The 112,078-nt window shown below is 67.7% G+C and carries 109 protein-coding genes and 3 pseudogenes (1 of these 112 cut by a window edge); 70 read left to right on the top strand and 42 right to left on the bottom strand.

What is annotated here, in order from left to right; translation table 11 throughout:
* Together MCHLDSM_RS02175 and rfbC are read left to right on the top strand one after the other, a co-directional pair.
* On the top strand, positions 1-847 hold the 3' portion of the coding sequence (locus tag MCHLDSM_RS02175; RefSeq protein ID WP_048468674.1) for a helix-turn-helix domain-containing protein. The gene continues 134 nt to the left of window position 1, outside the view; the window shows 847 of its 981 coding nt (coding positions 135-981); its start codon lies beyond the left edge, outside the window; its stop codon occupies positions 845-847.
* Positions 848-931: 84 nt separating this feature from the next.
* Positions 932-1,486: a dTDP-4-dehydrorhamnose 3,5-epimerase gene (gene rfbC, locus MCHLDSM_RS02170; protein WP_048468673.1), complete on the top strand. Its 555-nt coding sequence runs from the start codon at positions 932-934 to the stop codon at positions 1,484-1,486.
* A 54-nt stretch (positions 1,487-1,540) separates the two neighbouring features.
* Here the strand turns inward: rfbC and MCHLDSM_RS02165 are convergent, their stop codons facing one another.
* Positions 1,541-2,464 (bottom strand): iron-sulfur binding domain-containing protein, encoded by a 924-nt coding sequence (locus MCHLDSM_RS02165; RefSeq protein ID WP_048468672.1) that lies wholly within the window; start codon positions 2,462-2,464, stop codon positions 1,541-1,543.
* Here MCHLDSM_RS02165 and MCHLDSM_RS02160 point away from each other — a divergent pair.
* Positions 2,463-3,083: a carbonic anhydrase gene (locus MCHLDSM_RS02160; protein ID WP_048418581.1), complete on the top strand. Its 621-nt coding sequence runs from the start codon at positions 2,463-2,465 to the stop codon at positions 3,081-3,083. The genes MCHLDSM_RS02165 and MCHLDSM_RS02160 overlap by 2 nt on opposite strands.
* A gap of 59 nt (positions 3,084-3,142) precedes the next feature.
* Positions 3,143-3,919: a hypothetical protein gene (locus tag MCHLDSM_RS02155; RefSeq protein ID WP_201780352.1), complete on the top strand. Its 777-nt coding sequence runs from the start codon at positions 3,143-3,145 to the stop codon at positions 3,917-3,919.
* Between the two features lies 1 nt (position 3,920).
* On the opposite strand, the gene disA is transcribed toward MCHLDSM_RS02155, so the two are convergent.
* From disA to MCHLDSM_RS02140, 3 genes are read right to left on the bottom strand one after another with little or no spacing between them, the layout of a single operon-like run.
* Complete coding sequence (gene disA / locus MCHLDSM_RS02150; RefSeq protein ID WP_048418580.1) at positions 3,921-5,039, bottom strand: DNA integrity scanning diadenylate cyclase DisA; 1,119 nt, start codon at positions 5,037-5,039, stop codon at positions 3,921-3,923.
* A 20-nt stretch (positions 5,040-5,059) separates the two neighbouring features.
* On the bottom strand, positions 5,060-6,445 hold the full coding sequence (radA, locus tag MCHLDSM_RS02145; protein ID WP_048418579.1) for a DNA repair protein RadA: 1,386 nt from the start codon (positions 6,443-6,445) through the stop codon (positions 5,060-5,062).
* 57 nt (positions 6,446-6,502) lie between these two features.
* The gene (locus MCHLDSM_RS02140) at positions 6,503-7,093 is read right to left on the bottom strand and encodes a copper chaperone PCu(A)C domain-containing protein (RefSeq protein ID WP_053082828.1); all 591 of its coding nucleotides are present in this window, start codon (positions 7,091-7,093) and stop codon (positions 6,503-6,505) included.
* Positions 7,094-7,333: 240 nt separating this feature from the next.
* On the opposite strand from MCHLDSM_RS02140, the gene carD reads away from it, so the two are divergent.
* The 4 genes from carD to rlmB are packed head-to-tail and all read left to right on the top strand — an operon-like array spanning position 7,334 to position 10,723.
* The gene (carD, locus tag MCHLDSM_RS02135; protein ID WP_043412998.1) at positions 7,334-7,822 is read left to right on the top strand and encodes an RNA polymerase-binding transcription factor CarD; all 489 of its coding nucleotides are present in this window, start codon (positions 7,334-7,336) and stop codon (positions 7,820-7,822) included.
* A 5-nt stretch (positions 7,823-7,827) separates the two neighbouring features.
* The gene (gene ispF, locus MCHLDSM_RS02130; RefSeq protein ID WP_048468670.1) at positions 7,828-8,343 is read left to right on the top strand and encodes a 2-C-methyl-D-erythritol 2,4-cyclodiphosphate synthase; all 516 of its coding nucleotides are present in this window, start codon (positions 7,828-7,830) and stop codon (positions 8,341-8,343) included.
* Between the two features lie 47 nt (positions 8,344-8,390).
* On the top strand, positions 8,391-9,782 hold the full coding sequence (gene cysS, locus MCHLDSM_RS02125; RefSeq protein ID WP_048468669.1) for a cysteine--tRNA ligase: 1,392 nt from the start codon (positions 8,391-8,393) through the stop codon (positions 9,780-9,782).
* The gene (gene rlmB / locus MCHLDSM_RS02120) at positions 9,782-10,723 is read left to right on the top strand and encodes a 23S rRNA (guanosine(2251)-2'-O)-methyltransferase RlmB (RefSeq protein WP_048418576.1); all 942 of its coding nucleotides are present in this window, start codon (positions 9,782-9,784) and stop codon (positions 10,721-10,723) included. Before cysS ends, rlmB begins: the two co-directional genes overlap by 1 nt.
* On the opposite strand, the gene MCHLDSM_RS02115 is transcribed toward rlmB, so the two are convergent.
* From MCHLDSM_RS02115 to MCHLDSM_RS02105, 3 genes are read right to left on the bottom strand one after another with little or no spacing between them, the layout of a single operon-like run.
* On the bottom strand, positions 10,720-11,958 hold the full coding sequence (locus tag MCHLDSM_RS02115) for an SLC13 family permease (RefSeq protein WP_048468668.1): 1,239 nt from the start codon (positions 11,956-11,958) through the stop codon (positions 10,720-10,722). The two genes, rlmB and MCHLDSM_RS02115, sit on opposite strands and share 4 nt — an antisense overlap.
* Positions 11,949-12,863, bottom strand: a complete 915-nt coding sequence (locus MCHLDSM_RS02110; protein ID WP_048468739.1) for an MBL fold metallo-hydrolase — start codon at positions 12,861-12,863, stop codon at positions 11,949-11,951. Before MCHLDSM_RS02110 ends, MCHLDSM_RS02115 begins: the two co-directional genes overlap by 10 nt.
* A 10-nt stretch (positions 12,864-12,873) precedes the next feature.
* Positions 12,874-14,076, bottom strand: coding sequence for an MFS transporter (locus MCHLDSM_RS02105; protein WP_048468667.1), 1,203 nt, complete (start codon positions 14,074-14,076; stop codon positions 12,874-12,876).
* Between the two features lie 103 nt (positions 14,077-14,179).
* Here MCHLDSM_RS02105 and MCHLDSM_RS02100 point away from each other — a divergent pair, with 103 nt between their 5' ends.
* Positions 14,180-14,500 (top strand): ArsR/SmtB family transcription factor, encoded by a 321-nt coding sequence (locus tag MCHLDSM_RS02100; RefSeq protein ID WP_048418573.1) that lies wholly within the window; start codon positions 14,180-14,182, stop codon positions 14,498-14,500.
* Here the strand turns inward: MCHLDSM_RS02100 and MCHLDSM_RS02095 are convergent.
* Genes MCHLDSM_RS02095 through MCHLDSM_RS02080 form a run of 4 tightly spaced genes read right to left on the bottom strand, consistent with a single transcriptional unit; the run spans position 14,493 to position 17,854 of the window.
* Complete coding sequence (locus MCHLDSM_RS02095) at positions 14,493-15,257, bottom strand: LamB/YcsF family protein (RefSeq protein ID WP_048468666.1); 765 nt, start codon at positions 15,255-15,257, stop codon at positions 14,493-14,495. The two genes, MCHLDSM_RS02100 and MCHLDSM_RS02095, sit on opposite strands and share 8 nt — an antisense overlap.
* Before the next feature lie 10 nt (positions 15,258-15,267).
* Positions 15,268-16,116: a metal ABC transporter permease gene (locus MCHLDSM_RS02090; RefSeq protein WP_048468665.1), complete on the bottom strand. Its 849-nt coding sequence runs from the start codon at positions 16,114-16,116 to the stop codon at positions 15,268-15,270.
* Positions 16,109-16,936: a metal ABC transporter ATP-binding protein gene (locus MCHLDSM_RS02085; RefSeq protein ID WP_048468664.1), complete on the bottom strand. Its 828-nt coding sequence runs from the start codon at positions 16,934-16,936 to the stop codon at positions 16,109-16,111. Before MCHLDSM_RS02085 ends, MCHLDSM_RS02090 begins: the two co-directional genes overlap by 8 nt.
* 9 nt (positions 16,937-16,945) lie before the next feature.
* Positions 16,946-17,854, bottom strand: a complete 909-nt coding sequence (locus tag MCHLDSM_RS02080; RefSeq protein WP_174545732.1) for a metal ABC transporter solute-binding protein, Zn/Mn family — start codon at positions 17,852-17,854, stop codon at positions 16,946-16,948.
* A gap of 114 nt (positions 17,855-17,968) precedes the next feature.
* On the opposite strand from MCHLDSM_RS02080, the gene MCHLDSM_RS02075 reads away from it, so the two are divergent.
* Entirely contained in the window at positions 17,969-19,069 is a 1,101-nt protein-coding gene (locus MCHLDSM_RS02075; protein ID WP_048468663.1) for an Rv3575c family transcriptional regulator, read from the top strand.
* On the opposite strand, the gene otsB is transcribed toward MCHLDSM_RS02075, so the two are convergent.
* Together otsB and kstR are read right to left on the bottom strand one after the other, a co-directional pair.
* The gene (gene otsB / locus MCHLDSM_RS02070; protein ID WP_048468662.1) at positions 19,066-19,812 is read right to left on the bottom strand and encodes a trehalose-phosphatase; all 747 of its coding nucleotides are present in this window, start codon (positions 19,810-19,812) and stop codon (positions 19,066-19,068) included. The two genes, MCHLDSM_RS02075 and otsB, sit on opposite strands and share 4 nt — an antisense overlap.
* Positions 19,813-19,816: 4 nt before the next feature.
* Positions 19,817-20,512, bottom strand: coding sequence for a cholesterol catabolism transcriptional regulator KstR (gene kstR / locus MCHLDSM_RS02065; RefSeq protein WP_048468661.1), 696 nt, complete (start codon positions 20,510-20,512; stop codon positions 19,817-19,819).
* A gap of 200 nt (positions 20,513-20,712) precedes the next feature.
* On the opposite strand from kstR, the gene MCHLDSM_RS02060 reads away from it, so the two are divergent.
* Positions 20,713-22,824: an acyl-CoA dehydrogenase family protein gene (locus MCHLDSM_RS02060; protein ID WP_048468660.1), complete on the top strand. Its 2,112-nt coding sequence runs from the start codon at positions 20,713-20,715 to the stop codon at positions 22,822-22,824.
* Here MCHLDSM_RS02060 and MCHLDSM_RS02055 read toward each other — a convergent pair.
* Together MCHLDSM_RS02055 and MCHLDSM_RS02050 are read right to left on the bottom strand one after the other, a co-directional pair.
* Positions 22,821-23,405, bottom strand: a complete 585-nt coding sequence (locus MCHLDSM_RS02055; protein WP_048468659.1) for a hypothetical protein — start codon at positions 23,403-23,405, stop codon at positions 22,821-22,823. The two genes, MCHLDSM_RS02060 and MCHLDSM_RS02055, sit on opposite strands and share 4 nt — an antisense overlap.
* Positions 23,406-23,426: 21 nt before the next feature.
* On the bottom strand, positions 23,427-24,485 hold the full coding sequence (locus tag MCHLDSM_RS02050; protein WP_109788723.1) for a 2Fe-2S iron-sulfur cluster-binding protein: 1,059 nt from the start codon (positions 24,483-24,485) through the stop codon (positions 23,427-23,429).
* Positions 24,486-24,642: 157 nt separating this feature from the next.
* On the opposite strand from MCHLDSM_RS02050, the gene hsaA reads away from it, so the two are divergent.
* Genes hsaA through hsaB form a run of 4 tightly spaced genes read left to right on the top strand, consistent with a single transcriptional unit; the run spans position 24,643 to position 28,185 of the window.
* Positions 24,643-25,827 carry a 3-hydroxy-9,10-secoandrosta-1,3,5(10)-triene-9,17-dione monooxygenase oxygenase subunit gene (hsaA, locus tag MCHLDSM_RS02045; RefSeq protein WP_048418563.1) on the top strand — a complete coding sequence of 395 codons (1,185 nt, stop codon included), beginning with the start codon at positions 24,643-24,645 and terminating at the stop codon, positions 25,825-25,827.
* Positions 25,828-26,712: a 4,5:9,10-diseco-3-hydroxy-5,9,17-trioxoandrosta-1(10),2-diene-4-oate hydrolase gene (gene hsaD, locus MCHLDSM_RS02040; protein WP_048468657.1), complete on the top strand. Its 885-nt coding sequence runs from the start codon at positions 25,828-25,830 to the stop codon at positions 26,710-26,712.
* A 4-nt stretch (positions 26,713-26,716) separates the two neighbouring features.
* The gene (hsaC, locus tag MCHLDSM_RS02035; protein WP_048468656.1) at positions 26,717-27,616 is read left to right on the top strand and encodes an iron-dependent extradiol dioxygenase HsaC; all 900 of its coding nucleotides are present in this window, start codon (positions 26,717-26,719) and stop codon (positions 27,614-27,616) included.
* 2 nt (positions 27,617-27,618) lie between these two features.
* Positions 27,619-28,185, top strand: a complete 567-nt coding sequence (hsaB, locus tag MCHLDSM_RS02030; protein ID WP_048468655.1) for a 3-hydroxy-9,10-secoandrosta-1,3,5(10)-triene-9,17-dione monooxygenase reductase subunit — start codon at positions 27,619-27,621, stop codon at positions 28,183-28,185.
* Here the strand turns inward: hsaB and MCHLDSM_RS02025 are convergent.
* On the bottom strand, positions 28,182-28,631 hold the full coding sequence (locus tag MCHLDSM_RS02025) for a hypothetical protein (RefSeq protein WP_048468654.1): 450 nt from the start codon (positions 28,629-28,631) through the stop codon (positions 28,182-28,184). The two genes, hsaB and MCHLDSM_RS02025, sit on opposite strands and share 4 nt — an antisense overlap.
* A 26-nt stretch (positions 28,632-28,657) precedes the next feature.
* Here MCHLDSM_RS02025 and MCHLDSM_RS02020 point away from each other — a divergent pair, with 26 nt between their 5' ends.
* Positions 28,658-29,206: a TetR/AcrR family transcriptional regulator gene (locus MCHLDSM_RS02020; protein WP_048468653.1), complete on the top strand. Its 549-nt coding sequence runs from the start codon at positions 28,658-28,660 to the stop codon at positions 29,204-29,206.
* A gap of 12 nt (positions 29,207-29,218) precedes the next feature.
* Here MCHLDSM_RS02020 and MCHLDSM_RS02015 read toward each other — a convergent pair whose 3' ends face one another.
* Complete coding sequence (locus MCHLDSM_RS02015; RefSeq protein WP_048468652.1) at positions 29,219-30,001, bottom strand: alpha/beta fold hydrolase; 783 nt, start codon at positions 29,999-30,001, stop codon at positions 29,219-29,221.
* Between the two features lie 56 nt (positions 30,002-30,057).
* Positions 30,058-30,438 (bottom strand): hypothetical protein, encoded by a 381-nt coding sequence (locus MCHLDSM_RS02010; protein ID WP_048468651.1) that lies wholly within the window; start codon positions 30,436-30,438, stop codon positions 30,058-30,060.
* A gap of 67 nt (positions 30,439-30,505) precedes the next feature.
* Between MCHLDSM_RS02010 and MCHLDSM_RS34835 the strand changes: the two genes are divergently transcribed.
* Positions 30,506-31,039, top strand: coding sequence for a TetR family transcriptional regulator (locus tag MCHLDSM_RS34835; protein WP_053082826.1), 534 nt, complete (start codon positions 30,506-30,508; stop codon positions 31,037-31,039).
* Here MCHLDSM_RS34835 and MCHLDSM_RS02000 read toward each other — a convergent pair.
* Positions 31,034-31,987 carry a LysR family transcriptional regulator gene (locus MCHLDSM_RS02000; RefSeq protein WP_048468650.1) on the bottom strand — a complete coding sequence of 318 codons (954 nt, stop codon included), beginning with the start codon at positions 31,985-31,987 and terminating at the stop codon, positions 31,034-31,036. The two genes, MCHLDSM_RS34835 and MCHLDSM_RS02000, sit on opposite strands and share 6 nt — an antisense overlap.
* Before the next feature lie 69 nt (positions 31,988-32,056).
* Here MCHLDSM_RS02000 and MCHLDSM_RS01995 point away from each other — a divergent pair, with 69 nt between their 5' ends.
* The 5 genes from MCHLDSM_RS01995 to MCHLDSM_RS01975 all read left to right on the top strand — a co-directional run bounded on the left by MCHLDSM_RS01995 (position 32,057) and on the right by MCHLDSM_RS01975 (position 37,334).
* Positions 32,057-33,427 (top strand): MFS transporter, encoded by a 1,371-nt coding sequence (locus MCHLDSM_RS01995; protein WP_048468649.1) that lies wholly within the window; start codon positions 32,057-32,059, stop codon positions 33,425-33,427.
* Positions 33,424-34,170, top strand: a complete 747-nt coding sequence (locus MCHLDSM_RS01990; protein ID WP_048468648.1) for a 3-hydroxybutyrate dehydrogenase — start codon at positions 33,424-33,426, stop codon at positions 34,168-34,170. Before MCHLDSM_RS01995 ends, MCHLDSM_RS01990 begins: the two co-directional genes overlap by 4 nt.
* On the top strand, positions 34,155-36,068 hold the full coding sequence (locus MCHLDSM_RS01985) for an acetoacetate--CoA ligase (protein WP_048468647.1): 1,914 nt from the start codon (positions 34,155-34,157) through the stop codon (positions 36,066-36,068). The genes MCHLDSM_RS01990 and MCHLDSM_RS01985 overlap by 16 nt, the downstream gene beginning before the upstream one ends.
* Before the next feature lie 111 nt (positions 36,069-36,179).
* Positions 36,180-36,434: a hypothetical protein gene (locus MCHLDSM_RS01980; protein ID WP_048468646.1), complete on the top strand. Its 255-nt coding sequence runs from the start codon at positions 36,180-36,182 to the stop codon at positions 36,432-36,434.
* Between the two features lie 48 nt (positions 36,435-36,482).
* Positions 36,483-37,334 carry a class I SAM-dependent methyltransferase gene (locus MCHLDSM_RS01975; protein ID WP_048468736.1) on the top strand — a complete coding sequence of 284 codons (852 nt, stop codon included), beginning with the start codon at positions 36,483-36,485 and terminating at the stop codon, positions 37,332-37,334.
* A gap of 34 nt (positions 37,335-37,368) precedes the next feature.
* Here the strand turns inward: MCHLDSM_RS01975 and MCHLDSM_RS01970 are convergent, their stop codons facing one another.
* Positions 37,369-38,649, bottom strand: a complete 1,281-nt coding sequence (locus MCHLDSM_RS01970) for a 13E12 repeat family protein (RefSeq protein WP_048468645.1) — start codon at positions 38,647-38,649, stop codon at positions 37,369-37,371.
* A gap of 31 nt (positions 38,650-38,680) precedes the next feature.
* Entirely contained in the window at positions 38,681-39,859 is a 1,179-nt protein-coding gene (locus MCHLDSM_RS01965) for an ROK family transcriptional regulator (RefSeq protein WP_082168657.1), read from the bottom strand.
* 87 nt (positions 39,860-39,946) lie between these two features.
* Here MCHLDSM_RS01965 and xylA point away from each other — a divergent pair, with 87 nt between their 5' ends.
* From xylA to MCHLDSM_RS01945, 4 genes are all read left to right on the top strand, one after another.
* Entirely contained in the window at positions 39,947-41,170 is a 1,224-nt protein-coding gene (gene xylA, locus MCHLDSM_RS01960; RefSeq protein WP_048468734.1) for a xylose isomerase, read from the top strand.
* A gap of 70 nt (positions 41,171-41,240) precedes the next feature.
* A complete protein-coding gene (locus tag MCHLDSM_RS01955) occupies positions 41,241-42,320 on the top strand; it encodes a sugar ABC transporter substrate-binding protein (RefSeq protein WP_048468644.1) in 1,080 nt (359 codons plus the stop codon).
* A gap of 7 nt (positions 42,321-42,327) precedes the next feature.
* On the top strand, positions 42,328-43,119 hold the full coding sequence (locus tag MCHLDSM_RS01950) for an ATP-binding cassette domain-containing protein (protein ID WP_048468643.1): 792 nt from the start codon (positions 42,328-42,330) through the stop codon (positions 43,117-43,119).
* A 13-nt stretch (positions 43,120-43,132) separates the two neighbouring features.
* Positions 43,133-44,410: a sugar ABC transporter permease gene (locus MCHLDSM_RS01945; protein WP_048468642.1), complete on the top strand. Its 1,278-nt coding sequence runs from the start codon at positions 43,133-43,135 to the stop codon at positions 44,408-44,410.
* A gap of 4 nt (positions 44,411-44,414) precedes the next feature.
* On the opposite strand, the gene MCHLDSM_RS01940 is transcribed toward MCHLDSM_RS01945, so the two are convergent.
* The 5 genes from MCHLDSM_RS01940 to fadD3 are packed head-to-tail and all read right to left on the bottom strand — an operon-like array spanning position 44,415 to position 50,123.
* Positions 44,415-45,569, bottom strand: coding sequence for a pyridoxal phosphate-dependent aminotransferase (locus tag MCHLDSM_RS01940; protein ID WP_048468641.1), 1,155 nt, complete (start codon positions 45,567-45,569; stop codon positions 44,415-44,417).
* A gap of 9 nt (positions 45,570-45,578) precedes the next feature.
* Positions 45,579-46,526 (bottom strand): acyl-CoA dehydrogenase IpdE2, encoded by a 948-nt coding sequence (ipdE2, locus tag MCHLDSM_RS01935; RefSeq protein ID WP_048468640.1) that lies wholly within the window; start codon positions 46,524-46,526, stop codon positions 45,579-45,581.
* Positions 46,523-47,476, bottom strand: coding sequence for an acyl-CoA dehydrogenase family protein (locus tag MCHLDSM_RS01930; RefSeq protein ID WP_048468639.1), 954 nt, complete (start codon positions 47,474-47,476; stop codon positions 46,523-46,525). Before MCHLDSM_RS01930 ends, ipdE2 begins: the two co-directional genes overlap by 4 nt.
* Before the next feature lie 5 nt (positions 47,477-47,481).
* Positions 47,482-48,606 (bottom strand): acyl-CoA dehydrogenase family protein, encoded by a 1,125-nt coding sequence (locus MCHLDSM_RS01925; protein ID WP_048468638.1) that lies wholly within the window; start codon positions 48,604-48,606, stop codon positions 47,482-47,484.
* A complete protein-coding gene (gene fadD3 / locus MCHLDSM_RS01920) occupies positions 48,606-50,123 on the bottom strand; it encodes a 3-((3aS,4S,7aS)-7a-methyl-1,5-dioxo-octahydro-1H-inden-4-yl)propanoate--CoA ligase FadD3 (RefSeq protein WP_048468637.1) in 1,518 nt (505 codons plus the stop codon). The genes MCHLDSM_RS01925 and fadD3 overlap by 1 nt, the downstream gene beginning before the upstream one ends.
* 59 nt (positions 50,124-50,182) lie before the next feature.
* Between fadD3 and ipdE1 the strand changes: the two genes are divergently transcribed.
* Genes ipdE1 through fadA6 form a run of 4 tightly spaced genes read left to right on the top strand, consistent with a single transcriptional unit; the run spans position 50,183 to position 53,866 of the window.
* Positions 50,183-51,331, top strand: coding sequence for an acyl-CoA dehydrogenase IpdE1 (gene ipdE1, locus MCHLDSM_RS01915; protein ID WP_048468636.1), 1,149 nt, complete (start codon positions 50,183-50,185; stop codon positions 51,329-51,331).
* Entirely contained in the window at positions 51,328-52,119 is a 792-nt protein-coding gene (gene ipdF / locus MCHLDSM_RS01910; RefSeq protein WP_048468635.1) for a (5R,7aS)-5-hydroxy-7a-methyl-1-oxo-2,3,5,6,7,7a-hexahydro-1H-indene-carboxyl-CoA reductase, read from the top strand. The genes ipdE1 and ipdF overlap by 4 nt, the downstream gene beginning before the upstream one ends.
* Positions 52,116-52,721, top strand: a complete 606-nt coding sequence (gene kstR2 / locus MCHLDSM_RS01905; protein ID WP_048468634.1) for a TetR family transcriptional regulator KstR2 — start codon at positions 52,116-52,118, stop codon at positions 52,719-52,721. The genes ipdF and kstR2 overlap by 4 nt, the downstream gene beginning before the upstream one ends.
* The gene (gene fadA6, locus MCHLDSM_RS01900) at positions 52,718-53,866 is read left to right on the top strand and encodes a steroid 3-ketoacyl-CoA thiolase FadA6 (RefSeq protein ID WP_048468633.1); all 1,149 of its coding nucleotides are present in this window, start codon (positions 52,718-52,720) and stop codon (positions 53,864-53,866) included. The genes kstR2 and fadA6 overlap by 4 nt, the downstream gene beginning before the upstream one ends.
* Positions 53,867-53,878: 12 nt before the next feature.
* Here fadA6 and MCHLDSM_RS01895 read toward each other — a convergent pair whose 3' ends face one another.
* Genes MCHLDSM_RS01895 through echA20 form a run of 7 tightly spaced genes read right to left on the bottom strand, consistent with a single transcriptional unit; the run spans position 53,879 to position 59,973 of the window.
* Entirely contained in the window at positions 53,879-54,991 is a 1,113-nt protein-coding gene (locus MCHLDSM_RS01895) for an NDMA-dependent alcohol dehydrogenase (RefSeq protein WP_048468632.1), read from the bottom strand.
* 45 nt (positions 54,992-55,036) lie between these two features.
* A complete protein-coding gene (locus tag MCHLDSM_RS01890; RefSeq protein ID WP_048468631.1) occupies positions 55,037-55,783 on the bottom strand; it encodes a hypothetical protein in 747 nt (248 codons plus the stop codon).
* A complete protein-coding gene (locus MCHLDSM_RS01885; protein WP_048468630.1) occupies positions 55,780-56,427 on the bottom strand; it encodes a SatD family protein in 648 nt (215 codons plus the stop codon). Before MCHLDSM_RS01885 ends, MCHLDSM_RS01890 begins: the two co-directional genes overlap by 4 nt.
* A 43-nt stretch (positions 56,428-56,470) precedes the next feature.
* Complete coding sequence (gene ipdC / locus MCHLDSM_RS01880) at positions 56,471-57,544, bottom strand: (3aS,4S,5R,7aS)-5-hydroxy-7a-methyl-1-oxo-octahydro-1H-indene-4-carboxyl-CoA dehydrogenase (RefSeq protein WP_048468629.1); 1,074 nt, start codon at positions 57,542-57,544, stop codon at positions 56,471-56,473.
* Positions 57,545-57,546: 2 nt separating this feature from the next.
* Positions 57,547-58,296, bottom strand: a complete 750-nt coding sequence (gene ipdB / locus MCHLDSM_RS01875) for a cholesterol ring-cleaving hydrolase subunit IpdB (protein ID WP_048468628.1) — start codon at positions 58,294-58,296, stop codon at positions 57,547-57,549.
* Positions 58,293-59,183, bottom strand: a complete 891-nt coding sequence (gene ipdA, locus MCHLDSM_RS01870) for a cholesterol ring-cleaving hydrolase subunit IpdA (RefSeq protein WP_048468627.1) — start codon at positions 59,181-59,183, stop codon at positions 58,293-58,295. Before ipdA ends, ipdB begins: the two co-directional genes overlap by 4 nt.
* 34 nt (positions 59,184-59,217) lie before the next feature.
* Positions 59,218-59,973, bottom strand: a complete 756-nt coding sequence (gene echA20 / locus MCHLDSM_RS01865) for a (7aS)-7a-methyl-1,5-dioxo-2,3,5,6,7,7a-hexahydro-1H-indene-carboxyl-CoA hydrolase (RefSeq protein ID WP_048468626.1) — start codon at positions 59,971-59,973, stop codon at positions 59,218-59,220.
* A 53-nt stretch (positions 59,974-60,026) separates the two neighbouring features.
* Here echA20 and MCHLDSM_RS01860 point away from each other — a divergent pair, with 53 nt between their 5' ends.
* A complete protein-coding gene (locus MCHLDSM_RS01860) occupies positions 60,027-60,809 on the top strand; it encodes an SDR family oxidoreductase (protein WP_048468625.1) in 783 nt (260 codons plus the stop codon).
* Between the two features lie 14 nt (positions 60,810-60,823).
* Positions 60,824-61,729 carry an SDR family oxidoreductase gene (locus MCHLDSM_RS01855; protein WP_048468624.1) on the top strand — a complete coding sequence of 302 codons (906 nt, stop codon included), beginning with the start codon at positions 60,824-60,826 and terminating at the stop codon, positions 61,727-61,729.
* A 1-nt stretch (position 61,730) separates the two neighbouring features.
* On the opposite strand, the gene MCHLDSM_RS01850 is transcribed toward MCHLDSM_RS01855, so the two are convergent.
* Genes MCHLDSM_RS01850 through MCHLDSM_RS01840 form a run of 3 tightly spaced genes read right to left on the bottom strand, consistent with a single transcriptional unit; the run spans position 61,731 to position 63,770 of the window.
* Positions 61,731-62,210 carry a nitroreductase family deazaflavin-dependent oxidoreductase gene (locus tag MCHLDSM_RS01850; protein ID WP_048468733.1) on the bottom strand — a complete coding sequence of 160 codons (480 nt, stop codon included), beginning with the start codon at positions 62,208-62,210 and terminating at the stop codon, positions 61,731-61,733.
* A 10-nt stretch (positions 62,211-62,220) separates the two neighbouring features.
* On the bottom strand, positions 62,221-62,607 hold the full coding sequence (locus MCHLDSM_RS01845) for a DUF8021 domain-containing protein (protein WP_048468623.1): 387 nt from the start codon (positions 62,605-62,607) through the stop codon (positions 62,221-62,223).
* Positions 62,607-63,770: a steroid 3-ketoacyl-CoA thiolase gene (locus tag MCHLDSM_RS01840; RefSeq protein ID WP_048468622.1), complete on the bottom strand. Its 1,164-nt coding sequence runs from the start codon at positions 63,768-63,770 to the stop codon at positions 62,607-62,609. The genes MCHLDSM_RS01845 and MCHLDSM_RS01840 overlap by 1 nt, the downstream gene beginning before the upstream one ends.
* Before the next feature lie 121 nt (positions 63,771-63,891).
* On the opposite strand from MCHLDSM_RS01840, the gene MCHLDSM_RS01835 reads away from it, so the two are divergent.
* The 25 genes from MCHLDSM_RS01835 to MCHLDSM_RS37615 all read left to right on the top strand — a co-directional run bounded on the left by MCHLDSM_RS01835 (position 63,892) and on the right by MCHLDSM_RS37615 (position 92,308).
* Positions 63,892-65,154, top strand: coding sequence for a cytochrome P450 (locus tag MCHLDSM_RS01835; protein WP_048468621.1), 1,263 nt, complete (start codon positions 63,892-63,894; stop codon positions 65,152-65,154).
* A 26-nt stretch (positions 65,155-65,180) separates the two neighbouring features.
* Positions 65,181-66,182, top strand: coding sequence for an acyl-CoA dehydrogenase family protein (locus MCHLDSM_RS01830; protein WP_048468620.1), 1,002 nt, complete (start codon positions 65,181-65,183; stop codon positions 66,180-66,182).
* Positions 66,183-67,346: an acyl-CoA dehydrogenase FadE29 gene (gene fadE29, locus MCHLDSM_RS01825; protein WP_048468619.1), complete on the top strand. Its 1,164-nt coding sequence runs from the start codon at positions 66,183-66,185 to the stop codon at positions 67,344-67,346.
* Positions 67,343-68,302: a bifunctional MaoC family dehydratase N-terminal/OB-fold nucleic acid binding domain-containing protein gene (locus MCHLDSM_RS01820; protein ID WP_048468618.1), complete on the top strand. Its 960-nt coding sequence runs from the start codon at positions 67,343-67,345 to the stop codon at positions 68,300-68,302. The genes fadE29 and MCHLDSM_RS01820 overlap by 4 nt, the downstream gene beginning before the upstream one ends.
* Positions 68,299-68,703, top strand: coding sequence for a MaoC family dehydratase (locus MCHLDSM_RS01815; protein WP_048468617.1), 405 nt, complete (start codon positions 68,299-68,301; stop codon positions 68,701-68,703). Before MCHLDSM_RS01820 ends, MCHLDSM_RS01815 begins: the two co-directional genes overlap by 4 nt.
* Before the next feature lie 8 nt (positions 68,704-68,711).
* Complete coding sequence (locus tag MCHLDSM_RS01810) at positions 68,712-69,866, top strand: 17-hydroxy-3-oxo-4-pregnene-20-carboxyl-CoA lyase (protein WP_048418682.1); 1,155 nt, start codon at positions 68,712-68,714, stop codon at positions 69,864-69,866.
* Positions 69,867-70,541: 675 nt separating this feature from the next.
* Positions 70,542-71,168, top strand: coding sequence for a LuxR C-terminal-related transcriptional regulator (locus MCHLDSM_RS01805; RefSeq protein WP_060937570.1), 627 nt, complete (start codon positions 70,542-70,544; stop codon positions 71,166-71,168).
* Between the two features lie 483 nt (positions 71,169-71,651).
* The gene (locus MCHLDSM_RS01800; RefSeq protein ID WP_158023716.1) at positions 71,652-72,368 is read left to right on the top strand and encodes a response regulator transcription factor; all 717 of its coding nucleotides are present in this window, start codon (positions 71,652-71,654) and stop codon (positions 72,366-72,368) included.
* A gap of 229 nt (positions 72,369-72,597) precedes the next feature.
* Complete coding sequence (locus MCHLDSM_RS01795; protein WP_109788725.1) at positions 72,598-73,512, top strand: response regulator transcription factor; 915 nt, start codon at positions 72,598-72,600, stop codon at positions 73,510-73,512.
* Between the two features lie 308 nt (positions 73,513-73,820).
* Positions 73,821-75,608: a glutamine--fructose-6-phosphate transaminase (isomerizing) gene (gene glmS, locus MCHLDSM_RS01790; protein WP_048468615.1), complete on the top strand. Its 1,788-nt coding sequence runs from the start codon at positions 73,821-73,823 to the stop codon at positions 75,606-75,608.
* Between the two features lie 116 nt (positions 75,609-75,724).
* Positions 75,725-77,203 (top strand): AMP-binding protein, encoded by a 1,479-nt coding sequence (locus MCHLDSM_RS01785; protein ID WP_234713820.1) that lies wholly within the window; start codon positions 75,725-75,727, stop codon positions 77,201-77,203.
* On the top strand, positions 77,200-77,421 hold the full coding sequence (locus tag MCHLDSM_RS01780) for a phosphopantetheine-binding protein (RefSeq protein WP_048468614.1): 222 nt from the start codon (positions 77,200-77,202) through the stop codon (positions 77,419-77,421). Before MCHLDSM_RS01785 ends, MCHLDSM_RS01780 begins: the two co-directional genes overlap by 4 nt.
* Positions 77,418-78,803, top strand: a complete 1,386-nt coding sequence (locus tag MCHLDSM_RS01775; RefSeq protein ID WP_048468613.1) for a flavin monoamine oxidase family protein — start codon at positions 77,418-77,420, stop codon at positions 78,801-78,803. The genes MCHLDSM_RS01780 and MCHLDSM_RS01775 overlap by 4 nt, the downstream gene beginning before the upstream one ends.
* Complete coding sequence (locus tag MCHLDSM_RS01770) at positions 78,803-80,386, top strand: KamA family radical SAM protein (RefSeq protein WP_048468612.1); 1,584 nt, start codon at positions 78,803-78,805, stop codon at positions 80,384-80,386. Before MCHLDSM_RS01775 ends, MCHLDSM_RS01770 begins: the two co-directional genes overlap by 1 nt.
* A 243-nt stretch (positions 80,387-80,629) precedes the next feature.
* Positions 80,630-82,027 carry a sugar transferase gene (locus MCHLDSM_RS01765; protein ID WP_158023715.1) on the top strand — a complete coding sequence of 466 codons (1,398 nt, stop codon included), beginning with the start codon at positions 80,630-80,632 and terminating at the stop codon, positions 82,025-82,027.
* Between the two features lie 4 nt (positions 82,028-82,031).
* A complete protein-coding gene (locus tag MCHLDSM_RS01760) occupies positions 82,032-83,432 on the top strand; it encodes a glycosyltransferase family 4 protein (RefSeq protein WP_109788722.1) in 1,401 nt (466 codons plus the stop codon).
* 69 nt (positions 83,433-83,501) lie between these two features.
* Positions 83,502-84,524, top strand: a complete 1,023-nt coding sequence (gene gmd / locus MCHLDSM_RS01755; protein WP_048468610.1) for a GDP-mannose 4,6-dehydratase — start codon at positions 83,502-83,504, stop codon at positions 84,522-84,524.
* Between the two features lie 12 nt (positions 84,525-84,536).
* Complete coding sequence (locus MCHLDSM_RS01750; RefSeq protein ID WP_322788648.1) at positions 84,537-85,694, top strand: glycosyltransferase; 1,158 nt, start codon at positions 84,537-84,539, stop codon at positions 85,692-85,694.
* Between the two features lie 38 nt (positions 85,695-85,732).
* Positions 85,733-86,395: an SGNH/GDSL hydrolase family protein gene (locus tag MCHLDSM_RS01745; RefSeq protein ID WP_048468609.1), complete on the top strand. Its 663-nt coding sequence runs from the start codon at positions 85,733-85,735 to the stop codon at positions 86,393-86,395.
* Positions 86,392-87,201 carry an SGNH/GDSL hydrolase family protein gene (locus MCHLDSM_RS01740; RefSeq protein WP_082168655.1) on the top strand — a complete coding sequence of 270 codons (810 nt, stop codon included), beginning with the start codon at positions 86,392-86,394 and terminating at the stop codon, positions 87,199-87,201. Before MCHLDSM_RS01745 ends, MCHLDSM_RS01740 begins: the two co-directional genes overlap by 4 nt.
* Positions 87,198-88,619, top strand: coding sequence for a tyrosine-protein kinase domain-containing protein (locus MCHLDSM_RS01735; protein WP_048468608.1), 1,422 nt, complete (start codon positions 87,198-87,200; stop codon positions 88,617-88,619). The genes MCHLDSM_RS01740 and MCHLDSM_RS01735 overlap by 4 nt, the downstream gene beginning before the upstream one ends.
* A complete protein-coding gene (locus MCHLDSM_RS01730; RefSeq protein ID WP_048468607.1) occupies positions 88,619-89,953 on the top strand; it encodes a Wzz/FepE/Etk N-terminal domain-containing protein in 1,335 nt (444 codons plus the stop codon). The genes MCHLDSM_RS01735 and MCHLDSM_RS01730 overlap by 1 nt, the downstream gene beginning before the upstream one ends.
* A complete protein-coding gene (locus MCHLDSM_RS01725; RefSeq protein WP_082168654.1) occupies positions 89,950-90,540 on the top strand; it encodes a DapH/DapD/GlmU-related protein in 591 nt (196 codons plus the stop codon). Before MCHLDSM_RS01730 ends, MCHLDSM_RS01725 begins: the two co-directional genes overlap by 4 nt.
* Positions 90,541-90,562: 22 nt before the next feature.
* Entirely contained in the window at positions 90,563-91,501 is a 939-nt protein-coding gene (locus tag MCHLDSM_RS01720) for a GDP-L-fucose synthase family protein (protein ID WP_082168653.1), read from the top strand.
* 15 nt (positions 91,502-91,516) lie between these two features.
* Positions 91,517-92,308: an LbetaH domain-containing protein gene (locus MCHLDSM_RS37615; protein WP_131722575.1), complete on the top strand. Its 792-nt coding sequence runs from the start codon at positions 91,517-91,519 to the stop codon at positions 92,306-92,308.
* Here MCHLDSM_RS37615 and MCHLDSM_RS01710 read toward each other — a convergent pair.
* Positions 92,255-93,337, bottom strand: coding sequence for a cellulase family glycosylhydrolase (locus MCHLDSM_RS01710; protein WP_060937568.1), 1,083 nt, complete (start codon positions 93,335-93,337; stop codon positions 92,255-92,257). The genes MCHLDSM_RS37615 and MCHLDSM_RS01710 overlap by 54 nt on opposite strands.
* A 386-nt stretch (positions 93,338-93,723) precedes the next feature.
* Between MCHLDSM_RS01710 and MCHLDSM_RS38005 the strand changes: the two genes are divergently transcribed.
* The 5 genes from MCHLDSM_RS38005 (at position 93,724) to MCHLDSM_RS01685 (ending at position 99,214) form a co-directional block, all read left to right on the top strand.
* Positions 93,724-95,061 (top strand): hypothetical protein, encoded by a 1,338-nt coding sequence (locus tag MCHLDSM_RS38005; RefSeq protein WP_053082821.1) that lies wholly within the window; start codon positions 93,724-93,726, stop codon positions 95,059-95,061.
* A complete protein-coding gene (locus tag MCHLDSM_RS38000; protein WP_048468605.1) occupies positions 95,058-95,987 on the top strand; it encodes a glycosyltransferase family 2 protein in 930 nt (309 codons plus the stop codon). The genes MCHLDSM_RS38005 and MCHLDSM_RS38000 overlap by 4 nt, the downstream gene beginning before the upstream one ends.
* Positions 95,984-96,847 (top strand): glycosyltransferase family 2 protein, encoded by an 864-nt coding sequence (locus MCHLDSM_RS01695; RefSeq protein WP_082168663.1) that lies wholly within the window; start codon positions 95,984-95,986, stop codon positions 96,845-96,847. The genes MCHLDSM_RS38000 and MCHLDSM_RS01695 overlap by 4 nt, the downstream gene beginning before the upstream one ends.
* A gap of 229 nt (positions 96,848-97,076) precedes the next feature.
* Entirely contained in the window at positions 97,077-97,832 is a 756-nt protein-coding gene (locus MCHLDSM_RS34830; protein WP_053082820.1) for a polysaccharide deacetylase family protein, read from the top strand.
* Between the two features lie 23 nt (positions 97,833-97,855).
* Positions 97,856-99,214, top strand: coding sequence for a lipopolysaccharide biosynthesis protein (locus tag MCHLDSM_RS01685; protein ID WP_048468720.1), 1,359 nt, complete (start codon positions 97,856-97,858; stop codon positions 99,212-99,214).
* A gap of 18 nt (positions 99,215-99,232) precedes the next feature.
* On the opposite strand, the gene MCHLDSM_RS01680 is transcribed toward MCHLDSM_RS01685, so the two are convergent.
* Together MCHLDSM_RS01680 and MCHLDSM_RS01675 are read right to left on the bottom strand one after the other, a co-directional pair.
* Positions 99,233-100,174 (bottom strand): GNAT family N-acetyltransferase, encoded by a 942-nt coding sequence (locus MCHLDSM_RS01680; protein ID WP_109788724.1) that lies wholly within the window; start codon positions 100,172-100,174, stop codon positions 99,233-99,235.
* A gap of 224 nt (positions 100,175-100,398) precedes the next feature.
* Positions 100,399-101,073 (bottom strand): hypothetical protein, encoded by a 675-nt coding sequence (locus MCHLDSM_RS01675; RefSeq protein WP_048468604.1) that lies wholly within the window; start codon positions 101,071-101,073, stop codon positions 100,399-100,401.
* An 848-nt stretch (positions 101,074-101,921) separates the two neighbouring features.
* On the opposite strand from MCHLDSM_RS01675, the gene MCHLDSM_RS01670 reads away from it, so the two are divergent.
* Entirely contained in the window at positions 101,922-103,346 is a 1,425-nt protein-coding gene (locus MCHLDSM_RS01670) for a hypothetical protein (protein WP_048468603.1), read from the top strand.
* A gap of 130 nt (positions 103,347-103,476) precedes the next feature.
* Positions 103,477-104,184: a hypothetical protein gene (locus MCHLDSM_RS01665; RefSeq protein WP_048468602.1), complete on the top strand. Its 708-nt coding sequence runs from the start codon at positions 103,477-103,479 to the stop codon at positions 104,182-104,184.
* A 19-nt stretch (positions 104,185-104,203) separates the two neighbouring features.
* On the opposite strand, the gene MCHLDSM_RS01660 is transcribed toward MCHLDSM_RS01665, so the two are convergent.
* Positions 104,204-105,136 (bottom strand): MPT63 family protein, encoded by a 933-nt coding sequence (locus MCHLDSM_RS01660; protein ID WP_048468601.1) that lies wholly within the window; start codon positions 105,134-105,136, stop codon positions 104,204-104,206.
* Between the two features lie 605 nt (positions 105,137-105,741).
* Between MCHLDSM_RS01660 and MCHLDSM_RS40035 the strand changes: the two genes are divergently transcribed.
* Together MCHLDSM_RS40035 and MCHLDSM_RS01650 are read left to right on the top strand one after the other, a co-directional pair.
* On the top strand, positions 105,742-106,944 hold the full coding sequence (locus tag MCHLDSM_RS40035; RefSeq protein ID WP_048468600.1) for a hypothetical protein: 1,203 nt from the start codon (positions 105,742-105,744) through the stop codon (positions 106,942-106,944).
* Positions 106,945-107,110: 166 nt separating this feature from the next.
* Entirely contained in the window at positions 107,111-107,608 is a 498-nt protein-coding gene (locus MCHLDSM_RS01650) for a hypothetical protein (protein ID WP_234713819.1), read from the top strand.
* Between the two features lie 13 nt (positions 107,609-107,621).
* Here the strand turns inward: MCHLDSM_RS01650 and MCHLDSM_RS01645 are convergent, their stop codons facing one another.
* Both MCHLDSM_RS01645 and kstD read right to left on the bottom strand, forming a co-directional pair.
* On the bottom strand, positions 107,622-108,494 hold the full coding sequence (locus MCHLDSM_RS01645; RefSeq protein ID WP_048468598.1) for an enoyl-CoA hydratase ChsH3: 873 nt from the start codon (positions 108,492-108,494) through the stop codon (positions 107,622-107,624).
* Positions 108,495-108,497: 3 nt separating this feature from the next.
* Positions 108,498-110,180 carry a 3-oxosteroid 1-dehydrogenase gene (gene kstD / locus MCHLDSM_RS01640; protein ID WP_048468718.1) on the bottom strand — a complete coding sequence of 561 codons (1,683 nt, stop codon included), beginning with the start codon at positions 110,178-110,180 and terminating at the stop codon, positions 108,498-108,500.
* A 72-nt stretch (positions 110,181-110,252) separates the two neighbouring features.
* Between kstD and MCHLDSM_RS01635 the strand changes: the two genes are divergently transcribed.
* From MCHLDSM_RS01635 to MCHLDSM_RS38900, 4 genes and pseudogenes are all read left to right on the top strand, one after another.
* Entirely contained in the window at positions 110,253-111,038 is a 786-nt protein-coding gene (locus MCHLDSM_RS01635; protein ID WP_048468597.1) for a 2-keto-4-pentenoate hydratase, read from the top strand.
* A gap of 8 nt (positions 111,039-111,046) precedes the next feature.
* A pseudogene (locus tag MCHLDSM_RS40290) lies at positions 111,047-111,214 on the top strand (acetaldehyde dehydrogenase (acetylating)); the annotation flags it as partial.
* Positions 111,215-111,331: 117 nt separating this feature from the next.
* Positions 111,332-111,829 (top strand): annotated as a pseudogene (locus tag MCHLDSM_RS38905) (acetaldehyde dehydrogenase (acetylating)); the annotation flags it as partial.
* A 1-nt stretch (position 111,830) separates the two neighbouring features.
* Positions 111,831-112,078: pseudogene (locus MCHLDSM_RS38900) on the top strand (acetaldehyde dehydrogenase (acetylating)); the annotation flags it as partial.

Below are 112,078 nucleotides of genomic sequence, written 5' to 3'. Positions count from 1 at the left end.
CGAGCCGGGTAAGCCGCTGCGCACCTCGGTCGGCGCGACGATCATCCCCGATCACGGCCTCGACGATCTCGTCGGCGCCGACCTCGTCGCCATTCCGGCGATCGGCGGTTCGGAGTATCTGCCCGAGGCGCTCGAAGCGATTCGCCGGGCCGCCGACTCCGGGTCGATCATCCTGACGGTGTGTTCGGGCGCGTTCGTCGCGGGCGCGGCCGGCCTGCTCGACGGACGGCCGTGCACCACCCACTGGATGCACGCCGACGAACTCGCGCGCATGTATCCGACCGCCAAGGTGGACCGCAACGTGCTGTTCGTCGACGACGGCAACCTGATCACCAGCGCGGGGACCGCAGCGGGTATCGACGCGTGCCTGCATCTGGTGCGGCGTGAGATGGGCAGCGAGATCACCAACAAGATCGCTCGGCGCATGGTGGTGCCGCCGCAGCGTGACGGCGGGCAGCGCCAGTACATCGACCAGCCGATCCCGGTGCGATGTTCGGAGCGCTTCGCCCCGCACCTGGACTGGATCCTGGCCAACCTGGACAAGCCGCACACCGTCACGTCGCTGGCGCGCCGGGCGCACATGTCCGGCCGCACGTTCGCGCGCCGCTTCGTCGAGGAGACCGGCCGCACGCCGATGCAGTGGGTCACCGATCAGCGCGTGCTCTTCGCCCGCCGGTTGCTCGAGGAGACCACGATGGACATCGACGGCATCGCCGACCAGTCGGGCTTCGGTAACGCCACGCTGCTGCGACACCACTTCCGCCGGATCATCGGCGTCACCCCGTCGGATTACCGGCGCCGATTCGCTTCTGCCGCAGCCGAATCCGAGTGCGCGGCGACGGCGTAGGAGCCGCATCGGCCGGGTTGGGCCGCGCCCCCGTACGATCGGTACTTTCGGACGGGGAAGAACCGGTCATGGCAGCATGGTTTCGTGCGCGTCGAAGAGACTGAGCTGGCTGACGTAGTTGTGATGGTGCCGAACCCATTCCGTGACGAACGTGGCTTGTTCACCCGGACGTTCGACGCCAAGATCTTCGACGACAACCTCGGGGAACCCGGCGCATCGGCGCGATTCGTCCAAGACTCCCAGTCGCGTTCCGGGCGCGGTGTGGTTCGAGGTATGCACGGTCGCGGCGGACGCGGCGAGGCGAAGCTCGTCCGATGTGCCCACGGTGCGGTCCACGACGTCGTCGTCGACATCCGACCGGATTCGCCCACGTTCGGGCGCTGGCAGGCGTTCCGGCTCGACGACGAGCAGTTCCGGCACCTCTACATCCCGCCGGGGTTCCTGCATGGTTTCCAATCCCTCACTCCCACAGCTGATGTGTGCTATCGCATCGACCGTCCACACGATCCGCGGGAGGACATCGCGGTCGCGCACGACGATCCGGATCTGGCGATCCAGTGGCCGCAACCCGTCACCACCGTGTCGTCCCGCGACGCCGCCGCGGGCACCTGGCAGCAGTTGCTCACTCATCTGCGCTGACCGACGCAACGACGCGTCGTGGATCAGCGGCGTGGCTGATGCAGGTGGCCGCCTTCAGACCGCGGACGGTGGTCTGACCTCGCCGCCCTCACCCGCCAGCGCGAACCGGCCGTCCTCGGTCTGTTCCACCAGACCGTCGACCAGCAGTGAGTCGAGGCAGCGGTCGCGCTGAGCGGTGTCGGTCGTCCACGCCACGTCGAGTTCGGCGCGGCTGACCGGAGATGTGCTGCCGCGCAACACATCCAGCAACCGGCCACGCACCTGCCGGTCGGTGCCGGCGTACTTCTGCACCTTGCGTGCCGGTCCGGTGCCTGCGGGGAAGCCCAGCGAACGCCACGTGCAGTGGCTCAGCGGGCACACGCCGCACTTCGGGGAGCGCGCCGTGCACACGGTCGCGCCCAGTTCCATCAGCGCCACCGAGAACGTCGGTGCGGTGTCGTCGTCGGGCAGCAGCGAGGCGACGTCGTCGAGGTCGCGCGTCGAGGCCGCGGCGGCGTCGTCGCGGCCGTGCACGGCGCGGGCCACCACCCGGCGCACGTTGGTGTCGACGACCGGCACCCGCTGCCGGTAGGCGAAGCAGGCCACCGCCCGGGCCGTGTAGGTGCCGATGCCCGGCAGCGACAGCAGCGTGTCGACGTCGTCGGGCACGACGTCGCCGTGCTCGGTGGCGATCACGGTCGCGCACTCGTGCAGCCGCTTGGCCCGGCGCGGGTAGCCGAGCTTGCCCCACGCCCGCAGCACGTCGGCCGCGCCGGCCGCCGCGGTCGCCGACGGCGTCGGCCAGCGGGCCACCCAGTCCAGCCAGATGGGCTCCACCCGCGCGACCGGCGTCTGCTGCAGCATGAACTCGCTGACCAGGATCTGCCATGCCGAGACGCCCGGCCGGCGCCACGGCAGATCCCGCTGCGCGGTGGCATACCAGTCCAGCAGCTCACCGGTGTCGATCATCGGTGCCGGCTCGGGCAGAATGTCCGCCATGCCGAACACGAATCCGTTGACCGCGTGGAAAGCACTCAAGGAGGGTAACGAGCGCTTCGTCGCGGGCAAGCCCGAGCATCCCAGCCAGAGCATCGAGCGTCGTGCCAGCCTGACCGCTGCCCAGAAGCCGACGGCGGTCGTCTTCGGCTGTGGTGACAGCCGGGTCGCGGCCGAGATCATCTTCGACCAGGGCCTCGGCGACATGTTCGTGGTGCGCACCGCCGGACACGTGATCGACAGCGCGGTGCTCGGGTCGATCGAATACGCGGTCGCCGTGCTCAACGTGCCACTCATCGTGGTGCTCGGGCACGACAGCTGCGGTGCGGTCGGGGCGACCCTGGCCGCGCTCGATGACGGCGCGGTACCCAGCGGCTACATCCGCGACATCGTCGAGCGGGTGACGCCGTCCATCCTGGTCGGCCGACGCGAGGGCCTCACCCGGGTCGACGAGTTCGAGGCCCGGCACGTCACCGAGACCGGCAAGCAGCTGCTCAGTCGCTCGACCACGATCGCCGACGCCGTGCGCGAGGGCCGGCTCGCGATCGCCGGGCTGACCTACCACCTGGCCGACGGCCAGGTGGTGCTGCGCGACCACATAGGCGACATCGGCGAGAACTGAAAGGCGACACGCCGGGCAACGTCGGACATGGTGTACTGACCTGCCCTTACCGTGATCTCGTGCTGGATCTAGAACCGCATGGCCCGCTGCCCCAACAGATCTATTGGCGACGCAGGGCCCTCGCGCTCGGCGTGGCCGTGCTCGTCATCGGCGTCATCGCCGCGGTGGTCGCGGTCGTCGTCATGAACAGCACCAGCAACGAGCAGCCCACCGCCAACGAGTCGCAGCAGACGCAGGCGGCCGCGCCGCCGACGCCGCTGCCCGGCGGAAACCCCGAGGTCAAGACCCCGATCCAGGCGCCGGCGCAGCAGGCCCCGCCGCCGACCGCCACGCCGACGGCCGCCGTCGTGCCCGCGCCGATCCTCAAGGAGGGCGACGACTGCCCCGACTCGACGCTGGCGGTCAAGGGCATCACCAACGAGCCGCAGTACGTCGTCGGCGACCAGCCGAAGTTCACGATGGTCGTCACCAACATCGGCCTGGTCGCCTGCCAGCGCGACGTGGGCGCCGCCGTGCTCGCGGCCTACGTCTACTCGCTGGACAACCAGCGACTGTGGTCGAACCTGGACTGCGCGCCGTCCAACGAGACGCTGATCAAGACCTTCCAGCCGGGTGAGCAGGTGACCACCGAGGTCACCTGGACCGGGATGGGTTCGGCGCCGAACTGCCCGCTGCCGCGTCAGCCGATCGGGCCGGGCACCTACAACCTGGTGGTCCAGCTGGGCAACCTGCGCTCGGCGACGGTGCCGTTCATCCTCGCCCAGCCGCAGCAGTTGCCGCCGGGTGCGCCGGGAGCGGTTCCGGCACCGGCGCCCGCGCCCGCACCGGGCGGCTGAGTCAGGCGAGCCGGTCGGCGATCGTCGACTCGGCCAGCTGCGACAGACCCTCGCGGATGTGGCGCGCCCACATCGAGCCGATACCCTCCACCGACTGCAGGTCGCTGGCGCTCGCGGCGAGCAGACCCTGTAGCGAGCCGAAGTTGCGCACCAGCAGGTCGACGTGCGCGAACTGCAACCGCGGGATGCCCGCCATCGCCCGGTAGCCGCGGGAGCTCATCGCCGAGTCCTGCGCCTCGGCCGTCGACGGATAACCGAAAACCCTTGCCAGCGTGGTGAAGTCGAGAAGTTCGCTGTCGGAGAGCCCGTCGAGCTCCTCCAGGGTGGCGGTGACCTGGGCGGCCGTCGGCGGGTCCGGGTTGGCGTGGTAGTCGCGCACGATCAGCTCGCGATCGGTGTCGTTGTCGCCCACCAGCTCGTCGAGCTGCAGTTTGAGCTGCCTGCCGTCGGTGCCGAGCTCGACGACGTCGGAGTCGATCTCCAGGCTGATCCGCCGCACCATCTCCAGGCGCTGCACCACGGTCATGACGTCGCGCAGAGTCACGAAGTCCTCGATCTCGGCCATCGACAACTGCCGGCTCACCTCGTCGAGGCGGGTCTTGTAGCGCTCCAGCGTGTCGATGGTCTGGTTGGCCCGGGACAGGATCGTCGCCGATTCCGGCACGACGTGCCGCTCGCCGGCCACGTACACCGTCACGATGCTCATCGAGTGGCTGACCGAGATCACCGGGTAGCCGGTCTGGATCGCGGTGCGCTCGGCCGAGCGGTGCCGGGTGCCGGACTCCTCGGTCGGGATCGACGGGTCGGGCACCAGCTGGACGTTGGCCCGCAGGATGCGGCTGCCATCGCTGGAGAGCACCACCGCGCCGTCCATCTTCGACAGCTCGCGCAGCCGGGTCGGGGCGTACCGCACGTCGAGGGAGAAGCCGCCGTCGCAGATCGCCTCGACACTGTCGTCGTAGCCGATGACGATCAACGCACCGGTGCGACCCCGCAGGATGCGTTCCAGGCCGTCACGAAGCGGGGTGCCGGGCGCGAGCCGGGCGATCGTCTCCCGCAGTGTCGGCCGGGCCAGTTGCACGACCGTGCGTGAGGCCCGTCCCGTCGACTTCACGGCCATCTGTTCCCCTCGGATCCGCCTCAGTTCGCGTCATTCTGGCTGATCCGCCGCAGGACCTGCAACGCCGAGGTGATGTCGTCGGCCGGGATGGCGCGCAGCCCGGCCGGAGGCGACGCCACCCCGGCGGGCACCACGGCGCAGGTGAACCCCAACCGCGCGGCCTCGGACAGCCGACGGTCCATGCCCGTCACCCGGCGGAGGTCACCGGCGAGGCCGACCTCCCCGATCGCGATCGCGTTGGTCGGCATCGGCAGGTCGGTGAACGCCGACGCGATGGCCAGCGCCACCGCGAGATCGGACGACGAGTCGGTCAGCCGCATCCCGCCGACGGTGGACAGATAGATGTCGTTGGCGCCGACGGGCAGCCGGGCCCGCTTCTCCAGCACGGCGGTGATCATGGCCGCCCGCGAGGAGTCGATGCCGCTGACCGCCCGGCGCGGACTACCGCTCGCGGGTGAGCCGATCAGTGCCTGCACCTCGCCGATCATCGGCCGCTTGCCGTCCAGCGTCACCGTGACCGACGTGCCCGGCACCGCCTTGGGACGCTGGTCGAGGAACAGTCCCGAGGGATCGGACACACACTCGATCCCGTTGTCGTGCAACAGGAAACAACCGACCTCGTCGGCGGCCCCGAACCGGTTCTTGACGCCGCGCACCATCCGCAGCGACGACGCCCGATCGCCCTCGAAGTGCAGCACGACGTCGACGAGATGCTCGAGGGAACGCGGCCCGGCGATCGCGCCGTCCTTGGTGACGTGGCCGACGAGCAGCATCGCCACGCCGGTGGTCTTGGCGGTCATCGTCAGCGCCGTAGTCACGGCGCGCACCTGGGTGACGCCGCCGGTCACCCCGTCGGCCTCGGTGGTCGACATGGTCTGCACCGAGTCGACGACGACCAGCGACGGTGCGACCGCCTCGATGTGGCCCAAGGCCGTCTGCAGATCCGATTCCGCGGCGAGATAGACCTCGTCGTGGGCGCAGCCGGTGCGTTCGGCGCGCAGCCGGATCTGGCCGGCCGACTCCTCGCCCGACAGGTACAGCGCGCGCCGGCCCGTCTGAGCCCAGCGGTGGGCGACCTCGAGCAGCAGCGTCGACTTGCCGACCCCTGGATCGCCGGCCAGCAGCGTCACCGAGCCCGGCACCAGACCGCCGCCCAGCACGCGGTCGAGTTCGCTGACCCCGGTGTGGAAGTGCCGTGTGCTGCCCGGGTCGATGGAGCTGATCGGCACCGCGGGGGAGGTGGGGGCGACGACACGCCGGGTGGCCGAACCGCCTACCGCGGTCAGCGCGACTTCGTCGACCGTGCCCCAGGTGCCGCACTCAGAGCAGCGGCCCACCCATTTGGGCGTGATGTGGTGGCATTCCGAACACCGGTATTGCGAACGTGTTTTCGAAGTCCGGGCCACGGGGTGACGGTATCCGGCGGGACCGACAGATCGGGCGCGGCGCGCCCGATGCGGCGGCTAGTGCCCGCCGGAGTGGCCCTCGGCCGGAGCGCCGTCGTCGGTGACCTCGCGCCGCGGCGACTCGCCCGCCGAGATCGGGACCGCCACGGTGGTCTCGCCGGACTTCTCGAAGGTGAAGGTGAAGTCATAGGTCAGCCCGTTGGTGACCGGCTTGCTCAGCGCGACCTTGGCCTCGGCGGCATCGGCGGGCTCGACGCTCTCCAGCGCCGCCGTCTGACCGTCAGGGGTGCCCACCACCAACACACCGTTGGCCGGCAGCGCGCCGTCGCCGGTCAGCGTCACCGAGCCGACGTCGGACGTGATCCGGACCAGCTTGTCGTTGACGTCGGCCGAGGTGTTGGCGGCGGTGAAGATCAGCTCGACGTCGCGGCCCGGCTGGACGTAGTCCGCGGTCTGCTGGGCGCGCAGGTGCACGTTGCGCAACGCGATCGGGCCGGCTTTGCCGCTGGTGCCGTTGATCGCCGGCTCCTGCGTCGCGGTCTGGGACACCTGACCCGCGCTGCAGCCGCTCAGGACCATGGACAGGCCCACCGCGGCGGTCGCCACGGCGGCGGTGATGACAGAAGTGCGCCGTTCTAAGGGGTTCACTGGGTGCCTCCTGCTCGGCCGACAACGCGACGTGACATGCCGGTCTTCCTGGTTCGACTATGCAGAGTAGTAGGTCGGGATTGCGTGCGGTAGCGCAGGGCGCGACAGGTGCGCGCCTTGCACGGATTCGCCGGTGTGTCAACCCCTGGTGTTCGTCGACTGTGCCCCTGACCTGCATTGTTGGCGCACCCCTGTCGGCGGCGCGTGTTAAACTCGTCATGTGAAAGGGGCTCGAAACTGATGATTTTCAAGGTCGGAGACACCGTTGTCTATCCACACCACGGTGCTGCGTTGATCGAGGCGATCGAAACCCGGACCATCAAAGGCGAGCAGAAGGAATATCTCGTCTTGAAGGTCGCCCAGGGTGATCTCACCGTTCGGGTGCCCGCGGACAACGCCGAATACGTGGGTGTGCGCGATGTCGTCGGACAGGAGGGCCTCGACAAGGTCTTCCAGGTGCTCCGTGCCCCGCATACCGAGGAGCCGACCAACTGGTCGCGCCGGTACAAGGCCAATCTGGAGAAGCTCGCCTCCGGTGATGTGAACAAGGTGGCCGAGGTCGTCCGTGACCTGTGGCGCCGCGACCAGGAACGTGGGCTTTCCGCCGGCGAGAAGCGCATGCTGGCCAAGGCCCGTCAGATCCTGGTGGGTGAACTCGCGCTCGCCGAGAACACCGACGACGAGAAGGCTGCGACCATTCTCGACGAGGCTCTCGCCGCCGCGTCCTGAAGGACGTGATTCCCCGCGTCGGTCTGGGTACCGACGTTCATCCCCTCGAAGCCGGACGTCCGTGCTGGCTGCTGGGTCTGCTGTTCGACGACGCCGACGGTTGTGCCGGTCACTCCGACGGTGACGTCGCCGCCCATGCCCTCTGCGATGCTCTGCTGTCCGCGGCGGGCATGGGCGACATCGGCGAGGTCTTCGGCACCGACCGCCCGCAGTGGCGGGGGGTGTCCGGTGCCGACATGCTGCGCCACGTGCGCTCCCTGCTCGACGACGCCGGCCTGCGGGTCGGCAACGCCGCCGTCCAGGTCATCGGCAACCGGCCGAAGGTCGGCCCGCGCCGGGCCGAGGCCCAACAAGTGCTCTCCGCGTTGCTGGGCGCCCCCGTTTCGGTGTCAGCCACCACCACCGACGGCCTCGGTCTGACCGGCCGTGGCGAGGGGCTGGCGGCGATCGCGACGGCCCTGGTTTTCGGCGATGAGCGCTTGCGCGAAGAGCAGACAAACCGCGATGAGGGTTTCGCCTGATCGGGCCGGTAAGCTGGCCCGTCGTGACCGAACGCCCCGCAGCTGTCATGCGGCTCTATGACACCTTGTCTGGCGGTGTGCGCGATTTCGCGCCACTGCGGCCCGGCCACGTCTCGATCTACCTGTGTGGCGCCACGGTGCAGGGTCTGCCGCACATCGGGCACGTCCGCAGCGGTGTCGCGTTCGACGTGTTGCGCCGCTGGCTGACCGCCAAGGGCTTCGACGTCGCGTTCATCCGCAACGTCACCGACATCGACGACAAGATCCTGACCAAGGCCGCCGACGCGGGCAGGCCGTGGTGGGAATGGGCGTCGACCTACGAGCGGGCGTTCTCGGCCGCCTACGACGCGCTGGGGGTGCTTCCCCCGTCGGCGGAGCCGCGCGCCACCGGGCACATCACCCAGATGGTGGAGCTCATCGAGCGGCTCATCGATCGCGGCCACGCCTACACCGGGGCGGGCGACGTGTATTTCGACGTCGCGACGCTGCCGGAGTACGGCAAGCTGTCCGGTCACCGGATCGACGACGTGCACCAGGGTGAGGGGGTCGCGACGGGCAAGCGCGACCAGCGGGACTTCACGCTGTGGAAGGGCGCCAAACCAGGCGAGCCGTCGTGGCCGACGCCGTGGGGCCGCGGCCGCCCCGGCTGGCACACCGAGTGCGTCGCGATGGCCCACGAGTACCTCGGCGCCGAATTCGACATCCACGCCGGCGGCATGGACCTGGTGTTCCCGCACCACGAGAACGAGATCGCCCAGGCCGAGGCCGCCGGCGACGGCTTCGCCCGGTTCTGGCTGCACAACGGCTGGGTCACCATGGGCGGCGAGAAGATGAGCAAGTCGCTGGGCAACGTCCTGGCGATTCCCGCTGTGCTGCAACGGGTCCGGGCCGCCGAGTTGCGCTACTACCTGGGCAGTGCGCACTACCGGTCGATGCTGGAGTTCTCCGAGACGGCACTGGCCGATGCCGCGAAGGCCTACACGGGTATCGAGGACTTCCTGCACCGGGTGCGCACCCGGGTCGGCGCGGTGGTGCCGGGTGAGTGGACCCCGAAGTTCGGCGCCGCACTCGACGACGACCTGTCGGTGCCGATCGCGCTGGCCGAGGTGCACGCCGCGCGCGCCGAGGGCAACCGGGCCCTCGATGCGGGCGACCACGAGTCGGCGCTCACGCACGCGATGTCGATCCGCGCGATGATGGGGATCCTGGGGGCGGATCCGCTCGACGAACGCTGGGAGTCGCGCGACGAGACGTCGGCGGCGCTGGCGGCGGTCGACGTGCTGGTGCAGGCCGAGGTCAGACGGCGTGAAGAGGCCAGGGTGCGGCGCGACTGGGCCGAGGCCGACGCGATCCGCGACCGGCTCAAAGCGGCCGGCATCGAGGTGACCGACACCTCCGACGGTCCCCAGTGGTCACTGTTGGACGGGACGGACAAATAATGGCGGGCAACTCCCAGCGGCGCGGCGCGGTCCGCAAGGCCGGCACGAAGAAGGGCCCCACGGTCGGCTCCGGTGGTGTACGTCGCCGCGGGCTGGAGGGCAAGGGTGCGACCCCGCCTGCGCATCAGCGGCCCCACCACCCGGCGGCCAAACGCGCCGCGAAGGCCGCCCGCCAGCAGCAGGGCCGCCACCGCAAGACCGACGACACCGAGATCGTGCTCGGCCGCAATCCGGTGGTGGAGTGCCTGCGGGCGGGCGTGCCCGCCACGGCGCTCTACGTCGCACTGGGCGCCGACTCCGACGAACGCCTGACCGAGGCGGTGCAGACCGCGGCCGACAAGGGGATCGCGATCCTCGAGGTGCCGCGCCACGACCTCGACCGCATCGCCGCCAACGGCATGCACCAGGGCCTCGCGCTGCAGGTGCCGCCCTACAGCTACGCCCACCCCGACGATCTGCTGGCCGCGGCGAAGAAGGACGCGGCACCGCCGCTTCTGGTCGCCCTGGACAACATCTCCGACCCGCGCAACCTGGGCGCGATCGTGCGCTCGGTCGCGGCGTTCGGCGGTCACGGCGTGCTGATCCCGCAGCGCCGGTCCGCGTCGGTGACCGCGGTGGCGTGGCGCACCAGCGCGGGTGCGGCGGCCCGCACCCCGGTGGCGCGGGCGACCAACCTCAACCGCGCGCTCAAGCAGTACGCCGATGCCGGCGTGCAGATCGTGGGCCTCGATGCCGGCGGAGACACCGCGATCGACGAGATCGACGGCAGCGGCCCGATCATGGTGGTGGTCGGCTCGGAGGGCAAGGGATTGTCCCGGCTGGTGCGGGAGAACTGCGACGCCATCGTGTCGATCCCGATGGCCGGGCCCACCGAATCGCTCAACGCGTCGGTGGCCGCGGGCGTCGTGCTCGCCGAGATCGCGCGCCAGCGCCGCGGTTAGACCCCGAACAGCTGCAGGCCCGCCCACAGCGCCAGCACCGACGCGATCAGCACGGGCGGTGTGGTGGCCAGCCCGATGCGGCTGAACTCGGCGAAGCTGGGGTTCATGTCCCGACGGACCACGCTGCGCCACAACAGGTTCGCCAGTGACCCGACGTAGGTCAGGTTGGGGCCGACGTTGACGCCGATCAGCACCGCCAGCACGGCAGCGGGACCGACCGGGGTGACCAGCGGCAGCAGCACCAGCACCGCGGGCAGGTTGTTCACGACGTTCGAGAGCACCGCGGCGACGGCCGCGATGCCGAGCAGTGCGAGCAGACCCTGCCCGTCGGGCAGCACCCGCTGCATCGCCGTCTCCAGCCCGTTGCGCATCACCGCGGCGACCACCACGCCCAGACACAGCACGAACGCCAGGAACGGCAGATCCAGCGCGCCGGTGATCTTCGCGACCGAGCTGCGCCCCGTCACGAGCCCCCGCACCCCGAGGACCACGGCGCCCGCCAGCGCGGCCCAGGCCGGCGACAGCCCGAGGAGCGAGGTGACCGCGAAGCCGGCCAGCGTGAGGCCGACGACCACCAGCGCGAACAGCGGAACATCGACGGGCTCGCGGGGTGCCTCCTGCGGCTGCACCCGCAGGTCCTTGGCGAACAGCAGCCGCAGCAGCACGAACTCGACGGCGATCGCGGCCAGCCACGGCAACGTCATCAGCGCGGCGAAGTGCAGGAACGTCAGCCCGGCCGCGCCGAACGCCAGCAGGTTGGTCAGGTTGGACACCGGCAGCAGCAGGGACGCGCTGTTGGACAGGTGCGCGGTCGCATACGCGTGCGGCCGGGCCGGCACGGCGAGTGTGCGCGCGGTGGCCAGCACCACCGGCGTCAGCAGCACGACCGTGGCGTCCAGGCTGAGGATCGCGGTGACGGCCGCGGAGATCCCGAACACCGACACCAGCAGCCGGGTCTGTCCGCCCGAGGTGGCGCGGGCCATCAGCACGCCCGCCGCGTGGAAGAGGCCCTCGTCGTCGCAGAGCCGGGCGAGCACCAGCACCGCCGCCAGGAAACCGACCACTGGTGCCAGCCGGGACACCTCGGCCAGGGCGTCGTGCCAGTCGATCGCGCCGGCCACGATCACCAGTGCGGCGGCGGGCACCGCGACGACGGCCTCGGGCCAGCCGTGCGGGCGCAGCAGGGCGAACCCGAGGACCGCGACGAGCGCGGCCACGGACAGGATCAGTTCCATGGATCGGCGCGCTGCCAAAGGGTCGGCAGGTGCAGGGGGACGCCGTCCTCGGCGGCCAGCCGGCTGAGCACCCGCATCGAGGCGTCGAGGTCGTCGGCGGCGAACGGCAGCGCGCGCAGCGGTTGGTCGAGGGGGCGGAAGAAGTCGTCCCAGTGGATGAGCACCACCCGGCGCGCCCCGACCGCGCGCACGGTCTCGGTCCAGTACTCGACGAGGTAGCTCTCCGGCTGCAGCCCGAGTTGCCCGACGCCGAGGTAGGCCACGTCGGCGGTGCGGCCCCGCAGCGCGCCGCGCACGTAGCCGGCGCTGCCGACGATCAGCAGCGTGCGGCCGCTGGGCCGGTGGGTCACCAGCGTGGACCAGGCCTCGCCGCAGCGGTACGCGGACGCCCGCGCCGGTGGCCGCACCGGCGCGGTGATCTGTCCAGGGAAGCGGTCGGGCGGGCAGTGGTGCTCTTCGATCAGCGTGACGTCGTACGCCCCGGCCGTGACGGGTTCGCCCGGCGTGACGACGTCGACGCGGTCGAGGTCCGCGCCACGTCCGACCTGCGCGGCCGACGCACCGCCGATGAGCCGCGCCCCGGTGCGGCCGGCGACGACGGCCGAGTCCATCGCGTGGTCGAAGTGGGTGTGCACCGGGGTGACCGCGTCGAGACGCTCGACGCCGAGCCGGTTCAGGGCGTGCTGGATGCGGGGCAGCGACGGGCGCAGCGGGCGGGACGCGACGGTGAGCAGGCCCGGCCGGGAGAAGAACCCGTCGGTCATCACCGCGGAGTCGCCGTCGTCGATCAGCAGCGTCGTGACGCCGGCCCACGTCACCGTCACCGGGGTCGTCGCGGCCGCGGCGGGCACGTCGAACCGGGGGGCGTAGGCGGTGAGATCGGGACGGCCGAGCCTCAGACGCATGACGGCCACCCTAGGGCGTGCGCGCCGCCCGGACGCCACGCAGCCCCGCGACGGCTGCGCCGAGGCAGGCGGCGGCGACCGCGCCGGCGAACCACGGGAACACCGACGCCAGGTCCCACTGCGTGGCCGCCCAACCCGCGACCAGCGTGGGCACCGCCATCGCGGTGTACGCCAGCAGGTAGAACGCCGACATCGTCTCGCCGCGGCGGCCGGCCGGCACGACATCGGACAGGTGGCGCAGCGAGCCGCCGAAGCCGAGCCCGAACGTCGCGCCCAGCAGTGCGGCGGCCACGAACACCAGCTGCGGCTGGTGGGTGAGCAGCACCGGGATGGTCAGCAGCAGCGACACGGCCATTCCGACGTCGCCGATGATCGCGGAGTACTTGGCGGGCAGCCGGGTCGCGGCGAGCTGGGCCAGCGCTGCGGCGAACGCGGTGGTGCCGACGACGGCGCCGCCGAAGACGAGGTTGTCGATGTGGGTCTGCCGCGCGGCCAGAGACGGGTACAGCGACAGCAGCACGCCGAGCACCGACCAGGACGCCATCGCGCCGAGCGCGGAGAACCAGAAGTCGGACCGGATCTCTTGCGGCACAGCGGGTTTCGCGATGCGGATGGGACCCTGGGCGCGCGCGGTGTGCGGTTCGCGCAGGGCCAGCACCCCGATCCCGACGATCAGGCAGATCACGGCGACCACCGCGTAGGGCGTGCGCAGCGGGTGCGGTGCGTACTGGGCGAGCAGCGCGGAGCCCAGGATCGCGACGGTCATGCCGACGTTGAAGCTGACGCCGGAGAGCTGACCCGAGCGCACGCCGTGGTCGGGGCGCAGGTCCAGCAGGGCCGCCGCGCCGGCGACGACGATCGAGCCGACGGCCGCGCCGTGGATGGTGCGGGCGAGCAGGAGCAGCGCCATGTTGTCGGCGATGAGGAAGACCCCCAGCCCGACCAGCAGGGCGATCAGGGCGCCGACGAGCACCGGTTTGCGGCCCACCACGTCGGAGATCCGTCCCGACACCAGCACCGCGGCGAGCGCGGCGACGGCGTAGACGGCGAACACGATCGTGGTGGCCAGCGGCGAGAGGTGCCAGTCCGACTCGTAGATGCCGTACAGCGGCGCGGGCAGTCCCGATACACCGAGGGCGACGCCGCTCAGGACGAGCAGCAGCGGGTAGGCCCAACGCTGCGTCTCGCTGATCGGACGGTCGATCGCCACCATCGGGTGCCCCACTTCCGGTCGAGTACGGTTTGACAGACATCGAACCCGATCGAGCGTACGCTGGGTTCGACGATCATCAAACCCCGCGTGGTGAAGGACACTCATGGCCGACGACGCGCACCCGGTCGCCCGGGTGCAGCAGGTGCTGGCGGCGTTGCACGACCCGGTCCGGCTGGAGATCGTGCGGCGGCTGCACAACGCCGGCGGGCCGCTGCAATGCGGGGCGCTCTATGACGGCATCAACAAGTCGACGGCCACCCACCACTTCAAGATCCTGCGCGAGGCCGGCGTGACCGAGCGCCTGGTGATCGACGGGCTGACGTTCCAGCGGCTGCGTGTCGACGAGGTGGAGACGGCCCTGCCGGGGCTGCTGGGCAGCGTGGTGTCCTGCGCGAACCGCGACGCCGGCGCCCCGGTCAGCTGAACGGCGAGAGGTCGACACCCTCGGCCAGCAGCCGGGTCCGCACCGCGGTGGCGATCTGCACCGCGCCCTCGGAATCGCCGTGTACGCACACCGATTCCACGGTGATCGGGATCGTCGAACCGTCCACCGCCGCCACCCGGCCCGCGGTGACCATCGAGATCACCCGCTCGGCGATCTCGTCGGGATCGCTGAGCACCGCGTTGCGTTCCCGCCGCGACACCAGCTGCCCGTCGGGCCGGTAGGACCGGTCGGCGAACGCCTCGGCGACCGTGCGCAGCCCGAGCTCGGCTGCCGCGTCGAACAGCACCGAGCCGGCGAGGCCGAGCAGCGGGAGCTCGGGGTCCACCGCATGCACGGCCTCGGCCACCGCGCGGGCCTGATCGCGGTGGGTGACCACCGCGTTGTAGAGGGCGCCGTGCGGCTTGACGTAGGACACCGTCGACCCGGCGGCCTTGGCGAGCGCGGACAGCGCACCGATCTGGTACATCACGTCGGCGGCCAGTTCCTCGGGCGGCACGTCGATGAACCGGCGGCCGAAGCCGGCGAAGTCGCGGTAGCTGACCTGGGCGCCGATCCGCACGCCGCGTTCGGCGGCGAGCCGGCAGGTGCGCGCCAGCGTCGCCGAGTCCCCGGCGTGGAAGCCGCAGGCGACGTTGGCGCTGGTGACGATGCCCAGCATCGCGTCGTCGTCGCCGAGTTGCCACACCCCGAAGCCCTCGCCGAGATCGGCGTTCAGGTCGACCGTGCGGGTGGCCACGACGACCAGCCTAACGGCGGCTGCCGACCAGCCAGCAGACCAGGAAGATCGCGAACGAGATCGTCGTGACGAACACCGACACCGGCACGCCGGGGGCCAGGGACAGCACCAGGCCGCCGATGGCCGCGGTCTCGGCGAACAGCACCGAGGCACCCATCGCCTTGATCGGCGAGGTGAACACCCGCGCCGCCGCGGCCGCCGGGGTGATCAACAGCGACATGACCAGCAGCGCCCCGACGATCTGCACGCCCTGGGCGGCGGTGACGCCCACCAGCGCGGCGAACACGATGCCCAGCCCGCGCACCGGGACGCCGCGGCCTGCGGCCACCTCGGGGTCGACGGTCGCGAACAGCAGCGGCCGGTAGGACACCGCGAGCACCGCGATGACGACGACGGTCACCACGGCCAGCAGCGCCAGCCCGGAGTATCCGACGCCGACGATCTGGCCGGTCAGCAGCGCGAAGCTGGTGCCGGTGCGGCCGGGGTAGAGGTGGATGAACAGCACGGCCAGACCCAGGCCGAACGCCAGCACCACGCCGATCGCGGAGTCGCGTTCGCGGGCCCGCTGGCCCAGGATGCCGAACAGCACGGCCGCCAGCGCCGATCCCAGCAGCGCGCCGATGCCGATGTTGAAGCCGGCCAGCAGCGCGAAGGCCGCGCCGGTCAGCGACAGTTCGCTGGAGCCGTGCACCGCGAAGGACATCTGCCGCATGACGATCAGCGGCCCGACGATGCCGGACACCAGCGCCAGCAGCGCCGAGGCGAGCAGCGCCTGCTGGACGAAGTCGCGGCTGAGCAGGTCGGCGGTGGCGCCGAAGTCGAAGAAGTGGGAGACGACGTCGGAGAGCTTGTCATTCATGGGTGTGCCCCGGGCCCTCGCAGTGGTCGTGCTGGTACTGGCTGTGTTCGCCGACGACGATGTAGCGCCCGCCCACTTCGAGTACCTCGATGTCGGCGCCGTAGAGCTCCGACAGCGTCGCCGACGTCATCACCTCGGCGACGGTGCCGACCCGAAACCGGCCGTCGACGAGGTAGATCACCCGGTCCACGTACGGCAGCACGGGGTCGACCTCGTGGGTGACGAACAGGACCGCGGTGCCGGCGTCGCGGCGACGCCGGTCGATCAGCGCGGAGACGAGGCCCGCGTTGGCGGGGTCGAGATTGAGCAGCGGTTCGTCGCAGAGCAGCAGCACCGGATCGGTCACCAGGGCCTGGGCCACCCGGATGCGCTGCAGCTCGCCGCCGGACATCACGCCGACCGACGCGTGCGCCAACCCGGTGCCGTTGACCTGGGCCAGCGCCTGGCGCACCGCCTCGCGCTTGGCGCGCCGCGCGGCGGGACTCCAGCCGGCGAAGCCCCACCGGTGCCCGTCGTAGCCGAGCGCCACCAGATCCGAGGCGCGCAGCGACAGCCCGCGGTCCATCGAGCGGTGCTGGGGGACGTAGCCGATCTTGCGGCTGCCGGTCGTGACGGGCTCGCCGGCGATCCGCACGTCGCCCGCGCTGAGGGGAACCTGCCCCAGCAGCACCTTGAGCAGGGACGTCTTGCCGGTGCCGTTGGGTCCGAGGATGGCGATGAACTCGCCGGCGCGCACCGTGAGGTCCAGGTCGTCCCACAGCACGCGATCGCCGAAGGCGAGCCGCGCGTGGCGCAGTTCTACGAGGTCGTCGGTGGGCACAGACGGCGACTATCGGCTCGGCGGCGGCGGACTGTCCAGCGCGGCCGCGATCTCGTCGACGGTCTTGCGCTGCCACTGCAGGTAGTCCATGCCGGCGGGCAGCGTCTCGGTGACCGAGATGACGGGTAGCACGGCCTGTCGCGCCGCGTCGGACAGCTGCTTGCTGACCGGGCCCTCGGTCTGGGTGTTCACGACGATCGCCGACACCTGCCGGTTGTTGATCAGGTCCAGCACGGCGGCCAGATCGCCGGGCGACGGGTCGCCGCCCTCCTCGACCGCGTTCGCGAACGACGGCGGCGTCTTGTCGGCGATGCCGGCGTTGCGCAGGGCGTAGTACGCGACGGGTTCGGTGGAGACGACCGAGGCGCCGGGGTGGGCTTCGCCGATGCCGTGCTGCGCGAGGGTGAGCGTGTCCAGCGCGTCGCCGAACTTCTGCGCGTTGGCGGTGTAATCGGCGGCGTGCTCGGCGTCGGACTGCCCGAGGGTCTCGGCGATGCGGTCGGCGACGGCCTTGACGGTGGGCAGGTCGTAGAAAACGTGCTCGTTGGGCGGGGGCTGGGTCGGCGAGAGCGACGATGCGTCGACGGTCGGGATGTCGTGCGAGTTCTGCAGCACGTCGTCCATCCAGTGGTCGTAGTGGTCGCCGTTGTAGACGACCAGTGAGGCGTCGGCGATCTCGGCGACGTCGGACGGGCTGGCCTCGAAGGAGTGCGGGTCGGCGACGGTACCGCTGACGATGGACTTGACGGTCGCGTGGTCCCCGACGACGGCGGCGGCGACGCTGCCCCACACGTCGGTGGAGGCGACCACGTTGGCGGTGCCGTGCTCGGTGTTCGGCTGCTGCTGGGAACAGCCGGCCACGGCGACCGTCAGCACGGCGGCCACGGCCATGGCGGGCAGGGCGGCGAGGGCTCGCATGCGCAACTCCTGATACAAATGAAAATCGTTTCCAATAACTTCGCCAATGTAGCGCATGGGTGCCGGTGCGTGCTCGGCGCCGGGGCGATGGGGATGAATTACCCTCTACAGAGCATGTCCAGGACTCCGACGCCGAGACGGCGCGCGACCCTGGCCTCTCTGGCTGCCGAACTCAAGGTCTCGCGCACCACCGTCTCCAACGCCTACAACCGGCCGGATCAACTGTCGGCCGAGCTGCGCGAGCGGGTGCTGTCCACCGCCAAGCGGCTCGGCTATCCGGGCCCTGATCCGGTGGCCCGCTCGCTGCGCACCCGCAGGGCCGGCGCGGTGGGTCTGATCATCACCGAACCGCTGAACTATTCGTTCAGCGATCCCGCCGCGCTGGACTTCGTGGCCGGGCTGGCCGAATCGTGCGAGGCCGTCGGGCAGGGGCTGCTGCTGGTCGCGGTCGGGCCCAACCGCAGCGTGAGCGACGGCTCGGCCGCCGTGCTGGCCGCGGGCGTCGACGGGTTCGTGATCTACTCGGCCTCCGACGACGACCCGTACCTGCCGGTGGTGCTCCAGCGGCATCTGCCCGTGGTGGTCGTCGACCAGCCCAGGGATGTGCCCGGGACGTCGCGGGTCGGCATCGACGACCGTGCCGCGATGCGCGCGCTGGCCGAGCACGTGCTCGACCTGGGGCACCGCGAGATCGGACTGCTGACCATGCGGCTGGGCCGCGACTGGCCGCACGGCGGTCCGGGGCCGGCGCTCGCGGACCCCGAGCGGGTCCGCACACCGGACTTCCACGTCCAGAGTGAGCGCATCGCCGGTGTGCGGGACGCGATGGCCGCTGCCGGCCTCGACCCGAATTCGCTGACCGTGGTGGAGAGCTACGAGCATCTGCCCACCTCCGGGGGTGCCGGCGCCGACGTGGCGTTGGACGCCAATCCGCGCATCACCGCGCTGATGTGCACCGCCGACGTGCTCGCCCTCTCCGCGATGGACCGGCTGCGCGCCCGCGGCGTGTACGTGCCCGGCCAGATGACGGTGACCGGTTTCGACGGGGTGCCCGAGGCGCTGTCGCGGGGACTGACCACCGTGCGCCAGCCGAGCATCGAAAAGGGCAGGCGCGCAGGGGAATTGCTGCACAGCCCGCCCCGGTCGGGGCTGCCGGTCGTCGAGGTGCTCGACACCGAGGTGGTGCGCGGTCGCACCTCGGGTCCGCCGGCCTAACCTCCCGCGCGCGCGGAAAGCAAGAACTGCAGCGCGGCGGCGACGTCCTCGGGCGAGGACACCCGGTGCGTCGCCGCGGTGTCGCCGGGCCCGACCTTCACCCCGACGTCGGCGTCGGTCAGCCGGCGGAACGCCTTCTCGTCGGTGACGTCGTCGCCGAAGAACACCACCGCCGACGCGTCGTGCTCGGTCCGCAGGATGTCGATCGCCTCTCCCTTGTCGGTGGAGATCACCGCGAACTCGAGCACGGCCTTGCCCGTCGTCGCATGCGCGTCCCACCCGGTGGCCGCCTCCCAGGCCGCGGCCAGCGCGGCCTCGCCGTCGGGGTCCGACGCGTTGCGCACGTGCAGGGCCACGCTCGCCGGTTTCGTCTCCACCGTCACCCCGGCCTTGTCGGCGGCGATCGCGTCCAGCGTCTCGGTTATGGCCGCCAGCAGGTCGGTGTCGATGTCGTGGGAGAACCCGGAGTCGAACTCGGCGCCGTGGCTGCCGACCAGGTGGACGGCGTCGGGCATCGACGACAGCACGCGCAGGTCGCGCAGCGCACGCCCGGAGATCAGCGCGACCTCGGTGGACGGCAGCTCGGCCAGCGCGACGAGCGCGCGGCCCGCGTCGGGCAGGGGTCGCGCGTCGGCGGGGTTGTTGACGATCGGGGACAGCGTGCCGTCGAAGTCGGTCGTGATCAGCAGTCGCGGCACCCGGGCCGCGGCCTCGAGGGCGGTCGAGAGCTCGGGCGGCAGCACGAGGTCAGATCTTCGGCTGCTCGCCGTCGCCGATGAGCAGCCGCATCGCCAGATCGAGCCGCTTACTCACGTCGGTCGCCGACGCTCGCCGGGTCAGCCACGCGAGCAGGTTGGACAGCCACACGTCGGAGATCACGCGGGCGATGTGGTACTGGTCCTCGGTGGGTTCGCCGTCGCTCATCGCGCGGGCGAACATCGAGTCCATCAGCTTGCCGACGTAGTCGACCTCGCCGGCGGCCGACGCGTCGGCGAACACGAACGCCCGCGTCATCGCCTCGGTCAGCAGGGGGTTGCGCTGCATGGCCCGGTTGAGCTTGCCGACCATGATGTTGAGCCGCTGATACGGCGTGGCGCCCGCGGCCAGCACGGACCGGTCGGTCTTGGCGTCGATGCGCTCGAACTCGCGGCCCAGCGCCGAGACCAGCAGGTGCACCTTCGACGGGAAGTAGCGGTAGAGCGTGCCGACCGCGACGTCGGCGCGTTCGGCCACCGCCCGCATCTGCACGGCCTCGTAACCGCCCTTGGACGCGATCGCCAGCGTGGCGTCCAGGATCCGCTTGCGGCGTTCCCGCTGCGCCTCGGAGCCCAGTTCCGATTCGGCCAGCACCGCGACGTTCATCACCTGGCGGGGGCGGGTGTCCGATCCCGTGGCGCCGGCGCGCGCCGACGTGCCTGGTGACGACTCAGACGACCCGGACATGCGGTGCGCGGCTCCTTCGGTGTGCGGTGCAACTGGTGAAAACGATACGCACACCGGTCGTAGGTTTCCCACCGCCGCACTGTGTCGATCACGACAGTGGTCTGCTGTGATGGCGTTCGACTTGACGGTCGAACGCTGGCACTATTAGAACACGTTCTAGTGGGACGCACGCTGTTCTCACCCAAACCCTAGGAGTCACGGTGTCTGCGACCATCACCGACGAGCAGGCCGAAGCGCGCGACCTCGTCCGGAGCTGGGCGGCGGGGTCGGGTTCCGTCGACGCGGTCCGCGACGTCGAGCACGGCACCGCCGACGCGTGGCGCGGGCCGTACGCCGCGCTGGCCGACCTGGGGATGTTCGGCGTCGCGCTCGCCGAGGAGCACGGCGGCGCCGATGGCACGGTCGCCGATCTGTGCGCGATGCTCGAGGAGGCCGCGGCCGCCCTGGTGCCCGGCCCCGTGGCGACGACGGCGCTGGCCACGCTGGTGCTGGGGGAGGCGCAGACCGAGTGGCTCGGGGCCCTGGCGTCCGGGCAGCGCACCGCCGGTGCCGCGCTGATCGCCGACCTGACGGTCGCCGACGGCGCCGTGTCCGGGACGGCGCCGGCCGTGCTCGGCGCCACGGCCGACGGCCTGCTGCTGCTGCCGGCCGGCGACGGGTGGGTGGTGGTCGACGCCGCGGCACCGGGCGTCACCGTCGAACCGCGCAAGGCGACCGACTTCTCCCGCCCGCTGGCTCGGGTGGTGCTCGACCGCGCGGCCGCGGTGCCGGTGGCGATGTCGGCGGAGCGGGTGACCGACCTCGCGGTGACGCTGGCCGCGGCCGAGGCCGCCGGGGTGGCGCGCTGGCTGCTGCGGACCGCGACCGAGTACGCGAAGGTGCGCGAGCAGTTCGGCAAGCCGATCGGCAGCTTCCAGGCCATCAAGCACATGTGCGCCGAGATGCTGCTGCGCTCCGAGCAGGCGTCGGTCGCCGCGGCCGACGCGGCACGCGCCGCCGGTGACACCGATGACGCCCAGCTGTCGATCGCGGCGGCGCTGGCCGCCTCGGTGGGCATCGAGGCCGCGAAGGCCAACGCCAAGGACTGCATCCAGGTGCTCGGCGGCATCGGCATCACCTGGGAGCACGACGCGCACCTGTATCTGCGGCGGGCCTACGGTCTGGCCCAGTTCCTGGGCGGCCGGTCGCACTGGCTGCGCCGGGTGGCCGCGCTGACCCAGCAGGGGGTGCGCCGCGACCTGCACATCGACCTCGCATCGGTGGCTGACCTGCGGCCCGAGATCGCTTCCGCGGTGGCCGATGTCGCGGCCGCCCCGGCCGACCGGCGGCAGGCCGTGATGGCGGAGACGGGCCTGCTCGCGCCGCACTGGCCACGGCCGCACGGGCGCGGGGCCGGCCCCGCCGAGCAGTTGCTGATCGACCAGGAGTTGGCCGCGGCCGGCGTCACACGGCCCGATCTGGTGATCGGGTGGTGGGCCGTGCCGACGATCCTCGAGCACGGCAGCGCCGAGCAGATCGAGCAGTTCGTCCCGGCGACGCTGCGCGGCGACCTGATGTGGTGCCAGCTGTTCAGCGAGCCGGGCGCCGGCTCGGACCTGGCGGCGCTGCGCACCAAAGCCGTTCGCGCCGAGGGGGGTTGGAAGCTCACGGGGCAGAAGGTCTGGACCTCGGCGGCGCAGAAGGCGCACTGGGGGGTCTGCCTGGCCCGCACCGATCCCGACGCTCCGAAGCACAAGGGCATCACGTACTTCCTCGTCGACATGAAGAGCCCGGGCATCGTGATCCGGCCGCTGCGCGAGATCACCGGCGACGAACTGTTCAACGAGGTGTTCTTCGACGACGTCTTCGTGCCCGACGAGATGGTGGTCGGCGGCGTCGACGACGGGTGGAAGCTGGCGCGCACCACGCTGGCCAACGAGCGGGTGGCGATGGCGCAGGGCACCGCGCTGGGCAACCCGATGGAGGAGCTGCTGCGCGTGGTGTCCGAATCGGATGTCGATGACGCCCAACGGGATCGGCTCGGCGAGCTGATCGTCACCGCGCAGGTGGGCTCGCTGCTGGATCAGCGCATCGCCCAGCTCGCGGTCGGCGGGCGCGATCCCGGGCCGCAGGCCAGCGCCCGCAAGCTGATCGGTGTGCGCTACCGCCAGGCGCTCGCGGAGTTCCGGATGGAGCTGTCCGAGGGCGCCGGCGCGGTGGAGAACCAGCAGGTGCACGACTTCCTCAACACCCGGTGCCTGACCATCGCGGGCGGCACCGAGCAGATCCTGCTGACGATGGCGGGGGAGCGGCTGCTCGGCCTGCCGCGTTAACCGAACCGGGTCTGCGCGCAGGCGGTGGGCGTGGTGAGGTTCACCCCGCTGTAGACGACCTGGATCTGGGAGCAGGCGATGAAGTCCGCGTCGGTGGCCGGTAGACCGGTCCGCCACTGCGTGGGCACCGAATCGCCGTCGGCGGTGAAGCGGGCGATGGGTCCCCCGCCGAAGTAGGTGATCGACAGCTCGACGTCGTCGAGGGCCCGGTACATCTTCGACAGCACGTTCTCGTGGTTGGCGCCCTTGAGCTCACGCGGGTTGCCCGACGGTGCGCTGTACCAGGCCTGCTGCCAGACGTCCCTACTGGAACTGCGCAGCGTGACCGTCTGCCGCGCCCAGGTGTCGCCGGGGAACCCGGTGGGTCCGTCGGGCGTCAGCAGGCTCGCGGTGGTGGTGAAGAAGCACCGTGCCTGGGCCGCATCGCAATTCGCCGACACCTGCATCTGGATCGAGGTCGCGGGGTCGACGGGGATCGAGGACGTCTTCGTGTCCGACGCGGCGGCCGCCGTCGCAGGGTGGACGAGGACCGTGGTCAGCAGCGCCATCACCGTGGCGCCTGCTGCTGCGAGCCGCTTCATCCTGGCAAACCTATCCGCTCGTCACTCGTCATAGGTCACTTCGACCGAATCCGAGAGCGGGTGGGCCTGGCAGGCCAAGATCAGGCCCTCGTCGAGATCCTGGTCTTCGAGGACATCGTTGACCTCCATCTCGATCTCGCCGGACTTCTTCACCACCGCGCACGCGCCGCAGTGTCCCTCGCGGCAGGAGAACGGCGCATCGAGTCCCTTGTCCAGCAGGACGTCGAGCAACTTCGCCCGCCTCGGCCAGGACACCTCGTGGGTGTCGCCGTCCAGCGTCACCACCGCGGTGGCCGGACCCTCGTCGCTGTCGTCCTCGGCGATGACCACGGCGGCGAACGGGTCGGACTCGAGCGACTTGAACACCTCGATGTGGACGCGTTCGGCGGGGGCTCCGCAGGCGGTGAGCGCCTCCTGCGCGGCCGCCATGAACGGCGCGGGTCCGCAGAGGAACGCCTCCCGGTCGCGGTAGGGCGCGAACAACTCGGCGAGCGTGGCCGCGTTCGGCAGTCCCTGCACCGATTCCAGCCAGTGCACGACGGTGAGCCGGTCGGGGTACTTGGCCGCCAGGTCGCGCAGCGCGGCCGCGAAGATCACGGAGGTCTCGTCGCGGTTGGCGTAGACGAGCGTGACCTTGCCGCCGCCCTCGGTCAGCGCGGACTTGAGGATGGCCATCATCGGCGTGATACCGCTGCCCGCGGCCAGCAGCAGGAAGTCGGTGTCGAGCGTGCGGGGGACGAACGTTCCCGACGGGGCCAGCACGTGCACCCGCATGCCGGGGTGGGCGTGGTCGCACAGCCAGTTCGAGGCGTACCCGTCGGCGGTCCGCTTGACGGTGACGGTCATCGGGTCGCCGGTGAACGGCGAGCTGCACAGCGAGTAGCAGCGGGCAACCGAGCCGGTCCGCTCGCTCGGCACCCGCAGCGTGAGGAACTGCCCCGGCGAGTACCGCAGCTTGTCCTCCGGGACGGGGGCGTCGGCGGGGGCGGTGAACACCAGCGACCGGGCGTCGGCCGTCTCGTCGATCACCTGGGCGATCTCCAGTTCCAGCACGTGGTTGCCCAAAGGCTCGTCGGTCACGGTCGACTCTCTCTTCCCCACCATCGGGCGTTCATAACTAGAACAGGTTACAGAAATGCATGTGTGCTGGTCCAGCGGCCACAGGACACCGCTACTCGACACAAATCGTAACGTGTTCTAATCTTTGAGCAGGTCCCTACTCTCGGGAGGCACAACAGTGACGTCCATTGAACAGCGCGACGTGCAGTCGGTTCTAGCCGGCATCGACGATCTGCTGCCGCGGATCGCCAAACGCGCCCCGGCTGCCGAGGAACTGCGGCGCCTTCCCGACGACACCGTCGCCGAACTCGACGAGGTCGGTTTCTTCAAGCTGCTGCAGCCCGAGCAGTGGGGCGGCCTGCAGTGCGATCCGACGGTGTTCTACGAGGCCGTCCGCCGCATCGCCAGCGCCTGCGGGTCCACCGGGTGGGTCTCGTCGATCATCGGCGTGCACAACTGGCACCTCGCACTGTTCGACCAGCAGGCCCAGGAGGACGTGTGGGGCGACGATCCCACCGTTCGGGTGTCGTCCTCCTACGCGCCGATGGGCGCGGGCACCGTCGTCGACGGCGGCTATCTGGTCAGCGGCGCCTGGCAGTGGTCGTCGGGCTGCGACCACGCGACGTGGGCGTTCCTCGGCGGCCCGGTGATCAAGGACGGCCGGCCGGTCGACTTCGGCAGCTTCCTGATCCCGCGGGACGACTACCGCATCGACGACGTGTGGAACGTGGTGGGGCTCAAGGCCACCGGCAGCAACACCGTCGTCGTCAAGGACGTGTTCGTCCCGCGTCACCGGTTCCTGTCGTACAAGGCGATGAACGACGGCAGCGCCGGTGGCTACCAGACCAACTCCGCGCCGGTCTACAAGATGCCGTGGGGCACCATGCATCCGACGACGATCAGCGCGCCGATCATGGGCATGGCCTACGGCGCGTACGACGCCCACGTCGAGCACCAGGGCAAGCGGGTGCGTGCGGCGTTCGCCGGTGAGAAGTCCAAGGAGGATCCGTTCGCCAAGATCCGGATCGCCGAGGCCGCCAGCGACATCGACGCCGGATGGCGTCAGCTGATCGGCAACGTGGGCGAGGAGTACCAGCTGCTGCAGTCCGGCCAGGAGATCCCGTTCTCGTTGCGCGCCCGCGCCCGCCGCGATCAGGTGCGGGCCACCGCGCGCGCGATCGCGTCGATCGACCTGCTGTTCGAGGCATCGGGTGCGACCGCGCTGAACCTCGATCAGCCGGTGCAGCGGTTCTGGCGCGACGCGCATGCGGGCCGGGTGCACGCGGCCAACGAGCCCGAGCGTGCCTACCTGATCTTCGGTAACGACGCGTTCGGCCTCCCGCCCCAGGACACGATGGTCTAGATGACCTCGTTCGCCGCGGAAGCTGCTCAACAGCAGGAGATCACGTTCGAGTCGACCTCACGCTATGCGCAGGTCGCCGACGACATGAGGCTGCACTACCACGAAGCAGGCGACCCGGAGTCACCCACCGTCGTGCTGCTGCACGGCGGTGGCCCCGGCGCCTCGAGCTGGTCCAATTTCAGCCGCAACATCGGGGTGCTGGCCAAGCATTTCCATGTGCTGGCCGTCGATCAGCCCGGCTACGGGTACTCCGACAAGCACACCGAGCACGAGCAGTACAACCGCTACAGCGCGACCGCGCTGCTCGGGCTTTTCGACCATCTGGGCATCGAACGTGCTGCGCTGGTGGGCAATTCGCTGGGCGGCGGCACCGCGGTGCGCTTCGCGCTGGACAACCCCAAGCGGGCGGGCCGGCTGGTGCTGATGGGCCCGGGCGGGCTGAGCGTCAACCTGTTCGCGCCGGATCCGACCGAGGGTGTCAAGCTGCTGGGCCGGTTCGCCAACGACCCGACCCGCGAGAACATCGAGAAGTTCCTGCGCATCATGGTCTTCGACCAGTCCCTGATCACGCCCGAACTCGTCGAGGAGCGGTTCCGGATCGCCAGCACCCCGGAATCGCTGGCGGCCACCAAGGCGATGGGGAAGTCGTTCGCCGGAGCTGATTTCGAGCTCGGCATGATGTGGCGCGACGTGTACAAGCTGCGTCAGCCGGTGCTGCTGATCTGGGGTCGCGAGGACAGGGTGAACCCGCTCGACGGGGCGCTGGTGGCGCTCAAGCAGATCCCGCGGGTGCAGCTGCACGTGTTCGGGCAGTGCGGGCACTGGGCGCAGCTGGAGAAGTTCGACGAATTCAACAAGCTGACCATCGATTTCCTCGGAGGCTGAAGCCGTGTCCATCCGTTCACTGGGTTACCTGCGCATCGAGAGCACCGACGTCGGTGCGTGGCGCGAGTACGGGTTGAAGGTGCTCGGCATGGTGGAGGGATCCGGCCCGGCCGACGGCGCGCTGTATCTGCGCATGGACGAGTTCCCGGCCCGGCTGGTGATCGTTCCCGGTGAGCACGACCGGCTGCTGGTGTCGGGCTGGGAGACGGCCAATGCGGCTGGGCTGCAGGAGATCCGGCACCGTCTGGATGTGCACGGCACGCCGTACAAGGAGGGCACCTCCGCCGAACTCGCCGAGCGGCGCGTCGACGAGATGATCGTGTTCGACGATCCGTCGGGCAACACCCTGGAGGTGTTCCACGGCGTCGCGCTGGAGCACCGTCGCGTCGTCAGCCCCTACGGCCACAAATTCGTCACCGAGGAGCAGGGCCTCGGCCACGTCGTGCTCACCACCCGCGACGACGTGGAGACGCTGCACTTCTACCGCGATGTGCTCGGCTTCAGTCTGCGCGACTCGATGAAGCTGCCGCCGCAGCTGGTCGGCCGCCCGGCCGACGGCGCGCCGGCGTGGCTGCGCTTCCTCGGGGTGAATCCCCGTCACCACAGCCTGGCGTTCATGCCGGGCGAAACACCCAGCGGGATCGTGCATCTGATGGTCGAGGTGGAGAACGCCGATGACGTCGGGCTGTGCCTGGACCGTGCGCTGCGCCGCAAGGTCAAGATGTCGGCGACACTGGGCCGGCACGTCAACGACAAGATGCTGTCCTTCTACATGAAGACCCCCGGTGGCTTCGACATCGAATTCGGTTGCGAGGGGCTCGAAGTGGACGACCACAGCTGGGTCGCCCGGGAGAGCACCGCGGTGTCGCTGTGGGGTCACGACTTCAGCGTGGGCTTCAAGTAGCGGTGTCCGGCGCACCTATCGACCCGCGCACATTCCGCAATGTGCTGGGCCAGTTCTGTACAGGCATCACGGTGATCACCACGGTGCACGACGAGGTTCCGGTCGGCTTCGCCTGCCAGTCCTTCGCCGCGCTCTCGCTGGAGCCGCCGCTGGTGCTGTTCTGCCCGACGAAGGTCAGCCGGTCCTGGCAGGCGATCGAGTCGAGCGGCCGGTTCTGCGTGAACATCCTGCACGAGAACCAGAAGGACGTGTCGGCGCGCTTCGGTTCCCGTGAGCCGGACAAGTTCGCCGGCCTCGACTGGTCGCTGTCGAAACTGGGGTCGCCGATCATCGGTGGCACGCTGGCGCACATCGACTGCACGGTGGCCTCGGTGCACGACGGCGGTGACCACTTCGTGGTGTTCGGCGCGGTGCATTCGCTCTCCGATGTGCCGAAGAAGAAGCCGCGGCCGCTGCTCTTCTATCAGGGGCAGTACACCGGCATCGAGCCGGACAAGACCACCCCGGCCGACTGGCGCAACGACCTCGAGGCGTTCCTCACCGCGACCACTGACGACACCTGGCTCTAGCGGGTGCGCGCGGCCGCCTCGCGCAGCAGGCGCTCGACGATCTGCAGGTGCGTGGGCAGGACCCGGGCCCACATCGCCCGTGCCACCGCGTTGTCCAGCTGGGCGAAGGTGGCGAACTCGACGCCGCCGTCGGTCACCCGCGTCACCAGCTGACCGGTCAGGCCGAGCAGCGAATCACCCTGCAGCCGAACACAGTCCGCGTCCCGATGGGCGATGGGCCAGCCGGCGATCGAGTCCGGGCCCAGGTGGTGCACCCGTAGCCCCAGCATGGTCCAGCCCGCGGTCAGCCGCGCCCGCATCACGGCCGAGGGGCCTTCGAGGATCTCGCGGGTCCACTGCTCGGGCGTCCTGGCGCGGGGCGTGTCAGTGGCGAGCAGGTGGGTGTCGACATGGTCGATGCGATCGAGCGTGCAGCACGCCCGCAGTGTGTCGGTATCAGGTTTCATAGATACAGCACTGTACTGTATCTAACGTGGCGCCACCAGTACGAACATCGCGAGAGCTCTGGATCGACACCGGCCTGGATCTGCTGGCCACCGAGGGACCCGGCGCGGTGCGCGTCGAGGTGCTCGCGCAACGTCTCGGAGTGACGCGCGGCGGTTTCTACCGGCAGTTCGGCGGACGCGCCGAATTGGTCGACGCGATGCTCGACGCCTGGGAGCGTCGCAGCATCGACGACGTGCGCCGCCGCGTGGAAGCCGAGGGCGGTGGCCCGGCGGGCAAGGCCCGCAAGGCCGGGATGCTGACCTTCGCGCCGGATCTGGTGCCGATCGATCTCGCCGTGCGGGAGTGGGCCCGGCGGGACGCCGCGGTCGCCGCGCGGTTGCGCCGGGTCGACAACCGCAGGATGGACTACCTGCGGGAACTGATCTCGGCGATGTCCGATGACGCCGGGGACGTCGAGGCGCGGGCGATGCTGGCGTTCTCGTTGGTGATCGGGGACCACCTGATCGCCGCCGACCGATTCGCCGGCGGGCGGGCCCGGGTGCTGCGCGACGCCACCCGGCTGATTCTCGGCTGAATCACACGGGTGTCATTCATCCACAGTGGGGATAACCCTGTGGATGAACGCCACGATCGTGGCGGCGACGTCGCGGTGCACCGTCTCGTTGAGGATGTCGTGGCGGGCGCCGGCGAACTCGACGAGCTCGAGCGGCGCGACGGTCTCGGCGTAGGCGCGCACGGCGCCGACCGGGGCGATCGGGTCGTTGGTGCCGTGCACGGCCAGGGTCGGCACGGCCAGTGTCGGCAACTCCGCGCCGAACCGATTCCACGCCCGGTCCAGCTCGCGGGTCAGGGCGCGGCTGTCGGCGTCGACGAAGGCGAGCGGGTCGTTGACGATCGAGTCGAAGTAGAAGGGGTCGGACGAGAGCCACTCCGGGTCCAGATCGATGGACGTGTCGGCGTCGAGCAGTTCGGGCACCGCGACCAGCGGGGCACCGGAGATGACCGCGCCGGGGTATCGGTCCCCGTGTTCGAGTGCGCGGAACAGCGTCACGACGGCGCCGTACGAGTGGCCCTGCGCGATCACCGGGAGCCCGGGATACTCCTGCCGGGCGAGTTCGGTCAGCGCGTCGGCCAGCGCCGCGCTGTCCTCGATCGTGCCGAAGTCTCCGCGGTCGCCGACGGTGAGGCCGTGGCCGAACTGGTCGACGGCCCACAGGTCGATCCCGGCGGCATTCAGCGCGAAGCCGTACCGGTGGTAGAGCCCGGTGTGCTCGCCGAATCCGTGCAGGAAGACAACCGCGGCCTGTGGATCGGGCGCGGCCCAGTGCCGGTAGTAGGCACGGCCGCGGGGATGCTCGAGGAAGGGCACGGGCTGACTGCACCAGGTCGCCCGTCGCAGCGCAAGGGTTCGGCGCGCGCCGACGCCTAATCCGAGTGCGCCAGCGCCGTCGCACCGATCACGATGAACGTGCCCGCGCCTGCCGCGGCCGCCAGCAGCCCCGCGCGCGGCGCGCCCGAGCGGAGGGCCAGGGCGGTGGCGACGACGTCCGCGCTGTCGACGACGACGCCGGCCGTCAGGACCGCGCGGCGGACCGCCGGGTCGGAGTGTCCGAGGCCCAGGGCCAACACCAGGTCCCGGATGCCGAACAGCCGGGAGACCAGTGCCGTGCTGCCGGCGTCGGGCATCGGTCCGAGCAGGAAGAACCGCCAGGCGTGGCGGGGGCTGATCCACGACGAGGCGCCCGCGAAGGCTCGGGACACCGCCATCGCGCGGAGGGCGGGGGACAGGGATGCGGTGGAGGGCATGGGGATCTCCTCGTTTGTAGTGGTCGCTACAAACACTAGATTGTAGTCACCACTACGATCAAGGCCGATGGGCCACAAATACTCCCGCGACGAGATCCTCGAGGGTGCGGTGCAGGCCGCGGTCGACCACGGCCTGAGTTCGTTGACCTTCGGCCGACTGGCGCGCCGTCTCGGCACCAGCGACCGCGTCATCGTGTACTACTTCACGACGAAGAACGCACTCGTCACCGACGTCCTCGTGGCGATCGGAGTCCGTCTGCAAGAGGTGTTGGCGGGAGCGTTCCCCGACAAGGCCGCCGATCACCGGCAGATGGTGGCTGCGGCCTACCCGGTGCTGGCGAACTCGGCGGTGGACCCGCTGTTCGCGGTCTACTTCGAGGCCTGCGGTCTCGCCGCGGCGCACCAGGCGCCGTTCCACGAGGTCGCGCCGCAGCTGATGGCCGCGTGGGTGGACTGGCTGGCCGACTTCTTCTCCGGCTCGCGCGCCCGGCGCACGCGGGAGGCGGAGGCGACCATGGCACTGGTCGACGGGCTGCTCCTGATGCGACACCTCGCCGGTCCACATGCCGCCGACCGGGCGGCCAGAACGCTCGGCCTATAGCCGCGCGCCGAGCAGGACGTCGCGCTGGTCGTCCATCCGCGCCGCGATCGCGTCGACGACGGCGGCCACCTCCGGCCGGCGCAGTGTTTCGGGGCGGGTGACCAACCAGTAGGCGAGCCGGATCGACACCGTGTCGGCCAGCACGCGCACCAGGTCATCGTGCCGATCGGCCATGAAGCAGGGCAGCAGCCCGAGACCGGCCGCCGCCCTGGTGGCCTCGACGTGGACGAACACGTTGGTCGACGTGACCGATTCGCGCATGGCGGGGGCGAAGCTGGCCGCCAGGTCCAGATCGTCGACCTGCAACATGGAGTCGATGAAGTAGACCAGCGGAAAGCGTTGCAGATCAGCCACATTCGCGGGGGATCCGTGTTCGGCGAGGTAGTCCCGCGAGCCGTACAGGCCCAGGCAGTAGTCGCCCAGCCGCATCGCGGTGGCGCGGTGCACCGTGGGCTCGCCGACCACGACCTCCACGTCGAGCCCCGAGCGTTGCTGGCTGGCGCGCCGGGTGGCGGCGACGATCTCCACCGCCACCTTCGGATGCCTGCGTTGCACCGAGGCGGCGGCGGGTGCGGCGATGTAGGCCGAGAAGCCGTCGGTCGCCGAGATGCGCACGACGCCTTCGAGCATGCGGCTGCCGCCGGCGTCGAGCGTCAGGGAGCGCACCGCCGATTCGACGGCTTCGGCGGCGGCGAGCGCGTCGCGGCCCAGGTCGGTCAGCTCCCAGCCGCCGGCCACCCGGGCCAGCACCCGGCCACCCATCGCCTGCTCGAGCGCGGCGATGCGGCGGCTGATGGTGGTGTGGTTGAGCCCCAGCTCCTCGGCCGCGGTGGTGTACCGGCCGGTCCGGCCGACCGCGAGCAGCACCAGGAGGTCGTCCGCGCTGGGCCGCCGGTTCGCTGTCGTCACATGTGCAGTTTTGCAGATCTCTGCTGCAGTTTTGGTCATTGCTGCGGTGGGTAGCTGCAGGAATACTCACTGACAACTGTGGTCGGCATCACAAAGGAGGGGTGTGGCATGAGCACACAACACGACACGGGACCTGCCGGGTCCGGGTCGGTGACGACGGGTCTCAAGCGCGTCGTCGCCGCGTCGATGGCGGGCACCGTCGTCGAGTGGTACGAGTTCTTTCTCTACGCCACCGCGGCCACTCTGGTCTTCAACAAGGTGTTCTTCGCGGAAGGCACCAGCGAGGCCGCCGGGCTGATCGCGGCACTGCTGACCTATGCCGTCGGCTTCGTCGCGCGCCCGCTCGGCGGCGTGGTGTTCGGCCACTTCGGCGACAAGCACGGCCGCAAGAAGCTCCTCCAGTTCGCGATCCTGCTCGTCGGCGTCGTGACGTTCCTGATGGGCTGCCTGCCCACCTACGCGCAGATCGGCGTGTGGGCGCCGATCCTGCTCGTGCTGCTGCGATTCCTCCAGGGCTTCGCCGTCGGTGGGGAATGGGGCGGCGCGGTGCTGCTGGTTGCCGAGCACAGCCCGAACAAGGACCGGGCGTTCTGGGCCAGCTGGCCGCAGGCCGCGGTACCGGTCGGCAACATGCTGGCCACCGTGGTGCTGCTGGTGCTCACCGGCACGCTGTCCGACGAGGCGTTCCTGTCGTGGGGCTGGCGCGTGGCCTTCTGGCTGTCGGCGGTGGTGGTGCTGATCGGGTACTACATCCGCACCAAGGTCACCGACGCGCCGATCTTCGTGGAGGCCCAGCAGGAGGTCGAGCGCGTCAAGGCGGTGTCCTATGGCGTGTTCGAGGTGCTGAAGCGTTATCCCCGTGGAGTTTTCACGGCGATGGGGCTGCGGTTCGCGGAGAACATCATGTACTACCTCGTCGTCACGTTCTCGATCGTCTACCTCAAGACCCATGTCGGCGCCGACACCAGCGACATCCTGTGGTGGCTGCTGGCCGCACACGCCGTGCACTTCCTGGTCATCCCGCAGGTCGGGCGGCTCTCGGATCGGTACGGCCGCCGCCCGGTGTACATCGTCGGCGCGATCCTGGCCGCCACCTGGGGATTCTTCGCCTTCCCGATGATGAACACCGGGGACTACCTGCTGATCATGGCCGCGGTCATCCTCGGCCTGATGATCCACGCACTGATGTACGCGCCGCAGCCGGCGATCATGGCGGAGATGTTCCCGACCCGGATGCGGTATTCCGGTGTGTCCCTTGGCTATCAGGTCACGTCGATCGTCGCCGGGTCGCTTGCGCCGGCCATCGCCACATGGCTGCTCGACAGGTTCGGTACGTGGGTGCCGATCGCGGTGTACCTCGCCGGTGCCGCGGCGATCACGCTGGTCGCCGCCCTGTTCAATCGGGAGACCAACGGCCTGGACCTCAAGACGCTCGATGAGGCCGATCGCGAGCAGCTCGCGAAGGCGGGCGTGCTGTGAGCGATCTCGCGGGCCGCACCGCGCTGGTGACCGGCGGGGCGAGCGGCATCGGGGCCGCCTGCGCGCGGGAACTCGCGGCGCGCGGCGTGGCCGTCACCGTCGCCGACATCGACGACGTCGGCGCCAAGGCGCTCGCCCAGGAGATCGGCGGAACGGCATGGGCGCTCGACCTGTCCGACGTCGCCGCGCTGGAGGATCTGCAGCTCGACGTCGACATCCTGGTCAACAACGCCGGCATCCAGAGCATCAACGAGATCGCCGAGTTCCCGCCGGAGAAGTTCCGCACCATGTTGGCGCTGATGGTGGAGGCGCCGTTCCTGTTGATCCGGGCGGCGTTGCCGCACATGTACCGCGAGGGCTACGGACGCGTCATCAACATCTCGTCGATTCACGGGCTGCGGGCCTCGCCGTTCAAGGTCGCCTACGTGACCGCCAAGCATGCGCTCGAGGGTCTGTCCAAGGTGACCGCACTCGAGGGCGGCCCGCACGGCGTGACGAGCAACTGCGTCAATCCCGGCTATGTGCGCACCCCGTTGGTGACCAAGCAGATCGCCGATCAGGCCCGAGCGCATAACATCGCCGAGGATCAGGTGATCACCGACATCCTCCTCAAGGAGAGTGCGGTGAAGCGGCTCGTGGAACCCGAGGAGGTGGGCGCGTTGGTGGGATGGCTGGCCACGCCGTCGGCAGGGATGGTGACCGGAGCGTCGTACACGATGGACGGTGGATGGAGCGCCCGTTGACGGCGACCACCGACGCCCCGCAGTGGGTGCCGACCGAGGACGACGTCAACGGCGCGCGCGTCACCGACTTCGCCCGGTTCGCTGAGAGGCGGACCGGTGGCGACTATCCCGACTACCGGGCGCTGTGGCAGTGGTCGGTCGACGACATCGAGGGCTTCTGGTCGACGCTGTGGGACTACTTCGATCTCGGTGAGCGCGGGTCGACGGTGCTGGAGAGCGCCGAGATGCCGGGCGCGCGTTGGTTTCCCGGGACGACGTGCAACTACGTCGACCAGATCGTCCGGAATGCGCGCACCGACCGCCCGGCGATCATCTCCGTCACCGAGGACGGGCCTGACCGCGAGATGTCCTGGGGCGAACTGCTGGGCCGCGCCGCCGCATTCGCGGACAGGCTGCGGGCCAGTGGTGTCGAGCCGGGCGACCGCGTGGTCGGCTACCTGCCGAACATCGCCGAGGCGGTGATCGCGTTCCTCGCGACGGCGAGCATCGGGGCGGTGTGGAGCGCGTGCGGCCAGGACTATTCGGCCAAGGCCGCGCTGGACCGTCTGGGTCAGCTCGAGCCCAAGGTGCTCGTCGCCGCCGACGGGTACCGGTTCGCCGGCAAGTACCGGGACAAACGCGACGACGTCGCTGCGCTGCGCGACGGACTGCCGAGCCTGGTGACCACGTTCTCGCTCGCCGATCTGACCGAGGTCGCCTCGCATGGTCTCGACAGCGTCGCGGTGCCGTTCGATCACCCGCTGTGGATCCTGTTCTCGTCGGGCACCACGGGGTTGCCGAAGGGCATCATGCACGGTCACGGCGGCGTCGTGGTCGAACATCTCAAAGCCGTTGCGCTGCAATCGGACATGGGCCGTGACGACACGTTCTTCTGGTTCACCAGTCCGAGTTGGATGATGTGGAACTTCCAGATCGCCGGGCTGCTCGTCGGCGCCACGATCGTCTGCTACGACGGCAGCCCCAGTGTCCCGGAACCCGATGCGCTGTGGGCGATCGCGGCCCGGGTCGGCGCGACCGTGCTGGGGACCAGCCCCGGTTATGTGCTCGGTTGCATGAAGGCCGAGGCGCGCCCGGCGGCCACCCACGATCTGTCGGCGCTGCGGAGCGTGGGCATCACCGGATCGTCGCTGCCGGCGTCGTCGTCGCTGTGGCTGGCGGACAACGTCGGGGTGCAGGTGGCCTCGATCAGCGGGGGTACCGATGTGGTCTCGGCGTTCATCGGCGGGGTGCGCACCGTTCCGGTGTGGCCCGGTGAGTTGTCGGCGCCGTTCCTCGGGGTGGCGCTGGACGCGTGGGACGAGTCGGGCAACCCGGTGCGCGGCGAGGTCGGTGAGCTCGTCGTCACGAAGCCGATGCCCTCGATGCCGGTCGCGTTCTGGAACGATCCCGACCAAAGTCGTTATCGTGACGCCTATTTCGAGACCTATCCCGGTGTGTGGCGGCACGGCGACTGGATCACGATCACCGACCACGGCAGCGTCATCGTGCACGGCCGCTCGGATTCGACCCTCAACCGGCACGGCATCCGCATGGGCAGTGCCGACATCTACCAGGCGGTGGAGAGCCTGCCCGAGATCGTCGAGGCGCTGGTGATCGGCGCCGAGCAACCCGACGGAGGCTACTGGATGCCGCTGTTCGTGGTGCTCGGCGACGGCGTCGAGCTCGACGACGCCCTGCGCGACCGGATCAACGACATCATCCGCACCGAGGTCTCGCCGCGGCATGTGCCCGACGAGATCATCGTCGCCCCGGGCGTTCCGCACACCCGCACCGGCAAGAAGCTCGAGGTGCCGATCAAGAAGCTCTTCCAGGGCGGCGACGCCGCCAAGGTCGTCGAACGCAGCGCCGTCGACGATCCCGCGCTGCTCGACTGGTACGTCACGCAGCGTCGAGCCTGAGGCTCTTGCAGGTAGCCCTACCTGGTGATTGGCGGCCAGCCATGGCGACGCGCGCGCGGCGGCGCGTGAGGATCGAGGAGTCAACAGATCCGACGTCCACAGGAGGACGACATGACCACCAGAACCGCCGCACTGGCCACGATCACCGCCGCACTGACCGGCATGGTGATCGCGTTCGCGCCCGCCGCTGCCGCCGACACCACCGCCCTCGCCGACGGGCATCCGGTCGGGACCGGCCAGAACGTCGGCACCGACCCGCTGATCCCGTTCGGCACGGAGCCGGTCGCCCCGGTGCGCCTGGGCTACGTCGACAGCAATCACGACGAGGCCAACACCACCAACGGCGGGGTCGACACACCGTTCTGATCCGGCGCATGCTGATCGAGGTATCGAGCGCAGACGGGGGTGGTCACCATGACCGATCCGGCGCGTGCGGCGTTGCACGCGATCTGGGCGGCGGTCGCGCCGGCGTGGGGTGAGCACGCCGACGCGATCGACGCCCGGGGCGCCGTGGTGACCCGCGCGATGTTCGATGCCGTCGACCTCGCACGCGGAGACGATGTTCTCGAACTCGCTGCGGGGCCCGGCAGCGTCGGTGTGGCCGCGGCGGAGGTCGTCGGGCCGGAGGGCTCGGTTGTCGTCTCCGACGTCGAACCGCAGATGGCGGCGATCGCCGCGGAGCGCGCACACCGGCGCGGCCTCGAGAACGTCACGACCCGTGTACTGGACCTCGAACAGATCGACTGTCCAGCAGCATCGTTCGACGTCGTGCTGTGCCGAGACGGGGTGATGCTCGTGCCCGACCCGACAGCGGCGGTGCGAGAGGTCCACCGCGTTCTGCGACCCGGCGGCCGGGCGGCCTTCGCCGTGTGGGCGGATCGCCGACGCAACCCCTGGCTGGGGGTGCTGCTCGACGCGGTCACCGCCGAACTCGGGGTGCCGGTTCCGCCGCCGGGGATGCCGGGTCCGTTCTCTCTCGCCGATCCCGGCGCGCTCGAGGACCTGTTGGGGGCGGCGGACTTCACCGAGGTTAGGGTGTGCGACGTCGAAACCCCGCTGCACGTCGCGTCATTCGAACAGTGGTGGTCCCTGGTCCCGTCCCTGGCCGGCCCGCTCGCCTCCCTGTTGGCGAGTCTGCCCGCGGAGATGACCTCGGCCATCAGGACGAGGGCCGCGGCTGACCTCGCGACGTTCGCAGGCCCTGACGGATACGACCTACCCGGCATGAGCGTCGTCGGCAGCGGTCGCCGGCAAAGCGCGGCGTGACGCTCGGCTGTACGCGCCATACCCAGCTCACTTCTCAGGCAGTCCATTTCAGCTCGACGATGTCGATGCTGAGCCTGCCTTCGATCGCGCTGTGTCGTCGGGTGGGTCCGGGTAGTGGTGGTGCGGTGGAGTGGTAGGTGGCGCCGGTGGGGGTTCGGTAGGTGGCGGTGTGCCGGCCGTCGGTGTCGGTGGTGGCGACCTGCCAGCCGGGGGCTTCTTTGGCCAGGTTGCACTGCTGGCAGGCGCCCAACCCGTTGCACCCGCTGGTCTTTCCGCCATCTCGGGCGGGGGTGGCGTGGTCGTGGTGGCGGATCGGGGCATTGCAGTAGGGGGTGCGGCAGGTCTGATCCCGCAGCCCGATGAACGCGGCCAACCCCTTCGGGAACAGCCGCGCCTTGCTCTCCATCGCCACGAGTTGCCCACTGGACGGGTGCCGATACAGCCGCCGCAACGTCGCTTTCGCCGCCTCATCGGCGACGGCGTCGGACACGAGGTCGCGCACCACGACGGCCGGGACCGGGCCGTAGCCCTGCACGTAGCCGGGGGCGTCGTCCTCCCCGAACAGGGTGGTGTCGGCCAGCACGAGATTCAGCGCGATCGGCGATGGTGTGTCGGCGGGGCGGGCGGTGACCCGCTCGTAGAGGGTGTCGGTCATGACCTGCCCGCGGGGGCGTCCATCGGCGGTGGTGTCGGCGTCGCGTTTGAGGGTGGCGTAGACCCCGATGCCGTGCGAGAGCGGCATCAGCGCGGTCAGGTACACCATGCCGTTGGGGGCGCAGCGGGTCCACACCCCCGCACTCTGCGCGGCGCGGTTCTTGCGTTCCACGACGGCGGCGGCGTCCAGGCGGGCGGTGATCGCGGCGGCGGCGGCTTCGATGCGCTTGTTGCCCAACCCGGCCAGCGCCTGCTGATCGGCACACAGTTCAGCATCCAGCGCCCGGCGGTCTTCCAGGGTGAGGCAGGCGGACTGTTTGACGATCAGGGTGGCCCGATATTCGGTGAGCACCCCCGCCTCGAGAGCGGCCAGGGTGTGCGGCATCTCGTGCACCAGCGCATTCGCGAAACCCAGATGCTGGTTGCCGCACACCGGGGCGTCGAGGCGGGCCAGCGCGATCTCCGAGGCCAACCCGCGGCCCCGTTTGCGGGCGGGCACCCCGGCGGCGTCCTCGGCCGCGCGGCGCTGCGCCGCCCACGCCGCGGTCGCGCGGGCCTGCGCGGCCGCCGCCGCAGCCTTCAGCCGCTCGCAGCGGGTGACGAGGTCGCGCAGCTCGGCCTCGGAGGCCGTCGCATCGATATCGAACACCTGTTCGAACATGACATCGACGCTACAGGGACGCTCCGACAAATCACGCTCTCGCCGGGTCGGCGAGTACCGGCGCGAACGCGAGCTCGGCCGCGCCGATCATCAATGTCTCGGCTCCGAGCGTGGCGGCGACGACGCGGACCAGGTCCCTCGGCCCGCCCATGCTGCGGCGGGACAGTTCCTCCAGGAGCACGCCACCTGCGTAGGCGGGGAAGGCCCGCAGGAAGCCGCCGAGAACGATCAGGCGCGGGTTGAGCATGTTGATCGCGTTACCCAGTGCGACGGCCAGGGCGCGGGCCTGCCGGTTGAGGACGTCGCGCTCGGCGTCGGTGGGGCAGGGCGGTGGCGCCGACGGATCGGCGCGGTCCAGTTCGGCGATCAGCCGCGCCAGAGGTGCCTGGGTCACCTCGGTCTCCAGGCAGCCGACGCTGCCGCAGTGGCACGGTTCGCTCCCGCCCACATAGGTGTGCCCCAACTCGCCCGCATAACCGGCGACCCCCTCGAGCAGTCCGCCGGCGACGACGAAACCCGCCCCGATGCCGCTCGGTCCGCCGTTGACGTAGATCAGGTGACCGGCGTCGTGATGGTCGCCGAACAGATGCTCTGCGGTGGCTCCGACGTTGGCGTCGTTGGCGGCATAGACCGGTAATCCCGTTCCTGCACAGAGCAGCTCGCCGATGGCGACATCGTGCCAGTCGAGATTGGGCGCCAGCTGGACCACCGACTCGGGGCCGTGTACCAGCCCGGGCACGGCGACACCGACGGCCGTCAGCGCTGCCCCGTCGGGCAGATCGCGACGGATGCGGTCGATCACGTCCGTCGCCACCGTCACGGTGTCCGCCGGCGTCGGCACGCGGTCGGTGGGGCGGCGGACGATCTCGAGCACCGCCCCGCCCATCGCGACCACTCCGACACTGACAGCGTCGACCTCCGGGGTGACGGTGGCGGCCAGCACGCGACGGCCGGGACGCACGATGGGACTCGGCCGGCCGACCTGCGAGACCGACGGGGCAGGCGATTCCTCGACCAGACCCCGCGCCGTCAACTCCTCGACGAGATCCTTTGTGGTGGAGCGGGACAACCCGGTGCGACGGGTCAGGTCGGCGCGGCTGAGGGCGCGGTTGCGGTGGACGAGGGTCAGGACGCTGGACAGGTTGCGTCGCCTGACGTCATCGGTGCTGGTGCCCATGCGGGCGGCCCGGCGACCCTCGCTCGGTTCCATGGATGCCCTCGCCTTCGGCCTTGACAGTGGTGCAGGCCACATCTTATGTTCGCGCAGAGAACAAAATACACACCCTGGAGCTTTCTCATGACCGTTCTGGAATCCGGCACCGCCGCCTCGGATGCGCTGTCGCCGACCCCGTCCGACAAGTTCTCCTTCGGTCTGTGGACCATCGGCTGGCCGGCGAACGACCCGTTCGGCGTCGCCACCCGGCCCGCGCTCGACGTGGTGGAGGCCGTCGAGCGGCTCGCCGAACTGGGGGCCTACGGGCTCACCTTCCATGACGACGACCTCTTCCCGTTCGGCAGCTCCGAGGCCGAGCGGCGGCGGATGATCGACCGGCTGAGTGCCGCGCTGTCGGCCACCGGCGTGGTGGTGCCGATGGTGACCACCAATCTGTTCACCCAGCCGGTGTTCAAAGACGGCGGGTTCACCAGCAACGACCGCGGGGTGCGTCGTTTCGCGTTGCGCAAGGTCCTGCGCAACCTCGACCTCGCCATGGAACTCGGTGCCGAGACGTTCGTGCTGTGGGGCGGGCGTGAGGGCAGTGAATACGATTCGGCCAAGGACGTGCAGGCCGCCTTCGAACGCTACCGCGAGGCGCTGGATCTGTTGTGCCAGTATGTGATCGACCAGGGCAGCGGACTGCGGTTCGCCATCGAGCCCAAGCCCAACGAACCCCGTGGCGACATCCTGCTGCCGACCGTCGGGCACGCGCTGGCGTTCATCGACACCCTGGCCCACCCCGAGATGGTCGGCGTCAATCCCGAGACGGGCCACGAGCAGATGGCCGGCCTGAATTTCATGCACGGCATCAGTCAGGCGCTCTACAGCGGCAAGCTCTTCCACATCGACCTCAACGGTCAGCGCGGCATCAAGTTCGACCAGGACCTCGTGTTCGGCCACGGCGACCTGGCCAACGCGTTCGCACTGGTCGATCTGCTCGAACACGGTGGTCCGGAGGGCGGCCCCGCCTACGCCGGACCTCGCCACTTCGACTACAAGCCCAGCCGCACCGAAGACATGGCGGGGGTGTGGGCGTCGGCCGCGGCGAACATGAGGATGTATCTGCTTCTGCGGGAACGCGCCGCCGCGTTCCGCGCCGATCCCGCCGTGCTCGAGGCGATGGCCCAGGCTAAGGTCGCCGAGCTACGGACGCCGACGCTCGACCCTGGCGAAACCTATGCCGACCTGCTCGCCGACCGGTCCGCCTACGAGGATTTCGACACCGATTCCTACTTCGGCGCAAAGGGATTCGGCTTCGTCGCACTCAACCAACTGGCTCTCGAGCACCTGATGGGTGCGCGGTGAGCCGCTGGACGTGACGTGCATCACGTTATAAGTTGCCCCAGATAACAAAACTCGTTCGGAGGCCAGTCCCGTGACACGTACGCGCACCCTGCTCACCGCCCTGCTCACGACCACCGTCGTCGCGGTCAGCCTCAGCGGCTGCAGCAGTTCCGATTCCGGCGGCGGAAGCAGCCAGAGCGGTAAAGGCAAGATCGGCGTCATCCTGCCCGACACGAAATCCTCGGTGCGGTGGGAGACCAAGGACCGTCCCGCGCTCGAGGCCGCCTTCAAAGAGGCGGGGGTGGAGTACAACATCCAGAACGCCGAGGGCTCGGCCGACCAGATGGCGACCATCGCCGACGGCATGATCGCCGACGGCGTGACGGTGCTGGCGATCGTCAACCTGGACTCCGACAGCGGCGCCTCCATCCAGCAGAAGGCCGCCTCGCAAGGGGTGAAGACCATCGACTACGACCGGCTCACGCTCGGCGGTTCGGCCGATGCCTACGTCTCGTTCGACAACACCAAAGTCGGCGAGCTGCAGGGCCAGGGCCTGGTGGACTGCCTCGGCGGTAAGCCCGCCAATGTGGTGTTCCTCAACGGCTCGCCCACCGACAACAACGCCACCCTGTTCTCCACCGGCGCGCACTCGGTGATCGACGCGACGCCGAGCATCAAGAACGTGGGGGAGCAGGCCGTGCCGGACTGGGACAACGACAAGGCGGTCACCATTTTCGAGCAGCTCTACACCGCGGCCGGCGGGAAGGTCGACGGCGTCTACGCCGCCAACGACGGGTTGGCGGGCTCGGTGATCTCGATCCTGGACAAGAACAAGCGCGCCGGTCAGGTGCCGGTCACTGGACAGGACGCCACCGTGGAAGGCCTGCAGAACATCCTCGCCGGCACCCAGTGCATGACCGTGTACAAGTCCGCCACCGAGGAGGCGGGCGCACTGGCGAAGGCCGCGATCGCGTTGGCCAACGGCCAGACACCGGAGACCAACAGCACGTCCCGCGACGATCAGGGCAACCGCGACGTGCCGTCGGTGCTGCTGACGCCGAAGTCGATCACCAAGGACAACGTCGATGTCGTCTTCACCGACGGCGGCCAGTCCAAGGACGAGGTGTGCGCCGGTCAGTTCGCGGCGATGTGCTCGGCGGCGGGATTGTAGAGCCGACATGGTCGACCCGGTCTCGACCGAGCCCATTCTCGAACTCCGCTCTGTCAACAAGAGTTTCGGCGTCGTGCACGTGCTGCACGACATCGATTTCCGCGTCTATCCCGGGCAGGTCACCGCGCTGGTCGGTGACAACGGCGCGGGAAAGTCCACTCTGGTCAAGGCGATCGCGGGGATCCATCCCATCGACACCGGCACCTACCTCTTCGAGGGGCAGCCGGTCACCGTGCACGGTCCCAACGACGTGGCGGCGCTCGGTGTCGAGGTCGTCTATCAGGACCTGGCGCTGTGCGACAACCTGGACATCGTCGAGAACATGTTCCTCGGAAGGGAACTCACCCACCGCGGCGTGCTCGACGAAGCCCGCATGGAGACGATGGCGCGCGACGCGCTGAAGTCGCTGTCGGTGCGCACCGTCACCTCGGTGCGCCAGACGGTGTCGAGCCTGTCGGGCGGGCAGCGTCAGACCGTGGCGATCGCGAAGTCGGTGCTGTGGAACTCGAAAGTGGTCCTGCTGGACGAGCCCACGGCCGCACTCGGCGTCGCGCAGACCCAACAGGTCATCGATCTGGTGCGCCGGCTGGCCGACCAGGGGGTGGGCGTCGTGCTGATCTCGCACAACCTGGGCGACGTCTTCGAGGTGGCCGACCGGATCTGCGCGCTGTATCTGGGCCGGGTGGCGGCCGACGTCAAGACCGCCGACGTGACCCACAGCCAGGTCGTCGAACTGATCACCGCGGGTCGCTCCGGCAGCCTCGGGCTGGCGCCGGCCGAAGCCGCGGAGTCGATGTAGTGAAGGACACGCAATGACCACAGTCGGTTCGCCCGCCGGGGGCGCGGTGGCCGCGTCCGATTTCGCGGCGGACACGCACTCGGATGCCGGATTCGGCGACGCGGTGCGGGCGTACGTCCGCCGCGTCCGCGGCGGCGACATGGGATCGCTGCCCGCGGTGCTCGGCCTCATCGTGCTGTTCGTGGTGTTCGGTCTGGCCAACGACCGCTTCATGTCGGCGCTCAATCTGGCCAACCTGATCACGCAGGCCGGCTCGATCTGTGTACTGGCGATGGGCCTGGTGTTCGTGCTGCTGCTCGGCGACATCGACCTGTCCGCCGGTGTGGCGGGCGGGGTGTCGGCGTGCGTGATGGCACTGACCATCGTCGAGGCACGGTGGCCGTGGTGGGCGGCGGTGCTGGCCGGCATCGCGTGCGGCGCGGCGATCGGTCTGGCCATCGGTGTGCTGCGCGCAAAGCTCGGAATCCCGTCGTTCGTCGTGACGTTGGCGTTCTTCCTCGGGTTGCAGGGCGTCACCCTCAAGCTCATCGGGGAGGGCGGCTCGGTACGGGTGGACAACCCGGTGATCCGCGGTCTGACGGTGAGCAACCTGCCGGTGACGGTCGGCTGGGCGATCGCGTTCGCGGTGGTCGTCGGGTTCGGCGCGCTCGAGGTCTGGCAGTACCAGCGCAAGCGGTCCCTGCAGTTGGCGCACGCCCCGCTCGGCGTGGTCGTCGCGCGCGTGGTCGCCGTCGCCGTCGTGGTTCTCGGTGTCACGTTCGTGATGAGCGTGAATCGCAGCGTCAACCCGAACGTGCAGATCCGCGGGGTGCCCTATGTGCTGCCCCTGATCCTGGTGCTGCTGATCGCGATGACCCTGCTGCTCAAGCGGACCGCGTACGGTCGGCACATCTACGCCGTCGGCGGTAACGCCGAAGCCGCCCGGCGGGCCGGCATCTCGGTCAACCGGATCCGGGTGTCGGTGTTCATCGCCTGCTCGTCGCTGGCCGCGCTGAGCGGGATCATCGCCGCGTCCTACGCCGGGAAGGTGTCCGCGTCGTCGGGGGCGGGCAACACGCTGCTGTACGCGGTCGGTGCGGCGGTGATCGGCGGCACCAGCCTGTTCGGTGGCCGCGGACGCGCGGTCGACGCGGTGATCGGCGGCGTCGTCGTGGCGACGATCGCCAACGGGCTCGGGCTGCTCAACCAGTCGTCGTACATCAACTTCCTGGTGACCGGAGGCGTGCTGCTGCTTGCCGCGAGCGTGGACGCGATCTCGCGGCGCCGTCGTTCGTCGACCGGGCTGGGGTGAGCGCTCAGCTCAGCCAGCCGCCGATGCGGCGCAGCGCCTCCTCGATGTCGGCGGTGGGTCCGGCGAAGGACAGCCGGACGTACGCGCCGCCCCGCACGGTGTCGAAGTCGACGCCCGGAGCGATGGCAACCCCGGTGTCTCCCAACAGCTTCGAACAGAAGCTCAGCGAGTCGGTGGTCCACCGCGACACGTCGGCGTAGACGTAGAACGCCCCGTCGGTGGGCGCGAGCCGATCGACCCCGATCGCGCGCAGGTCGTCGAGCAGCAGCGTGCGGTTCGCCGCGTACCCGTCGAGCAGGGACTCCGCCTCGGCGATCGACTCCGGCGTGAACGCAGCGACGGCGGCCAGCTGCGGCAGCACCGGCGGACAGATGGTGAAGTTGCCCGTCAGGCGATCGACGGCGCGCCTGAGCTCCCGGGGTACCAGCATCCATCCCAGCCGCCAGCCCGTCATCGCGAAGTACTTCGAGAAACTGTTCATCACAACGGATTCCCGGGAGGTCTCCCACGCGCAGCTGGTCGCCGGGGCTCCGGGATACACCAGCCCGTGGTACACCTCGTCGCTGATCAGCCGCACCCCCGACGACGCGCACCAGCCGGCGATCGCGGCGAGCTCGTCTGGCGGGATCACGGTGCCGGTCGGGTTGGCCGGACTCGCGACGACTACCCCGGCGACCGGCGGGTCCAGTTCGGTGAGCATCGCCAGCGTCGGCTGGAACCGGGTGTCGGGGCCGCACGGCAATTCGACGACCTCGCAGCCCAGCGCCGTCAGGATGTTGCGGTAGCAGGGATATCCGGGACTGGCGATCGCCACCCGGTCGCCGGCGTCGAAACAGGCCAGGAACGCCAGCAGGAAGCCCCCGGAGGAGCCCGTGGTGATCACGACGTCGTCGGGGTCGACGGTGAGTCCGTGGCGGTGCAGGTACGCCCCGGCGATCGCGGCGCGCAGCTCGGGGATGCCGAGGGCGACCGTGTAGCCGAGCCGGTCGTGCTGCAGCGCGGTGACGGCAGCCTCTCGGACCGCCGCCGGCGCACCGGCGCTGGGCTGTCCGGCGGACAGGTTGACCAGGTCGCCGTGCGTGCGCGCCCGCTCCGCGGCGGCCAGCCACACGTCCATCACATAGAACGGGGGGATGCCGGCCCGCAGCGAGACGCTCATCCCGCCAGGCTAGAACACCTCGGATTCGAGGCGGCGCAGCTGCTCGCGCGGCGGACCGAGCAGCTGCGCGCTGCCGTGCGCGCGCTTGAAGTACAGCTGGATGTCGCTCTCCCAGGTGATCGCGATGCCGCCGTGCAGCTGCACGGCCTCGGCGGCCACCAGCGACAGGGCCTCACTGGCGGCCAGCCGGGCCAGCGCCGCGGAGGCTGCCGAGGGTTCGGCGATCGCCCCGTCGACGACGGCCCTGGCCGTTTCGACGGCCACGTGCATGTCGGCCATCCGGTGCTTGAGCGCCTGGAAGCTGCCGATCGGGCGGCCGAACTGCACGCGGTCCTTGGTGTAGGCGACCGTGCGGTCCAGGCATCGTGCCGCCGCGCCGACCTGCTCGGCCGCCAGCAGGAGCGCCGCGGTGTCGGCCAGCCCGGGGTCCGGGCCGAGTACCGCGGTGTCGGTGGGCTCGAGCGCGGCCAGCGGGCGGGTGATGTCCATCGCGACGGCCGGGGTCGTGGTGAAAGAGCGCCAGTGCGTGAGTGATTCGCCGTCGGCGGCGATCACCACGTCGGCCACGTTGCCGTTGACGACGTAGCCCGGGTCGAACACGACGGTGCCGATCGCGCTGCCCTCGGCCAGCGCCTCCAGCAGATCGGTGTCGGGGTCGTCGAGCGACAGCAGGGCCAGCTGGGCCAGGATCGTGCCGAGCAGCGGCGTCGGCACCAGCGCCTTGCCCAGTTCCTCGAGCACCACCGCGGCGTCGGCGAGTTCGCCGCCCGCGCCGCCGAGTTCCTCGGGCACCACCAGCGCGGCGGCGCCGACCTGTTCGCAGAGCATCGTCCACAGCGCCTCGTCGTAACCGCGCTCCGACGCCGCCGCCGCGCGCACGGCCTCGGAGGAGGCGTGTTTGTCGACCAGCGCTGCGACGGTGTCGCGCAACAACTCCCGTTCTTCGCTCGAACTCACAGTGCCTCCAACACTCGTCGACGGTGCCACGTCGGGTCGCCCCAGGCGGGGCGCAGCGCCTGCACCCGCAACAGCAGCAGCGACAGGTCGTGCTCCTGGGTGTAGCCGATCGCACCGTGGGTCTGCAGTGCCGACCGGGCCGCGAGCAGCGCGGCGTCGGCTGCGGCGACCTTGGCGGCGCTGACGTCGCGGGCGGTGTCGCCGGAGCCGTCCGCCAGGGACAGCGCGGCTCCGTACACCAGCGGTCGCGCCATCTCGACCGCGATCAGCACGTCGGCGAGCTTGTGCTTGATCGCCTGGTAGGTGCCGATGATGGTGCCGAATTGGCTGCGCTGCTTGGCGTAGTCGACCGAGGCGTCGAGCATCGCCTGTGCGGCGCCGATCAGCTGTGCCGCGGTGGCCAGGGCGCCGAATTCGAACGCCCGCGCCACATCGGCGGGCCGGCCGTCTCCGGCGGCGGTGACGTCGAACAGGTGCCGGCTCGGATCGACCGATTCCTGCCGCGCGCCGGCGGCGGCGTCACTGACCTGTCCGTCGGCGGCGAGCAGCACCAGCCCGGCGGTGTCGGCGTCGACCGCCCGCGCGACCAGAGGCGGGGCGGCCACGGTGGCGACGAGGTCCCCGGACGCCAGCGCACCCGCGCGCTCGTCGTCGGCCAGCAGGATCGGGGCCACCGCGATCGATTCCGTCACGGGCCCCGGCACATTCCAGCGGCCCAGCCGCTCCAAGGCCACCACCAGGTCGACGGGATGGGCGTCGATACCGTCGAAACGTTCGGGCACCATCAGGGCGGTCACGCCCAGGTCGGACAGCTGCGCCCACGCCTTGCGTCCGGGCGCGGCGTCGCCTGCGGCCCAGGCCCGCACGGCGTCGGGCAGGTTCGCAGCACTCAGGGCGGCATCGATACTCGCCGCGAAATCCCGCTGCTGGTCGTCGATCTCGAAGTTCACGTCATCTACTTTCGGGGCAGGCCCAGCAGCCGCTCGGCGATGATGTTGCGCTGGATCTCGTTGGTTCCGGCATAGATCGGGCCGCCGAGCGCGAACAGCAGGCCCTCGGTGACCGAGTCCATCAATTCCCCGTCGGCGCCGCGCAGATCCAGCGCGGTCTGGTGCAGGGCCACGTCGAGCTCGGACCAGAACACCTTGGTGATCGAGGATTCGGCGCCCAGTTCGCCGCCGTTGCTCACCCGCGTCACGGTGCCGAACGTGTGCAGGCGGTAGGCCTGCGCCTTGATCCACGCGTCGGCGACGCGGTCGGTGAAGGCCGGGTCGGGATCGTTCTTCCATTGCGCGACTAGACGTTCCGCCGGTGCCAGGAACCGGGCCGGGCTGCGCAGCGACATGCCCCGCTCGTTGCTCGACGTGCTCATCGCCGCCCGCCACCCGTCGTGCACCCCGCCGATCACGTCCTCGTCTGGCACGAACACGTCGTCGAGGAAGATCTCCCCGAATCCGGTGGCGCCGCCGAGCTGCGCGATCGGCCGCACCGTCACCCCGTCGGCCTTCAGGTCGAACATCACGTAGGTGAGGCCCTTGTGCCGCTGCGCCTCGGGGTCGGAGCGGAACAGCCCGAAGGCGCGCTCCCCGAACACCGCCCGGGAGCTCCAGATCTTCTGCCCGTTGAGCAGCCAGCCGCCGTCGGTCCTGGTGGCCGTCGAGCGCAGCGACGCCAGATCGCTGCCCGATTCGGGTTCCGACCACGCCTGGGCCCAGATCTCCTCGCCGCTGGCCATCTTCGGCAGCACACGGTCGCGTTGCTCCTCGGTGCCGTGGGCGAACAGCGTGGGCGCGAGCATCGACGTGCCGTTGGCGCTGGCCCGGCCCGGGGCGCCGGCGCGGAAGTATTCCTCCTCGTAGACGATCCACTGCAGCAGCGACGCGTCACGCCCGCCGTACTGTTCCGGCCACGTGATCACCGACAGCCCGGCGTCGAAGAGCACTTTGTCCCAGCGGCGGTGCTGTTCGAAACCCTCTGCGGTGTCGTAGGACTCGGTGGGGAAGTCGTCGGTGTGGGCGGCGAGGAACTCGCGCACCTCGGCGCGGAACTCCTCGGTGGCCTCGTCGAAGGTCAGGTCCATCAGCGTCTCCCTCGCAGTTGGGGTTTGACCACCTTGCCGCCGGGGTTGCGCGGCAGCGCGTCGAGGAACTCGACCGAGCGCGGGGTCTTGAAGTTGGCCAGGTGGGCGCGCGCGTGCTCGATGACGGTCTTCTCGTCGAGATCGGCGCCGGGCAGCGCGACGACGAACGCCTTGCCGACCTCGCCGAGCCGGTCGTCGGGCACCCCGATGACGGCCGCCTCGGCGACGCCGGGCAGCCGGGCGAGCACCTGTTCGATCTCGGCCGGGTAGACGTTGAAGCCGCCGCAGATGTACATGTCCTTGAGGCGGTCGGTGATCTTCAGATTGCCGGCTTCGTCGAGCTCGCCGACATCGCCGGTGTGCAGCCAGCCGTCGGCGTCGATCGCCGCGGCCGTGGCGTCCGGATCGTCGAGGTAGCCCAGCATCACGTTGGGTCCTCGCAGCAGCACCTCGCCGGCGTCGCCGATGCGCAACTCGAAGTCCGCGATCGGGCGGCCCGACGTCGTCGCGACGGTCACTGCGTCGTCGTCGGCCCGGCACATCGTGCCGAACCCGGCGGCCTCGGTCAGACCGTAGGCGGTCAGCACGATGTCGATTTCGAGCTCGTTCTGCATCCGTTCGATCAGCACCACCGGAATCGTGGCGGCCCCAGTGACCGCGAATCGCAGTGAGCTGAGATCGAATTCGGTGCGCTTCGGGTGGTCGAGCAGGGTCTGGTAGATCGTCGGCGGTCCGGGCAGCGCCGTGATGCGGTGCTCCTGCACGGCCCGCATCGTCTTCTCCGGGTCGAACGTCAGCTCAGGAAACAGCGTCGCGCCGGTCTGCAGGCAGGCCAGGATGCCGGCCTTGTAGCCGAAGTTGTGGAAGAACGGGTTGATGCACAGATAACGGTCGGCGCTGGTGACCTGCCCGCACGCCGCCCACGCCGCCGACGCGTCGAGGGACTGCCGCTGCGCGCAGCGCACCCCCTTGCTGCGACCGGTGGTGCCGGAGGTGAACAGGATGTCGGAGACGTCGTCGGAGCCCACGGCCGCGGCGCGCGCGTCCACCGCGGCGAGGTCCGTGCCCGTCGCCACGAACTCGTCCCACGTCCCGTCGGCCTGTTCGACCGGGATGCGCACGACGTGACGGAGTGCGGGCAGCGACGACCGTTCGACGCTCGCTGCCTTGTCGGCGCCGAGGAACTCGCCCGAGGCGAACAGCAGTGGCGCCGCGGTGCGGGCCAGGATGTCGGTGGCCTCACTGGCGGTGTAGCGGGTGTTGAGCGGGACGAGCACCCCGCCGGCGTGGTGAATGGCCAGGCAGGCCACCACCCAGTGCCAGGTGTTCGGCGACCAGATAGCCACGCGGTCGCCGGGTTCGACGCCGGCCTCGATGATCGCCGCGGCGGCCTGGCGAACCTCGGTGCGCAGCCCGGCGAACGAAAGTGTCCTGGTGGGCGTGACCACCGCGGGGTGGTCGGGGAGCTCGCGCGCGATCCGGTCCAGAACCGCGGGAGTGGTCCGCTGTGGTGACATTCCCGGGTCGTCCTCTGTCCCTCTAACAAAGCAAGTGCTTGGTAGGTTAGCCTACAGGGATGATAGAGGTCCAGGAGTTCAGGGCGCAGGTGCGCGACTGGCTCGCCGAGAACCTCGTCGGCGAGTTCGCCGCGCTCAAGGGTCTCGGCGGCCCCGGCCGCGAGCACGAAGCCTTCAAAGAGAGGCTGGAGTGGAACCGCCACCTGGCGGCGGCCGGCCTCACCTGTCTGGGCTGGCCGACCGAACACGGCGGCCGCGGGCTCTCGGTGGCGCACCGCGTCGCGTTCTACGAGGAGTACGCGAAAGCCGACGCCCCCGACAAGGTCAATCACCTGGGTGAGGAGCTGCTCGGCCCGACGCTGATCGCCTACGGCACCCCCGAACAGCAGAAACGCTTCCTGCCGAAGATCCTCGACGTCACCGAGCTGTGGTCGCAGGGCTACTCCGAACCGGGGGCCGGCAGCGATCTGGCCAACGTCGCGACCACCGCCGTGCTCGACGGTGACCAGTGGGTGATCAACGGCCAGAAGGTGTGGACGTCGCTGGCGCACTGGGCGCAGTGGTGCTTCGTGGTGGCCCGCACCGAGAAGGGCTCCAAGCGCCACGCCGGCCTGTCCTATCTGCTGGTGCCTCTCGACCAGCCCGGTGTCGAGATCCGCCCGATCATCCAGCTGACCGGCGACTCCGAGTTCAACGAGGTGTTCTTCGACGACGCCCGCACCGATGCCGACCTGGTGGTCGGCGAGCCCGGCGACGGGTGGCGCGTGGCGATGGGGACGCTGACGTTCGAACGCGGGGTGTCCACGCTCGGCCAGCAGATCCGTTACGCGCGCGAGCATTCCAACCTCGTGGAGGTGGCCAAGCGCACCGGCGCCGCCGACGACCCGTTGATCCGGGAACGGCTGGTCCGGTCCTGGGCCGGCCTCAAGGCGATGCGGTCCTATGCGCTGGCCACGATGGACGAGGACCGCCCGGGTGCCGACTGCGTGTCGAAGCTGCTGTGGGCCAACTGGCATCGTGAGCTGGGCGAGATCGCGATGGACGTGGTCGGGATGTCGGGGCTGACGCTGCCGGACGGTGAGTTCGGTGAGTGGCAGCGCCTCTACCTGTTCTCCCGCGCCGACACCATCTACGGCGGCTCGAACGAGGTGCAGCGCAACATCATCGCCGAGCGGGTGCTCGGCCTGCCCAGAGAGGCTCGAGCGTGACCGATCTGTCCGTCGCCCCCGCCGAGATCGAGGGCCACAACCTGCTGGCCGGCAAGGTCGTCCTCGTCACCGCGGCCGCGGGAACCGGCATCGGGTCGACCACGGCACGGCGTGCCCTGGCCGAAGGCGCCGACGTCGTCGTCTCCGACTACCACGAACGCCGGTTGGGGGAGACGCGCGACGAACTCGCCGCCCTCGGTCTGGGCACCGTGCACGCCGTGGTGTGCGACGTCACCTCCACCGCGGCCGTCGACGCGCTGATCACCGCGGCCGTGGAACAGGCCGGCCGGCTCGACGTCCTGGTGAACAACGCCGGGCTCGGCGGCCAGACCCCGGTGGTCGACATGACCGACGACGAGTGGGACCGGGTGCTCAACGTGACGCTGACCTCGGTGATGCGGGCGACGCGCGCCGCGCTGCGGTACTTCCGCGACGCCGGCCACGGCGGCGTGATCGTCAACAACGCCAGCGTCCTCGGCTGGCGCGCGCAGCACTCCCAATCCCATTACGCCGCAGCCAAAGCCGGTGTGATGGCGCTGACGCGATGCAGCGCGATCGAGGCCGTCGAGTTCGGCGTGCGGATCAACGCGGTGTCACCCAGCATCGCGCGGCACAAGTTCCTGGAGAAGACCTCGAGCAGTGAGCTGCTCGACCGGCTGTCCCAGGGCGAGGCGTTCGGCCGCGCCGCCGAACCGTGGGAGGTTGCGGCCACCATCGCGTTCCTGGCCAGCGACTACTCCAGTTACCTGACCGGCGAGGTGATCTCGGTGTCGAGTCAGCACCCATGAGCGCCGGACCCGCCAACACCCGTCGTGACGAGCTCCTCTCGCTCGCCGCGACGATGTTCGCCGAGCGCGGGCTGCGGGCCACCACGGTCCGCGACATCGCCGACTCCGCCGGAATCCTCTCGGGCAGTCTGTACCACCACTTCTCGTCGAAGGAGGAGATGGTCGACGAGGTGCTGCGCGGGTTCCTCGACTGGCTCTTCGAGCGGTACCGCCAGATCGTGGAGACCGAGCCGAACCCGTTGGAGCGCCTCAAAGGACTGTTCATGGCGTCCTTCGAGGCGATCGCCACCCGGCACGCCGAGGTCGTGATCTACCAGGACGAGGCCAAGCGGTTGTCGGCGCAGGAGCGGTTCTCCTACGTCGAGGAGCGCAACAAAGAGCAGCGCAAGATGTGGGTCGACGTCCTCACCCAGGGCATCGAGGAGGGCTACTTCCGCCCGGACGTCGACGTCGATCTCGTCTACCGGTTCATCCGCGACACCACCTGGGTGTCGGTTCGCTGGTTCCAACCGGGCGGGCCGCTCACCGCCGAAGAGGTTGGTCGGCAGTATCTTTCGATCGTCCTCGGCGGCATCACCACCACGAAAAGGAGCTCCTCATGAGTGAGGCATACGTCATCGACGCCGTCCGCACCGCCATCGGCAAGCGCAACGGATCGCTGGCCGGTGTGCACCCGGTCGACCTCGGGGCCGCCGCATGGCGCGGCCTGTTCGACCGCAACGACGTCGACCCGGGAGCCGTCGACGACGTGATCGCCGGATGCGTCGACGCGATCGGCCCGCAGGCCGGCAACATCGCGCGGCTGTCGTGGCTGGCCGCCGGCTTCCCCGAAGAAGTGCCGGGCGTGACCGTCGACCGGCAGTGCGGGTCGAGCCAGCAGGCGGTGTCGTTCGGCGCGCAGGCGATCATGTCGGGCACCGCCGACCTCATCGTCGCCGGCGGCATGCAGAACATGAGCCAGATCCCGATCAGTTCGGCGATGATCGTCGGCGAGCAGTTCGGATTCACCTCGCCGACCAACGAATCCAAGAGCTGGCTGCACCGCTACGGCGACCAGGAGATCTCGCAGTTCCGCGGTGCGGAACTGATCGCCGAGAAGTGGGGCATCTCCCGCGAGGAGATGGAGCAGTACGCGCTGACCAGCCATCAGCGCGCGCAGGCCGCGATCCGGGCCGGCCACTTCGACAACGAGATCCTCGAGGTGGACGGGTTCCGCGTCGACGAGGGACCCCGCGACACGTCACTGGAGAAGATGGCGACGCTCAAGACCCTCGTCGACGGTGGCCGACTGACCGCGGCGATGGCCAGCCAGATCTCCGACGGCGCGAGCGCCGTGCTGCTGGCCTCCGAGCAGGCGGTCAAGGAGCACGGTCTGAAGCCGCGCGCCCGCATCCACCACATCAGCGCCCGCGGCGCCGACCCGGTGTTCATGCTCACCGGGCCCATCCCCGCCACCCGCTATGCGCTGGACAAGACCGGGCTGTCGATCGACGACATCGACACCGTCGAGATCAACGAGGCGTTCGCGCCGGTGGTGCAGGCCTGGCTCAAGGAGACCAAGGCCGATCCCGAAAAGGTCAACCCCAGCGGCGGCGCGATCGCGCTCGGCCACCCGCTCGGTGCCACGGGCGCAAAGCTTTTCGCGACCATGCTGAACACACTGGAGCGCACCGGCGGGCGCTACGGCCTGCAGACGATGTGCGAAGGCGGCGGCACGGCCAACGTCACGATCATCGAGCGGCTGTAGGCGTCTGCGCGCTCAGTGGTCGTGCAGGATGACGCCGCGGATGTTGCGGCCCGCGCGCATGTCCTCGTAGCCCTCGTTGACCTCGGCCAGCTTGTACTCGTGGGTGACGGTCTCGTCGAGCAGCAGCTTGCCCTCGCGGTACAGCGACAGCAGCCGCGGGATGTCCGCGCGCGGGTTGGCCTCGCCGTAAAGGCTTCCCAATAGCCGCTTCTGGAACAGCGTGAACATCATCATGCCCAGCGTCGCCTGGTTGTCGGTCATCGAGGACAGGGCCGTCATCACCACGGCGCCGCCCTTGCGGATGATGTTGACCGCGTCGTCGAGCATCGACCCTTCCAGCAGCCCGACGGTCAGGATCGCCGAGTCGGCCATCACCCCGCGGGTCAGCTCCGCGACCAGCGCTGTCGCCTCGGGCAGGGACGTGACGAAATGTGTTGCGCCCAGCTGCATCGCCTTGGCCCGCTTGTCCTCGACGGGCTCGACGACCACGATCTTCTCCGCGCCGGCGATCCGCGCGCCCTGAACCGCGCCGCTGCCGATCCCGCCGAACCCGATCACCACCACGGTGTCGCCCGGTTGCACGTCGGCGGTGTTGACCGCCGACCCCCACCCGGTGGTGACGCCGCAGCCGAGCAGGCATGCCCGGGACAGCGGAAGGTCGTCGTCGATCTTGACGATCGATGCCTCCGGCACAGTGCCGTACTGGGAGAACGTGCCGACGAGCGCCATCACGCCGATGTCCTGCCCGCGGGCGTGACGCCGGTAGGTGCCGTCCAACTGGGTGCCGGCCATGATGATCGCGCCCAGGTCGCACAGGTTCTGGTGACCGGTCGAGCACCACCGGCATCGGCCGCAGGCGGGCAGGAACGAGGCGACGACGTGGTCGCCCGGTGCCAGACCGGTGACGCCGGCGCCGACTTCGCGTACGATCCCGGCGCCTTCGTGACCGCCGATCATCGGCAGCGGCACCGGCAGGTCGCCGGTGCGGATGTGCTCGTCGGAGTGGCAGAGCCCGGTGGCCTCCCACGACACCAGCACCTCGCCGTCGCCCGGCGGATCGAGATCGATCTCTTCGACGGTCCAGTCGGACCCGTACTCCCAGAGGATGGCCGCGTTGGTCTTCATCGGGCCGAGTCTAGGAAGGCGGCTCGGCCCCCGCGGCGGATTCGGTCAGGCCGCGGTGAGGGCGAGGCCGGCCAGCGCGATCAGCCAGCTCGCGAAGCTGCCGACCAAGAAGTACTCGGTGACTTCATCGATGCCGGAGCCGGCGGAGTCGCCGCTGTCCGCCGACTCCCTGCGTGCGGCGTTGAGCTCGGGGAAACGGATGATGCCCTTGGCCGCGATCACCGCCGAGGCCGCGCCGAACTGACCGCCCAGGCCGAGCCCGACGATCAGCAGCCGCTCCATCGGTCCCAGCAGCCGGCCGCCCTTGAGGCGGTCCGAGGGTTGCGGCACACCGGCGGGGCGGACCGCTCCGACCGCGCCGAGGATCAAGCGCACCAACTGATTTGCGGTGACCAGTTGCAGCAGGACGATCCCGAGGATCATCAGCGCCCGGTCCGGCTCCACCTCGTCGAGCCCGACCCATGGCAACCACCGGCCCAGCGGCCCGGCCACCTCCGACGACCAGCCTCCGAACGCGACCATCAGTGCCGCGCCCACGCCGAACACGGTCAGAGCCCGGCCGTGCCGGGTGCCCGTGCGCTCGGCCGCACCGCCCAGGACCACCCACGTGACCGACACCGCGGCGGCGACGACGAGTAGCGCGATGTCCCCGCGGTGCCAGAGCCCGGCCGACGCCGCGCACACGACGACGGTCAACGGACCCGTGACGAGGGCGAGCCACTGACGCGTGCTGAGTTTGCGGCAGATGTCGGCGACGCCGACGGCGATCAGGAACACGGCCAGGGCGCTCATCGGATCTCCCGGAGTTCCTCGGCGGCGACGAGGAGCAGGTCCAGCCCGGCCCGTCCGGCGCGCTGGGACACCGCCGAGGCGCTGATGCCCTCCGCCATCGCCACCTCCTTCTTGGAGCGTCCCGCCCGCATCCCGGCCAGAATCCGCAGGGCCCGCTCGTCCAGCGATCCAAGCAGATGGTCCCGACACAACAGGGCGGCGTTGACGGCGTGCGGGTCGGCTCCCTCGCCGGTGCCGTTGCGGAACGCGGTGCGGACGTGCGCCAGTCCGGGCTGCCGCTGGGCGGCTGCTGTCCACTCGATGGCCTCGCGGGCCGCCCACCATCCCGGCCCGTCCTGCACGCCCGTCTCGTCGAGTGCGGTGACCGCACCCCAGCCGATGCCGAACCGGACGTCGACGTCGGGCGCCAGAGTCAGCCGTAGCGTCAGGGCCGCGTCGATCGCGTGCCCGACCGTGGAATAGGCGCCCTGGAATTCGTCGCCGACCGTGATGGCGGGCGGATCGACCGCGCTGTCGGCGACGGCCGCCAGCGCCGCGGTCAGCCGGCGGTGCAGCCCGCGCCGGTCGGCGAACGTGCGGGAACCCACGACGTCACCGATGACCGTCGCACACAATGTTGAAGCCGCAGGCTTCACTCGAGCCATATGAAGACTATAGCTTCATTTGGACGCTATGAAGCTGATTGCTTCACCTTCTGATGAACGAGCCCGCGGATTCCAGATGCTCGATCGCCTCGCGCACGATGCTCTCGATCAGCTCGGCGCACGACGGCAGGTCGGAGATGATGCCGGCGACCTGACCGGAGGCGAGCACGCCGGCGTCGGTATTGCCCTCCACCAGGCCGGCTTTCAGCAGCATCGGGGTGTTGGCGGCCATCACCACCTGCGACCAGCTCAGGTCCTTGCCGTGTCGCATCGCCATGCCGTCGCGCATCATCGACCGCCACGTCATGCCGGTCATCTTCTTGAACTTCTGTGCGTTGGTCACCGCCGCGGCGAGGCCGCGCACCGGGGATCCGCTCTCCAGCTTCTCCACCAGGCCGGTGCGCAGGACCCGGTGCGGCATGCCGTCCACCCGGGTCGAGACGACGGTGCCGTCCAGCGCCGCCTGCAGGTAGCGCTCCTTCACCGCGTCGGGCACGGTCGAGTCGGAGGTCAGCAGGAAGCGGGTGCCCATGGCGACGCCTGCGGCGCCGTAGGACAGCGCGGCCGCGAGTCCCCGCCCGTCGAAGAAGCCGCCGGCGGCGATCACGGGCATCCCGGTGTCGGCGACCGCGTCGAGCACCGACGGCAGCAGCAGCGTGGTCGCGATCGGACCGGTGTGCCCGCCACCCTCGCCGCCCTGCACGATGACGGCGTCGGCGCCCCAGCCGGCGACCTTCTTCGCGTGCTTGGCGAGCCCCACGGACGGGATCACCACCACACCCGCTTCTTTGAGCCGTGCGATCAGATCGGGCTTGGGAGCCAGGGCGAAGGAGGCGACTTTGACTCCTTCGCGGATCAGGAGGTCGACGCGGTCGTTCGCGTCGCCGGCGTCGGCGCGGATGTTGATGCCGAAGGGTTTGTCGGTCGCGGCCTTGACCTTGGCCACGGCGGTCGTCAGCTCCTCGAGCGTCATGGTCGCCGAGGCGAGGATGCCGAGGCCGCCCGCATTCGAGGTCGCCGCCACCAGCCGCGCGCCGGCGACCCACCCCATCCCGGTCTGCACGACGGGATGTTCGATGCCCACCAGCTCGGTGAGCGGAGTCTGCAATGCGGCCATGGCTAGACCCTGACTTCCTTGTCGCGCAGCGCCTTCGGGTCGATCACCTCGCGCAGGATCGTCAGCTCGTCGGCGGTCGGCAGCCGGGTGGTGTCGGCCTCACCGAGTCCGTGCACCTCGAACGACGTGTTCTCGGCGACCTGCTCGGGCTCGATCCCGGGATGCAGCGACACCGCACGCATCTGGTGGTCGGGACCGTTGAAATCGAACACGCCCAGGTTGGTCACGACCCGGAAGACGTTGACGAACCGGTAGGCGGGATTGTCGGGATCGACCTTGTCCCAGCCGATTCCGGAGACCACGTCGACCGAGTCGCCGAACACCCGGGTGGAATGGTTGCCCACCCAGTAGCTGGTGGCGTGGTTGATGGTGTTGCCCGGTGCGCCGCGCACGCCGAACATCTGCCGGGTCGGGTGCTGCAGGGCCCCGAACGCCGACAGGTTCTGGTTACCGTAGCGGTCGATCTGGTTGGCGCCCATCACGACATGGCGACGGCCCCAGGCCAGCGTCTCGAACACCCGGCCGAACGGCATCCAGCCCTCGATCGCCGCGGCCGCGCCGATGGCGGGGGTGTCGGCGATCAGCCGGGCCTCACCGTCGGTGAGCAGGATGTCCGGGGAGAAGGTCAGCCGCGCCAGCCGGGCGCCGATCGAGACGATCGTGGTCATCGGGCTGACCATGATCTCGCCTGCGTCACGGAACAATTCGGCGCAGGCGACGGCGCACACCTCGGCGCGGGTTGCGGAGATCATGCTCGGTCCCCCTCGGTGGACTCCTTGAACTTGCGCACGGCCGCCTGGTAGTCGGCCTCGCTGCCGGACAGGTACGTCTGGACGAACGACGACCACGTCTCGTCGGATCCGGCGGCCTCGGCATAGTGCCGTTGGAACTTCTCGTCGCGCCGATAGTCGGGCTCGGCGGTGGTGAAGTGCGCACCGCCCGGCGCCTCGACGACGGTGTCGACCATCATCCGGTTGATCAGCAGAGCCTGCGGCGGAACCGATTTCACCAGTTCCTCGGTCGGCACCACCTTCTCGACCGACAGGTAACGCTTCTGGGCCGACATCAGGAACAGGTCGTCGAAGTACGGGTCGATACCCGTGTAGGCCGCGTTGCCTCGCGCGTCGCCGACGTTCATGTGCACGAACGCGGCGTCGAGGTTCAGCGCGGGCATCGCGATCAGTTCCTCGACGCCGTCACCCGTGGGGTACGGCGAACGCACGGTCTTGAGTTCGTCTCCCCAGAATGCGCGGACGTCGCTACCCAGTCCGGCGCGGATCGGCAGGAACGGCAGTCGCTGCGCGGCGGCCTGCAGTCCGCAGCGCAGCATGCCCTCGTCCATCTCGCGCGCCTCGATGGTCCCGGACGTGCGCGCCTTGGCGAACCACGGATCGTAGAACGGTGGCGAGTCCAGCGACACGAAGCCGTAGTAGACCCGCTTGATCTTGCCGGCCGAGCACAGCAGGCCGATGTCGGGTCCGCCGTAGCTCACCACGGTCAGGTCGGTGACGTCGGTGCGCAGCAGCGCCCGCACGAACGCCATCGGCTTGCGCCGCGATCCCCATCCGCCGATGCCGATCGTCATGCCGCTCTCGACCCCGGCGACCGCCTCGTCGAGAGTCGTTCTCTTGTCTGCCACTACTTCCCCGCTCGCTTCGCTCGTGCCCGCCGAATCATCTAGCTCTCTTGTCCGTCCCCGCGAACGCGTCGCGGTGCTCGTCGGACACGCCGGCGAGGTTGAGTTCGAACGTGAAGCCCTGCTCCATGCGGTAGCGCGCGTTGACCGGCTGGATGTCGATGAAGTTCAGCGCTTCCTTGGCGGCGCGGATCACCCGGGTGTCCTTGGACGCGATGTCGCGGGCCACCCGCAGCGCGGCGTCGTCGAGCTCCGCGCGGGGGACGACCTCGTGCACCGATCCGAAGTGGTGCAGCGTCGCGGCGTCGACGGTGGCCGCCGTGAAGAACAACCGGCGCATCATGTGTTGCGGTACAAGGCGGGACAGGTGCGTCGCCGCGCCGAGCGCCCCGCGCTCGACCTCGGGCAGCCCGAACTTCGCGTCGTCCGAGGCGACGATGACGTCGGCGTTGCCGACGAGCCCGATGCCGCCGCCCACGCAGAATCCGTTGACCGCGGCCACTACCGGCACCGCGCACTCGTACACCGCGCGGAACGCCTCGAAGCAGCCGCGGTTGGCGTCGATCAGCGCGGTGAAGCCCTCGGTCTTCTGCATCTCCTTGATGTCGACGCCGGCGTTGAAGCCGCGACCCTCCGCGCGCAGGATCACCACGTGCGTGCTGAGGTCACGGCCGGCCGCGGTGATCGCGTCGGCGAGTTCGAACCAGCCGCGCGACGGAATCGCGTTGACGGGCGGGTAGCCGACGGTGACCGAGACGATTCCCGGCTCCACCGTCGCGGTGGTGATCGGCATGCGCAACTCCTGGGTGGCTACCTAAGCAAGCACTTGCTTGGTACGCTAGCACAGTGACTGACGCCGTCGACAGCACCATCCGCCTCGCCCTCAGCGGCCGCGTCGTGCTCGTGACCGGCGGTGTGCGCGGTGTCGGCGCCGGTATCAGCAGGGTCTTCGCCGAGCAAGGCGCCACCGTCGTGACGTGTGCGCGCCGTCCCGTCGACGGATCCCCCTTCGAGTTCCGGGCCTGCGACATCCGCGACGACGACGCGGTCGCCGCCCTGGTCGACGGCATCGCCGCCGACCACGGCCGCCTCGACGTCGTGGTGAACAACGCCGGCGGCTCGCCCTACGTCCTGGCCGCCGAGGCGTCGGCGAAGTTCAGCCGCAAGATCGTCGAGCTCAACCTGCTCGGCGCATTGTCGGTGTCGACGCACGCCAATGCGGTGATGCAGCAGCAGGATTCGGGTGGGTCGATCGTGAACATCTCCAGTGTCAGCGGCCGGCGACCCACCCCCGGCACGGTCGCCTACGGCGCGGCGAAGGCCGGCATCGAGAACATGACCGCCACGCTCGCCGTCGAGTGGGCGCCCAAGGTGCGGGTGAACTCGGTGGTCGTCGGAATGGTCGAGACCGAGCAGTCCGAACTGTTCTACGGCGACGCCGACTCCATCGCCGCGATCTCGCGCAACGTGCCACTCGGCCGGCTCGCCCGACCGGAGGACATCGGCTGGGCCACCGCGTTCCTGGCATCCCCGGCGGCGTCCTACATCAGCGGGGCGTCGCTCGAGGTGCACGGCGGCGGCGAGCCACCGCACTACCTGTCGACCACCACTGCAGACATCAAACACTGAAGGAGACAACACACATGGGATTGCTCGACGGCCGTGTGGTCATCGTGACGGGTGCGGGCGGCGGAATCGGCCGGGCGCACGCCCTGGCTTTCGCCGCCGAGGGCGCGCGGGTGGTGGTCAACGACATCGGTGTGGGCCTGGATGGATCGCCGGCCGGCGGCGGCAGCGCCGCGCAGAGCGTCGTCGACGAGATCGTCTCCGCCGGAGGCGAAGCCGTCACCAGTGGCGCCAACGTCGCGGACTGGGCGCAGGCCGAAGGCCTCATCCAGACGGCCGTCGACGCGTTCGGCGGTCTCGATGTCCTGGTCAACAACGCCGGCATCGTGCGGGACCGGATGTTCGCGAACACCAGTGAAGAAGAGTTTGATGCGGTCACTGCCGTACACCTCAAGGGGCACTTCGCGACGATGAAGCACGCGGCCGCGTACTGGCGGGCCAAGTCCAAGGCCGGCGAGCAGGTCGACGCCCGCATCATCAACACCAGTTCCGGTGCGGGACTGCAGGGCAGCGTCGGGCAGGCCAACTACAGCGCCGCCAAAGCGGGCATCGCGGCGCTGACGCTCGTCGCCGCCGCCGAGATGGGCCGCTACGGGGTGTCGGTCAACGCGATCGCGCCGTCGGCGCGCACCCGGATGACCGAGACCGTCTTCGCGGACATGATGTCCACTCAGGACCAGGATTTCGACGCGATGGCGCCGGAGAACATCTCGCCGCTGGTGGTGTGGCTGGGCAGCGTCGAATCGCGGGACGTCACCGGCACGATGTTCGAGGTCGAGGGCGGCAAGATCCGCGTCGCCGAGGGATGGGCGCACGGACCGGAGATCGACAAGGGCGCGAAGTGGGATCCGGCCGAACTCGGCCCCGTCGTCGCCGACCTGCTGTCGAAGGCGCGCCCCGCGGTGCCCGTCTACGGGGCGTGATTCAGGCCGGGTCGCAGATGATGATCGGGATCTTGCGCGAGGTGTAGGACCGGTAGTTCGCGTAGTCGGGGTACATCGCGTCGAGCTTGGGCCAGTAGTGCTCGCGCTCAGCGTCATCGGCCTCGCGCGCGACGAGGGACAGTGTCTCCCGCTTGGTCTGGAACGACACGGTCGCGTGTGTCTTGATGTTGAGGTACCACATCGGGTGGGTGTCGCGGCCGCCCTGGGAAGCCACGAGCACGATCCGCTGGTCCTCCTGCAGGAACAGCAGCGGCACGTCACGGGGTTCGCCGCTCTTGCGGCCCTTCGTGGTCAGGATGCCGACCTCCGAGCCGCGCAGGAACTTGTCGCCGAACCGGCCGTTTGTCTTCTTGAACAGCCAGGTCTGCCCGCGCGACATCCACTTGATGGCGACGGCGACGGGCTTGGAGTTCAGACTCTTGATCTGCTTGTCCGACAGCGGACGGGAGGGTTCGGCCACGGCGTGCACCTTATCGCGTCAGGAACGGGCGAATGGAAGCGTTGATGTGGTGGATCTGGGCCCGGCCGGACGGGTCGTCGGCGGGGATCAGGAACGTCTCGTCGATGTGAGCGCCCACCCGGCGGCCAGCCAGTCGCGGCGTGGTCACCAGGTCGAAACGGGCCCGCACCGTGTCGCCGTCGACGGTGAACTCCGGTGTGGTGACCGCGTCGATCACCCGGTACTGCAGGCCACCGTTCAGGCTGCGCCGCAGGTGGTTTCCCGAGAAGCCCGTCTTGAGGCCGACCTCGACACGGGTGCACCCCGGCGCGAACGGGACACCGTCGGCGTCGTGGCTCGCCAGCGCGCTGATGTAGGCCTGCGCCGCGGCGATGCGGTCCGCATCAGAAATCCCCACTAGATCCGCTCGATGATGGTTCCGGTCGACAGCGCACCGCCGGCGCACATCGTGATCAGCGCGGTGGTCTTGTCGGTGCGCTCGAGCTCGTGCAGCGCGGTGGTGATGAGCCGGCTGCCGGTGCTGCCCACCGGGTGACCGAGCGCGATCGCCCCGCCGTTGACGTTGACGGTGTCCATGTCGGGCTCGTGCACCCGGGCCCAGGAGAGCACGACCGAGGCGAACGCCTCGTTGATCTCCGTGATGTCGATGTCGCCCATCTTCATGCCGGCCTTCTCGAGCACCTTGGCCGTCGACTGCACCGGCCCGTCGAGGTGGTAGTACGGTTCGGCGCCGACGAGGGCCTGGCTGACGATGCGTGCCCGCGGCGTGAGGCCGAGTGCGCGGGCCTTCTCTTCGTCCATCCACAGCACCGCCGCGGCACCGTCGGAGATCTGCGACGAGGTGCCCGCGGTGTGAATGCCGCCCTCCAGCACCGGGTTCAGGGACGCCAGCCCCTCGAGGGTGGTGTCCCGCAGCCCCTGGTCGCGGGTCACGGGCGCCCGCTCGTCGGTGGGCTTCTTGTTCTCGTCGAGCACAGGGGCCTCGATCGGGCTGATCTCCCGGTCGAACCGGCCCTCGGCCCAGGCCTGCTTGGCCTTGCGCTGTGACTCGAAGCCGAAGCGGTCGATCTCCTCCCGGCTGATGCCGCGCCGCTTGGCGATCCGTTCGGCCGCGGTGAACTGGTCGGGCAGATCGATGTCCCACGACGCCGGGCGGATGATGCTGCGATCCGGGCCGGCATTGGCGCCGAGTCCCACGCGGCTCATCGCCTCGATGCCGCACGCGATGCCGACATCGATGGCGCCCGAGGCGATCAGACCCGCCACCAGACCGTTGGCCTGCTGGCCGCTGCCGCACTGGCAGTCGATGGTCACCGCGCCGACGTGATCGGGCAGCCCGGCCACCAGCCAGCCCACCCGGGTGATGTTGTTGGACTGCTCGCCGAACTGCGTGACGCAGCCGCCGATGACCTGCTCGACCTCGCCGGCGTCGATACCGGCCTTCTCGACGAGGGCCTTCTGGACGGCACCGAGCAACTCGGTGGCGTGCAGTCCGGAGAGCCAGCCGTTGCGCTTGCCGATGGGGCTGCGGGTGGCTTCGACGATGACAGGGTTACCCATGGCGCCAGGCTAGAACACGTTTCATTACTCTGACAAGCGGCGATGCCGCCGTGCCTTTTATCTGCGGTGGAGGCATGTTTTACTGGCACTAGAACACGTTGCAATTGAGGAGTGCTTCCCTATGCCTGGCCCGAACTCTTGCCCGATCAGCCCCGACTTCGACTTCCTCGACGCGAGCCTGAATCTCGAGCGTCTGCCCGTAGAAGAGTTGGCGCAACTCCGGCATTCCGAGCCTGTCCACTGGGTGGACGTGCCGGGCGGCACCGGAGGCTTCGGCGACAAGGGTTACTGGCTGGTGACCAAGCACGCCGATGTCAAGGAGGTGTCCAAGCGCAACGACCTGTTCGGCAGCTCGCCCGACGGCGCGATCCCGACGTGGCCGCAGGGCATGACCCGCGACGCGATCGACCTCCAGAAGGCCGTGCTGCTGAACATGGATGCGCCCCAGCACACCCGGCTGCGCAAGATCATCTCCCGCGGGTTCACGCCGCGCGCCGTGGGACGGCTCGAGGCCGAGTTGCGCGACCGCGCGCAGCAGATCGCCCGGACCGCCGCCGCCGAGGGCTCGGGAGACTTCGTCGAGCAGGTGTCGTGTGAGCTGCCGCTGCAGGCCATCGCCGGTCTCCTCGGTGTCCCGCAGGAGGATCGCGACAAGCTGTTCCGGTGGTCGAACGAGATGACCGCCGGTGAGGACCCCGAGTACGCCGACGTCGACCCTGCGATGTCGTCCTTCGAGCTCATCACCTACGCGATGAAGATGGCCGAGGAGCGCAAGAACAACCCGACCGAGGACATCGTCACCAAGCTCATCGAGGCCGACATCGAGGGCGAGAAGCTCTCCGACGACGAGTTCGGTTTCTTCGTGGTGATGCTGGCGGTGGCCGGCAACGAGACCACCCGCAATTCGATCACCCACGGCATGATCGCGTTCTCCCAGAACCCCGAGCAATGGGAGCTCTACAAGAAGGAACGGCCGGAGACCGCCGCCGACGAGATCGTCCGCTGGGCCACGCCGGTGTCGGCCTTCCAGCGCACCGCGCTGGAGGACACCGAACTCGGCGGGGTGGCCATCAAGAAGGGCGAGCGCGTCGTGATGTCCTACCGCTCGGCCAACTTCGACGAAGAGGTCTTCGAGAACCCGGACCGGTTCGACATCATGCGTAGCCCGAACCCGCACGTCGGTTTCGGCGGCACCGGAGCGCACTATTGCATCGGGGCGAACCTCGCGAAGATGACGATCAACCTGATCTTCAACGCCGTCGCCGACAACATGCCGGAACTCAAGCCGATCGGTGATCCGGAGCGGTTAAAGTCGGGCTGGCTCAACGGCATCAAACACTGGCAGGTGGACTACACCGGCAAGGGTTGCCCGGTCAGCCACTGACACATCGAGACTCGAGGAGGTGTCGGGTGGACTTCAGTCCAGACGAGGGTCAGCAGGCGGTCGCCGATGTGGTGACGTCCGTGCTGGAACGCGACAACAGCTGGGAGGCTTTGGTTTCCGGCGGCGTACCGGCACTGGCCGCTCCGGAACGGCTGGGCGGTGACGGGCTCGGCCTCGCCGAGATCGCGACCGCGCTGACCGAGATCGGCAGGCACGGGACGATCAGCCCGGCGCCGGTCACCCTCGCTGCGGCAGCGGTGCTGGGCGAGCTGGCCTCCGAACCCCAGCAGGACCGCTACCTCGCGGGCGTGGCCAAGGGGTCGGTGCTCAGCCTGGCGCTCAACGAGCCCGGCGTCTCCCAGCCCGACCGGCCGGCGACCACGTTCTCGGCCGGCCGGCTCAACGGCACCAAGCTCGCCGTCGGCTACGCCGGTCAGGCGGAGTGGCTGGTCGTCACCACCGACAACGGCGTGGTCGTGGTGCGCGGCGACGCCGACGGGATCTCGGCGACGAAGACGCCGACGTCGACCGGCGCCGACGAGTTCGTGGTCACGTTCGCCGACGTCGCCGTCGACGACGGTGATGTGCTCGCCGGGGCCACCCCCCTTCGCGTGAACCAGCTGGCGCTGGCCGCCTTCGGTGCCTTCGCCGCCGGCCTGGTCGCCGGAGCGCTCCGGTTGACCGCTGACTACGTCGCGACCCGGGAGCAGTTCGGCCGGCCGCTGTCGACGTTCCAGACCGTCGCGGCGCAACTGTCCGAGGTCTACATCGCCTCCCGGACCGTCTCGCTGGTGGCGACGTCGGCGGTGTGGTCGCTGTCCCAGGGCCTCGACGCCGATGACGATCTCGCGATCCTCGGTTACTGGCTCACCTCGCAGGCTCCGCCGGCGATGCGGCTGTGCCACCACCTGCACGGCGGTATGGGGATGGACATCACCTACCCGATGAACCGCTACTTCTCGTCGATCAAGGATCTGACCCGGGTGCTGGGTGGTCCGACACACCGTCTCGATCTGGTGGGAGCGTAAATGTACATCGAACTGACCCCCGAGCAGCGGGCTCTGCAAGCCGAACTGCGACAGTACTTCTCGACGCTCATCACGCCCGAAGAGGCCGAGGCGATGGAGTCGAACCGGCACAACGAGGCCTACCGCGCGGTGATCAAGCGGATGGGATCGGACGGCAAGCTCGGCATGGGCTGGCCGAAGGAGTACGGCGGCCTGGGCCTCGGGCCGATCGAACAGCAGATCTTCGTCAACGAGGCCAACCGTGCCGACGTCCCGCTGCCGCTGGTGACGCTGCAGACCGTGGGTCCCACGCTGCAGGTGTACGGCACCGAGGAACAGAAGAAGAAGTTCCTTCCCGGAATCCTCTCCGGCGACATCCATTTCGCGATCGGCTACTCGGAGCCCGACGCGGGTACCGACCTCGCGTCCTTGAGGACGACGGCGGTTCGCCATGGCGACGAGTACATCGTCAACGGGCAGAAGATGTGGACGACCGGCGCCCATGACGCCGACTACATCTGGCTGGCGTGCCGCACCGATCCCGAAGCCGCCAAGCACAAGGGCATCTCGATCCTGATCGTCGACACCAAGGACCCGGGCTTCTCCTGGACGCCGATCATCCTGTCCGACGGTGCGCACCACACGAACGCGTCGTACTACAACGACGTGCGGGTGCCCGCGGACATGCTCGTCGGTGAGGAGAACGGCGGCTGGAAGCTGATCACCACCCAGCTCAATCACGAGCGGGTGGGCCTCGGCCCGGCCGGGCGCGTCGCCGGCATCTACGACCAGGTGCATGCGTGGGCGTCCAAGCCCGGCTCCGACGGTGTCACGCCGATCGAGCAGGCTGACGTCAAGCGGCTGCTGGGGCAGATCAAGGCGATTTGGCGGGTGAACGAGCTGCTGAACTGGCAGGTGGCGGCGTCGGGGGAGACCATCGCCGTCGCCGATGCCGCTGCCACCAAGGTGTTTTCGACCGAACGCATCCAGGAGGTCGGCCGGCTCGCCGAGGAGATCGTCGGCACGTACGGCAACCCGGCGGATCCGCAGACCGGCGAGCTGCTCGACTGGCTCGACAAGATGACCAAGCGCAACCTCGTCATCACGTTCGGCGGGGGTGTCAACGAGGTGATGCGCGAGATGATCGCGGCGTCCGGGCTGAAAGTTCCGAGGGTCCCCAGGTGACCGTTGACGACATCCGGGCCGCAGCCGAACGCGTCAAGGCCGAGGGCAAAAGTGCGCCGCGCCAGGCACGTCACCCGGTGAACCAGCCGATGGTCGACCACTGGCTCGACGCGATGGGCGACCGGAACCCCATCTACGTCGACGAGGAGGCCGCGAAGGCCGCCGGGCACCCCGGTGTGGTGGCGCCGCCGGCCATGATCCAGGTGTGGACGATGATGGGGCTGGGCGGTGTCCGCCCCGACGACGACCCCCTGGGCAAGATCCTCGAATTGTTCGACGAGGCAGGGTATGTCGGCGTCGTCGCCACCAACTGCGAGCAGACCTATCACCGCTACCTGCAGCCGGGTGAACAGGTCAGCGTCACCGCCGAGTTGACCGACGTCATCGGCCCCAAGCGCACCGCGCTGGGCGAGGGTTTCTTCATCACCCAGACGATCACCTGGACCGTCGACGACGAACCCGTCGCCGAAATGCTCTGGCGCATCATGAAGTTCCGGCCCGCGGACCAGGACGTGCCGGCCTCGGAAGTCCCCGAGGACCTCGACGCGGAGTCGATGATGCGGCCGGCATCGTCGAAGGACACCAAGTTCTTCTGGGACGGCGTCAACGCCCACGAACTGCGGGTTCAGAAGCGTCCGGACGGCACGTTGCAGCACCCGCCGGTGCCCGCCCTGTGGGCGGACAAGGAGTCTCCCGCCGACTACGCCGTCGCCTCGGGCAGGGGCACCGTGTTCAGCTTTGTGGTGCACCACGCCCCGAAGGTGCCGGGCCGGACGCTGCCGTTCGTCATCGCGCTCGTCGAACTCGAGGAAGGGGTGCGGATGCTCGGTGAGCTCCGCGACGTCGACCCTGCCGCCGTGAAGATCGGAATGCCTGTGCGCGCAACGTATATCGATTTCCCGGAGAGCAGCTCCGGGCCCGCGTGGACGCTGTACGCCTGGGAGCCCGACGCATGAGCGCCCCTGCCGTCGAGGTCGGCACCAAGCTCCCCGAACTCGCGCTCTACGGGGATCCCACGTTCATCGTGTCGACCGCGATCGCCACCCGTGACTACCAGGATGTCCACCACGACCGGGACAAGGCGCAGGCCAAGGGTTCCAAGGACATCTTCGTCAACATCCTCACCGACACCGGCCTGGTGCAGCGGTTCATCACCGACTGGGCGGGGCCCACGGCGGTGATCAAGACGATCTCTCTGCGCCTCGGTGTGCCGTGGTACGCCTACGACACGGTGACGTTCAGCGGGGAGGTGACCGAGATCGTCGACGACCTCGTCACGCTGAAGATCGTGGGCCGCAACAGCCTCGGTGACCATGTCATCGCGACCGCCACGCTGGTCCTCGGAGGTGCCGCGTGAGCGACGGCCTGTCCGGCAAGGCGGCGATCGTCGGGATCGGCGCCACCGATTTCTCCAAGAACTCCGGACGCAGCGAGTTGCGGTTGGCCGCCGAGGCGGTGCTCGACGCGCTCGACGACGCCGGGCTGACCCCCGCCGACGTCGACGGCATGGTGACCTTCACGATGGACTCCAACACCGAGGTCGCGGTGGCCCGCGCCACCGGCATCGGTGAGCTGAAGTTCTTCTCCAAGATCCACCACGGCGGCGGCGCGGCCTGCGCCACGATTCAGCAGGCGGCTCTGGCCGTCGCCACGGGCGTGGCGGAATGCGTTGTCGCCTACCGCGCTTTCAACGAACGGTCGGGGATGCGCTTCGGTCAGGTGCAGATGCGGCTGGTCGAGAATGCCGACTCCACCGGGGTGGACAATTCGTTCTCCTACCCGCACGGCCTGTCGACCCCCGCGGCACAGGTAGCGATGATCGCGCGTCGCTACATGCATCTGTCCGGGGCGACGAGCCGCGATTTCGGCGCGGTGTCGGTGGCCGACCGCAAGCACGCGGCCAACAATCCGAAGGCCTATTTCTACGGGAAGCCGATCACCATCGACGACCACCAGAACTCGCGGTGGATCGCCGAACCGCTGCGGCTGCTGGACTGCTGTCAGGAGACCGACGGCGGTGTGGCGCTCGTCGTGACGACGCCGGAGCGGGCGAAGGATCTCAAGCACCGGCCCGCGGTCATCGAGGCCGCCTCGCAGGGCTCGAGTCCCGACCAGTACTCGATGGTGAGCTACTACCGTCCCGAGCTGGGGCTGCCGGAGATGGGATTGGTCGGCCGACAGCTCTGGGAGCAGTCGGGCCTGACGCCCGCGGACATCCAGACCGCGATCCTCTACGACCACTTCACGCCCTTCACGCTGATCCAGCTCGAAGAGCTCGGGTTCTGCGGACAGGGTGAGGCCAAGGATTTCGTGGCCGACGGCGCGATCGAGATCGGCGGCAGACTGCCCATCAACACCCACGGCGGGCAGCTCGGCGAGGCCTACATCCACGGCATGAACGGCATCGCCGAGGGGGTACGCCAACTCCGCGGAACCTCGGTGAACCCGGTGCCCGACGTCGAGCACGTGCTCGTCACCGCGGGCACGGGCGTGCCGACATCGGGGCTCATCCTCGGCTGAGGACTCCTTCAGCAAATTCTGACGCCATCGATGCCAAACTCCGGGGCGGTCTATCGCCCGTGCTCCCGGCTGATGAGCCGCTGCAACGACAGGAAACTGTGACGAGACGGGCACTGCGGCGTGCACCAGCATAGAGCTGGGATGCTGGCACACCAGGCAAAATGTCATAATTTTGCGAGGGCCCAATCTAGGTAAGTCCTTGACTAGGGGAAGATCCAGCCTGTTGTACGTTTCATGCGCTTGACTGCTAATCTAGCAAATCACCATAATGGGGCGTGCCGATAACGAGGCATCCACGTCCGGACGGGCGGTACGGATGCACCGTGTCGGGGGGCCTAGGGGGTTGTGGTGACGAATAGCTCGTTGTCCGGAATTGCATTGCTGCGTCCATCGCGCGCCCATCGTGTGTCGCGATTGTTTCGTCGGCGCATCGGCGCTGAGTCGACGCCGAGGTGAGCGATGGGCGAAGTCAGATCGACGACGGTGCAGAAGTGGGGAGCGATGGGGGGCCCGGCACCCGTCCGGTGCGTGAGTAAACCCGGTGAGGGCGCGTTCGCAGTCCCGGTGTCGACACGGGATTTCGGCACCATCGGCGCAATGGTGCCGGCTGCCACGCCCGGTCGATGTGACAAGCCGCGCGTTCCGCCGGACCTCGCCCGGCGTCGGCTGCCGGCCGTGAACATTCTGATCGTCGACGACTGCGCACTCCAGAGGGAGAATTTGGCGTCCATCCTCGGCCATGAGTGTGCGTTGTCTCCCTCTGTCGCCTGGGATCTACCGTCGATGCGCGCGGCGACGACTGAGACGGCTCCGAGCATCGTGCTCCTGAGCATGATGACGCGCGACAGCATCGCATTGTTGTGTGCTGTGCGACAGATCTGGCCCCTGGCGAGAGTGATCGTCGTGGGTATTGCGGAAGACGATGAGGCCGGCATCATCGCGTGCGCCGAGGCGGGCGTCGCCGCATATCACCTGAGGTCCGAGTCCCTGTGTGAACTGCGGGATCTGATCGCCAAGGTCGCGGATGGAGAGTCTGTGTGTTCGACGCAGATCTCGGCCGTTTTGCTGAGGTATCTGTCGACCATGGCATCCGACCGACGGTCCGTTCCGGGCGATCCGGATCTGACCACACGCGAGATGCAGATCCTCCGAATGCTCGAACAGGGTCTGTCCAACAAGGACATCGCCGACCAGCTCTGTATCACCTTGCACACGGTGAAAAACCACGTACACAGCATTTTGAGCAAGCTCGGTGTCCGCACGCGGGCGGAAGCGGCGGTCGTCTGCCGGTCACTGCGATGACTGTCTCATTGACAGGAACTAGGCACGGTCCTGGGTGGAAAATCGCTCCAAAGGTCCATGTACGTCGGTCCCGTCGCGGTTGATAGTGGGGGTGCGGGGTGTGGGCTAGCTCGTCACTCTCGGTCCGGCGCGTCTGAGCGTCGCCGACTCTTCCCCGCAACAGCGCAGGGGAGGTGGCATGGCTGCTCGTCCGAACGACATGCCCTGCGGTGCAGTGACATTGCGTCCACCACCACGCCCGGTGCCGGCCCCCGCGCCCGCTCAGTTGGCCGCTCCCCAACCGGTTGACTCGCCGGGGCCGGCACCTTCCACAGGGATTGTGCCCACACTAACGACCTACGCGCTTCCAAGTCTGACCGAGGAATCGTGCAGTGGTGACGATGCCGACGGAAACAACGTCGATTCGTTTGACACACAACAGGATCGTAGAAGGCCGTTGAAGACGGGCCCGGTTGCGCGTCCGCGGTGGACGTGACGGCCCCTGTGACCAACGGTGACTCGCGCGCGGCGGCCCCGGGCAAGGTGTTGATCGTCGATGACTGCACGCTGTATCGCGAAGCGCTGGCTTCGGCACTGATATCGAACGGGAAATTGTCCGTCCGTACCGCCTGGGACGTGCCCTCCCTGATCGGCGCTCTGGAATCCGCAGCACCGCGCGTGATTCTGCTGAACATGGCCGCCAGCAAGGTGCGGACGTTCCTGCGGGCCGCTCGCAACCTGAGCCCGGAGGTGCCCGTGGTCGCTGTCGCGACTCCCGAGGACGACCAGGACACGATCTTCGCCTGTGCGGAGGCCGGAGTGGCGGCCTACCACATGAAGGTCGACTCGTTGGCCGACCTTCTCGTGCTGATCCATGTCGTAGCGGACGGCAACACCTGGTGCCCGCCACAAATCGCAGCAACGCTCCTTCGACGGGTGTCCGCTGTCGCTGGTTCACGACGATCTGCACCTAGGGATCCAGTACTCACCTCACGCGAGATCCAGGTCCTGCACATGCTGGAACTAGGCCGGTCGAACCAGGAAATCGCCCTCGAGTTGTCCATCGCGGTCCATACCGTGAAAAATCACGTGCACAACCTGCTGACAAAGCTGGGGGTCAACACCCGCGCCGAGGCTGCTGCGGCGTTCCACAAGCTGCGGGGGGACCAGGACGACCGCCGGAGGCCCGGATCCCGGTCTAGTCAAAGTTGGCTCCGATGACCCATGTACGGCAGTTCTGAAGACCCCGATAGTGGTGGGTGTCAGACGAGTTAGCTCTGCATCGCGTTCCCTCTGAGTCGGCGAACGAGTCACAATGTGATTCGGCCTCTCTCGGGAGTCACGGTGACACAGCAGGTTTCCGTGGGGGAGGACCTTTGAAGACGCAGCAGCGTGCGGGGCGGGACCGTGAGACGGTGCAAGCATTTCGAGTCGAATGGTGGGGCCCGAGATGAGTGAGCTCCCGCCTATCCACCCGTTGCTGTCGGCCTGGCCAGCTGACGCCGTTGCAATGTCCGGTGATCCGGCCTCACTTGATGGGGACCGTCGCGAAGCAGCCTACGATTGGCTTCCCGTCGACAGGCGCCCATCGAATGATGCACTCATAGTCCCGCATTCGAACGTCGAGTTCCTCGACCGGATCGTGCGGACAGCCAACGGAGCGGAAGCGCGTCACAAGGTAGCGAGTGCACTCGGGTCACTCCGTGACGTCCGTGTTCTGGTCGTCGACGACTGCGCACTCCACCGCGAGTGTCTGGTGGGCGTTCTCGCCGCGCAGTCCGGCGTGGTAGGGGTCGGCGTGGCGTGGGATCTGACGTCGTTGGTAGCCGAAGTCCAAGCGACACTCCCGCACGTCGTTTTGTTCAACATGGCGACCCGCGATAGTGCGATGTTGCTACGGCAAGCAACGAAATTGAGCCCAAACGTACGCGTGGTCGTCGTCGGTGTGTCGGAGGAGGACGAATCGGGCATCGTCGCGTGCGCGGAGGCCGGCGTAGCCGGGTATCACCTGCGTACGGAATCCCTCGAAAACTTGCTTGTGTTGATACACAGAGTTGCTGCCGGGGAATCGTTGTGTTCGCCAGGGGTGTCGGCAATATTGCTCAGGCGCTTGTCAGCCCTGGCCTCACAGCGTCGGCAGCCGGCGGCCAGAGAACTACCTCTGACCGCTCGGGAGATCCAGATCCTTCGGATGTTGGAAGCGGGGCTGGCGAACCGCGACATCGCGGACCGGCTCTGTATTGCAGTCCACACTGTGAAGAATCACGTGCATAGCGTGCTGACCAAGCTCGGTGTTAGCAGCCGTGAACAGGCCGCAGCACTCGCTCGCAACATCTTTGCGGCCGAGGACTTCTCGTCGTACTAGATCCCGATTCAGTCCCGGGTCCAGTCCGAAAATCGCTCTCATGGTCCATGTACGAACGGTATCGGGGTCGTCAATAGTGAAGATGTGTTTGCGGGGGAAGCTGAAAGTCGTTGCGAGGCGGCGGTGCAGATGGTGATCGGGCCGGACTCAGACGAGATCTTCATACGCATGAACGTGGCAGATCGCGAAGTCAGGTACAGCAATTCGAATAGTTCGAGCTCGGTTTCACACTTCCGAGTTTCGGGCCTGTCATTGAGAAATGGGATATCCGTCAAGACATTCGCTGGCGACGGCCGAGGAGTTTGGTGATGTGCGGAATCATCGCCTGCCGGACACACCGGCCGGCATCCGAGTACCTGAGAATCGGGCTGCGCAGGCTCGAGTACCGCGGGTACGACTCGGTGGGTGTTGCGTTACAGGCCGTCGGCGGCGATGTGCTGCGACTGCGGACAATCGGACGGATCAATTCCCTGGAGACGCTACTGGGTCAGTGCGCAGAGACCGAATTCACCGGAGCGGGGATCGGCCACACGCGGTGGGCCACCCATGGTTCGGTAACCGAGGACAACGCCCATCCGCATGCTGACTGCACCGGGGAGATCAGCGTCGTACACAACGGAATCATCGAGAATGCCGCCAGTCTGCGCGCCGAGCTCGCGTGCGCCGGACACAGTTTCGCAACCCCGGTGGACAGTGAAGTTCTCTGTCACCTCATCGAAGACGAGCGGCTCGGCGGCGGCGACCTCGTCGACGCGGTGCACAAGGCCCTCAGCCGGGTTCAGGGCTCCTGGGCGATCGCGGTTCTGGAAGAGGGCACCGGTCGAATCGCAGTCGCGGCCAAAGGGTCTCCGCTGCTCGTGGCACACACCGATCAAGGCGACTTCGCGGCAAGCGACATCGCGGCGATCGCCGACTGGATCGACGAATTCCGCGTACTCGAAGACGGCGACGTCGTGGAACTGACGAACACGCAACGGTGGTGCCATGCGGGGGTCGTCGTATCGCCTCCCATGGCAAGCCGCTGCGATTGGCGCAGTGAGGATGTCGAACTGCATGACTACACCGACTACATGGCGAAGGAGATCGACGAGCAACCTCACGTCGCCGCTCGCGTGCTGGACGGCTTGATCGGCGGCGTCGCGAACGGGAGGTTGTGGAACGATCTCGGGCTTCCGGCGTTCGGGCGGCTGCAGGTGATCGGATGCGGCACTTCTCTGAATGCCGGCAACGTGATCGCCAACCTGGTTCGTTCGCTCGGTGCACTTCCGGTAACGACCGTGGTCGCGAGCGAGGCGGCGGCACAGGTTCCGGATCCCGACCAGCTGTGCCTGGCCGTGAGTCAGTCCGGAGAGACCGCCGACGTGCTTCGCGCGATGGAATCATCCGCAGTAGACGGCTCGTATGTGTTGGCACTGACCAACAATTCACACTCCACGCTCGCTCGGCTCGCCGATGCGGTCATCGAGTGCTCGGCCGGCCCGGAGATCGGGGTGGCCGCCTCGAAGACTTTCGTGTGTCAGGTGATTTCCGGCTCAGCTCTGATGATTTCGGCGCTGGTAGCCATGAATCGCCTGTCCGCCGGTGCGGCAACACGCCTGGTCGACGATCTGCGTCGTGTGCCGGATCAGTTGGCTGCAGCGAGCACCGTCGCACGCGGCGCAATACCACCGATCGTCGACGAGTTCGTGGATGCCGATGGGTTCATCTTCATCGGTCGTGGCTCTGGTCTACCGTACGCAGCCGAAGGGGCTCTGAAACTGAAGGAGCTCACGTACCGGTGGGCAGAGTGCTGTCCAGCGGGTGAACTCAAGCACGGCCCGCTCGCGCTGGTGGGTCCTGGCACGCCCATTGTCGTCGTCGACAGCGGCGAGCCCAAGCTGGCCTGCAACGTCGCGGAGGTGGCGTCACGCGGTGGCCGCATCGTCACCCTCGGTCCCGCGGGTAGTTCTGTGCCGGTTGTCGACAACGTCAGCGCCCCCTGGGGTCCGATCGGGGCGACGGTGCCGCTGCAGGTGCTGGCCCGGTCCCTGGCACTGACCCTGGGCCGCGACGTCGACAAGCCGCGAAATCTCGCCAAGTCGGTGACGGTCGAATGAATCCGCAACTGCAACGAGCGATCGAGTCGTCGGTCGAACGAAGCCTCGACGCTTGGAAAGCCATGTCTCACGACGCGATGTCGACCGGCCATCTCACCCAATGCGAAGCCGAGCACGTGGCAGACATCATCGATGATTTCGTTGCCGCAGCCCGCGACTGGCCTCACCGCCCTGCGCTGGTGCACAACGGGACGGCCACCACCTACCGGGAACTCGAAGATCGGGTCCGTCTGGCGGCCTTGCGTGTTCACTCCGAGGGTTTGGGCATCAACAGGGTGCCCGGTCGCATCGGTGTGTTGGTCTCACACCATCCCGCAGTGGCACATCAGCTGTTGGGCGTCCTGCGGGCCCACGCCACGTACTGCCCCGTCGACGCCGCGCTACCGGCCGGGCGGGTGCAGGCGCTGACCACGGCGATGGGCGTCGACCGTCTGATATCGGCAGCGCAGGATCCACAGGAGGTGGAGGCCGAGAATGATCTCCCGGAGCTACGCTGGCGTCCGAGCGACCCAGCGTATGTTCTGTGCACCTCCGGCTCGACGGGCACGCCCAAGCCTGTGGCGGTATCGCGGCATGCCCTCACCGTCACAGTGCGGGCACTGCGCTCTCTTTTCGCCCTCACTCCCACGGACCGTGTGTTGCAGTTCGCCTCGCTCGGCTGGGACACGTGCCTGGAGGAGATCCTGCCCGCCCTGACTGCGGGGTCGGCACTGATCTTCGACGACGCGGCCCACTGCGGCTCGTTCCCGACTTTCGTGCGCATGCTCGCCGAACAGGCGATCACCGTCATGGACCTGCCGACAGCGTTCTGGCATGAACTCGTGCTCTTCCTGCACGAGGAGCAGACCTCCCTGCCGGACAGCGTCCGGCTCGTGATCATCGGCGGCGAGCGAGTCGATCCCACTCGTCTGCGGCAGTGGCGGGATCTCGATCTCGAAGACGTCCGCTTGCTCAACACCTACGGGTGCACCGAGACGACGATGATCACCCACGCGGCGCAACTGAGCGGTCCCGGAACCGAACCTCAGATCGGTGCGCACCAGGAGGCGCCGATCGGTCGCCCGCTGCCCCATGTGCGTGACCATGTCACGGGCGACGGTGAGCTGCTGGTGTCCGGCCCGGGCTTGGCCACCGGGTACCTCGACCTGCCCGAGCTGACCGCAACCGCGTTCGCGGTCGCGGACCATGGAACGGGGCCGGCCCGCTGGTTTCACACCGGGGACCTGGTCAGCCGAGCCGAAGGCGGTCCGCTGTATTCGCATGGTCGCGCCGACGAACAGCTCAAAGTCCTCGGGGTGCGGATCCATCCGGCTGAGGTGGAGACGCAGCTGAACACGCATCCGGCGGTCACCGGCGCCGTCGTGGTCGGTGAGCGGGTCTTGGGGCGAGTGTCGTTGACGGCGTACGTGGTTGCGGCTCGACCGACCACCGCCGCCGAACTGAAGGCCTTCCTCCGTGAGCGCCTACCAGGACAATTCGTGCCCGCCCGCGTGAAATTCGTCCCGGCGCTGGCGTACACGGCCAGCGGCAAAGTCGATCGCGCGGCAACACGGCGTGCCGTCGTGGACAGCAACAACCAAGGAGCGAAACGGTGAGTCCCGAACATATCGTCCAGATCTTCCGGCGAGTCCTCAAAACCACCGAGGTGGACGAACACTCCGACTTCTTCGAGCTCGGGGGTGACTCGTTGCTGGCAACCAGGGTGTTGAGTGCGGTCGCTCGGGACTTCGGAATAGAACTCGTGTATGACGACCTCGTCGAGAACCCCACGGCGACAGAGCTGTTCGATCTCGTTGCCGTCGTGGCGCCATGACTGGGGCGGACGCGCGCGTCGTCGTGGTCGGTGCGGGCCTCGCGGGCCTGATTGCGGCCCGCGACGTGGCGGCGGCAGGGGCCGAGGTCACCGTGCTGGAGGCACGCGATCGGGTGGGCGGCCGCATGCGCGGTGTACCGGTGTCCTCGGGTGTCGTCGCCGACGGAGGTGCGGCCTATCTCGGCCGGCAGCACACCGAGCTGCTCGACCTCGTCAGCGATCACGGCCTGAACCTGGCGTCCACGGGCATGGCCGGCGAGAGCACCTTCCTGATCGACGGCGAGCGCACGACGACTGCGAGCAGGGTACCGCCGCTGGACGCCGTGGCACTGGGCGACCTGTTCGACTGCCTCGATGATGTGGTCGAGACGGTCCGGCCGGATGCACCGTGGCTGACCCCCGATGCGGATCGCCTCGATCATCTGTCTGCGCAACGGTGGCTCGTCGATGAGGTCGCGCGTGCAGACGCCCACACCTTCTTTCCGTTGTTCCTCGGCGAAATGATGGCGGCCGATCCGGCGGCGATCTCCGTGCTGCACATGGCTTTCTACCTTCGATCTGGTGGAGGGATCCGGTATCTCAACGCTTTCGAGGGCGGGGCGCAGCAGTGGCGCATCGACGGCGGCGCGCACTTGCTCACCGGGGCGCTGGCTGCTCAACTCGGCGATCGGGTGCACGTGAACCAACCTGTCGCGGCGATCGATCAGGACGATGACGGTGTGGTGGTGCGATGCGTCGCTGACACCGACCACGCGCAGTCCGAGTTTCGGACTGATCGCGTGATCGTCGCACTACCGCCGCTTTTGGCGCAGCGCATCGACTTTCGTCCGGGCCTGTGCACGCCCCGCGCGACCACCGCCACGGGCCGCGGTTGCGCCATCAAGGTTCACCTGGGCTACCCGGCTCCGATCTGGCGTGAGGGCGGGCAGTCCGGGTGGTCGGTGAGCAGCACCGGGCCGCTGCTGTCCACGGTCGATGACTCTCCACCAGACGGATCTGCGGGTGTGCTGACGGGATTCGTCACCGGTGCCGCGGCCTCAGCCTTCTCTGCGTTGTCGCCGGCCGATCAGAAGGATGCGGCACTGGCCCATATCGGGCGACTCTTCCCTGCGCTTCCTCCACCAGATACCTGCTGCGTGACCGACTGGTTGGCCGAAAGATACAGCAGGGGCTGCTACGCCGCGTTGTTCGGACCGGGCGACTGGCTTCGCCTGGGGCCGTCCCTGACCGAGCCGCACGGCCGGATCCACTGGGCAGGTACGGAAACCAGCCTGGAGTACTTCGGCTTGATGGAAGGCGCGATCAGGTCGGGCCGACGAGCCGCGGCCGAAGTGATCGGTGCGGCAGATGCCAGAAACAACTCGCGGAAGGTGCTGGTCTGATGACAACAGTCGTCGAAAGTGAAGAGGCCGGCTTCACCGCGGTCACCGATCAGCCGTACATGTACGTGCGCAAGTTGCTGGTCGAGCCGGATTGGCGGCGGTACCCGGGTTGGGCGAAGGTGTCCGCCTCCGACTGGCAGGATCCGCAATGGCAGCGGGCGCACTCACTCAAGAACATCGGGCAACTGCGCGCAGTGGTGGGCGATCTCCTCGACGAGAGGTTCTATGCCGACCTGGCCGCCGACCAGCAGCAGCGAGCCACGATGTCGATGCTCTTACCGCCGCAGATGCTCAACACCATGGCTCCGCAGTGGGATCCGGAGCGCGGCGCACTCACTGAGCTGTTCTATGCCGATCCGATCCGGCGCTACATGCTCCCCGTGCTGAGCGACCGTCACCCCGAATGGTGTTCGCACCCCTACGCAGAACGAGATTCGCTGCACGAGAGCGATATGTGGGTCGTGGAAGGGTTGACCCATCGGTACCCGACCAAAGTCCTCGCCGAACTGCTGTCGACGTGTCCGCAGTACTGCGGTCACTGCACGCGGATGGATCTGATCGGCAACTCGACGCCGACGGTCAGCAAGACGAGGCTGACGCTTCAGCCGGCCGATCGGCAACGACAGATGCTGGACTATCTGCGCGCCACACCGACTGTCCGTGATGTCGTGGTCTCGGGGGGTGATGTCGGCAATGTTCCCTGGCCGCGGTTGGAATCGTTCGTCACCCAGTTGCTGGAGATCGACACGATCCGCGACATCCGACTGGCGACCAAGGCGCTGGCGGCATTGCCGCAGCATTGGCTGCAGAGCAAGGTGCTCGACGGGGTCAGCCGGGTAGCGCGCCTCGCTGCCGAACGCGGTGTCAACCTGGCGTTGCACACGCACATCAACCATGTGCAGTCGGTGACTCCACTCGTCGCCGCCGCGACCCGTGGCCTACTCGACGCGGGGCTTCGTGATGTGCGCAACCAGGGTGTGCTGATGCGCGGGGTCAACGCCACCACCGAGGATCTTCTCGATCTGTGCTTCGCGCTGCAGGGTGAGGCGAACATCCTTCCCTACTACTTCTACATGTGCGACATGATCCCGAACGCCGAGCACTGGCGAACGCCGCTGTGGCAGGCTCAGCAGCTGCAGTTGTCGATCATGGGTTATCTGCCCGGCTTCGCGACACCGCGTGTGGTCTGCGACGTTCCCTTCGTCGGAAAACGGTGGGTTCATCAGGTCGTTCGCTACGATCAGAACCTCGGGATCTCCTACTGGAACAAGAATTACCGCACCGTTCTGGAGGGTGCGGACGGCGACGCTCTGAACCGGGCGTACCCGTACTTCGATCCGATCGACACCCTGCCGGCACTCGGTAAAGCGTGGTGGCGCAAGAACGGTCACCACGCCTGGGACACAGCCTTGTCCGCTGCCGAGATCGACTCCTCCGCGCCCGCCCCGGTCGGCGGCACCGTATGTGAATCGTACGGTGCCGCCGCTGGCGCGAACGGGCAGCAAGCCTCCGGATCCCCCGCCGGAGAGCCTGCTTTGATCCCGTTGCCACTCCGGAACGGTCGCGCGCGCAATGAAACATGAGTCGCCTCGTCGCCCTGGATCCGCGACTCGGCAACTGACAGACCACAGAGACAAGGAGGCGCTCGATATGCGAGATATGGCAGCCACCCAAGGTGGCACAGCATGACTGCACCCCCCCTCGTTCGCCGATTCCGATCGAGCATCGGTTCCCGGTCGGAGTCCGCCGATCGGGTGATGAAGCAGGTCACAGAAGCCAAAGCACGTGCGTGTCAATGGAAGAAGTTGCACCGGAGGCACGTGGTCGTGACGGACGCCGTTGCTGTGGTGGTGGCCGTGACGATCGCGCAGTTCGCACGGTTCGGTCTTCCCGAGCTGAACAGTCCCGCGATGGGCGACAGCTGGCGATACGTGACCGCATGCTCGATCATCCTCGCGGTCATCTGGCTCGCGGCCCTCGGACTCCAGGAGTCATGGGATCTTTCGCTGACCGGAATCGGCTCGGAGGAGTACCGCCGCGTCGTCACCGCTACCGCCTGGGCTTTCGGCATCATCGCTGTCGCGGATCTGCTGCTCCAGCTCGGATTGGTCCGAGGCTACCTGGCCATCGCGCTCCCGGTCGGGCTGGTGGGATTGCTGGCGGGCAGGCACCTCTTGAGACGCGATCTCGCCAACAAGAGATCGCGCGGTGCATTCACGAGCCAGGTTGTCGTGCTCGGGAAGCCTCGTTCGGTGATCGCACTCTGCAACACCTTCAATCGGTGTAGCCATGCCGGCTATCGGGTGGTCGGTGCCTGTTTGCCCGACTACCAGGGTGAAGTCGGTTTCGAGATCGACACACGGACCGGGCCTGTTCCGGTGCTGGGTAACCAGCACTCCGTCGCGGAGGTGGTGCGCCTCACCAACGCCGACGCACTCGCCGTCACGTCTGCGGAACATCTCGGCCACGAGCACATGCGGACCTTGACCTGGCAACTCGACTCGCTGGGGACCGACCTGATCGTCATGCCGGGCATGGTCGACATCGTCGGTCCCCGGCTCAAGATCCGCCCTATCGACAATATGCCGCTCTTCCATGTGGCACGACCTCGCCACGACGGAGCGTTGCATTATCACAAGCGGTTCTTCGACCTTGTCCTGGGAACCATCGCGTTGTTCCTGCTCAGTCCCGCAATGATATTGGCCGCGGTGGCGATCAAGTGGCATGACGGTGGCCCGGTGTTCTTCTGCCAGGAACGCGTCGGTTACAACGGTGTCCCGTTCCGGATCGTCAAGTTCAGGACCATGAAGCCGGAGTCCGAGACCCAACTGGATACGGAGCGGATCGTCTCTGGACAGTCGGACTGCGTCTTCTACAAGTCGGCTACGGACTCGCGCATCACACCGATCGGCCGGTGGCTCCGCAAGACGAGCATCGACGAGATCCCCCAACTTTTCAACGTTCTCGCCGGCTCGATGAGCATCGTCGGGCCGCGACCGCTGGTTCCGGGCGAGGGGTCCTCTGTTGAGTACTTCATCGAACGCCGGGGTCTCGTCAAGCCAGGAATCACCGGTCTGTGGCAGGTGTCGGGGAGGTCTGATGTATCTGCCGAGGAGCGTATTCGCCTGGATCACTTCTACGTCGACAACTGGTCCTATGTCCAGGACTTGGTGATCATCCTGCGGACAGTGCGGACGGTGCTCCAAGGCCACGGAGCGTATTAGAGCCATGACAGAGAGCGGATCACTCATGAAGTCCTCCAGTGTGATGCACGCCGAGGCGCCGGAGTCGTGTGGCGTCGACGGATTCGCTGACAGGAGCGTGGTGGACTCCGCCTCCCGCTACGATGCCGATTCCAGCGCCGGCTCGCTGTCCGGTCTCCGGGTGTGCGTGGTCGCGTGCCATTTCCGCCCGGAGTCATCGGGCAGCGCGCCCTACAACTCGTTGCTCGTCGACACCCTTGCCGATGCCGGGGCGGCCGTGAAGGTCGTCACCGGCGTTCCACACTATCCTCAGTGGCGCGTGGTCGACCCGCAGTATCGGTCGGGACTGCGGTGGCATGAATCGCCGCCCCCGGCAGCAGATGCCGGCTCGGTCAGCATCGTGCGACTGCGCCACGCGGTTCCCCGGAATCCTGACCTCCTCGGACGGATGCGCCTGGAGCTGACTTTCGCTGCGCTGAGTGCTCCCGCTGTCGCCGCCGCAAGTGCCGACATAGTGATCGCCGTGACGCCGCTCCTCGGCGCTGCGGTGGCGGGCATGGTGGGCCGGCGTCGGCGTCCGTACGGCGCCATCGTGCATGACCAAGTGGGTAAGGCCGCCGTCCAATCGGGAAGTGCCGGCGGACGTGTCGCGAATCTGATTGCTGCGGCTGAATATTCGGTGCTGCGGCGCGCCGACCGCATCGGCGTGATCACGGAGAGGTTCAGACCCGCTCTGGTCGCGGCCGGAGTGGACGACCAACGGATCGTCGAGGTTCCACTGTTCTCGCACGTCACTCCTGTGGCCCTCGCTCCAGCGGCGGCCCGGCGCGCACTGGGCTGGCGTGACACCGGCCGTCTCACTGTCGTGCACACGGGGAACATGGGGATGAAACAAGGCTTGGAGCACGTCCTGGACGCTGCACGGGTTGCGGCCGAGAGATACCCGGGAGCTTTCGAGTTCGTCTTCGTGGGGGACGGCAACACGAGGCAAGCGCTGGAAGAGCAGGCCTGCGGCCTCGACGGGGTCCGGTTCGTCGATCCGGTCTGCGAGGCCGACTATCCACTCACCCTCGCAGCGGCAGACGTCCTGCTGGTCCATGAACGTCCTGGGGTCAGGGAGATGTCGCTTCCCAGCAAGCTCACCTCGTACACAACCGCTTCGCGACCGATCATCGCCGCGGTCGCCGAAGGCGGGATCACCGGATCGTTGTTGAGCTCTCGTGACGCGGCGTTACTGGTGCCGAACGGCGATCCGGAACAGCTCGTCAGCGGCCTGTGCGAGATCCGGTCCAACGACGTCTTGCGCGCCCGGCTCGTCGTCAACGCTCGGCGGCTCTGGCACGCGGAGTTCTCCGAGCGTCGCGGCCGACAGCACTTCGTGACGTTCGCCAGAGCGCTCGCCGACTCCTCGACTCAGGCTCCTTGACATGGAGCGTCTGCGCGGAATCTCAGCACGGTCATCAAGGAACTCTCGGAACGAAAGATGAGAAAAGACATGAAAAAGGCTGTCATCACAGGGATCACCGGCCAGGACGGGTCGTACCTCGCCGAGCTGCTCCTCGACAAGGGCTACGAGGTACATGGCCTGATCCGTCGATCGTCGACGTTCAACACGTCACGGATCGACCATCTCTACGTGGACCCGCACGATCCGGATGCCCGGTTGCACCTCCACTACGGCGATCTCAGGGACGGGGCCCGGTTGGTGACGCTGCTGTCGCAGATCTCGCCTGACGAGGTGTACAACCTCGGCGCGCAATCACATGTCCGTGTGAGCTTCGACGAGCCGGAGCACACCGGCGACACGACAGGCATGGGGTCGATCCGGTTGTTGGAGGCGGTCCGGCTCTCAGGAGTGCAGTGCCGGTTCTATCAGGCGTCGAGTTCGGAGATGTTCGGAGCGTCACCGCCCCCTCAGAACGAGGCGACATTCTTCTATCCGCGTTCACCTTATGGAGCCGCCAAGGTGTACTCCTACTGGATCACCAAGAATTACCGCGAGGCCTACGGAATGTTCGCGGTGAACGGAATATTGTTCAATCACGAATCACCCCGCCGCGGTGAGACGTTCGTGACCCGGAAGATCACCCGGGCGGTTGCGCGGATCAAAGCCGGCCTGCAGGACGACCTCTATCTGGGCAATCTCGACGCAGTCCGTGACTGGGGCTACGCGCCGGAGTACGTGGACGGCATGTGGCGGATGTTGCAGGTCGACGAACCGGATGACTACGTACTGGCGACAGGCCAGGGCCACACCGTCCGGGATTTCGTGAGCATCGCCTTCGAGAGGGCAGGGCTCGATTGGCAGGACCACGTGAGGTTCGACCAGGGGTATGTCCGTCCCACCGAGGTCGACGCGCTCATCGGCGATGCATCAAAGGCAGCGCGCGTACTCGATTGGAAAGCCGAGGTGCGCACTCCGGATCTCGCCGCGATCATGGTGGACGCCGATATCGATGCTCTGCGTTGTGCGGGCACGCCATGGGTGGACAAGCCGCAGTCAGTCGGCCGGAAATAGGGACCGATCCTCATGGAGACGCGGACGTTCGGCTCGGATCGCATGCGAATACTGCATGCGGTCACGTTGCTCACTCCCGACGGTGCGTACGGCGGACCGGTCCGGGTCTCACTCAATCAGGCCTCGGCACTACGCATCCGTGGTCATTCAGTGACACTCGCGGCGGGCGAGCGAGGGTTCGACGTGAGACCTAAGTGGGCAGAGGGAAACCCACTTGTCGCCCGGCGCACCCTGCGGTTGGTTCCCCGCGTGGGCTTTGCAGGTCTTTCTGCCCCCGGCCTCCTGACATGGTTTCTCCGGACGCACGGCCAATTCCAGGCGGCACACGTCCATCTCGCGCGCGATCTCGTCCTCTTACCCATGGCTGTGGCCATGATGCGGGCGAGACTGCCGTATGTGCTCCAGACCCACGGCATGATCCTGCCGGGAGCACATCCGCTCGCGCCGCTGACCGACCGTACGATTGTTCGAAAGCTGCTGTGCCACGCGCACGAAGTCTTCTACCTGACAACCGATGAGCGCGACGCTCTCGATGAGATCGCCGGCGGGAACGCTCGACTCACCCCGCTGCCGAACGGCGTACCGCTGTATCAGGCCGCGACACACTCGCGGCGGGTACCGGAGGTGCTGTATCTGTCCCGTCTGCATTCGCGCAAGCGTCCCGTTGACTTCGTCACCGCAGCAATGGAGTTGAACGCACGGGGAGTATCCGCGGATTACACCCTGATCGGGCCGGACGAAGGCGAAGGCAGGAAGGTCCAGGAGGCCGCCGCGCAGGCGCCCAACATCAACTGGGTCGGCCCGGTCGAGAGCGGAGCGGGGCCGGCACGCATGCAGCAGGCTTCGATCTACGTGTTGCCGTCGCTGGGCCCGGAACCCTATCCGATGGCAGTACTCGAAGCGATGTCCGTCGGCCTACCCGTCGTTGTGACGGATCAGTGCGGGTTGGCGCCCCTGATCCGAAAATACGACTGCGGCCTGGTCATCGAGCCGGGTGCGCCGAGTATCGCCCGGGCCGTCAACCACCTGCTTTCCGCGCCCGATGTCGCGCGCGCCATGGGTGAACGCGGGCGCAGTGCCGTCAAACACGACCTCGGTATGTCATATGTGGGCCAACGGTTGGAGATGAGCTACGCTGCCGCGGCACACGACCTGGGGCGGCTCCCATGACGTCTTGGCATTCCTCGTGGAGATCCACGTTCGGGACGGTGGCGCTGGCGCTTCTGCTTGTGGCAGCGACGGCCAGCGTGACGGTGGTTCTCACGAGTCGTGGCGCAGAATCGGTGGCCGTCCCTGCTGATGGACCGTTGCGCATCTCGGTGATCGGTGATTCGTACAGTGCGGGCTCCGACAACGACGTGACATGGCCATCGCTGGTTGCCGCCGCATCACCGCTCAGCATCTCCGATGTCGCTGTGGCTGATTCGAGTTACGCCGGCCGTGCCGGGCAGAGTGGACGCTTCGCCGACCAGGTCGACAAGGCACTCGCTTCCAAGCCTGATGTGATCGTCGTCTTCGGTGGTATCGGCGATGTGGCGCTTCCCAATCAACAGATCACCCAATCGGCGGTCGATCTCTTCACCGAACTCGGCAGACGCGCTCCGGACGCCGAACTCTTCGTTTTCGGTCCCATCTGGCATCAGCACCCGGTGCCTGATGTCTTCATGACACTCGATTCGGATATCGCGAAGGCTGCTAACACCACTCACACCACCTATGTGTCCCTGATTCGGCAGAATTGGCTCGCTGCCGACGGTTTGATGCGGCGCAATGTCGCTCCGACCGACGAGGGACAGTCGGTGTTGGCGCAACACTTGAGACCCCTTCTCATGGAGCAGATCCGCGAAACGAGCAAGGCGGTTCTCCCATGATCTCCAGGTTCCGCGGTCGCGTCCCGATGCCTCGTAGATCGACGGTTCTTCTCGCTGTCCTGTCGATTGCGGCTGTCGTCGCTGTCCCTCACGTGATCCTCGACAGTTCTGCAGCCGGCCCACAGGAGTCACCGTTCCAGAACACGGCGGCTCCCCCTACATTGCCGAGTCGGGTGGCTCCCGCTGTCCTGTTCATCGGTGACTCTTACACATTGGGCCCGACGACGCCGGACCTGAGCTACGGCTGCCTGACGGCGACCGCACTGGGATGGGAATGCAACATCGCTGCGGAGGGCGGTACGGGCTACCTGAGCGGGGGTCCGGGACACCGGCTCAAGGTCACCCAGCCCGCCCTGCCCTCGACGTCGTTCGTCGAACGGTTGCCTCGTCTGCGTGAAATGTACCGGGCAGACGTGGTGGTTCTCGACGGTGGCCGAAACGACATGCAGTTCGCGACCCCCGACGTCGATCCGATATTCGCCTACACCGTGAAGCAGGTCGTCGAATCATGGCCGAACAGCCGCATCGTCGTGATCGGACCATGGTTCCTCAACGAGCCGGTGATCAGGCCGCCATCTCTTGCCGGGGGGACGATCGGCGACGAGTTCCGGTCGGTTCTCCGCTCCAATCGTGAGTTCGATGCCGTCGATTTCATCGATCCTGGAGCGCTGGGCTGGTTCGTCGGTATCGACACATCGCCATACGTGGGCGACGACGGGATCCACCCCACCTTTGCCGGAGTGAAGAAGATCGCTGAACTGCTCACCAAAGCACTGAAGGCGCAGGGGGTCACGCAATTATCATGAACTCGACCCTGACTGATTACGTATTCGTGCTCCGGCGCCGGTGGCGGATCCCGGTCGCGTTCACCCTGTTGTCGGTTCTTGCAACGGCCCTGTTCTTCATTGCGAAGCCGCCCGAATACGCCTCGAAGGCCGTGCTTTTCGTGACGACTCCACGGGACGACGAGCGGAGCTTCTACGAGGGAGACGACTACGCCAGGAAGCGGGCCGACACCTACTTTGCCTTGAGCAGAAGTCCGGAGATCGCGAAGAGGGTCATCGACGACCTCGGAATGGACATCGATCCAGAGCAGATGATCGGCCACGCCAACCTCTCCCCGGTTCACGACACGGTGCTGCTCCAATTGACGACGACAGGCGACACCCCGCTGCAGGCTCAAGCGATAGGTAACGCCTACATCGAGGAACTTCGACGAAGCATCAACGCGCTGGAAACGGTGTCGGCAGGATTGGCTCCACGCGTGGACTTGATTCCCGTACAGGCACCGTCCTTTCAAGGGCGGGCCGGGATGTTCCCGCGCTGGCTGATCCTCGGTGCCGCAGCAGTCCTCGGCCTGATCGGCGGTGCATTCGCCGCGGTGGTGGTTGCTCTCCTCGACGGGAGGATTCGTCGCCCCGAGGATGCCGCGGAAGCCACGGAGACTCCTGTGCTGGCGACCTTCCGTTCTTCGGTGCCGTGGCAGTTGCCGCAGTCTCGACCGTGGGACGGAGAACCCGGTCGGCAGCTTCGGCGCACACTCGACCGGCTGGCGATACTCGGATCGAAGGTCGTCATGGTGACCTCGGCTGAACGAGGCGCAGGAAAGACCGGCATCGCCTTGACCGCGGCACGGGCACTGGCAAGCAGGGGTTCGACCGTGGCGGTGGTCGACTTCGATTCTCGAGGCTCCCGAATGGCCTCGGTTTTCAGGCTGGACAACGCGCAGACCGTCAGCGGGCTCGTGTACGACGGCGTGTCGCAGCGCGAGCAGTCATTCTCTGTGCAGACGGTGGCTCCCGCTAATTGGCAGGGTGTCACCGTCATCCCGTTCGGTCCGACAGAGGGGGACCCGGGGGCGACGGCCGATCATCCGGGGACGGCCGGGATGTTCGAGGCATTCCGCGACAGGTACGACTGGGTGATCGTGGACACCCCTGCGGTGATCGAATTCAGCGATGCGGTGCGACTGGTTCGCCACGCCGATGCGGTCGTGCTGGTCGCCCGGGCGCGCCACACCAAGTTCGACGAACTGCGTTCGGCATGTCAGCAGTTGATGCTCGCTGCCGGAAATGTGCTGGGAGTGGTGTTCGTCGCCGATAGCGCTCCCGGACAGCGACGAGGCCGGCTGAACCGCAGTGGCAGGCCCGTCGATGACATCGGGGATGTCGGGCCGTCCGGCCGGCAAGCGTTCTCACCATCTGATTCAGGTAGGAGACAGTGATGGATTTCCAGACCATCGTCAGCGCGATACGACGCAGGTGGTGGGTTCTCGCGATCACAGCCCTCGTCGGGATCTTCGTCGGGAACCTGGTGAGCACTCACGACGTGCGCGAATACACGGCGACGACCAGGCTGTTCGTTGCCGCCACAGGTGGGGGCAACAGCTCGTCTGAGGCCTACTCCGGCGGCCAGTTCTCCGAGCAGCGCGTTGAGTCGTATGCACAGATGATGACTGGTCAGCAATTGACCAAGCGCGTCGTCGACAGACTGCATCTGCCGATGTCGGCCGACGAGCTGTCGTCGAAGGTGGACGCTGCCATCGTGCCGCGAACGGTGCTCCTCGATCTGTCCGCAACCGATCCGTCCCCGGAACGCGCCACGGATATCGCCAACGCGCTGGCGGATGCGTTCATCCAGTACGCCGGTCCGCTGGAGACGCCGGTCGGAGAGAGTACGCCTCGCGCCACGATCACCGTGGTGAATCGCGCCCAGATACCTTCGTCGCCGAGTTCCCCGAATGTCGTCACGAACGCTGTCTACGGGTGCATCGGCGGCCTCCTGATCGGGCTGCTGTGCCTTTCGTTGATCCCTGTCGTATCGAGGCGGATCAGCTCGGCCGAGGAGCTCGGCCGGCTCACGGGTGCACCCACTGCAGGCCCTCTGGTGATGCCCGATCCTGGGGCCTCCACCCAGCACAGCCTGTTCGACGCGTCGTGCCCTGAGGAGTCAGAGGGTCTCCGACGCCTCCGGGTGCAGATAGACGCGCATGACCCTGCGCCGCAGGTCGTCCTCGTGGCGCCGGCTTCCTCTGGTCGAGCAGCCGCCGCCCTGGGAGCGGGTATCGCTGCCGCCTTCGCCGAGACAGGACGGACCACCGCACTCATAGCCGCAGATTCGACACTGGATGCCAGGTGGTTCGGTGTAGAAGGTGACGGCCCGGGACTGGCCGATCTGCTCAGCGGCCGATCAGGATTCGACGACGTTCTCCACAACACTGTCCGTCCCGATTTGGTATGCGTCCCTCACGGGGGGACGCATGCCATCGAGGCGTTGCTCTCGTCGGCGGCGATGAGCGCATTCGTCGACGATCTTCGCAAAGAGTTCGACCGCGTGGTGATCGTGACCGCATCCGTGAACGACAGTAGCGCTGCCTCCGTCTTGTCAGCGGTCGTCGACGCCGATCTGCTGGTGGTAGACACGTCGAGGACACATCGCGGGGAGGTTGCCAGAGCCATCAGCGAATTCAAGGCGGCCAGGGCACATCTCCTGGCCGTGGTGATGGCGAAAGTCGTGGCGCCCGAGCGTCCGCAGGAAACGTCGAAAGGCTCCCGATGAACGAGGTGGCTTGTATCGGCGTCGCCCGGATCGACGACGCGATCTCGGAGCCGGGCCGCCGCTTCTCCCTCGGTGGCTTCACCGGCCGGGGGTATGAGCGCGGCCGCAGCGTCGGAGTTCAAGTTCTCTGGCTGATCGCCCGGGGAGTCCTGATGAAGTGGTGGTGCCCGAACGCGCTTCGCATCAGGGCTCTGCGGCTCTTCGGCGCCAGAATTGGTACAGGAGTGCTGATTCGACATCAGGTCAAGATCCACTGGCCCTGGAAACTGGACGTCGGAGACAACTCGTGGATAGGCGAAGAGGTGTGGATTCTGAACCTCGAACACGTGACCATAGGGTCGAACACCTGCATATCGCAGGGAGTGCTTCTCTGTACCGGAAGCCATGACCGGCGCAGTCCCACTTTCGAATTCGACAACGGTCCCATCACCATCGGTGATTCGGTGTGGGTGGCGGCGCGTGCGACGGTCCTGCGAGGTACCCGCATCGGAGACGGCGCCACCATCGGCGCAACGGTGGTTGTGTCCGGTGATGTGCCCCCCGAGACAACCCTGCTTGCAACCAAATCGCGAATCCAGCTTTCCTGATTCGACCGAATGAGAGGCACTCGTGCACAACGGACCTAAAATCTACGTCGCCGGCCACCGCGGCATGGTCGGATCAGCCATCACGCGTCGTCTCCTCGAGGAGGAGAACGCTCATGTGATCACTCGCTCACACGATGAGCTGTCCTTGGACGATGCGGCAGCGGTGGAGGAATTCTTCGCTGCAGAGCGGCCCGATGTCGTGGTGCTCGCCGCGGCGAAGGTCGGCGGCATCATCGCCAACGCAACGCTGGGGGCAGACTTCATTCGCGAGAATTTGATGATTCAGACGAATGTCATCGACTCTGCATATCGCAACGGAACTCAGAAGTTCATGTTTCTCGGATCCAGTTGCATCTATCCCAAGTACGCCGAACAACCGATCACTGAGGAGGCCCTTCTCACCGGTCCCCTGGAGGAGACGAACCGGCCGTACGCAATCGCGAAGATCGCGGGCATCACGATGTGTGACGCCTATGCCCGGCAGTACGGCTTCAACGCGTTCGCGGTGATGCCGTCGAACGTGTACGGGATAGGGGACAACTTTCATCCGGAATATTCTCACGTTGTCGCAGGCCTGATGCGCCGGTTCCACGAGGCGAAACTGTCGGGTCAGCCGAAGGTTGTCGTGTGGGGGAGCGGATCGCCCCTGCGAGAACTCGTCGACGCCGATGACCTGGCTGATGCCTGCGTCTTCCTCCTGCGCAACTACGACGACGGTGGAATCGTCAATGTCGGTTCGGGACAGGAGATCTCGATCCGCGATCTGGCACTGTTGATGAAGGTGGTCGTGGGATACGACGGCGAGGTCGAGTTCGACGCGACCCGGCCGGACGGCACACCGCGCAAGATCATGGACAGCAGCAAGTTGAGGGCACTCGGTTGGCAGCCCACGCTGACGATCGAGGCCGGGCTGAAGAAGATGTACGCCTGGTTCGTCGAGTCGCAGGCCGACGTCTGCTGAGAAGGAGGCTGGTCTGTGAAGAAGAGAATCGAGATGCTGGTCTGGCTTCTGCCGAGCAGCACGCTGAAGAACAGGCTCTTGCGGATATTCGGCCACGATATTGCTCCGTCTGCCCGTATCGGGCCACTCCTGGCGGTGAATGTCGGCCGCGCCGTCGTCGGTGAGCGCGCAACGATCGGCCCACTGAACATCTTTCGGAGTCTTCGTCTGCTGAAAGTGGGCGATGGAGCGACGATTGGATCGCTCAACACGATCTCTGCGCATCCCGCGTATCAGGCGTTGCACCCAGATGTCGGAAGTCTTGTCATGGGTGACGGCGCGATCATCACGAGTCGACACAACATCGACTGTTCCGGGAAAGTTGCGATCGGCGACATGTCCGGTATCGCCGGCCAGCGAACAACCATTCTCAGCCACGAAATCGACATCATGCTCAACGTGCAATCGGCAGGATGGGTCACCATCGGTGAGCGTTCCGTAGTCCTGACCAACTGCCTGGTGTTGAAGGGTGCGGTGCTGCCGCCCCACTCGCTGCTGGTCGCGAACTCGATGCTGAGCCGGCCGAGGAAGGCGAATCCGGCCCCGGGCATCTATGGCGGGTCTCCCGCCGAGTTCATCAGATCCAATTGCCTGGAGGGTGGAAGTTGGTTCGAGCGGAAGGAGAGCGCGACGACCACGCTGAGGGTGGACCTTCCCCGCAGCATGAGGTCAAACGACCGTCGCCGAGCATTCGTCGTCACACCGTCGTCACCATCAACCGAGAAGGGCTTGGACGGCTGCGAGCGCCGGCTTGGCTGTGAAATCTGATTGGACCAGACCGTAGTTGTATTCCACGTTGCGGCTTCCCGTTTCGACATCGCGGAAGTCGAAGAGGAAGATGGGGCCCCCGTTTTGAAGAGACCGCAGGTAATTTATCCCGTTGGTCAGGATCTCGCTCTGACGCTGCGGGGACACGCCGACCTGCTGACCGGAAAGATCCGGAGCCACAGCTCCGGGCGTGGCGGTCGACGCACCGAACTCTGTGAACCAGATCTGCTTCCCACCCTGGCCCTCACTCGCCATCAGTTCGCTGACGTCTTTGATCGCTCGGTTCGAGTTCGAGGTATCCGACGTGCCTTCGGTGGTCAGGAGCTCGGGCGTGCTGTACGGGTGCATGGCGACCGCATCGAAGAAGTCACCTGCGCCATTGTCGTACAGGCCCTTGACGAAGGTGACGGGCGACATTTCCGTGGGATTGTCCACCGCCGGAGACGTACCGCCGGTGACCACCACCGATTGAGGATCGACGCTCTTGATGGCCTGGTAGGACGCCTTGAGCATCGACGAGTACAAAGCCAGATTGGGCCCCGGCGCGAAGCTGTCGTCGATGTTCGGCTCGTTCCAGATCTCCCAGTTGCGAATGACATTCGAGTAGCGCTTGGCGGCTTGTGCGACGAAGTCGGCCCAGGGCCCCGCATCGGCCGGCGCCGGGTGGACGAGGGTCCGGTATTGCGGGGGAACTGCCCAGGACGGCGCATAGGACAGCACTCCGAGGACCGCCAGACCTCGGCTGGCCGCACCATTGACAAGCGAATCCGTTTCGCCCCAGTCGAATTGCCCCGGCGTCCGTTCGATGAGATCCCATTCGATCTGAATCCGAACCGCCCTGAAGCGGTCGGCTGCAATCTGGTCAAACTGCCTGTCTCGGGTGGCGGAGTCGGTCAGCGTGACGGCGTTCACTCCGACGAGGCCCGGCGGCAGAGCCGCGGTCGAGGGCATCGGCCTGGCGAAAGAGTCCGGCGGCGTGACCGTCTGGCATCCGACGATCACGATGACCAACCCGACGATGGCCAACACGGCCAATCGCAGGACGTGTGCGGGGCGTCGGCCCCTCAGGACATTCAACGTCTGGCTCCCCTTCGATCGACAACCCGAGAATCGGGCGGTACAGGTGGTCTCCGAGCAAGGATGCCCGGCGAGCGGCTGATCTGCAACGGTTTGCTCGATCGATCTCAGATACGCGATTCGATCGATGGATCATCACCCTTTGCGGTCAACGCCCCCGATGAGCGCGGCGCGCACACTGAATTTGCCGAAGTGATTTCGTACAGAAGTTGTGCGAACTACGATCAATGCATGAGGCGCTCAAGGAGTTTGCCTGCTACTCCGGTGGGGCATCGCACACTTCAGTTCGGCGGAGCAGGTGGCGCTGTCTCGATACTCGCCGGAATCGGATTGCCGCAATGAACGGGGTGGTTGCGAGAAGCAGGCCGATCGTCGGCGACGACGCTGAGAGCTTCGTCGTCCCAGGCGTCGTCGCTGCACCTTCGCGCGGGTCGTTCGAGAGGCGGCGAACAAGCGCACGTCGAGCGCTCACCGTTCTGGTGCTGATCGCAGTGGGTGCGACATCGGCTGTTCAGATCCAGGGTTTCACCCTGACGATGCTGGCCCCGGTTTGTCTTCTTCTGGCGCCCGCATTGCTCTTGACGCGCCCGTCGCTCGGGCAGTGGCTACCTCTCGCCCTTGCTGTGATCGGGTTCGCCGCGTTCTGCGTCTCGGCCCAGATCAACCATCTGAGTCTTGTTGACCAACGAGTGCAGCAGTGGGCGGCGTTCGCACTCTATTTCGTGGGGTTCCTGGTCCTCGCCGGTAGAGATCTCCTCCGCATCTTCTCGATCTACTGCGGGATCGCGATCGGCGCAGCGGCCTACAGCATCCTCCCCGGTAGCGCATCCGCAGGCTTCTACGGGTCGACGGCGGATGTATGGAAATACGGTGTGGGACAGTGGGTCGTCATCATCTTGCTGTTCTGCCTGGTTCTCCTCAAAGTCCCCCTACCGCTTCAAGCGCTGTCGCTACTGCTCATCGCAATATTCAGTCTGAGCGCGGATTACCGATCACTGGCGACGAACTGCGCTCTCGCCAGCGTGATCACGTTGGTGGGATGGCTCGCCGCCAACCGCGTTCCCCGTTGGGCACAACTCGCGTTCGTCGCAGTATCAGCAACGACGATGTATGCGATAGTGCCGCGCCTGGCCGCCGACGGACTCCTCAGCGATGCGATCAAACGGAAGACGGAAGCTCAACTCGCCGAGGGTGTCCCGCTGATACTTGCCGGCCGAACGGAGTCGCCGCTGTCGATCTCGGCCATCCTCGACCGCCCCTGGTTCGGTTGGGCCAGTGCGAACAACATCAGCGCAGAGGTTTTCGACCGCGCCAAGTCACTCGCGATCTCCCTTGGCTTCGATCCCGCCGTGCCCATCGAGAGCGGCTGGTACTTCGCCAACGGAGACGTTTCCCTCCACTCGGTGTTGCTCGGTTCATGGGCGGAAGGTGGACTGTTCGCCGCGCTGCTTCCACTGGGACTGGTCATCGCAGCGCTGGCCATGGTCTGGAACGCCTCGCGATATGGGCGTTGGTCCGTGCTGGTGATCACCGTGTCACTGCAGGCGGTCTGGGATCTGTTCTTCTCACCCTGGTCCTACGGATTCCTTTCCGGCTTCGCCATACTCGCGGTTGTCTTCGCAGCGAGGCACATGCCCTCGCAGTCACACTTAGACGTCAAGGAGGTCGGCCGATGAGTCTCGAGCCCACGGTGAGCGTCATCATTCCCACGGTCGGCAGAGCGAGTCTGCGCACCGCGGTCGAATCCGCGCTGAATCAGACCGTCCCACCCCTGGAAGTCATCGTCGTCGTCGACTCCGACGGCGAACCGGACCTGCCGGAATCCGATGCAATCCGCGTACTACGGACTTCAGGAGGAGAGGGTCCCGGGCGCGCCAGACAGCTGGGGATCGACTCTGCGAACGGCACCATCATCGCGCTCCTCGACGATGACGATCTCTGGAAGAAGGCCAAACTCGAGAAGCAGCTCGCCGCAGCACCCGATTGTCGGGACCGTTGGATCGTTTCCTGTCGTTACGAGCGACGGGCAGACGGTCAGAAGCCGCTGACGATGCCGAGCAGGCTGATCGATCCGCACGAACGAGTGGCTCCTTACTTGATGCAACTGGTCTCCATGAGACGAGCGCGACCTTCGCTCGCTGTTCCGACACTCATGTTTCCCAAGACAGTTGCAGACGCGGTGCCTCTGTCGGCGTCGGCCGGCTCCATCCATGACGACCCGATGTGGTTGATGAAGGTCCAGCACGAACTGCCCGATCTGCCCATTCTTCAGCTTCCTGACTGCCTCGTCGAGGTCAACGTGACGGCCAACTCGACGTCTCGTCCGGGGGTGGATCGCAGCGCCGACTACATCGACTGGGGAATAAGCGAACTCGCTGACGAATCCAAGCGCGTGCGGGGTGACTACTTTCTCTACAGCCCCGTCAGTTCCGCCCTCGAAGCAGGCTCGTTCCGGAGCGTTTTTCGATCGGTTGTCGCGAGTGTCCGATGGGGTCGACCAGGGGTCTGGGCATGGATCTTCGCATCGTCGGCGACTCTGCGGATCGCACTGCGAAAGGCGCGAACCTCGGTGAGGAAAGCTTCGAGGGAGGCGGATCAATGAGTTCTGCGCCGACTGTTTCGGTGATCACCATCACCATGAATGATCTCGAAGGTCTGAAACGAACCGTCGACAGCGTCAGGGCCCAGCGTTACGTTGGACCCGTCGAACACATCGTGATCGACGGGGGATCGGGTGACGACGTTGTGGACTACCTGTGCCAGATCGAGTCCGGCCTGGGGTACTGGCAGTCCGAGCCCGATGGCGGGAGATACGACGCGATGAACCAGGGGATCGCCCATGCATCGGGGGATCTGCTGTGGTTCATGCACTCTCGTGATTGTTTCTCCGACGCGGACTCACTCGCCCACGTTGTGCAGACGATCGCCGACCATGGCCCCGTGAAGGACCTGTGGGGCTACGGCATCGAGAACCTGGTCGGGCCGGACGGCGTCAGCGTCGGACTGCAGGCACCCATGCCTTTCGACATGCGCAAGTTTCTGATGATCCAGGCGACCATCCCCCATCAAGCATCCTTCTTCGGATCGTCGGTGGTCAGGAAGCTAGGTGGATACGATCTCGAGTTCGAGATCGCCGCCGATCAACTGTTCATGCTGCGCGCGGCGTTGGTGCACGAACCCATCACGATCGAGCGCGTGGTGACCGATTTCGACATCACCGGCGCCGGCTCGGCACGCTCGGTCGATGACGTCTTCGACGACATGCGGAGGATATGGGACTCGGTCGGCTGTTATCCGTTCAACGGACGGCTGACCTCCCGCGCCGTCCTGCGCTGTTGGGAATACGCCGTGAAAGCGAAGATCGCGGTGCTCCCGGCGGTGACCGCCATGAGAGCGCGGTCGGTTCACTCGCCCGGCAACAAGCTCCGGCGGAAAGTTCCGTGCAGCGATGCGCGACTGTGACCATGACCGGGCTTCGCGCGCATCCCCGTCGGCGTGGATGCGGATTGACGACAGGCTCTTACGGTGTTCTGAGACCGAGAAGCGAGGGTACGACTGGGTGGAGGCAGTGGCATTTCCCGTAGGTAGTCGGGTGATGGATGCGCTGGCATCGCCGGGGGGCGAGAGGATGCGTGGGTCCAGCCGGAGGGCCACAAACAGTTTGTCGTTCGAAAGTGTGACTGGGGGAGTAATGAACGATCCGTTTGCCCGCAAGAGTGGCCTGCAGCGCGCCGCGCACAGTGCCGTCGATGCTGTCGTCGGTACCCGTTGGGGGTCGATCCGGAGTGTGCGGACGTACCGGCCACTCGTGGCCCTGACTTTCGATGACGGGCCCAGCAGTGAGTGGACCCCGAAGATACTCGACATTCTCGCGCAGTATTCTGCGCACGCAACATTTTTCATGCTGGTGGAGAGCGCTCGCCGGCTGCCGGAGTTGGTGCATCGCGTCGTCGCCGAGGGACACGAGATCGGTCTGCACGGTTACGACCACCGCAGGCTCGCCGGCGGTTCGCGGCGATCAACGCGCCTGATGCTCGCCGCAGCGGCATCGGAACTGGCCACGATCTCCGGGCAACCTGTCAAGTATTTCCGTCCCCCCTTCGGCGCCCAGACTGTGGGCTCGTTCCTGGGTGAACGCGATGCCGGCCTCGAGACGGTGATGTGGGATCTGGACAGTTTCGACTGGAGCGGGTTGGGAGAGCGGGAGGTGGCGTCCGAGGTGATCGACCGAACCGAACCAGGGAGCATTGTGCTGTTACACGACACCCTCGCCGATGATCCCGCCTGTACGTTCGATCGGGCGGCCGCCGCAGAGTTGATCATCGATGGGCTGCGGCGGCGTACCCTGCAGAGCACCACAGTCTCCGGGCTGTTGGAATCGGGCCAGGTGCAGCGCGCCGCCTACTTCTCCCTGTCGACCTGGCATGGTTCCAGTGCGAACTCCTGACCGCAGTCAGACAGGGCACAGTGATGACTTCCACTGACGCCGTTCGCTATGACGCGTCGCTTCAGCCCGCCGAACGTAAGGCGATCGTGCTGGGGACGACGTTCCGCATCGTCGGCACGCCGTTGGTCGCGCTGATCGGACTGGTCAACACGGCAATGATCGTTCGCGAAACCGGAGAGGCGGTTTTCGGGGTCGTCTCACTCATAACGACGCTCAGCCTGCTCATCCCGTTCGCCGATCTCGGAATCGGCGCCGTTGTGACCAGTGCCTGTTCGAGGGCCGGCCGGCTGACGGACGACGGCGTGGCTCTGGCCACCGTGCAGCGTGGTTTGCGCATGCTGAGTGCGGTTGCAGCCGGGTTGATCGTGATCAGCCTCGCGGTCATGGCGACGGATTCATGGCACCTGCTGATCGGAACCAACACAGGCTCGGCTGACCGCGTCGCGATCACGGTCGCCGTTTGTCTGATCGCTCTGGGAATCCCAGCTGGTATCGGTATCCGGATCATCATCGGTTTGAACATGAATCCGTTGGCAGTGCTGATGACCATCGCCAACGCAGCGTTCACCTTGCTGTTGACGTTGGCCCTGAAAAGTGTCGGGGCGGAGGGCATTTGGTACGCGATATCAGGTGCCGGCGGGGTACTCGCAGGGAACTGCGTTGCCACGATCTTCGCGTTACGGGTCAGTGGTCTCGGGTGGGCGTCGTTCGCGCGCCCCAGCGTGGAACATTCCAGACGCAAGGTTCTGCACGGCTCGTTGTGGATGTTCGTGTTGAGTGTCGGTCTACCGCTGGGCCTTCAGTCCCACCGACTGATCCTCTCGCACGTCTCAACGCCACAAGAGCTCTCGCGCTATGCGTTGACAGCGCAGATCTTCGGCGTGGTGTGGATGGTCTTCGATACGGCAGGGATGGCGCTGTGGCCGGTCTTCGTCAAAAGGCGGTCAGCCACGGTCGCTTCTACTCAGTTGTGGCTGAGGTCGGTAGCCGCATTCGGGATCGTGTCCGCAGTCGCCGGCGTCGGCATCGTGGCATTCGCACCGTGGGCCACCTCAGTGCTTTCGGGCGGCCTGGTCGTCGCGCCGCGGGCATTGGCGGTTGCGTTCGCAATGATGCTGTTCGTGGAATGCATCCACCTGCCAGGTGGGGTGATGCTGACGATGCCGCGTGAGGCCCGGTGGCAATCGTTCTGCATCACGGTCATGGGAGTGACGGCTGTGCTGCTGGGCATCTGGTGGGGCGCAAGGTGGGGCGCCACCGGCGTGGTAGCCGCAGCGGTCGTCGCTATGGTGGTGGCGCAGGTGATTCCGGACTTTGTCTGGATTCCGCGGATGCTCAGGGCGCGAGAACTGGATGTCCTCAACGGCGGCACGCAGAGATGACGCCCGCCACCCGGGTAGCTACCTGCGTGCTTCGCGTGCCGCGAGGGCGCGGTACCCCGTCGCCCGCATCGCGCTCAGTTTCGGTTTGAGCGGAGAGTCTTTCAGTCGCGCAATCGCGGTTCGCTGGGCGGCGATGCGGGCCACTCGCAGCTTTCGTCTCCACGGCGCGGCCGTGACCTCCCCCTGGGCCACCGACACCGCGCCGGTCATCGCCCGCCGCTTGTAGTCCTCCTCGCCGGGGCCGAGATCGATCCGAGCCAATCCCAGCTCTGGGGCGGCGGAGATCAGCTCCCGCAACAGAATCCACCCGGGGGCCAACTCGGCGTACGACCTGTCGAATACCGGGAACCACCAATGCAGAACCGGACCGTCACGCAGACCGAAGTGCGCCGCGAGCAGCTTATCTCCCGCGTAGACCGCTGACAGCATACCGGCAAAACCGTCGGCTCTGGTTTGGGCCAGATGGTGGACCAAGTCCCGACGGCGACGCATGGCGAAGAAGTCATATGCGCCGGTTGCGGCGTACTGGTCGCGCTTGGTGTCGATCAACCAGTCCAGCAGATGGGGATCCCTGGCATCCCACACGAGACGCACCTCGCCGAGTTGACGTGTCGCCTTGTTGGTCATCCGGCGCACTCGCGAAAGCTTGTCCCGACTCGCCTTGCTGATCCGGCCCACATAGCCGTCGAGGCCGCCGGTGACGTCGATGAAGGGCGCTTCCAGATATCCGTCGACCCATGGCGCGAAATCGGTGCGCTCTTCTGAGATGTGGTCGAAGGTCAGCGCCCGCAACCCGGTGGTGCGTACCAGTTCGAGGGGATCCACAGGAACACCCGGCGGCGCCACCGGTCCTTGGAAGTCGGCACCCGGCCAGCCGACCGGCCGCGCGCGCCGCTTGTGCACCTGCATCGGGAACCAGACATGCCCGTCGTTCACAGCCACCTGCACGTCGCCGAACATCGCGTGCACCGCGCCGGCGAAGGCCGGATGGAAGTACGGGCTGTCGAGGGCCGGATTGCCATCGCGGACATCAGACCACGCTTTTCGTTGATTCGCGTCAAGCGCACCGAAATCCGTCAGTGTCCATGCCACAGAGGTCAACCTACATGGAAGAGCGGAAACTCTGCTGCTCTTCGCCTCACGTGGGCGCTCGCCGGGTGAGTTCCGGTCGCCCGCAATTCACTTCACTGCCGTGGCATGGGCGGATTGACGGGATCTGACGATGCACGCCATCGCTGGATCTCCACGCGAGTATCGGTACTGGCGTTGCCGTAGAACTGCTCGACCGTCACATACGGAGCCGTCACGTCCTTGATCTGAGGATGCGTGAACGGACCGTATACGGCGCCGGTCGGTCCCAACACCCACGCCTGGCCCGCCGCCTTGTCGACGTAGACGGCAACGTGCTGAGTTTCGGTTGTGAAGCGGCGCCCGTATGGCACATTCGCAATGACCGCCAGACCATGGTTCTGCCATACGCCGTACTCGAAGTGATCATCGAGGAACACAACGTGCGCCGGACTGTCCGGTGTGAGTGTGTCGCCCAGGTAGCCAGACGGGATCGCCGTTGCGTACAAGCCCAAAGCCAGCGCGCCGCTGGTGGTTCCACCGGATCCCAAATTCCAATCAGCCTCGACATAGGAGGCGGTGGCGCCCAACTGCGCGGTGGCGTACCCGGCACCGCGGCCCGGGCCGTTGTACGTGATGATCGACCTCCCCCCGTAAATGGTGGGGCGGGCCGCCTCGTTCGGCGTGTAGGTGAGAATCGCGGTCTGCCCGGAGTCGAATACAGCAGGATGGCTACCGTTCGGCTCAGTGCTGTAGTCCTGGTAGACGTCAGAATTCGCCGTCGGCGACACGCACGTGCACAGCAGGACACACAGAATCGCTCCGCACGTGGTACGAAACGACCCTTCCATGAGGCACTTTCCCCACCTCCAGGCAGAGATCCGCCCGCGACCGCTTCCATCGTGCTTCGCCGGCGCGCCCGGCACGTTCCGGTGATTTACCGACGAGGGGAGTGGTCTCGTCATCAACGCCCTTCGGTCGGTGTGCCACCTTGACCAGGACTGGATTATCGCAGACACAGCGGTGTCGCCGCGAGACTATCGCCAGGTCGGGCCCGAAGACTCCGGTAATCGAAGGGGTTGCGGACAATCCTCCTTCACCGACGCCGATCGTCTGTCGCAGCAACGATGATCTTTGTTCCAAGAGGTATTTGCTGTCGATAGTTTCTTCGGCAAATCCGAGCTGGTCCGGCATGCCGGGATCCATGCAGTGCGGCAGAGAACTAGTTCCTACCTAGGTACCGGCACGCGTGAGACGGCGGCCCGGTCAGATCGATGAGCAATCCTTGAAAAGCTGCAGATTCGGAGAAAGTCGACGAGCGATCACATGCGGAGATCGCCTTGGGCCGCAACGTCCGCACCCGCCGTTGGCGCTGTCGTCGTGGTCGACGAATCGGGCCGGCCATCGTCTGTCTGACTTCTTAACTGAATTGACTCACGATGATATTGACACCCTGTCTGGCAAAGTCCTACGCTGTTCCCACAACACCATTGTCGGCGGGACGCCATGAGGCCATGCGCAGTGCAGTCGAAGACAGCGAATGCGTGCAATCGCGTCACTGTTCCACCTACCTGATGAGACTCCGGCCACTCCGGGCACGTGGTTTGGCCTAACGACCCAAGATCGAGGAGGGTGGCCTGTGAGCGAGACGCCGCGTGTTCGCAAATCGGATCCGTTGACGGCGATTCGAAAGGTCGTCGACCACCCTGAGCTCATCGGCGACCACATGTCCAAAGGAACCCGTCGCGGTTTCCTGCTGTTTCTGGTCTCGGGTATCGCGATCCAGACGTGGGCTCTCATTCCGACGACGGTGCCGGCCGGGATCTACGTTGCACTCCCTGATATGGCGAAAGTTACTGCTGTTGCCGGTGACTCACCGAGGAGAGGTGTCGCCACCGGTCCGATCGATGTCCGCAGTTTTGTTAGCACCGAATCCGTGGAGTTCAAGACGTTCGCGGGTGCGAGGGTGGGACTGGCACCGGGTCCCCAAATGGCCGCCAACCCAGGACTTTTCGGTGCTCTGGGTGAGGTGCCGGTGAAAGCCAAGTTGCAAGCGTTGTTGATCCTCTTGTCTTCGAGGTTCGGTGACAGGGACGTGTCGGCATTGATCGACAAACTGCGCGCGTTGCTGGCGTTGCCCGATTCCGCGTTGGTTGCCGTACTCGGGCTTCCTGAGATGAGGGACTTGAGCAGGATGCTCGACGCCGCTTCCCTGGGAACCGTGGATCTTCCGAGGATCAAGACGGAGATGGGCAAGATCGCGCTGACATCCGCGCCCGAAACGCCCTATCAGGTCGAGATCGCAGTCAACGGTAGGCCGACTGCCAGCGTGGACATGCGCTACGTCCGCAGCGCCTCTGCGGAGTCGCTCGCTGCGAGCACGCCTGCGACAGCGCCTGCGATGGCGCCTGCCGGATTCGTCAACGTCGAGCCCGGCGTCTCGATCGTCGCCAGCGCCGTCACAGTCAGTGTGATGCGTGCGGCTGAGCCTGTGGCCGCTGCGCCGATGCTCATGACCGTAGCGGCGCCCGAGGTGTTCGCTGCGACGTTGGAGACGGTCCCGGCTCCGACAATCGCGCCGGCGCCGGTCACCATTGCGCCCGAGACGTTCGCGCCGACGACCGTGATAGCGGCGCCTGAGACGTTCACTCCGCCGACGATGACCGCTGCGCCTGAGACGTTCACGCCGACAATCGAGACGTTTGCACCCGAGACGTTTGCACCCGAGACCCTCGTGCCCTCGGTGATCTCGACACCGGAGCCGACTGAGTCGGCGCCATCCACCGTCGACTACGAAGCGCCGGGAACGGCGACGCTCGACGAGGACTTGAGTTCGGAGGACACCTCCGTGCCCCGTAGCGAGGAACCCCAGGGTGGACAGGACAATTCATCGTCGAGCGACTCCTCGTCGAGCAACGGCGCGGATTCGACGGCAAGCTCGGCATCTGGACAAGGCGGTGCCGAGGCCGGTGGCGACGCCTCGGCGGGGGGGCGAGAAACGGGCGGCGGCAATGACTCTTCGAGTGGCGGTGACGGGTCGGGCGGGGGTTCGGCCAGCCCGTAAACGGCAAGGGCACGCCACGTTCGCACCAACAGCGAGCTCGCGCATCAACTGATCGCCGCGGTGCGGGGGCGCCGTCACCTGCACGAAAGCCTCACGCGATCGAGACCCAGCACGCATTAGCCTAGTCAGCATGAGTTCCCAAGAAACGGAACCCGACGACGAGGACACCGGACCGCTGTCCGTGCGCGACGCGCGGCCGACGTCGGCGGCTGCGACGGACCGCCGATTCGATTCACCGCTGTCGGTCAACCCCCGTCCGGTCCGGCGGGACAACCGGCCGGTCGTGCTCATCGCGGCCGCCACCGCCGCCATCGTGGCCCTCGGGGTACTTGCCTGGTCGTTCTGGCCGTCGTCGCCGAACACCGACGCGCCGTCTGGCGACGCGGGCGCCACCACAAAGACCGAATCGCCGGAGCAGGCGGAGGCGCGGCTTCGCGCAATGCTGCCGCGAGGGTATGCCGCGGACTCCTGCGAAGCGGTCGTGCCCGCCAAAGGAGCGCTGGTACAGCTCAGTTGCGCCCCGAACGCCGATACTGGGGGCCCACTCTCGGCCACGTACACGCTGGCCAAGGACAACGATGCGCTCGAGGGTCTGTTCGACGATGTGGTCAACACGTCGTCAGTCGTGGACTGTCCCGGCAACATACAGTCGCCGGGACCGTGGCGACGCAATGCCACCCCACAGGAGACCGCTGGGACGCTCGTGTGCGGCTTTCAGCAGAGCAAGCCGACCGTTGCGTGGACCACGGACGCGAATCTCATGGTCAGTGCGGTGCAATCGGGACCGCAGGGTCCCAACATGGTTCAGCTGTACACCTGGTGGGCTTCGCACTCCTAGCGCGCTGGCCCGGCGGACGTCAGGCCGGGGGCGGAACGACGACGGTCGTCGTGGGGCCGGGGGCCGGGCCGGTCGCCGGAGCGGTCGCACCCTGGATCGGAGTGCCGGTGCTGCCCGCGGGCAGCGGGGTTCCCGCACTGCCGGCCGGAGCCGGGGCGACCGCGGCAGGCACCGGGGCCGGGCTGACGGCGGCCGGCACCGGGGCCGGGCTCGCTGCGGCGCCCTCGGGGAGCGGCGTGCCCGCACTACCGGCGGGAAGCGGCGTGCCCGAGCTACCCTGCGGCAGCGGGGTGCCCGCACTGCCTGCGGGCAGCGGGGTGGCCGTCGGCGCGGGGGTGGCCGAAGCCGGTGCGGCACCGGGCGTGGGTGTCGTCGACGTCTCCGGAGCCTCCGGAGACGTCTCGGCCGCGCCCGACGAGGCCGGCGACGAACCGGTGTCCGCCGGTGTGCGGGATCGGCTCGACGCGCTCGGCGGAGCGGGCGGCGCCTCCACCCACAGCAGCATCGGGTCAGGTCCGCCGGTGGCGTAGAAGACGCTGTCGGGCTTCTCGCCGGTGACGTCGAAGTAGATCTTCCCGGTGGTCTTCTCGCCCTGTGACAGGGGCGACGGATTCACACCCTGCGGCGTCGCGACGCCGAACAGCACGCGATAGGTGTCGCCGTTGCGGGCACGCGCATTCAAATTGGAGACGATGGGGGTCACCGAGCCGGCGATGGCCTCGTCGGTGGCGGTGGCCTCCCACAACGTGCCGACGGGCTGGTAGGGGATCGTGTCAGTGCTCGGCTTCAGGCCGGTGACGGTCCAGTGCTGGACGACGGTGCCGTTGACGAGTTCTCCGGGCTGTCCGAGGTACGTGACCTCCGGATCGGCCGAAGCAAACGGCGCGCCGGCCACGCCGAGGGCGGCCGCGGCAGCGGCGGTCACGGCGACTAGAGCGGGCTTGATGTTCACGACGATGTCCTCCTGGTTTCGTTGAGCGAGCAGCGAGGTTGCCCCTCGAGCAACCTAACAAACCGCTGCTAATGCCTTCGCCGCGCCAGCAGGAGAGCAATGGACGAAGGTCCGTCGCGGGTTGTCGAACCGGCTTCAGCTATCTGTGCACGACGCGAATCGAACGGTGACGGCGCGGCGTCCATCGAGTGTGAGCAGCGCGGGAATCGTTTCCGTTAGGGCAGGAACGGGGAAACACGGAGACACGGCTTGTCCCGTCAGTACTGCCAGATCGAATCGAACTCGGCGGGGTGCCGAAAGGACGACACGTGTTGTCGGGCAGTCATTCGGGACGATCGCGACGGCGGCCTGACGCATGGACCGCGGAGTTGTGATTGCGATGGGAACGATGTGCTCACGGTGTCACGAGTGGGCAGCCGGCCCACCGCAGCGCGTTCCCGCAGGACTCCTCGGTTGCGGACTCTTCGGCGCCTCCGAGGCAGGCTTTACCGCTGAGACACGAAGTGCAGCAAATGCGAGTTTTCGCTGTCGCGACGCCGACGATTGTTTAGTGTGACTGCTGCGAGAGGGGATCCGATCGCAACCGTCCAAGGGGGGTTTCTCTCATGTCAAAACATTCGCACAAGAACATGCGCCCGCTCGGGGCGCGGACCTATTTGAGAGCCGGAGTGACCGCCGGCGTCGCCGGCGCGGCGATGGCCTACGCCGGAGCGCTGTCACTCGTGCCGGCCGAGTCGACGTCTCCTGTGTCTTACGAAGTCCTGCTGGCGTCCACCGGGGAGGACTGCGCTGTCGCAGGCGCGGATTGTGTGACCGGCGACGACGGCCCGGCGAATGCTGCCATCACACCGGCGGCCGCCGTCGCACTCCGTCCGATCATCGGGCCGAACGGCTGGCTGATCGGTGACGGCGCCGACGCCGCCGACGACTGCGTAGGCCGAGCCTGCAACGGTCAACGCGGCGGGCTCCTCGGCGGTGACGGCGGCGACGGGGCCAACGGAGGTAACGGCGGTAGGGCCGGCCTGTGGTTCGGCAACGGCGGCGACGGCGGTGCCGGTGTCGAGGGCAAGAACGGTGGGGCCGGCGGTGCCGGCGGCAACGCCGGATTCTTCGGCAATGGCGGAAACGGTGGGGCCGGCGCTGACATCTTCAACGACGACGTGGACGATCCGACCACGGAGGACGTCAACGAGGCCGACGCACAAGGCGGAGCCGGCGGTGCCGGAGGTGCCGGAGGCACGTTCGGTGGCCAGGCGGGTGCCGGCGGTAAGGGCGGTGGCGCCGAGTCGGTCAACGGCAGCGCCACCGGCGGAACGGGCGGGGCCGGCGGCCTCAATCATGACCCCAATGGTGTCGCCGGTGTCGGCGGAGACGGCGGGGACGCGCAAGCCGGCTCGGGCACTGGTGTGACGGCCACCGGCGGTGACGGCGGCGCCGGCGGCACATCCTCGGTCGGCGGCACCGGTGGCGACGCGGGCAACGGCGGTAATGCGACCGCTTCCGGTGCCGCCGCGGCCGAGGGCGGCAAGGGCGGTGACGGCGGCGATGCCGGAGGCTCCGGTACCGGCGGCGACGCCGGCGACGGCGGCGATGCCACCACCGGTTCCGGAAAGGCGACCGGTGGCGACGGTGGTGACGGTGGCAACTCGACCGGCTTCACCGGAAACGGCGGCGACGGCGGCGATGGCGGCGACGCGGCGACGACAGGCACCGCCAAGGGTGGCGCAGCAGGCGCCGGCGGTGCGGGAGGCTCGCTGGGTAGCGACGGCGCGGATGGGACCGCGGGTTCCCCCGCCAGCACTCCCTAGGCAGGCAGGGAACCGGGACCCATACCGGCCCGGACCATGATGATAGTGCGGGCGTCGATGTGACCATCGGCGCCCGCACTGCCGTCGTGGCCGAATATTGTTATCTCAGAGGCGGTTTGGCCACCAGCGTGCAGCGCACCACCCGCGCCCGGCTAGTATCGCCTCCATGTCGCCAACCACGTCCGAACACTCGACACCGCGCAGGCCGATGAGCTGGATTGCCCCGGTCGCCTTGGCGGTCGCTGCGGTAGCAGTTGCTCTTGCGATCTGGGCGGTGGTGCGGTCGTCGCCCGACCGCGACTCTCAGACATCCGGTGGCCAACAGCCTGCGGAAGCGAAGACCCAAGTGTGCGAAGCATTCGACCTGGTGCGGAACGCGGTGTCGCTGCAAACCAATGCCGATCTCGGCAGGGACCAGGTGGCGACCCAGGCTGTGGCGGCCAACGCTCGCCTGGCAACCCTGGGCGGTGGCCAGTTCCTGTTGTCGAGGCTCAACGGTGGCGTGCCGGCCGATCTTGCGGACGCGGCGCGGTCCTTTGCCAACGATCTCCAATACATCGGCATGGGTCAGCTCGCCGGAGTGAAGCCTGACGACGCCGCTCAGAAGGACCGGCTGACCAACGCTCAGACAACCGCCAACCACATCGCGGATCTCTGCAAGTAGAAACCGCCGGCTGTCAGACGGGGACGAACTCGATACCGGCCAGAGCCACCGCGTCGTCCCGCTCCGGTGCGGTGACCACCGCGGAGTAGCCGGCCCGGTCGTCGCCGGAGTTCTTCCAGACGCTGACGCGCAGCGTCTCGCCGGGGAACACCACGCCGGCCATCCGCGCGCCGTAGGAGGCGCATCCGCTGACGTCTCCGTCGAGCAGGGCGTCCACCAGCGCCTTGCAGGTCATGCCGTAGGTGCACAGCCCGTGCAGGATGGGACGCGGAAAGCCTGCTGCGGCAGCGAAATCCGGGTCCGAATGCAGCGGATTGCGGTCACCGCACATCCGGTAGAGCAGCGCCTGCTGCGGTGACGTCGGGAGTGAGAGTTCGAGATCGGGCGCGCGCTCCGGCGCCGCGGACGACCCGGACGGGCCGCGGTCGCCGCCGAAACCGCCCTCGCCGCGGGCGAAGATCGATCGCTTCTGGGTCCACAGCAGCGTGCCGTCGGGATCCTTGACCTCGGTCTCGGACCAGATGACAGCGGCCTTGCCCTTGTCCCAGATCTCGGTGAAGCGGGTGACCGCGATGCCGGTGCCCGCAGGGGGGATCGGGCCGGGGACGGTGACCGCCTCGCTGGCGTGCAGCACCCTGCTCAACTCGATGTCGATACCGGGGAACTTCACCGCCGGCGGCTCGGTCATGTGGAAGCTCTGTGCCACATTGCCGAACGTCGGCAACACCTGCGGTGTGCCGTCGGTCAGATAGCGCAGCTCCCGCTTGTCCATCGGGTCGGCGCCCGCGCCGAGACCCAGGTGGTAGAGCTGAATGTCGCTGCTGCTCCAGGAGAACTCGACCGGGTCGAGTTCGGCGCCGATGGCCTCGTCGAGGTTGATGGGCACGCGTTACTCCTTGCCGGCCAGGTGAAGTGCCGCCAGATAACCGAACGTCATGGCCGGGCCGATGGTCCCGCCCGGACCGGGGTAGGTGTGGCCCATCACGGGGGCGCTGACATTACCCGCGGCGTAGAGGCCGTCGATGACCGAACCGTCGTCGCGCAGCGCGCGGCCGTGGGTGTCGGTGACGATGCCGCCCTTGGTGCCCAGGTCACCGGGGACCATCTTGGCGGCGTAGAACGGGCCGTGGCTGATCTCGCCGAGGTTCGGATTCGGCTTGTTCGTCGGATCGCCGTAGTAGCGGTCGTACGCGCTCTGCCCACGCTTGAAGTCCTCGTCGACCCCGGTGCGGGCGAATCCGTTGAAGCGCTCGACGGTGGCGGTGAACGTATCGGCGGGCAGGCCCGTCTTGGCGGCCAGCTCGGCGAGGGTGTCGGCCTTGACGATGACCCCGGATTCCATCCATTTGTTCGGAATCCGTTGTCCCGGTTGAAGTCCGGCGAAGATATAGCGGTCCCGATACTGCTGGTCGAACACCAGCCAGGCCGGGATGTTCTCGCCGGGCCCCTGGCCCTGTCCGTACTGGCCGCCGTACATGTGGTGGCACGCCTCGACGTAGGGCATCGACTCGTTCATGAACCGCTTGCCGTTCATGTTGACGATGATCGAGCCCGGGGAGTTGCGCTCCGACAGTGCGAACCACGGCGCCCCGACCAGCGGCACCGTCGGGCCCCACCACGCGTCCTCCATGACGTCGAGTGCGGCGCCCAGCTTCTCGGCGGCGACGATGCCGTCGCCGGTGTTGGCCACCGCGCCGACCGTCCACTCGGTGGTGATGGGTGCGCGCTGGTACTTGACCCGCATCTGCTCGTTGTGCTCGAATCCGCCGCTGCCCAGGATCACGCCTCGCCGGGCCCGGATCAATTGCGGCTCAGCGCTTTCCGGATCCTCGGTGTTGCGGATGTAGATACCGCGTACGACACCGTCCTCGACATACAGGTCGGTCATCGCCGTGTTCAGCCGCACCGGGACGCCGGCTTCCTTGAGGCCGATGCGCAGCGGCGCGATGAGCGCGCGGCCCATACCGACGAGGTTCTTTCCCGTCGCCTGCGCCCACATCGTGCGGGCGCCGACCTTGAGGCTGCGCAACACTCCGCGCGGATGCCGCTTGAGCTGGTTGAGCCGCACGTAGTCCTGCTGCATGACGACCACGTTGAGCGGCACCTTGCCGTACGGCGGCTCGAGGCCTTTCATGTCGGCTCCGAGCTTCTTGGCGTCGAAGGGTTTGGGTTCCACCGATCGTCCGGTGGACTTCCCGCCCGGGGACTCGGGGTAGTAGTCGGAGTAGTTCGGCACCCAGCACAGCTTCAACGGCGAGTGCTTCAGCACGAACGACAACATCTCCGGACCCCGGTCGAGATAGGTGTCGATCTTCTCGGGCGGCACCACGTCACCGATGATCGCGTGCAGGTAGGTGCGCGCGGCCTCGCGGGTGTCGCTCACCCCGTCCCGCTTCAGGATCTCGTTGTTCGGAATCCACACTCCGCCGCCCGAACGTGCGGTGGAACCACCGTAGTGCGGGGCCTTCTCGACGACTATCGTCGAGAGGCCCTGGTGAGCGGCGGTGAGGGCGGCGACCATGCCCGCGGCGCCGCTGCCCACCACGACGACGTCATACTCCTGCTCCGTCATGTAGAACACGTTATAGAATTGCCCGGCCGACTAACAACTGTGCCGGTCGACGAAACGAGGGGACTTCACCAAATGTTGCCCACCGAGGTGCGCGAGAAGCTCGCCGCCGAGCTGGCCGAGGCCGAGCGAACCCGCGAGCCGATCTCCCCGCTGACCGAGCGGCACGCCGACATCGATGTCGTCGACGCCTACGAGATCCAGCTGATCAACATCCGGGCGAAAATTGCCGACGGTGCCCGGGTGATCGGCCACAAGGTGGGCCTCTCCTCGGAGGCCATGCAGAAGATGATGAACGTCGACGAGCCGGACTACGGGCATCTGCTCGACGACATGGAGGTCTTCGAGGATCGCCCGGTCGAGTCGGCGAAATACCTCTATCCGCGGGTCGAGGTCGAGGTCGGGTTCATCCTGTCCGACGATCTTCCCGGCGCGGGGTGCACCGAGGACGATGTGCTGGCGGCGACAGCGGCCTTCGCGCCCGCGATCGAGTTGATCGACACCCGGATCACCAACTGGCAGATCAAGTTGTGCGACACCATCGCCGACAACGCGTCGTCGGCAGGGTGGGTGCTCGGTGAGGCTCGGGTGTCGCCCAAGGACATCGATATCCGTGCGATCGACGCGGTGCTCACCAACAACGGTGAGGTCGTCGCCGAAGGGCGCAGCGATGCGGTGCTGGGCAATCCGGTGACCGCGGTGGCCTGGCTGGCCCGCAAGGTCGAGAGTTTCGGCGTCCGCCTCCGAGCCGGCGACATCGTGCTGCCGGGGTCGTGCACGCGTGCGATAGATGCACCCCCCGGCAGCCATTTCGTCGCCGACTTCAGCGGGTTAGGTTCAGTACGACTGGATTTCGAATAGGAGCCTCTATGGCCGGCAACAAAGCGTCTGTGGCGATCGTCGGGTCGGGCAACATCAGTACCGATCTGTTGTACAAGCTCTTGCGTTCGGAGTGGTTGGAGCCGCGCTGGATGATCGGTATCGATCCGGACAGTGAGGGTCTGGCGCGGGCGCGCAAGCTCGGGTTGGAGACCTCGCATGAGGGTGTGGATTGGCTGCTGGCCCGCGACGAGATGCCCGACATGGTGTTCGAGGCCACCAGCGCCTATGTGCACCGGGACGCGGCGCCGCGGTACGCCGAGGCGGGTATCCGNGCCAGCAGCCAATCCACACCCTCATGCGAGCTCGCATGAGGGTGTGGATTGGCTGCTGGCCCGCGACGAGATGCCCGACATGGTGTTCGAGGCCACCAGCGCCTATGTGCACCGGGACGCGGCGCCGCGGTACGCCGAGGCGGGTATCCGGGCGGTCGATCTGACCCCGGCGGCGGTCGGTCCGGGGGTGATCCCGCCGGCGAATCTGCGCGAGCATCTGGATGCCCCGAACGTGAACATGGTGACCTGCGGTGGGCAGGCGACCATCCCGATCGTCTACGCGGTCAGCCGTGTGGTCGGGGTGCCGTATGCCGAGATCGTGGCGTCGGTGTCCTCGGCGTCGGCCGGGCCGGGCACGCGCGCCAACATCGACGAGTTCACCAAGACCACCAGCGCGGGTGTGCAGCACATCGGCGGTGCGCAGCGAGGCAAGGCGATCATCATCCTCAACCCGGCCGATCCGCCGATGATCATGCGCGACACCATCTTCTGCGCGATNCATCGGCGGTGCGCAGCGAGGCAAGGCGATCATCATCCTCAACCCGGCCGATCCGCCGATGATCATGCGCGACACCATCTTCTGCGCGATCCCCGAAGATGCCGACCACGCCGCGATCACCGCGTCGATCAAGGACGTGGTGGCCGAGGTGCAGACCTACGTGCCGGGCTACCGGTTGCTCAACGAGCCGCAGTTCGACGAGCCGTCGGTGGTCAACGGCGGCAACCACGTCGTCACCACGTTCATCG

It is taken from the genome of Mycolicibacterium chlorophenolicum, assembly GCF_001044235.1.
GTDB lineage: Bacteria > Actinomycetota > Actinomycetes > Mycobacteriales > Mycobacteriaceae > Mycobacterium > Mycobacterium chlorophenolicum.
This window is presented reverse-complemented; position numbering and strand designations above follow the sequence as displayed.

Bases quoted from the DNA above. Each gene is read 5' to 3' on its own strand.
- MCHLDSM_RS02160 (WP_048418581.1), top strand. From the start codon at position 2,463: ATGCCGAACACGAATCCGTTGACCGCGTGGAAAGCACTCAAGGAGGGT.
- MCHLDSM_RS02165 (WP_048468672.1), bottom strand. From the start codon at position 2,464: ATGGCGGACATTCTGCCCGAGCCGGCACCGATGATCGACACCGGTGAG.
- disA (WP_048418580.1), bottom strand. From the start codon at position 5,039: ATGGCCGTGAAGTCGACGGGACGGGCCTCACGCACGGTCGTGCAACTG.
- carD (WP_043412998.1), top strand. From the start codon at position 7,334: ATGATTTTCAAGGTCGGAGACACCGTTGTCTATCCACACCACGGTGCT.
- cysS (WP_048468669.1), top strand. From the start codon at position 8,391: ATGCGGCTCTATGACACCTTGTCTGGCGGTGTGCGCGATTTCGCGCCA.
- rlmB (WP_048418576.1), top strand. From the start codon at position 9,782: ATGGCGGGCAACTCCCAGCGGCGCGGCGCGGTCCGCAAGGCCGGCACG.
- MCHLDSM_RS02115 (WP_048468668.1), bottom strand. From the start codon at position 11,958: ATGGAACTGATCCTGTCCGTGGCCGCGCTCGTCGCGGTCCTCGGGTTC.
- MCHLDSM_RS02110 (WP_048468739.1), bottom strand. From the start codon at position 12,863: ATGCGTCTGAGGCTCGGCCGTCCCGATCTCACCGCCTACGCCCCCCGG.
- MCHLDSM_RS02105 (WP_048468667.1), bottom strand. From the start codon at position 14,076: ATGGTGGCGATCGACCGTCCGATCAGCGAGACGCAGCGTTGGGCCTAC.
- MCHLDSM_RS02100 (WP_048418573.1), top strand. From the start codon at position 14,180: ATGGCCGACGACGCGCACCCGGTCGCCCGGGTGCAGCAGGTGCTGGCG.
- MCHLDSM_RS02090 (WP_048468665.1), bottom strand. From the start codon at position 16,116: ATGAATGACAAGCTCTCCGACGTCGTCTCCCACTTCTTCGACTTCGGC.
- MCHLDSM_RS02080 (WP_174545732.1), bottom strand. From the start codon at position 17,854: ATGCGAGCCCTCGCCGCCCTGCCCGCCATGGCCGTGGCCGCCGTGCTG.
- MCHLDSM_RS02075 (WP_048468663.1), top strand. From the start codon at position 17,969: ATGTCCAGGACTCCGACGCCGAGACGGCGCGCGACCCTGGCCTCTCTG.
- kstR (WP_048468661.1), bottom strand. From the start codon at position 20,512: ATGTCCGGGTCGTCTGAGTCGTCACCAGGCACGTCGGCGCGCGCCGGC.
- MCHLDSM_RS02055 (WP_048468659.1), bottom strand. From the start codon at position 23,405: ATGAAGCGGCTCGCAGCAGCAGGCGCCACGGTGATGGCGCTGCTGACC.
- hsaD (WP_048468657.1), top strand. From the start codon at position 25,828: ATGACCTCGTTCGCCGCGGAAGCTGCTCAACAGCAGGAGATCACGTTC.
- MCHLDSM_RS02025 (WP_048468654.1), bottom strand. From the start codon at position 28,631: ATGAAACCTGATACCGACACACTGCGGGCGTGCTGCACGCTCGATCGC.
- MCHLDSM_RS02010 (WP_048468651.1), bottom strand. From the start codon at position 30,438: ATGCCCTCCACCGCATCCCTGTCCCCCGCCCTCCGCGCGATGGCGGTG.
- MCHLDSM_RS34835 (WP_053082826.1), top strand. From the start codon at position 30,506: ATGGGCCACAAATACTCCCGCGACGAGATCCTCGAGGGTGCGGTGCAG.
- MCHLDSM_RS02000 (WP_048468650.1), bottom strand. From the start codon at position 31,987: ATGACCAAAACTGCAGCAGAGATCTGCAAAACTGCACATGTGACGACA.
- MCHLDSM_RS01995 (WP_048468649.1), top strand. From the start codon at position 32,057: ATGAGCACACAACACGACACGGGACCTGCCGGGTCCGGGTCGGTGACG.
- MCHLDSM_RS01985 (WP_048468647.1), top strand. From the start codon at position 34,155: ATGGAGCGCCCGTTGACGGCGACCACCGACGCCCCGCAGTGGGTGCCG.
- MCHLDSM_RS01980 (WP_048468646.1), top strand. From the start codon at position 36,180: ATGACCACCAGAACCGCCGCACTGGCCACGATCACCGCCGCACTGACC.
- MCHLDSM_RS01975 (WP_048468736.1), top strand. From the start codon at position 36,483: ATGACCGATCCGGCGCGTGCGGCGTTGCACGCGATCTGGGCGGCGGTC.
- MCHLDSM_RS01970 (WP_048468645.1), bottom strand. From the start codon at position 38,649: ATGTTCGAACAGGTGTTCGATATCGATGCGACGGCCTCCGAGGCCGAG.
- MCHLDSM_RS01965 (WP_082168657.1), bottom strand. From the start codon at position 39,859: ATGGAACCGAGCGAGGGTCGCCGGGCCGCCCGCATGGGCACCAGCACC.
- xylA (WP_048468734.1), top strand. From the start codon at position 39,947: ATGACCGTTCTGGAATCCGGCACCGCCGCCTCGGATGCGCTGTCGCCG.
- MCHLDSM_RS01950 (WP_048468643.1), top strand. From the start codon at position 42,328: ATGGTCGACCCGGTCTCGACCGAGCCCATTCTCGAACTCCGCTCTGTC.
- MCHLDSM_RS01945 (WP_048468642.1), top strand. From the start codon at position 43,133: ATGACCACAGTCGGTTCGCCCGCCGGGGGCGCGGTGGCCGCGTCCGAT.
- MCHLDSM_RS01940 (WP_048468641.1), bottom strand. From the start codon at position 45,569: ATGAGCGTCTCGCTGCGGGCCGGCATCCCCCCGTTCTATGTGATGGAC.
- MCHLDSM_RS01925 (WP_048468638.1), bottom strand. From the start codon at position 48,606: ATGGACCTGACCTTCGACGAGGCCACCGAGGAGTTCCGCGCCGAGGTG.
- fadD3 (WP_048468637.1), bottom strand. From the start codon at position 50,123: ATGTCACCACAGCGGACCACTCCCGCGGTTCTGGACCGGATCGCGCGC.
- ipdE1 (WP_048468636.1), top strand. From the start codon at position 50,183: ATGATAGAGGTCCAGGAGTTCAGGGCGCAGGTGCGCGACTGGCTCGCC.
- kstR2 (WP_048468634.1), top strand. From the start codon at position 52,116: ATGAGCGCCGGACCCGCCAACACCCGTCGTGACGAGCTCCTCTCGCTC.
- fadA6 (WP_048468633.1), top strand. From the start codon at position 52,718: ATGAGTGAGGCATACGTCATCGACGCCGTCCGCACCGCCATCGGCAAG.
- MCHLDSM_RS01895 (WP_048468632.1), bottom strand. From the start codon at position 54,991: ATGAAGACCAACGCGGCCATCCTCTGGGAGTACGGGTCCGACTGGACC.
- MCHLDSM_RS01890 (WP_048468631.1), bottom strand. From the start codon at position 55,783: ATGAGCGCCCTGGCCGTGTTCCTGATCGCCGTCGGCGTCGCCGACATC.
- MCHLDSM_RS01885 (WP_048468630.1), bottom strand. From the start codon at position 56,427: ATGGCTCGAGTGAAGCCTGCGGCTTCAACATTGTGTGCGACGGTCATC.
- ipdC (WP_048468629.1), bottom strand. From the start codon at position 57,544: ATGGCCGCATTGCAGACTCCGCTCACCGAGCTGGTGGGCATCGAACAT.
- ipdB (WP_048468628.1), bottom strand. From the start codon at position 58,296: ATGATCTCCGCAACCCGCGCCGAGGTGTGCGCCGTCGCCTGCGCCGAA.
- echA20 (WP_048468626.1), bottom strand. From the start codon at position 59,973: ATGCCGATCACCACCGCGACGGTGGAGCCGGGAATCGTCTCGGTCACC.
- MCHLDSM_RS01855 (WP_048468624.1), top strand. From the start codon at position 60,824: ATGGGATTGCTCGACGGCCGTGTGGTCATCGTGACGGGTGCGGGCGGC.
- MCHLDSM_RS01840 (WP_048468622.1), bottom strand. From the start codon at position 63,770: ATGGGTAACCCTGTCATCGTCGAAGCCACCCGCAGCCCCATCGGCAAG.
- MCHLDSM_RS01835 (WP_048468621.1), top strand. From the start codon at position 63,892: ATGCCTGGCCCGAACTCTTGCCCGATCAGCCCCGACTTCGACTTCCTC.
- fadE29 (WP_048468619.1), top strand. From the start codon at position 66,183: ATGTACATCGAACTGACCCCCGAGCAGCGGGCTCTGCAAGCCGAACTG.
- MCHLDSM_RS01815 (WP_048468617.1), top strand. From the start codon at position 68,299: ATGAGCGCCCCTGCCGTCGAGGTCGGCACCAAGCTCCCCGAACTCGCG.
- MCHLDSM_RS01795 (WP_109788725.1), top strand. From the start codon at position 72,598: ATGAGTGAGCTCCCGCCTATCCACCCGTTGCTGTCGGCCTGGCCAGCT.
- glmS (WP_048468615.1), top strand. From the start codon at position 73,821: ATGTGCGGAATCATCGCCTGCCGGACACACCGGCCGGCATCCGAGTAC.
- MCHLDSM_RS01775 (WP_048468613.1), top strand. From the start codon at position 77,418: ATGACTGGGGCGGACGCGCGCGTCGTCGTGGTCGGTGCGGGCCTCGCG.
- MCHLDSM_RS01770 (WP_048468612.1), top strand. From the start codon at position 78,803: ATGACAACAGTCGTCGAAAGTGAAGAGGCCGGCTTCACCGCGGTCACC.
- MCHLDSM_RS01760 (WP_109788722.1), top strand. From the start codon at position 82,032: ATGACAGAGAGCGGATCACTCATGAAGTCCTCCAGTGTGATGCACGCC.
- gmd (WP_048468610.1), top strand. From the start codon at position 83,502: ATGAAAAAGGCTGTCATCACAGGGATCACCGGCCAGGACGGGTCGTAC.
- MCHLDSM_RS01750 (WP_322788648.1), top strand. From the start codon at position 84,537: ATGGAGACGCGGACGTTCGGCTCGGATCGCATGCGAATACTGCATGCG.
- MCHLDSM_RS01740 (WP_082168655.1), top strand. From the start codon at position 86,392: ATGATCTCCAGGTTCCGCGGTCGCGTCCCGATGCCTCGTAGATCGACG.
- MCHLDSM_RS01735 (WP_048468608.1), top strand. From the start codon at position 87,198: ATGAACTCGACCCTGACTGATTACGTATTCGTGCTCCGGCGCCGGTGG.
- MCHLDSM_RS01730 (WP_048468607.1), top strand. From the start codon at position 88,619: ATGGATTTCCAGACCATCGTCAGCGCGATACGACGCAGGTGGTGGGTT.
- MCHLDSM_RS01725 (WP_082168654.1), top strand. From the start codon at position 89,950: ATGAACGAGGTGGCTTGTATCGGCGTCGCCCGGATCGACGACGCGATC.
- MCHLDSM_RS38005 (WP_053082821.1), top strand. From the start codon at position 93,724: ATGAACGGGGTGGTTGCGAGAAGCAGGCCGATCGTCGGCGACGACGCT.
- MCHLDSM_RS38000 (WP_048468605.1), top strand. From the start codon at position 95,058: ATGAGTCTCGAGCCCACGGTGAGCGTCATCATTCCCACGGTCGGCAGA.
- MCHLDSM_RS01695 (WP_082168663.1), top strand. From the start codon at position 95,984: ATGAGTTCTGCGCCGACTGTTTCGGTGATCACCATCACCATGAATGAT.
- MCHLDSM_RS34830 (WP_053082820.1), top strand. From the start codon at position 97,077: ATGAACGATCCGTTTGCCCGCAAGAGTGGCCTGCAGCGCGCCGCGCAC.
- MCHLDSM_RS01685 (WP_048468720.1), top strand. From the start codon at position 97,856: ATGACTTCCACTGACGCCGTTCGCTATGACGCGTCGCTTCAGCCCGCC.
- MCHLDSM_RS01680 (WP_109788724.1), bottom strand. From the start codon at position 100,174: ATGTTCGGCGACGTGCAGGTGGCTGTGAACGACGGGCATGTCTGGTTC.
- MCHLDSM_RS01665 (WP_048468602.1), top strand. From the start codon at position 103,477: ATGAGTTCCCAAGAAACGGAACCCGACGACGAGGACACCGGACCGCTG.
- MCHLDSM_RS40035 (WP_048468600.1), top strand. From the start codon at position 105,742: ATGTCAAAACATTCGCACAAGAACATGCGCCCGCTCGGGGCGCGGACC.
- MCHLDSM_RS01650 (WP_234713819.1), top strand. From the start codon at position 107,111: ATGTCGCCAACCACGTCCGAACACTCGACACCGCGCAGGCCGATGAGC.
- kstD (WP_048468718.1), bottom strand. From the start codon at position 110,180: ATGACGGAGCAGGAGTATGACGTCGTCGTGGTGGGCAGCGGCGCCGCG.
- MCHLDSM_RS01635 (WP_048468597.1), top strand. From the start codon at position 110,253: ATGTTGCCCACCGAGGTGCGCGAGAAGCTCGCCGCCGAGCTGGCCGAG.